This window comes from Petralouisia sp. (assembly GCF_056822245.1).
In genome coordinates this window covers 1-112,283 of sequence record NZ_JBQIOP010000005.1, presented here as the reverse complement: position 1 = coordinate 112,283, position 112,283 = coordinate 1, and the positions used below count along the sequence as shown (strand labels likewise).

At 45.9% G+C, this 112,283-nt stretch carries 95 protein-coding genes and 2 pseudogenes; 86 read left to right on the top strand and 11 right to left on the bottom strand.

Features of this window, described 5'->3' with window-relative positions:
• The 21 genes and pseudogenes from ACTO17_RS03570 to ACTO17_RS03470 all read left to right on the top strand — a co-directional run.
• Nucleotides 1-184, top strand: a 184-nt coding sequence (locus tag ACTO17_RS03570) for a hypothetical protein (RefSeq protein ID WP_482556914.1), incomplete at its 5' end; no start/stop codon positions are given.
• Nucleotides 112-2,196, top strand: a complete 2,085-nt coding sequence (locus ACTO17_RS03565) for a leucine-rich repeat protein (RefSeq protein ID WP_482556918.1) — start codon at nt 112-114, stop codon at nt 2,194-2,196. The genes ACTO17_RS03570 and ACTO17_RS03565, both read left to right, overlap by 73 nt.
• Nucleotides 2,197-2,551: 355 nt before the next feature.
• Nucleotides 2,552-4,699 carry a leucine-rich repeat domain-containing protein gene (locus ACTO17_RS03560; protein WP_482556913.1) on the top strand — a complete coding sequence of 716 codons (2,148 nt, stop codon included), beginning with the start codon at nt 2,552-2,554 and terminating at the stop codon, nt 4,697-4,699.
• A 417-nt stretch (nt 4,700-5,116) separates the two neighbouring features.
• On the top strand, nt 5,117-6,436 hold the full coding sequence (locus tag ACTO17_RS03555; protein WP_172538506.1) for an L-aspartate oxidase: 1,320 nt from the start codon (nt 5,117-5,119) through the stop codon (nt 6,434-6,436).
• Entirely contained in the window at nt 6,399-7,253 is an 855-nt protein-coding gene (gene nadC, locus ACTO17_RS03550) for a carboxylating nicotinate-nucleotide diphosphorylase (protein WP_172538507.1), read from the top strand. The genes ACTO17_RS03555 and nadC overlap by 38 nt, the downstream gene beginning before the upstream one ends.
• 254 nt (nt 7,254-7,507) lie before the next feature.
• Nucleotides 7,508-8,401, top strand: a complete 894-nt coding sequence (gene cysD, locus ACTO17_RS03545; RefSeq protein WP_172538508.1) for a sulfate adenylyltransferase subunit CysD — start codon at nt 7,508-7,510, stop codon at nt 8,399-8,401.
• 1 nt (nt 8,402) lies between these two features.
• Complete coding sequence (cysC, locus tag ACTO17_RS03540; RefSeq protein WP_172538509.1) at nt 8,403-10,229, top strand: adenylyl-sulfate kinase; 1,827 nt, start codon at nt 8,403-8,405, stop codon at nt 10,227-10,229.
• A 13-nt stretch (nt 10,230-10,242) separates the two neighbouring features.
• Entirely contained in the window at nt 10,243-11,259 is a 1,017-nt protein-coding gene (locus ACTO17_RS03535; protein WP_482556912.1) for a sulfate ABC transporter substrate-binding protein, read from the top strand.
• Nucleotides 11,260-11,283: 24 nt separating this feature from the next.
• Entirely contained in the window at nt 11,284-12,135 is an 852-nt protein-coding gene (gene cysT / locus ACTO17_RS03530) for a sulfate ABC transporter permease subunit CysT (protein ID WP_482556911.1), read from the top strand.
• Nucleotides 12,136-12,243: 108 nt separating this feature from the next.
• Entirely contained in the window at nt 12,244-13,095 is an 852-nt protein-coding gene (gene cysW / locus ACTO17_RS03525) for a sulfate ABC transporter permease subunit CysW (RefSeq protein ID WP_172538547.1), read from the top strand.
• A 13-nt stretch (nt 13,096-13,108) separates the two neighbouring features.
• Nucleotides 13,109-13,807: pseudogene (locus ACTO17_RS03520) on the top strand (sulfate/molybdate ABC transporter ATP-binding protein); the annotation flags it as partial.
• A gap of 38 nt (nt 13,808-13,845) precedes the next feature.
• Nucleotides 13,846-14,967, top strand: coding sequence for a hypothetical protein (locus ACTO17_RS03515; RefSeq protein ID WP_482556910.1), 1,122 nt, complete (start codon nt 13,846-13,848; stop codon nt 14,965-14,967).
• 36 nt (nt 14,968-15,003) lie between these two features.
• The gene (locus ACTO17_RS03510) at nt 15,004-16,167 is read left to right on the top strand and encodes a hypothetical protein (protein ID WP_482556909.1); all 1,164 of its coding nucleotides are present in this window, start codon (nt 15,004-15,006) and stop codon (nt 16,165-16,167) included.
• Between the two features lie 239 nt (nt 16,168-16,406).
• Nucleotides 16,407-17,807 (top strand): diguanylate cyclase domain-containing protein, encoded by a 1,401-nt coding sequence (locus tag ACTO17_RS03505; protein WP_482556908.1) that lies wholly within the window; start codon nt 16,407-16,409, stop codon nt 17,805-17,807.
• A gap of 58 nt (nt 17,808-17,865) precedes the next feature.
• Nucleotides 17,866-18,372 (top strand): C-GCAxxG-C-C family protein, encoded by a 507-nt coding sequence (locus tag ACTO17_RS03500; protein ID WP_482556907.1) that lies wholly within the window; start codon nt 17,866-17,868, stop codon nt 18,370-18,372.
• A gap of 151 nt (nt 18,373-18,523) precedes the next feature.
• On the top strand, nt 18,524-18,811 hold the full coding sequence (groES, locus tag ACTO17_RS03495) for a co-chaperone GroES (protein ID WP_172538517.1): 288 nt from the start codon (nt 18,524-18,526) through the stop codon (nt 18,809-18,811).
• An 84-nt stretch (nt 18,812-18,895) separates the two neighbouring features.
• Nucleotides 18,896-20,521: a chaperonin GroEL gene (groL, locus tag ACTO17_RS03490; RefSeq protein ID WP_172538518.1), complete on the top strand. Its 1,626-nt coding sequence runs from the start codon at nt 18,896-18,898 to the stop codon at nt 20,519-20,521.
• 220 nt (nt 20,522-20,741) lie between these two features.
• Complete coding sequence (locus ACTO17_RS03485; RefSeq protein WP_482556906.1) at nt 20,742-22,859, top strand: flagellar assembly protein A; 2,118 nt, start codon at nt 20,742-20,744, stop codon at nt 22,857-22,859.
• A gap of 12 nt (nt 22,860-22,871) precedes the next feature.
• Complete coding sequence (locus tag ACTO17_RS03480) at nt 22,872-23,975, top strand: HD domain-containing phosphohydrolase (protein ID WP_172538520.1); 1,104 nt, start codon at nt 22,872-22,874, stop codon at nt 23,973-23,975.
• Nucleotides 23,972-24,328: an Hpt domain-containing protein gene (locus ACTO17_RS03475; RefSeq protein WP_172538521.1), complete on the top strand. Its 357-nt coding sequence runs from the start codon at nt 23,972-23,974 to the stop codon at nt 24,326-24,328. Before ACTO17_RS03480 ends, ACTO17_RS03475 begins: the two co-directional genes overlap by 4 nt.
• Nucleotides 24,329-24,385: 57 nt before the next feature.
• Nucleotides 24,386-25,252, top strand: coding sequence for a DegV family protein (locus ACTO17_RS03470; RefSeq protein ID WP_172538522.1), 867 nt, complete (start codon nt 24,386-24,388; stop codon nt 25,250-25,252).
• 15 nt (nt 25,253-25,267) lie between these two features.
• Here ACTO17_RS03470 and ACTO17_RS03465 read toward each other — a convergent pair whose 3' ends face one another.
• Entirely contained in the window at nt 25,268-25,921 is a 654-nt protein-coding gene (locus tag ACTO17_RS03465; RefSeq protein ID WP_482556905.1) for a trimeric intracellular cation channel family protein, read from the bottom strand.
• Nucleotides 25,922-26,149: 228 nt separating this feature from the next.
• Here ACTO17_RS03465 and ACTO17_RS03460 point away from each other — a divergent pair, with 228 nt between their 5' ends.
• On the top strand, nt 26,150-27,433 hold the full coding sequence (locus ACTO17_RS03460; RefSeq protein WP_172538524.1) for an adenylosuccinate synthase: 1,284 nt from the start codon (nt 26,150-26,152) through the stop codon (nt 27,431-27,433).
• A gap of 10 nt (nt 27,434-27,443) precedes the next feature.
• Complete coding sequence (locus ACTO17_RS03455) at nt 27,444-28,055, top strand: HAD family hydrolase (RefSeq protein ID WP_172538525.1); 612 nt, start codon at nt 27,444-27,446, stop codon at nt 28,053-28,055.
• A 124-nt stretch (nt 28,056-28,179) separates the two neighbouring features.
• Here ACTO17_RS03455 and ACTO17_RS03450 read toward each other — a convergent pair whose 3' ends face one another.
• On the bottom strand, nt 28,180-28,404 hold the full coding sequence (locus tag ACTO17_RS03450) for a hypothetical protein (RefSeq protein ID WP_172538526.1): 225 nt from the start codon (nt 28,402-28,404) through the stop codon (nt 28,180-28,182).
• A 214-nt stretch (nt 28,405-28,618) separates the two neighbouring features.
• Between ACTO17_RS03450 and ACTO17_RS03445 the strand changes: the two genes are divergently transcribed.
• The 3 genes from ACTO17_RS03445 to deoD all read left to right on the top strand — a co-directional run bounded on the left by ACTO17_RS03445 (nt 28,619) and on the right by deoD (nt 30,564).
• Entirely contained in the window at nt 28,619-29,401 is a 783-nt protein-coding gene (locus ACTO17_RS03445) for an AzlC family ABC transporter permease (RefSeq protein WP_482556904.1), read from the top strand.
• Nucleotides 29,398-29,721, top strand: a complete 324-nt coding sequence (locus tag ACTO17_RS03440) for an AzlD domain-containing protein (RefSeq protein WP_172538528.1) — start codon at nt 29,398-29,400, stop codon at nt 29,719-29,721. The genes ACTO17_RS03445 and ACTO17_RS03440 overlap by 4 nt, the downstream gene beginning before the upstream one ends.
• 123 nt (nt 29,722-29,844) lie before the next feature.
• On the top strand, nt 29,845-30,564 hold the full coding sequence (gene deoD, locus ACTO17_RS03435) for a purine-nucleoside phosphorylase (protein ID WP_482556903.1): 720 nt from the start codon (nt 29,845-29,847) through the stop codon (nt 30,562-30,564).
• Nucleotides 30,565-30,608: 44 nt separating this feature from the next.
• Here the strand turns inward: deoD and ACTO17_RS03430 are convergent, their stop codons facing one another.
• The gene (locus tag ACTO17_RS03430) at nt 30,609-31,430 is read right to left on the bottom strand and encodes a MerR family transcriptional regulator (protein WP_482556902.1); all 822 of its coding nucleotides are present in this window, start codon (nt 31,428-31,430) and stop codon (nt 30,609-30,611) included.
• A 203-nt stretch (nt 31,431-31,633) separates the two neighbouring features.
• On the opposite strand from ACTO17_RS03430, the gene ACTO17_RS03425 reads away from it, so the two are divergent.
• The 12 genes from ACTO17_RS03425 (at nt 31,634) to ACTO17_RS03370 (ending at nt 44,754) form a co-directional block, all read left to right on the top strand.
• Nucleotides 31,634-31,786, top strand: a complete 153-nt coding sequence (locus ACTO17_RS03425; protein WP_172538531.1) for a FeoB-associated Cys-rich membrane protein — start codon at nt 31,634-31,636, stop codon at nt 31,784-31,786.
• Nucleotides 31,787-32,297: 511 nt separating this feature from the next.
• The gene (locus ACTO17_RS03420; protein WP_172538532.1) at nt 32,298-32,729 is read left to right on the top strand and encodes a hypothetical protein; all 432 of its coding nucleotides are present in this window, start codon (nt 32,298-32,300) and stop codon (nt 32,727-32,729) included.
• A 21-nt stretch (nt 32,730-32,750) separates the two neighbouring features.
• Nucleotides 32,751-34,325, top strand: a complete 1,575-nt coding sequence (locus ACTO17_RS03415) for an ion channel (RefSeq protein WP_172538533.1) — start codon at nt 32,751-32,753, stop codon at nt 34,323-34,325.
• A gap of 258 nt (nt 34,326-34,583) precedes the next feature.
• Nucleotides 34,584-35,993 carry a hypothetical protein gene (locus ACTO17_RS03410; protein ID WP_482556901.1) on the top strand — a complete coding sequence of 470 codons (1,410 nt, stop codon included), beginning with the start codon at nt 34,584-34,586 and terminating at the stop codon, nt 35,991-35,993.
• Between the two features lie 72 nt (nt 35,994-36,065).
• The gene (locus tag ACTO17_RS03405) at nt 36,066-37,721 is read left to right on the top strand and encodes a putative manganese-dependent inorganic diphosphatase (RefSeq protein ID WP_482556900.1); all 1,656 of its coding nucleotides are present in this window, start codon (nt 36,066-36,068) and stop codon (nt 37,719-37,721) included.
• Between the two features lie 157 nt (nt 37,722-37,878).
• Nucleotides 37,879-38,412 carry a flavin reductase family protein gene (locus ACTO17_RS03400; RefSeq protein WP_482556917.1) on the top strand — a complete coding sequence of 178 codons (534 nt, stop codon included), beginning with the start codon at nt 37,879-37,881 and terminating at the stop codon, nt 38,410-38,412.
• A gap of 81 nt (nt 38,413-38,493) precedes the next feature.
• A complete protein-coding gene (locus ACTO17_RS03395) occupies nt 38,494-38,853 on the top strand; it encodes a hypothetical protein (protein WP_482556899.1) in 360 nt (119 codons plus the stop codon).
• Nucleotides 38,854-38,894: 41 nt separating this feature from the next.
• Nucleotides 38,895-39,608 carry a LytR/AlgR family response regulator transcription factor gene (locus ACTO17_RS03390; RefSeq protein ID WP_172538538.1) on the top strand — a complete coding sequence of 238 codons (714 nt, stop codon included), beginning with the start codon at nt 38,895-38,897 and terminating at the stop codon, nt 39,606-39,608.
• Nucleotides 39,605-40,891 (top strand): ATP-binding protein, encoded by a 1,287-nt coding sequence (locus ACTO17_RS03385; RefSeq protein ID WP_482556898.1) that lies wholly within the window; start codon nt 39,605-39,607, stop codon nt 40,889-40,891. The genes ACTO17_RS03390 and ACTO17_RS03385 overlap by 4 nt, the downstream gene beginning before the upstream one ends.
• A 210-nt stretch (nt 40,892-41,101) precedes the next feature.
• Complete coding sequence (locus ACTO17_RS03380; protein WP_482556897.1) at nt 41,102-41,764, top strand: ABC transporter ATP-binding protein; 663 nt, start codon at nt 41,102-41,104, stop codon at nt 41,762-41,764.
• 62 nt (nt 41,765-41,826) lie between these two features.
• Entirely contained in the window at nt 41,827-44,235 is a 2,409-nt protein-coding gene (locus ACTO17_RS03375) for an ABC transporter permease (RefSeq protein ID WP_482556896.1), read from the top strand.
• Nucleotides 44,236-44,247: 12 nt separating this feature from the next.
• Nucleotides 44,248-44,754, top strand: coding sequence for a hypothetical protein (locus tag ACTO17_RS03370; RefSeq protein WP_482556895.1), 507 nt, complete (start codon nt 44,248-44,250; stop codon nt 44,752-44,754).
• Nucleotides 44,755-44,952: 198 nt separating this feature from the next.
• Here ACTO17_RS03370 and ACTO17_RS03365 read toward each other — a convergent pair whose 3' ends face one another.
• From ACTO17_RS03365 to ACTO17_RS03355, 3 genes are read right to left on the bottom strand one after another with little or no spacing between them, the layout of a single operon-like run.
• Entirely contained in the window at nt 44,953-45,669 is a 717-nt protein-coding gene (locus ACTO17_RS03365; RefSeq protein WP_172538541.1) for an ABC transporter permease, read from the bottom strand.
• A complete protein-coding gene (locus ACTO17_RS03360; protein WP_482556916.1) occupies nt 45,666-46,481 on the bottom strand; it encodes an ABC transporter ATP-binding protein in 816 nt (271 codons plus the stop codon). Before ACTO17_RS03360 ends, ACTO17_RS03365 begins: the two co-directional genes overlap by 4 nt.
• Complete coding sequence (locus ACTO17_RS03355) at nt 46,481-47,278, bottom strand: MerR family transcriptional regulator (protein WP_482556894.1); 798 nt, start codon at nt 47,276-47,278, stop codon at nt 46,481-46,483. The genes ACTO17_RS03360 and ACTO17_RS03355 overlap by 1 nt, the downstream gene beginning before the upstream one ends.
• A gap of 320 nt (nt 47,279-47,598) precedes the next feature.
• Here ACTO17_RS03355 and ACTO17_RS03350 point away from each other — a divergent pair, with 320 nt between their 5' ends.
• The 13 genes and pseudogenes from ACTO17_RS03350 to ACTO17_RS03290 all read left to right on the top strand — a co-directional run bounded on the left by ACTO17_RS03350 (nt 47,599) and on the right by ACTO17_RS03290 (nt 60,466).
• Nucleotides 47,599-48,888: a glycoside hydrolase family 125 protein gene (locus ACTO17_RS03350; protein ID WP_172538543.1), complete on the top strand. Its 1,290-nt coding sequence runs from the start codon at nt 47,599-47,601 to the stop codon at nt 48,886-48,888.
• Nucleotides 48,889-49,072: 184 nt separating this feature from the next.
• On the top strand, nt 49,073-49,819 hold the full coding sequence (locus ACTO17_RS03345) for a hypothetical protein (RefSeq protein WP_172538544.1): 747 nt from the start codon (nt 49,073-49,075) through the stop codon (nt 49,817-49,819).
• Nucleotides 49,820-49,922: 103 nt separating this feature from the next.
• The gene (locus ACTO17_RS03340; RefSeq protein WP_172538545.1) at nt 49,923-50,117 is read left to right on the top strand and encodes a hypothetical protein; all 195 of its coding nucleotides are present in this window, start codon (nt 49,923-49,925) and stop codon (nt 50,115-50,117) included.
• The gene (locus ACTO17_RS03335; RefSeq protein WP_172538546.1) at nt 50,101-50,712 is read left to right on the top strand and encodes an N-acetyltransferase; all 612 of its coding nucleotides are present in this window, start codon (nt 50,101-50,103) and stop codon (nt 50,710-50,712) included. Before ACTO17_RS03340 ends, ACTO17_RS03335 begins: the two co-directional genes overlap by 17 nt.
• A gap of 199 nt (nt 50,713-50,911) precedes the next feature.
• The gene (locus ACTO17_RS03330) at nt 50,912-54,052 is read left to right on the top strand and encodes an alpha-mannosidase (protein ID WP_482556893.1); all 3,141 of its coding nucleotides are present in this window, start codon (nt 50,912-50,914) and stop codon (nt 54,050-54,052) included.
• A gap of 96 nt (nt 54,053-54,148) precedes the next feature.
• Nucleotides 54,149-54,817: a DUF624 domain-containing protein gene (locus ACTO17_RS03325; protein ID WP_172539588.1), complete on the top strand. Its 669-nt coding sequence runs from the start codon at nt 54,149-54,151 to the stop codon at nt 54,815-54,817.
• A 60-nt stretch (nt 54,818-54,877) separates the two neighbouring features.
• On the top strand, nt 54,878-56,605 hold the full coding sequence (locus ACTO17_RS03320) for a sensor histidine kinase (RefSeq protein ID WP_482556892.1): 1,728 nt from the start codon (nt 54,878-54,880) through the stop codon (nt 56,603-56,605).
• A gap of 62 nt (nt 56,606-56,667) precedes the next feature.
• Complete coding sequence (locus ACTO17_RS03315) at nt 56,668-58,182, top strand: response regulator (protein WP_482556891.1); 1,515 nt, start codon at nt 56,668-56,670, stop codon at nt 58,180-58,182.
• Between the two features lie 38 nt (nt 58,183-58,220).
• A complete protein-coding gene (locus ACTO17_RS03310) occupies nt 58,221-58,343 on the top strand; it encodes a hypothetical protein (protein WP_482556890.1) in 123 nt (40 codons plus the stop codon).
• The gene (locus tag ACTO17_RS03305; RefSeq protein ID WP_172539475.1) at nt 58,340-58,489 is read left to right on the top strand and encodes a PTS glucose transporter subunit IIA; all 150 of its coding nucleotides are present in this window, start codon (nt 58,340-58,342) and stop codon (nt 58,487-58,489) included. The genes ACTO17_RS03310 and ACTO17_RS03305 overlap by 4 nt, the downstream gene beginning before the upstream one ends.
• A gap of 133 nt (nt 58,490-58,622) precedes the next feature.
• Entirely contained in the window at nt 58,623-58,745 is a 123-nt protein-coding gene (locus ACTO17_RS03300) for a hypothetical protein (RefSeq protein ID WP_482556889.1), read from the top strand.
• Between the two features lie 164 nt (nt 58,746-58,909).
• Nucleotides 58,910-59,065, top strand: a pseudogene (locus ACTO17_RS03295) (GNAT family N-acetyltransferase); the annotation flags it as partial.
• 30 nt (nt 59,066-59,095) lie between these two features.
• Nucleotides 59,096-60,466: an MATE family efflux transporter gene (locus ACTO17_RS03290; protein WP_482556888.1), complete on the top strand. Its 1,371-nt coding sequence runs from the start codon at nt 59,096-59,098 to the stop codon at nt 60,464-60,466.
• A gap of 390 nt (nt 60,467-60,856) precedes the next feature.
• Here ACTO17_RS03290 and ACTO17_RS03285 read toward each other — a convergent pair whose 3' ends face one another.
• Complete coding sequence (locus ACTO17_RS03285) at nt 60,857-61,882, bottom strand: LacI family DNA-binding transcriptional regulator (RefSeq protein ID WP_482556887.1); 1,026 nt, start codon at nt 61,880-61,882, stop codon at nt 60,857-60,859.
• Between the two features lie 304 nt (nt 61,883-62,186).
• Between ACTO17_RS03285 and ACTO17_RS03280 the strand changes: the two genes are divergently transcribed.
• From ACTO17_RS03280 to ACTO17_RS03225, 12 genes are all read left to right on the top strand, one after another.
• Nucleotides 62,187-63,020 carry an MBL fold metallo-hydrolase gene (locus tag ACTO17_RS03280; RefSeq protein WP_172539472.1) on the top strand — a complete coding sequence of 278 codons (834 nt, stop codon included), beginning with the start codon at nt 62,187-62,189 and terminating at the stop codon, nt 63,018-63,020.
• A 52-nt stretch (nt 63,021-63,072) separates the two neighbouring features.
• On the top strand, nt 63,073-65,043 hold the full coding sequence (locus ACTO17_RS03275) for a sucrose-specific PTS transporter subunit IIBC (RefSeq protein WP_482556886.1): 1,971 nt from the start codon (nt 63,073-63,075) through the stop codon (nt 65,041-65,043).
• A 118-nt stretch (nt 65,044-65,161) separates the two neighbouring features.
• Entirely contained in the window at nt 65,162-67,033 is a 1,872-nt protein-coding gene (locus ACTO17_RS03270; RefSeq protein WP_482556885.1) for an amylosucrase, read from the top strand.
• A 1,299-nt stretch (nt 67,034-68,332) separates the two neighbouring features.
• Nucleotides 68,333-69,295 carry an ABC transporter permease gene (locus ACTO17_RS03265; RefSeq protein WP_482556884.1) on the top strand — a complete coding sequence of 321 codons (963 nt, stop codon included), beginning with the start codon at nt 68,333-68,335 and terminating at the stop codon, nt 69,293-69,295.
• Nucleotides 69,296-69,310: 15 nt separating this feature from the next.
• Nucleotides 69,311-70,273 (top strand): carbohydrate ABC transporter permease, encoded by a 963-nt coding sequence (locus ACTO17_RS03260; RefSeq protein ID WP_482556883.1) that lies wholly within the window; start codon nt 69,311-69,313, stop codon nt 70,271-70,273.
• Nucleotides 70,274-70,295: 22 nt separating this feature from the next.
• Nucleotides 70,296-71,777 (top strand): ABC transporter substrate-binding protein, encoded by a 1,482-nt coding sequence (locus tag ACTO17_RS03255; RefSeq protein WP_482556882.1) that lies wholly within the window; start codon nt 70,296-70,298, stop codon nt 71,775-71,777.
• Between the two features lie 16 nt (nt 71,778-71,793).
• Entirely contained in the window at nt 71,794-72,537 is a 744-nt protein-coding gene (locus ACTO17_RS03250; protein WP_172536855.1) for a copper homeostasis protein CutC, read from the top strand.
• 18 nt (nt 72,538-72,555) lie between these two features.
• Nucleotides 72,556-75,249: a transglutaminase-like domain-containing protein gene (locus ACTO17_RS03245; RefSeq protein ID WP_482556881.1), complete on the top strand. Its 2,694-nt coding sequence runs from the start codon at nt 72,556-72,558 to the stop codon at nt 75,247-75,249.
• A 41-nt stretch (nt 75,250-75,290) separates the two neighbouring features.
• Nucleotides 75,291-76,343 carry an aldose 1-epimerase family protein gene (locus ACTO17_RS03240; protein ID WP_172536857.1) on the top strand — a complete coding sequence of 351 codons (1,053 nt, stop codon included), beginning with the start codon at nt 75,291-75,293 and terminating at the stop codon, nt 76,341-76,343.
• A 32-nt stretch (nt 76,344-76,375) separates the two neighbouring features.
• Nucleotides 76,376-77,056 (top strand): D-lyxose/D-mannose family sugar isomerase, encoded by a 681-nt coding sequence (locus ACTO17_RS03235; protein WP_172536858.1) that lies wholly within the window; start codon nt 76,376-76,378, stop codon nt 77,054-77,056.
• Between the two features lie 15 nt (nt 77,057-77,071).
• A complete protein-coding gene (locus ACTO17_RS03230; protein ID WP_482556880.1) occupies nt 77,072-79,507 on the top strand; it encodes a beta-mannosidase in 2,436 nt (811 codons plus the stop codon).
• Nucleotides 79,508-79,888: 381 nt separating this feature from the next.
• Nucleotides 79,889-82,522, top strand: a complete 2,634-nt coding sequence (locus ACTO17_RS03225) for a leucine-rich repeat protein (protein WP_482556879.1) — start codon at nt 79,889-79,891, stop codon at nt 82,520-82,522.
• A 282-nt stretch (nt 82,523-82,804) separates the two neighbouring features.
• On the opposite strand, the gene ACTO17_RS03220 is transcribed toward ACTO17_RS03225, so the two are convergent.
• Genes ACTO17_RS03220 through ACTO17_RS03210 form a run of 3 tightly spaced genes read right to left on the bottom strand, consistent with a single transcriptional unit; the run spans nt 82,805 to nt 85,474 of the window.
• The gene (locus tag ACTO17_RS03220) at nt 82,805-83,320 is read right to left on the bottom strand and encodes a DUF4364 family protein (protein ID WP_172536860.1); all 516 of its coding nucleotides are present in this window, start codon (nt 83,318-83,320) and stop codon (nt 82,805-82,807) included.
• Nucleotides 83,321-83,378: 58 nt separating this feature from the next.
• Complete coding sequence (mnmL, locus tag ACTO17_RS03215) at nt 83,379-84,314, bottom strand: tRNA modification radical SAM protein MnmL/YtqA (RefSeq protein ID WP_482556878.1); 936 nt, start codon at nt 84,312-84,314, stop codon at nt 83,379-83,381.
• A gap of 5 nt (nt 84,315-84,319) precedes the next feature.
• Nucleotides 84,320-85,474 carry an NAD(P)-dependent malic enzyme gene (locus ACTO17_RS03210; RefSeq protein WP_482556877.1) on the bottom strand — a complete coding sequence of 385 codons (1,155 nt, stop codon included), beginning with the start codon at nt 85,472-85,474 and terminating at the stop codon, nt 84,320-84,322.
• A 295-nt stretch (nt 85,475-85,769) separates the two neighbouring features.
• Between ACTO17_RS03210 and rho the strand changes: the two genes are divergently transcribed.
• From rho to ACTO17_RS03180, 6 genes are all read left to right on the top strand, one after another.
• Nucleotides 85,770-87,284 carry a transcription termination factor Rho gene (gene rho / locus ACTO17_RS03205; RefSeq protein ID WP_482556876.1) on the top strand — a complete coding sequence of 505 codons (1,515 nt, stop codon included), beginning with the start codon at nt 85,770-85,772 and terminating at the stop codon, nt 87,282-87,284.
• A gap of 121 nt (nt 87,285-87,405) precedes the next feature.
• Complete coding sequence (gene rpmE / locus ACTO17_RS03200) at nt 87,406-87,612, top strand: 50S ribosomal protein L31 (protein ID WP_172536864.1); 207 nt, start codon at nt 87,406-87,408, stop codon at nt 87,610-87,612.
• 141 nt (nt 87,613-87,753) lie between these two features.
• Nucleotides 87,754-88,665, top strand: coding sequence for a DUF1385 domain-containing protein (locus tag ACTO17_RS03195; protein WP_482556875.1), 912 nt, complete (start codon nt 87,754-87,756; stop codon nt 88,663-88,665).
• Complete coding sequence (gene prmC, locus ACTO17_RS03190; RefSeq protein WP_482556874.1) at nt 88,662-89,549, top strand: peptide chain release factor N(5)-glutamine methyltransferase; 888 nt, start codon at nt 88,662-88,664, stop codon at nt 89,547-89,549. The genes ACTO17_RS03195 and prmC overlap by 4 nt, the downstream gene beginning before the upstream one ends.
• A complete protein-coding gene (prfA, locus tag ACTO17_RS03185; protein WP_172536867.1) occupies nt 89,542-90,618 on the top strand; it encodes a peptide chain release factor 1 in 1,077 nt (358 codons plus the stop codon). Before prmC ends, prfA begins: the two co-directional genes overlap by 8 nt.
• Nucleotides 90,602-91,597 (top strand): glycoside hydrolase family 5 protein, encoded by a 996-nt coding sequence (locus ACTO17_RS03180; protein ID WP_482556873.1) that lies wholly within the window; start codon nt 90,602-90,604, stop codon nt 91,595-91,597. Before prfA ends, ACTO17_RS03180 begins: the two co-directional genes overlap by 17 nt.
• Nucleotides 91,598-91,734: 137 nt before the next feature.
• Here the strand turns inward: ACTO17_RS03180 and ACTO17_RS03175 are convergent, their stop codons facing one another.
• The gene (locus ACTO17_RS03175) at nt 91,735-93,303 is read right to left on the bottom strand and encodes a spermidine synthase (protein WP_482556872.1); all 1,569 of its coding nucleotides are present in this window, start codon (nt 93,301-93,303) and stop codon (nt 91,735-91,737) included.
• A gap of 400 nt (nt 93,304-93,703) precedes the next feature.
• Here ACTO17_RS03175 and ACTO17_RS03170 point away from each other — a divergent pair, with 400 nt between their 5' ends.
• The 17 genes from ACTO17_RS03170 to ftsZ all read left to right on the top strand — a co-directional run bounded on the left by ACTO17_RS03170 (nt 93,704) and on the right by ftsZ (nt 112,006).
• The gene (locus ACTO17_RS03170) at nt 93,704-94,210 is read left to right on the top strand and encodes an SEC-C metal-binding domain-containing protein (protein WP_172536869.1); all 507 of its coding nucleotides are present in this window, start codon (nt 93,704-93,706) and stop codon (nt 94,208-94,210) included.
• Nucleotides 94,211-94,311: 101 nt separating this feature from the next.
• On the top strand, nt 94,312-94,551 hold the full coding sequence (locus ACTO17_RS03165; protein ID WP_172536870.1) for a hypothetical protein: 240 nt from the start codon (nt 94,312-94,314) through the stop codon (nt 94,549-94,551).
• 30 nt (nt 94,552-94,581) lie between these two features.
• The gene (gene thrS, locus ACTO17_RS03160) at nt 94,582-96,552 is read left to right on the top strand and encodes a threonine--tRNA ligase (RefSeq protein ID WP_172536871.1); all 1,971 of its coding nucleotides are present in this window, start codon (nt 94,582-94,584) and stop codon (nt 96,550-96,552) included.
• 121 nt (nt 96,553-96,673) lie between these two features.
• Nucleotides 96,674-96,991: a DUF1540 domain-containing protein gene (locus ACTO17_RS03155; RefSeq protein ID WP_482556871.1), complete on the top strand. Its 318-nt coding sequence runs from the start codon at nt 96,674-96,676 to the stop codon at nt 96,989-96,991.
• A 268-nt stretch (nt 96,992-97,259) separates the two neighbouring features.
• The gene (locus ACTO17_RS03150; protein ID WP_482556870.1) at nt 97,260-97,862 is read left to right on the top strand and encodes a zinc dependent phospholipase C family protein; all 603 of its coding nucleotides are present in this window, start codon (nt 97,260-97,262) and stop codon (nt 97,860-97,862) included.
• Between the two features lie 126 nt (nt 97,863-97,988).
• The gene (locus ACTO17_RS03145) at nt 97,989-98,150 is read left to right on the top strand and encodes a Spo0E family sporulation regulatory protein-aspartic acid phosphatase (RefSeq protein WP_172536874.1); all 162 of its coding nucleotides are present in this window, start codon (nt 97,989-97,991) and stop codon (nt 98,148-98,150) included.
• A gap of 237 nt (nt 98,151-98,387) precedes the next feature.
• Nucleotides 98,388-99,746 (top strand): methyl-accepting chemotaxis protein, encoded by a 1,359-nt coding sequence (locus tag ACTO17_RS03140; protein WP_172536875.1) that lies wholly within the window; start codon nt 98,388-98,390, stop codon nt 99,744-99,746.
• A 334-nt stretch (nt 99,747-100,080) separates the two neighbouring features.
• Nucleotides 100,081-100,512: a division/cell wall cluster transcriptional repressor MraZ gene (mraZ, locus tag ACTO17_RS03135; protein WP_172536876.1), complete on the top strand. Its 432-nt coding sequence runs from the start codon at nt 100,081-100,083 to the stop codon at nt 100,510-100,512.
• Between the two features lie 78 nt (nt 100,513-100,590).
• Nucleotides 100,591-101,535: a 16S rRNA (cytosine(1402)-N(4))-methyltransferase RsmH gene (rsmH, locus tag ACTO17_RS03130; protein WP_482556869.1), complete on the top strand. Its 945-nt coding sequence runs from the start codon at nt 100,591-100,593 to the stop codon at nt 101,533-101,535.
• A gap of 27 nt (nt 101,536-101,562) precedes the next feature.
• A complete protein-coding gene (locus ACTO17_RS03125) occupies nt 101,563-102,090 on the top strand; it encodes a hypothetical protein (protein ID WP_172536888.1) in 528 nt (175 codons plus the stop codon).
• Between the two features lie 75 nt (nt 102,091-102,165).
• Nucleotides 102,166-104,385 (top strand): peptidoglycan D,D-transpeptidase FtsI family protein, encoded by a 2,220-nt coding sequence (locus tag ACTO17_RS03120; protein ID WP_482556915.1) that lies wholly within the window; start codon nt 102,166-102,168, stop codon nt 104,383-104,385.
• A gap of 75 nt (nt 104,386-104,460) precedes the next feature.
• Nucleotides 104,461-106,299: a peptidoglycan D,D-transpeptidase FtsI family protein gene (locus ACTO17_RS03115; protein WP_172536879.1), complete on the top strand. Its 1,839-nt coding sequence runs from the start codon at nt 104,461-104,463 to the stop codon at nt 106,297-106,299.
• 53 nt (nt 106,300-106,352) lie between these two features.
• The gene (gene mraY, locus ACTO17_RS03110; protein WP_172536880.1) at nt 106,353-107,318 is read left to right on the top strand and encodes a phospho-N-acetylmuramoyl-pentapeptide-transferase; all 966 of its coding nucleotides are present in this window, start codon (nt 106,353-106,355) and stop codon (nt 107,316-107,318) included.
• An 11-nt stretch (nt 107,319-107,329) separates the two neighbouring features.
• Nucleotides 107,330-108,697, top strand: a complete 1,368-nt coding sequence (gene murD, locus ACTO17_RS03105; protein ID WP_482556868.1) for a UDP-N-acetylmuramoyl-L-alanine--D-glutamate ligase — start codon at nt 107,330-107,332, stop codon at nt 108,695-108,697.
• 29 nt (nt 108,698-108,726) lie between these two features.
• A complete protein-coding gene (locus ACTO17_RS03100; protein ID WP_172536882.1) occupies nt 108,727-109,845 on the top strand; it encodes an FtsW/RodA/SpoVE family cell cycle protein in 1,119 nt (372 codons plus the stop codon).
• Nucleotides 109,846-109,848: 3 nt separating this feature from the next.
• The gene (locus ACTO17_RS03095) at nt 109,849-110,598 is read left to right on the top strand and encodes a cell division protein FtsQ/DivIB (protein WP_482556867.1); all 750 of its coding nucleotides are present in this window, start codon (nt 109,849-109,851) and stop codon (nt 110,596-110,598) included.
• A gap of 181 nt (nt 110,599-110,779) precedes the next feature.
• Nucleotides 110,780-112,006 carry a cell division protein FtsZ gene (gene ftsZ, locus ACTO17_RS03090; RefSeq protein ID WP_172536884.1) on the top strand — a complete coding sequence of 409 codons (1,227 nt, stop codon included), beginning with the start codon at nt 110,780-110,782 and terminating at the stop codon, nt 112,004-112,006.
• Nucleotides 112,007-112,283: the final 277 nt, after the last annotated feature.

Sequence of the window (112,283 nt, the reverse complement as noted above, 5' to 3'; positions counted from 1 at the left end):
CGACAGTCCCAAAAACATAAAACCGACAAAAACCTCTTACATATCTAATTCTTATCAGGAAAGTCTAAAATCCATAGACACAAGATTTTTTACAGCCTCGCAAAAAGCCAGATTGGGGTCAAAGAGAGAAGCAGCAACTCGGATGATATTTTTTACAATGACTGGTATTACGGAAGGCGGGTAAATAACAACGGCATAGCTGCAAAATATGCCTGGTGCGCAGTTTTTGTATCGTGGTGTGCAGATCAGGCAGGAATTCCTGCCAGCGTTATTCCTAAAACGGCAAATACTACAGATATGAAGAACCGACTGATTAATTCCGGAGGTTCCAGCCATCTGAAAGGTTCCGGATATGCTCCCAGATGCGGGGATATTATATTTTTCGGTTCCAATGCCAGTCAGCATGTGGGTATCGTGAAATTTTCTTCCGGTAATACAGTTTATTATATTGACGGAAATAATACCCAGACGAATCCTCATGGAGTGCATGACAGCAGTTGTTCTTTGTCCGCCGGCAATTTATGGGGATTTGTAACGCCGAATTATAGCAATTCAGCTCCAGAAGTATCAGCTCCTTCCATTCATGTATGGATGTCAGATACTGAAATGGGAAACGTTCCCTCCGTTTACCGGACAGGAAAAAGCTATTATCTGTGTTATGAATTGATTGATACGGCCAGTGGGAAACGTTTTAATGAGGTGGCCAGTGCAAATTATACAATTACAGAAACGTTTTATAAACCGGACGGAAGTACGGCATTTTCCTATAGTTATGAGAACAGCGACAATAACTGGATTTCCCATGTACCTCAGGAAGCGGGGGTTTACAGGGGGAAAGTGGAAATTACCGGAGATTATATCGGCGACGCAGAAGTGTCATTTGAAGTAAAAGAACATAAAGTAATGCTGCATTCATGGTTTTCCGAAAGTAAAATGGGTGAGTCTGCATCTGTCAGTAAAAAAGGAACAACATATTATCTATGTTATGAGATTATTGACGACGAGACGGGAGAACTGACCTCAGATTTGGATGGACAAAACTATACGGTGACGGAAACCATTTACAAACCGGATGGAAGCGTAGGCGGAACTCATAGTTACAGTAATAGCCTGAGCAATTGGATTGGCTTTTGCTTGGAGGATGAAGGTACTTATAAAGGCGTTGTCACCTTTACGCTAAATGATTGTTCAGCAAGTTCGAATACAGAAATAACAGTAGCGCATACCCACAGCTATACTTCAAAAATCACAAAAAGGGCCACCTGCGCTGACTCCGGCATAAAAACATTTCAGTGCGCCTGCGGTAAGAAATATACAGAAAATATACCGAAAACAGGGCATGTGTGGGATAACGGCAAAGTGACAAAGCAGGCTACCGCTGTTTCTGAGGGCGTATATACTTATACCTGCATTTCCTGCGGCTCCAGGAAAACAGAAAAAATACCTGCGCTTGCTTTGAAGCCGGGAGAAAATGATATTCCAACTCCTCCTTTAAATTCGAATCCGGCCGGTAAACCGGAGGTGCCGTCAGATACAGATGAAAAGCCGAATCTTCCGTCAGATACAGACAAGAGGGATGATGCTTCGGAAAAAGAGGAAGGAGAAAATCTGGAAACAGGAAAGGTTTTTCAGGATTTTGCCGGCCATGCCGAATATGAAGTGATATCTGTAAACGGCTCTGAAATCTGTGTGGAATATACAGAAAGCACAGATGCAAAAGCAAGTGTCGTAAGAATTCCGAATATTGTGACGGCAAAGGACGGAACGGTTTGTAAAGTAACGTCGATTGGCAAAAATGCGTTTAAAAAGAATAAGAAAATTAAAAAAGTGATTGTGGGCAATCAAGTGAAGTCCATTGATGCCAATGCTTTTTATGGATGCAGAAATCTTACCTCTGTAAATTTGGGTAAAAGTTTGACCAGCATCGGCACAAATGCATTCAGCGGATGTACAAAATTGAAAAGTCTGACAATTCCGGCCAAAGTAAATAAAATTGGTTCAAATGCTTTTTATGGATGTAAAGATTTGAGAACACTGAATATAAAGACGGCAAAACTTACGTCCAAAGGACTCGGCAGGAAAGCATTTAAAGGAATTTCATCCCGGGCAGTGGTGCAGGTTCCGAAAGGAAAAGTTAAAGCATACCAAAAACTGTTTCGTCAAAAAGGGCTGAGCAGGAAGGTTAAATTAAAATGATAATGGATTTATAGAAATTCAGGAATAATTTAAAGGAAAAATATTAACATCTCAGGGAGGAAAGATTATGAAGAAAAAAAGAATACTCTGTGCTTTTATGAGTTTTATCTTAGCTGTAAGTTTGCTTTTCACCTTTGATTTGGAGGCAGAGGCCGTTTCACAGAGCGACGTGGTTTCACAGTTGGACTCTTACATTGCGCAGTATAACGGAAAAACGGCAAACTCTAACCAAATGTATATGGGGTCACAGTGCAAAGGCTTTGCCAACTGGATTTTTCTGAAGATTTTTGGAGTATATATTGGGCCTTATCCGGAATCTGCCAATTATAAAATAACCAATCCGAATGCCGAGACGGTGGGAATTATTGAGCCAGGCAATCTGAATGAAGAGTCAGCCAAAGCGCTGTTGAAAAAAGGCGTTCCCGGCGATTATATCCAGGTTCAGAGAAGTACGGCACGAGGTCGGGGCCCTCATTCCATGATATTGGCCGGGGTGAATGACAGTGGGATTGAAGTGTTTGACTGCAACAGCGACGGAAGGAATACCATTAAAAAATACAGTATAAGCTGGTCGGCATTTGATACAGCCAACAGGGCAATGTCTCTTTATCATGCTTATGGGTATACGGTCTCAACGAATACAAAACCTGTAAACCCAACTGTCTCACAAAATCAAGTGTGGTATGATATCAAAGACAGAATAGAATTAAAGGTTCACGCAGACGGTGCAATCAGCTATTTTATGTCGATATTTAAAGATGGGAATAAAATAATTTCTCAGGCAATTGATGGAACATATTCATTTGATGCATCTGCGTATGGTTATGGGAACTACAGCGCTTACTTTTCGTGCACAAACAGTGCAGGGACAATTGACACAGAATGGGTAGACTTTTCTGTAGTAGGAGCAGCGGATTATTCAAATGTTTTCGCTTCAAATTGGTGGTATGATTTGACAGATACAGTAAGCATTAGTGTTGATACAATTTGTGCGAAGGGACAAGTAATAGGTATTGACAAAGAAGGGGTAGGGAGGATTATCACAGAAGATACAGAAAGTACCTATACAATTGCGGCATCTGATCTTGGAGCAGGAGTTTATTCTGCGTATTTTTCAGTATACAATGGTTCCGGTGGAATAGATACAGAAAGAGTGTCATTTGAAATTGTGGATACCCCCAAAAAAGGAGCTGTCGTTTCCACAACGAAAACAAGTTATACATTAGATGATACAGTTCAGATATCTGTATTAGTATCTTGTGCTAAAGGACAGGTAATAGGCATAGATGATAAAATAGGAAACAGAAGGATAATTACTGAAGAGGCAAATAGTGGAACATATTCAATACCTGCATCAAAGTTGGGGAGAGGAAAATATTCTGCATATTTTTCTGTATATAATGGTTCAGGAGGGTATGATACTTCAAGAATTGAATTTGCAATTGACAATCAATTAACCAATCCAGAGATTTCAGTTAATAAAAATAATTATAAAATTAATGAAGATATTATTGTTTCAGCTTCAGCAAATGGCGGAGTGGAGTTTTACACACTCAAAGTCTATAATATATCTGGAACAGAGGTATTAAAAAAAGATTTCACAGGACACCATATTACAGTGAGTTCAAATGAATTAGGGGAAGGAACATACACGGCAAAAGTAACATGCAAAAATTATGCCTTTGAATCAGATACAAAAACAGTATCTTTCAATATTGGGACTCAAGTAATTCCAGAGGAACCAGATAGTTCTGATACAGACCAAAATGTGGGAAACAAAGAGGATACCACTGAATCAAACCCAGGAGAGAAAGAAGATAATACTGATCCGAATCCAGACGATAAAGACAACATTACGTTAGAAGAACCTGGGGATCAGGACATTTCCGATTCAGATTCCGAAGAACCGGACGATATGGAAGAAGGAGATATCTTCCAGGATGATTCCGGCAATGCAGAATATGAAGTGATTTCTGTAAAAGGAAATACAGTCTGTGTAGAATATACGGAAAACACGAATCCGAAGGCATCCGTGATCAGAATTCCCGCCACAATTGAAGCCGCAGACGGGACAATTTGCAAGGTGACTTCTGTTGCCGGCAGCGCATTCCGCAAAAATAAAAAAATCAAAAAAGTATTTGTGGGCAGTAATGTGGAAACCATAGGCGCCAATGCTTTTTATGGCTGCAAGAACCTGACGGATGTAAGCCTGGGCAAAAATCTGACAGCTATTGGGGCCAATGCGTTCAGCGGCTGCTCCAAACTTAAAAGACTGACAATTCCGTCTAAAGTAAAAAAGATTGGTTCCAATGCTTTTTATGGCTGCAAGAGTTTAAAGAAACTGACGGTTAAAACAACCAGATTAACATCCAAAGGGCTTGGAAAGAAAGCATGGAAAGGAATTCCGGCAAAAGCATCGGTGCGTGTTCCGGCAGGCAAACAGAAAACATACCAAAAGCTGTTCTATAAGAAAGGAATGAGCCGGAAAATAAAAATCAAATAAATTTTTGCAAAACGGCAGGCTGTCCGGGTTATGAACCCCAGACAGCCTGCCGGAATTTTGAGGGAAGGCCGGGCTGAACCGCAGATCCCATAGCGTTCAAATACCGCCCATACGATGTTATTACTCCAGCGGTTAAATATCGACGTTTTTACTTGCTTAAATTTCCATCTGCCGCGTTGTGCCCGATAAAGCGGGGCAGACCCTCATCAATCGTTGTAGCACTCGCTACAACTCATTCTTCCGCCTTGCAGATGAAAATTTATTCTGCGTAAAATTCGTCGACATTTAACCGCCGGAGTAATAAATTAACCGCCGCAGTAATAACACTGGAAATTTTCTGCCAAATATGCTAAAATCTTTACAGCGTAGCGGCAGCTATGCCATATTATAGTGAAAAAGATATTGACAGGTGGGGACATGGAAAAAGAAACAGATGTAGTAATCGTAGGCACAGGAGCCGCAGGGCTGTTCTGTGCGCTTCAGCTGCCGGAGAGTAAGGAAATAACCGTTATTACCAAGGATGAGGCCAGAAACAGCGACTCTTTTCTGGCACAGGGAGGAATCTGTGTCCTGCGGTCAGAAGACGATTATGACAGGTATTTTGAAGATACCATGAAGGCCGGGCATTACAGAAACAATGAGAAATCCGTGGAGATGATGATAAGAAGCTCCGGAGAAATCATTGAGTTACTGCTGGGATACGGCGTGGAATTTGAACGGCGGAACGGGGAACTGGCATATACCAGGGAAGGCGGGCATTCCCAGCCCAGAATACTGTTCCATGAGGACGCTACCGGCAAAGAAATTACCGGCAGGCTGTTAGAAGAGGCCAGGAAACGCAGGAATATCACCATATACGAACATACGGAAATGATTGATATTCTCTGTAAGGATAATGTCTGTTACGGAGTGGTGACGGCAGACAGCCGGGGCATTGTCCGTCCTGTCTGGGCAGGGCATACAGTGTTTGCCTGCGGAGGAATCGGCGGATTGTATCAGCATTCCACCAATTTTGCCCATCTGACCGGAGACGGACTGGCCATGGCGCTGCGGCATAAGATTAAGCTTCAGGATGTGAATTTTGTCCAGATACATCCGACGACGCTGTATTCGGAGAAGCCGGGCCGCAGATTCCTGATTTCAGAATCGGTTCGGGGAGAAGGCGCTGTTTTATACAATGCCCATATGGAGCGGTTTGTGGATGAACTGCTGCCCAGAGACGTAGTAACGCGGGCCATTGAGGAACAGATGAAAGCGGACGGAAAGCCCTATGTCTGGCTTTCGATGGAGCATATTGCCAGAGAAGATATTTTAAGCCATTTTCCGAATATCTTAAGGCGGTGCCGGGAAGAAGGATACGATGTGACAAAGGAATGCATTCCGGTGGTGCCGGGGCAGCATTATTTTATGGGAGGAGTGCAGTCGGATCTGGAGGGCAGAACCTCCATGGGACGCCTGTACGCAGTAGGCGAGACAAGCTGTAACGGCGTGCATGGGGCAAACCGTCTGGCCAGTAATTCCCTTTTGGAAAGCCTGGTGTTTGCAAGGCGGGCGGCTATGGATATTGCCGGCGCTGTTACAGAGAAAAAAGAGAAATACACAGAATTATTTTCCCCGGAGCAATATCAGGAGATTGATAAACTGCAGCAGGAAAACCATGCCCTGGTGCGGCAGGAAATAGAAAGGATGAAAGAAGCGTATGAACAACAGCATAACCATGACGTTAAATGCAGATGAGTTAATTTTACAGGCTTTGCGGGAGGATATCTCCAGCGAGGATGTTACCACCAATGCAGTGATGCAAAAAGCCCGGAAGGGAGAAGCCCAGTTAATCTGCAAGCAGGACGGAGTTCTGGCGGGCCTGCCGGTATTTCAGCGGGTATTTGAGCTTCTGGATGAAACCGTTTCTGTGGAATTTCATTATTCCGACGGCGATAAAGTAAAAAAAGGAGATTTAATCGGAACAGTTACCGGAGATATCCGAGCCATTTTGTCGGGAGAGCGGACAGCGCTGAATTATCTGCAGCGCATGAGCGGAATTGCAACTTATACCAACTCCATTGCGTCTCTGTTAGAGGGAAGCAAGGTGAAATTGTTAGATACCAGAAAAACCACCCCGAATATGCGTATTTTTGAGAAATATTCCGTAAAAATCGGCGGCGGTTACAATCACCGCTACAATCTTTCGGACGGAGTCCTGCTGAAAGACAACCATATCGGCGCAGCAGGCGGAGTGAAGGAAGCTGTCTTTATGGCAAAAGAATACGCGCCGTTTGTCCGCAAAATTGAAATTGAATGCGAAACGGTAGAAATGGTAATGGAGGCTTTGGAAGCGGGCGCAGACATTATCATGCTTGATAATATGACAGTGGAGGAAATGCAGAAAGCCATTGCTGTAATTGATGGAAAGGCGGAAATTGAATGCTCCGGCAATGTGACAAAGGAAAATATTGAACATTATATTTCTCTGGGCGTGGATTACATTTCCAGCGGCGCGCTGACCCATTCATCGCCTATTATGGACATTTCTCTGAAAAATCTTCATGCAGTTTAGAACTTTTGGGAAACTTACCAGGTTCACAGGCTAAATCGCAGAGGAGGAAAGAATACAGAATGTCGTTTAAGCAATTAGATGGCATTCTTTTTTGTGGATTTTGATAGAATTTGTAATTTAATACTGAGGAACCATAGCGATACAGATAGAAATTTGATAAAACTCAAATTTCTATCACAATTTATTTTTACACTAAATATGATAATTTGGAAATATTTGTTTTAGAGAATAATATGCAATAAAAGGAGAAAAAAATGAGCCATTTAGACGAACTGGAAGCGGAAGCCATATACATTATGCGGGAAGTGGCAGCAGAATGTGAGAAACCGGTGATGCTATATTCCATCGGAAAAGATTCCTCTGTTATGCTGCGTCTGGCTATGAAAGCATTTTACCCGGAGAAGCCGCCCTTTCCCTTTCTGCATGTGAACACCACATGGAAATTTAAAGAGATGATAGAATTCCGGGACGCCACAGCCAAAGAGCTTGGCATTGAAATGCTGGAATATATCAACGAAGATGGAATCAGGCAGGGCATTAACCCTTTTGACCACGGTTCTGCTTATACGGACATTATGAAAACCCAGGCGCTGAAGCAGGCGTTGGACAAGTATGGATTTACAGCGGCTTTCGGCGGCGGAAGAAGGGACGAGGAGAAATCCCGGGCCAAAGAGCGGATTTTTTCCTTCCGGAACGAAAGTCATGCCTGGGACCCCAAGAACCAGAGGCCGGAAATGTGGAAATTATTTAATACCAGAATCAAACAGGGAGAAAGCATAAGAGTATTTCCGCTGTCCAACTGGACGGAAAAGGATATCTGGCAGTACATCAAGCGGGAAAATATTCCCATTGTATCCCTGTATTTTGCAAAGCCGAGACCTGTGGTTGTGCGGGACGGCCAGATGATTATGGCGGACGATGACAGGCTGAAGCTGAGAGAAGGGGAAACAATTGAGACAAAAACCGTGCGGTTTCGGACACTGGGCTGTTATCCTCTGACCGGAGCCATGGAGTCAGAAGCGTCAACTTTGGATGAGATTATAGAAGAAACTTTGTCCTCGGTGGAATCAGAGCGGACAAGCCGGATTATTGATTCAGACGGCGGCTCAGCCAGCATGGAGAAAAGGAAGCGAGAGGGATATTTTTGACATGAAGAATGAATTATTGAAATTTATTACCTGCGGAAGCGTGGATGACGGGAAATCAACGTTAATCGGACATATGCTCTATGATGCGAAACTGATTTTTGCAGATCAGAAACGGGCCCTGGAGCTGGATTCCAAAGTAGGCTCCAGAGAGGGAAAGATCGACTATTCCCTGCTGCTGGACGGGCTGATGGCTGAGCGGGAACAGGGAATTACCATTGATGTGGCCTACCGCTATTTCAGCACGGAGCGCAGAAGCTTTATTGTGGCAGATACGCCGGGCCATGAAGAATATACCAGAAATATGGCAGTGGGGGCTTCTTTTGCTTCCCTGGCAGTGATTTTGACAGACGCCAGCCAGGGGGTACTGCAGCAGACCAGGCGTCATGCCAGAATTTGTTCGCTGATGGGCATTCGCCATTTTGTCTTTGCAGTGAACAAAATGGATCTGGTGAATTATGACAGGAAACGGTTTAAAAAAATTGAAAAAGAGATCAAAGTGCTGATGGCAGAGTTTGATTACGGAACGCTGCGGATTATTCCGGTATCAGCTACAGAAGGGGACAATATCACCCGGAAATCTGAAAAAATGATGTGGTACAGTGAAGATACGCTGCTTCATTATCTGGAAGAAGTAGACGTGGGAGCAAAGGAAGGCCGGCACGGCTTTTCCATGCCGGTACAGCGGGTATGCCGTCCCAACCACAATTTCCGGGGCTTCCAGGGGCAGATTTCCTCCGGCGAAATTGCCGTTGGGGAGGAAATCACAGTAATGCCCAGCCGGGAGAAAGCCAAAGTGATCGGAATTCTTCAGGGAGATCAGCCGGTAGAACAGAGCAGCTGCGGGCAGGCAGTTACCATTCAGCTTGATACGGAAATTGATGTTTCCAGAGGATGTGTGCTGGAGAGAGATTATAAGCTTTCTGCGGCAAATATGTTTGCGGCGTCTATTTTATGGATGGATGACAACAGTCTGATTGCCGGACGGAACTTCTGGCTGAAAACAGGAACCCAGCTGATTTCTGCTACAGTGATGAAAATCAAGTACAAGATTGATGTAAACACCGGAGCGGAAGTCTACACGGACGCCATTTATAAGAATGAGATTGCGTTCTGTGAAATATCCACAGGCAGCAATATTGTATTTGACTGTTTTGAAAACAACCGGGAACTGGGTTCTTTGATTCTGATTGACCGGATTACCAATATGACCTCCGCCTGCGGAACCATTGTCTATTCCCTGGAGCGGGGAGAGAACCTGACCTGGCATAATATGGATATTACCAGAGAAATGCGGGAAGGGAGACTGGGCCAGAAAGCCATTACCATCTGGATGACGGGACTGTCCGGCGCAGGCAAATCCACATTGGCCAACGCTCTGGAGAAGAGGCTGTTTGCCATGGGCAGGCATACCATGTTGCTGGATGGGGATAATGTGCGTATGGGCCTGAATAAAAATCTTGGATTTACGGAGCAGGACAGAATTGAGAATCTCCGCAGAATTGCAGAAGTCAGCAAGCTGATGAACGACGCGGGCCTGATTGTGCTGACCTCCTTTATCTCGCCTTACCGGTTGGAGCGCAGGAATGCCAAAGAGATTATCGGGGACAGCTTTGTGGAGGTTTACGTAAGCACGCCTTTGGAGGAATGCGAACGGCGGGATGTAAAAGGTCTGTATCAGGATGCCAGACTGGGCAAGATTGCCAACTTTACAGGCATATCCGGCAGATATGAGGAGCCGGAAAATCCGGATATCGTTGTAGATACCAGCAAACACAGCCTGGAAGAATGTCTGGATATTCTGTTAGAGGGCTTAGAGAAGTATTTGTAAGAGGTGGAATATTATGAGTAAAAAAGCGGCGGCATTGCTGTTTTGCATTCTTGTAGTTTCCTGTCTGGCGGGATGCGGCAGTGATTCCGGGAAAAAGAAAGGGGACGGTACGGAACTTCTGAATGTTTCCTATGATCCTACCCGGGAATTTTATGCAGAATACAATGAGATTTTCAATGAATACTGGAAAGAAAAGGGCGGCAGCGATGTGACCATCACTCAGTCCCATGGGGGCTCCGGCTCCCAGGCCCGCTCCGTCATCGAAGGAAACGAGGCGGATGTGGTGACTCTGGCTCTGGCCCATGATATCACGGCCATTGAGAATTCAGGGATGATTGAGGAAGGGTGGATGGAAGAGCTTGAGGGAAACAGCGCTCCTTATACGTCCACAATTGTGTTCCTGGTGCGCAAAGGCAATGAGAAAAATATCAAAGACTGGGATGATTTGGTGAAAGACGGAGTGGAAGTGATTACCCCCAATCCCAAAACCTCCGGCGGGGCCTGCTGGAATTTCCTGGCTGCCTGGGCCTATGAGCAGCAGAACGGCAAAAATCAGCAGGAAACAGAAGAATTTCTGAAGAAATTATACAAAAATGTTCTGGTATTGGATTCCGGCGCCCGGGGAGCCACCAATACCTTTGTAGAAAACGGGCAGGGCGACGTGCTGATTGCCTGGGAAAATGAAGCGTATCTGTCCCTGGAGACACATCCGGATGAGTTTGAGATTGTAACGCCCAGCGTCAGCATTCTGGCCCAGCCTTCAGTTGCAGTGGTGGATAAGAATGCCAGGGATCACGGTACAGAGGAGCTGGCCAAAGCATATCTGGAGCATCTTTACAGTGACGATGCCCAAAGACTGGCAGGAAAGCATCATTACCGTCCTTCCAATGAGGAAATCCTGAAAGAGTTTTCCGATAAGTTTGATTTGGAGATGAATCTGGTGACAATTGACGAATTCGGCGGATGGGACGAGGCCTACGAGACGTATTTCCAGGACGGAGCAGTGTTTGATCAGATTTATGCGCAGTAATATGGAACAAGGAGAATTTGAGGCGTGGAGCAGCAGATTGTAAAAGTAAAAAATAAAAAAGGAGTCCGGGTAATACCGGGATTCGGCCTTTCCATGGGAGTGACCCTTGCCATGCTTGGCTGTTTTATTCTGATTCCTCTGGCGTCTATTTTTATCAGCGCCAGTAAAATGAGTTTCCAGGAATTCACAGAGGTAGTTACCTCCAGGCAGGTGATGTCCGGTTACCTGGTGAGCTTTTCCTGCGCATTTCTTGCGGCCCTGATTAATGGAGTGTTCGGCCTGATTCTGGCCTGGGTGTTAGTACGGTACGAATTTCCGGGAAAACGGATCATGGATGGAATGATTGAGCTGCCCTTTGCGCTGCCGACAGCGGTTGCAGGTATTTCACTTACCTTTCTCTATTCCGACCAGGGATGGATCGGTGCGGCTTTTGATAAGATAGGCATTTCCATTGCATATACCCGCATTGGCATTACCATTGCCATGGTATTTGTGGGAATCCCTTTTGTGGTGCGGTCTGTGCAGCCGGTGTTGGAGAAACTGGACAGACAGTATGAGGAAGCGGCCATGATGCTGGGGGCAGGACGGACGCGCACTTTTTTCAAGGTGATTCTTCCGGAACTGTTTCCGGCGCTTCTGGCCGGCTTCGGACTTGCTTTTGCCAGAGGGATAGGAGAGTACGGCAGCGTAGTATTTATTGCCGGAAATATTCCTTTTAAGACACAGATTGCGCCCCTTTTAATTATGTCAAAGTTAGAGCAGTATAAATATTCCGACGCCACTGCCATTGCGCTGGTGCTTCTTCTGGTTTCTTTTTTGCTGATGCTTTTCATTAATTCACTGCAGATTTATATGCAGAAGTTCAGCAAAGCATGAAAATATGAGAAGCGCCCGGTTTGGCAAAATCTTTGGCTGACAAAGCGGGATGCAGGTAAGAAGGAGAATATTATGGCTAAGAAAAAGCAGAGAACCTATCAGCAGGACATGGTAGGGGACAGTATCAATTCCATCCAGAAGGTGGTGAAGCCTCAGGAAGAGGGCGGAAGCCGCGCAGTGAAATATCTGCTGATTGGCCTCAGCGTGCTGTTTCTTTTTGTGATGCTGGCGCTGCCTTTGGCAGTGGTGGCGGTTAACGCCTGGAGAGAAGGGTGGGAGGCATACCTGGAAGCGGTACTGGATGAATATACCATCAAGGCGCTTTGGCTCACCATTCTGGCCACGGGAACCGCTGTTTTGGTCAATACCGTGTTCGGAGTGTTTGCAGCCTTTTTGCTGTCAAAATTTTATTTTCGTGGAAGGCAGGCCCTTGCGGCTTTGATTGACATTCCGTTTTCCATCTCTCCGGTGATTGCCGGCCTGGTGTTTATCCTGACATTCGGAACTATGGGATGGATGGGAGATTTTCTGGATCAGTACGATATTAAAATTGTTTTTGCAGTGCCGGGAGTCATCCTGGCAACCATATTTGTGACCTTTCCCTTTGTGTTCCGGGAATTGTTTCCGGTGCTGAACGCCCAGGGAAAAGATGAAGAGGAAGCGGCGGCATTGATGGGAGCAGGCGGGTGGACGATTTTCTGGCGGATTACGTTTCCGCATATCAAGTGGGCCCTTTTGTACGGAGTGATTCTGTGCAGCGCCCGGGCTATGGGGGAATTCGGCGCGGTATCTGTGATTTCCGGCCATTTGCGGGGTAAGACCAATACCCTGCCCCTGCACGTGGAAATTCTGTACAATGAGTTTCAAACAGCGGCGGCTTTTGCGGTATCTTCCGTCTTAGTAGCGCTGGCGGTGCTGATACTGATTGTCAAGAGTCTGGTGGAATGGAAGAAAAAATAAGGAGCATGGGAATATGTATGTGGAAATGAAGGATATTTGTAAGACGTTTGACGGATTTCAGGCATCGGACCATGTAAGCTTCGGAATCGAAAAAGGTCAGATGGCGGCGCTTTTAGGTCCCAGCGGAAGCGGCAAAACCACCATCCTCCGGATGATTGCCGGACTGGACCGGCCGGATTTCGGCGATATCAGAATCAATGGGATTCGGGTCAATGATCTGCCTGGCAATAAACGCGGCATTGGGTTTGTATTTCAAAACTATGCGTTGTTTCGGTATATGACAGTGGCGGACAATATCGGCTTTGGCCTGGAGGTCCAGAAAAAAAGCAAAGCGGAAATCAAAACCCGGGTGGAGGAGCTGCTGGAATTGATTTCCATGGAGGATTTGGGAAAACGCTATCCCCATCAGCTGTCCGGCGGACAAAGACAGCGGGTGGCGTTTGCCAGGGCTTTGGCCCCGGACCCGGGCCTGCTGCTGTTGGACGAGCCTTTTGCGGCCATTGACGCCAAAGTGCGGCGGGAGCTGAGAAACTGGCTGCGGGATATGATAGAACGGGTGGGCATTACCAGTATTTTTGTCACCCACGATCAGGAGGAGGCCATGGAAGTGGCCAATCAGGTGATTATTATCAATCAGGGAAAAATAGAACAGATCGGGACGCCGGACGAGATCTGCTTCCATCCGAAAACGGATTTTGTGGCAGAATTTATTGAAACGGAGAGGTTTTCCGGGAAAGGGAGATGAAGTAGATGAAAACGTTATATTTGCACATCGGAACGCCGAAAACGGCTACAACTGCAATTCAGTTTTTTTGCAGGGATAACCAGGAATTATTGAACCGCCAAGGATATTTTTATCCTGTATTTGAATGGAAATATCCCAATGTGCTGCGGACCAGAAATGCGCATTTTCTGGTGGGAGACACGTATCTTCCGATGGAAGAGCGCAGTCTGGAGGAGGAAGAAAAAGTATTCCAGGAGGCATTTGGGCAGATATACGAAGCGTTTGAACAGTATGACGGTGTAATCCTTTCAGACGAGAGCATGTGGAACCATGGATTTAGAATTAATGGATGGAACAGGCTGAAGAAGGAACTGGAGAAAAATATTTTTACCATAAAAGTGATTGTATATTTGCGGCGGCAGGATGAATTCACCTATTCCTGGTGGAATCAGGTGGTAAAAGAAGGAATGAAAAAAACTTCTTCTTTTACATGGAAAGAAATGCTGGAAAAACTTCCGGTGGTTCAGCTTGACTATTATGGAACGTTAGAGAAGATAGCGGCAGTTGTGGGGAAGGAAAATATTACCGTAAGAAAGTTTGACAGGAGTTCCTTTGTGGGGCAGGCCATTCAGGCGGATTTTGCGGATGCAATCGGCCTGGAGCTTTCTGAAGGGTATCAGATTGAGTCAAAAGTGGAAAATATAAGCCTGACGAAGAGCAGCAATGAGATTAAGCGGCTTCTGAACTGTCTGCCGGGACTGGATAAGAAAAGAAATGATCTGTTCCGGGAATATTTAAGCGGAATTTCCATGAATCCCAGGAATGACAGGCAGTACAGTATGCTTTCCGAGCCGGAACTGCGGGAATTTATGAGCAAATACGAGGAGGGAAACCGGAGGATTGCAGAGGAGTATCTGAAAGGGCAGGATAAATTATTTGACGACAGCTATCAGGTGGAGAAAAAGTGGGAGTCCGGCAATTCTTTGATGGTGGAGGACGCCGTGACGTTTTTCGGAATGGTTACCCTCTCTCTTCTGAAGAAAAATGAAGAATTGGAGCATCAGATTACCACTTTAAGATATAAGCTGAATCATCCGTTCCAGACGGTGGGAAACCGAATTAAGAATTCGAGAAAGAAGGCGCAGTAATATAGAGACAGGTAAATGAAAGGCGGGTGTTTACATATGGGCAAAAATGCGAAAGTTTTGTATCTGCATATCGGAACGCCGAAAACGGCCACAACTGCCATTCAGCGTTTTTGCATGGATAACAGAGAGGCATTTCATTCATATGGGTACGATTATCCGATGTTTGAAGTTGAATACGCTAACACGGGAAAATGGAGAAACGGACATTTTCTGCTTGGGAACATGAATCAGGCATCGTGGGATTTTGCCGCAGATGAAAAGATTTGCAGGGAAAACTTTGAACAGATTCAGGAAAAGTTTGAAGTGTATGATAATATAATTCTTTCCGATGAAGGTGTGTGGAATCATGGATTTAAATGTTCAGGTATGTGCTGGGATCAGATTCAGAAGGAATTGGCAAAGAATCTTTTTACTGTGAAAATAGTTGTGTATTTGCGCCGGCAGGATGAGTTTGTCTATTCCTGGTGGAATCAGATTGTAAAGGCAGGCCTTCGGAAAACATCTGTCATTACCTGGGAAGAAATGATAAAAAGGCTTCCGGTGGTACAGCTTGATTATTACAAAACGTTAGAGAAAATTGCGGGTATTGTGGGAAAAGAAAATATCATCGTCAGAAGATATGACAGAAGCAGGTTTTCAGAAGGGCTGATTCAGAAAGATTTTATCCAGACAATCGGATTAAAGTTTTCAGAGGAATACCAGATTCGGGAAGAGGTGTCAAACGTCAGCCTGACCAAAAACTGCAGTGAGATTAAACGGATACTGAACGGATTGCCGGATTTAGATCAGAAAAGCAACGATTTGTTCAGGATGTGGTTAAGGGAATTTTCTCTTCAGTCCAGAGAAAACAGGAACAGCAGCATGATGTCTGAACAGGAGTTTCAGGAATTTATGGCGGAATATAAAGAGGGAAACCGCAGGATTGCCAGGGAATATCTGGGGGAAGAAAGACTGTTTGAGGAAACTTATCAGGCGGGGGAAAAATGGAACCCCAGAAATCTGGATATGATAGAAGATGTGGTGAAGCTTTTCGGAACTTCAACACTCTGTTTGATGAAGAAGAATGAAGAACTGGAATGCGAGATGTCAGATTTGAAGTACAAGCTGAAGCATCCCTTTCAAACGATGGGGAGCAGGGTGAAAAAATCCTGGGGGGGGGGTACAGCAAACAGCCGTGAATTACGGCAAACGGTACAGTGAAAACGGGCTGCCGCATTAAGAAATGCAGTTACAGGGTATGGTCTCTTGTATGTTTACTTCTTAATGCGGCAGCTCTTTTATAAAGTTATTACTCCGGCGGTTAAAATTCGTCAACATTTAACCGCCGGAGTAATAATTTAAGGACAGGCGGTTTATTTCGGCAGGAAATGTTGACTTTTTCAAATAGATGGGTTATGGTTAATAATGCAAAGTGGTACGTATACAGAGAGGAATATTTGATGAAAGCAACAAAAAAACTGTGGGGTGATTCCTGTTTTGATCGTTATTGTTTTTGGATTTTAATTGCCATTGAACTTTTAATGTCCTTTACTTTTCTGGGGTATCTTCATATACCGCCCATTTCTATTACTATCGCATACCTTCCGATTCTGGTGGCAGGATGCCTGTTCGGTCCTGTACCGTCTTCGATTCTCGGGCTGGTGTTCGGAATCGCCAGTATGTACAAAGCGTCAGGATCTTACGTTATGCCGGCAGATGCAGTATTTTCTCCATTTTTAAGCGGTTCTCCGGTGTCCAGCTTGCTGCTGAGCGTTGGAACCAGGGTAGTGTTTGGATTTCTTGTGGGAATTGTGTTTCAATTTGCAAAAAGCAGGAAACACTACCGGATATGGAGCGGCGTGATTTCCCTGATTGCGCCGAAAATACATTCACTGATTGTATATACGGCACTGGAGCTGCTGTTTCCGGAACTTGGATATCACTTTTATTCTGCATTTCACTATGACTGGGACGATGCGGTTTTTGCAGCGATCTGCGTGGGTGTAGTTACGCTGCTGCTGACCGTTTATCAGGGGCATACGGTGCAGGATATTAAAACCGGTATGGATCAGTCTGTAAATAATCCCTATAACTCTGGGAAAGCGAATTTGTTTTTTGCTGTTTTTGAGTTTTTCATTTTTTGCATGGCAGTTTCTGCGGCAGTTTATTTTTCCCAGAGGGAGTCTTATATGCTGGAGAGGCACGGCATAGCGGTCTCTGCAGGAATTGCAGGAGATTTGCTGCATCTGCAGATACAGTTTTTGGTGGCGTCTCTGTCTTTGAATGTGATATCAGTTATTTTACTGATTTCCATGTATAAATATATGTTATACCGGGAATATAAAGGAGAGATCGATGAACTGACCGGCGCAATGGGCAGAAGGATGTTTCTTTACCATTGTGAGAAAGTCCAGAAGGGGAACTGCCAAGGGCAAAAGCCTCTGGGATGGTTTTTGTTTGTAGACGTGGATTATTTTAAGGAAATTAACGATACCTTCGGACATTCAGCAGGGGATAAGGTTCTGAGAGACATTGCGGGACACCTGCAGAGTATATTCAGGTGCAGCGGGACAGTGGGAAGAATCGGCGGAGATGAATTCGCCGTTATCATTGAGCATTCCATGGAGCAGAAGGAGCTGGAGTGCCGTCTGAAACAGTTTCTTCAGGTAATTGCAGCCATCCTTCCAGATAAAAAAGTAAGCTGCAGTATCGGCGCCTGTCAGTTTGTGTTTCCCCAGAGTGTGGAACGGATATTGTCAGAAACAGACATTATGCTGTATCAGGCAAAAGAAAACGGCCGGGCCTGCTATGTAATAAAAGCATGGGAAGCGGACAGGCCGGATGATGGTTCAGGAGCATAGGAAAATATAAAAATAATTCGGCCAAAGTAAATTCATACAGGAGGATAAATACAGGAGCATGGGAGAGAATAAAACAACAGAAACAGGAAACAGCCGGGATTACGGACAGATTGCAGAGGAAAATTTTCTGAAAGGATACAACTGCACCCAGGCGGTGGTTCTGGCATTTTCTGATTTGCACGGTATGGAGGAAAAAACAGCCGCAAAGCTCAGTTCTTCCTTTGGCGGCGGAATGGGCAGGCTCAGGGAAGTCTGCGGCGCGGTCAGCGGAATGTTTCTGGTGGCGGGGATGCTCTACGGCTATGACGATCCGAAAGATTACCAGGGCAAGAAGGAGCACTATAAGAGAATCCAGCAGCTTGCCCAGGCATTTGAAGAGAAAAACGGTTCCATTGTCTGCCGGGAGCTTCTGGGGCTGGAGCAGAAAAAAGACGCTCCTGCGCCAAAACTGCGGACAGATGAGTACTACAAGAAGCGTCCCTGTCCTAAATTAGTGCGGATGGCAGCGGAATTTATGGCACAGTATATAAAGGAGCATCCATTTTCATATTTTATAAAAATCTAAACTTTTTATAAAATATGAAAATGGATATTGACAAAAAAAAAGGGGAGTGCTAAATTATGTACATAAGCAATTAGCACTCGATATAAATGAGTGCTAATAACTAAAAGAAATGCAGAAAGCAGAAGAGATAGTTGAATAAGGAGGAATTGTAATGAAATTAGTACCATTAGGAGACAGAGTTGTGTTAAAGCAGTGTGAAGCAGAAGAGACTACGAAATCCGGCATCATTCTGGCAGGAAGCGCACAGGAGAAGCCGCAGGAAGCGAAAGTAGTAGCTGTAGGTCCTGGTGGAATGGTAGATGGAAAAGAAGTTACCATGCAGGTGAAGGAAGGGGATAAGGTAATCTATTCCAAATATGCAGGGAACGAAGTAAAGGTTGACGGAGAAGAATACATCATTGTGAAGCAGAATGATATCCTGGCAATTGTAGAGGGATAACAAAAGCGCAGCCAGAGCGCTGAAGCAGGAATTTGATGTAGTTAAAAGATATCAGAATCAGATTGGAAAAGGAGACGAATTATCATGGCAAAGGAATTGAAATATGGCACAGAAGCCAGAGCAGCATTGGAAGCTGGCGTAGATAAATTAGCAAATACCGTAAGAGTGACTTTAGGACCCAAGGGAAGGAACGTGGTACTGGATAAATCCTTCGGCGCTCCCCTGATTACCAACGACGGCGTAACCATTGCGAAAGAAATCGAACTGGAGGACGCATTCGAAAATATGGGCGCTCAGCTTGTAAAAGAAGTAGCTACCAAGACCAATGACGTTGCAGGCGACGGAACCACTACAGCTACCGTTTTGGCTCAGGCAATGATCAAAGAAGGCATGAAGAACCTGGAAGCAGGCGCTAATCCAATCGTTCTGCGCCGGGGCATGAAGAAAGCGACAGAGAAAGCCATTGAATCTATCGCAGCAATGAGCCAGAAAGTAAACGGCAAAGATCAGATTGCCAAAGTAGCTGCAATTTCTGCAGGAGACGAAGAAGTTGGAAATCTGGTGGCAGACGCTATGGAGAAAGTTTCCAATGACGGCGTTATTACCATTGAAGAATCCAAGACCATGCAGACAGAGCTTGATCTGGTAGAAGGTATGCAGTTTGACCGGGGATACATCTCCGCATATATGGCAACCGATATGGATAAGATGGAAGCAGTATTAGACGATCCATATATTCTGATTACCGATAAGAAAATCAGCAATATCCAGGAAATCCTTCCATTGTTAGAGCAGGTAGTGCAGTCCGGCGCAAGACTTCTGATTATTGCAGAAGATATTGAGGGAGAAGCCCTTACCACTTTAATTGTAAACAAACTCCGCGGAACCTTCAATGTAGTTGCAGTAAAGGCTCCGGGTTACGGCGACAGAAGAAAAGCAATGCTTGAGGATATTGCAATCCTGACCGGCGGCCAGGTGATTTCTGAAGAAGTAGGTCTGGAGCTGAAGGAAACCACAATGGATCAGTTAGGACGCGCAAAATCTGTGAAGGTTCAGAAAGAAAACACCATTATCGTAGACGGTGAAGGAGATAAAGAAGCAATTGCAGCGAGAGTTGCGCAGATTCGTACACAGATTGAAGAAACCACTTCTGAATTCGACAAGGAGAAGCTGCAGGAAAGACTTGCAAAACTGGCAGGCGGCGTAGCAGTGATCCGTGTAGGCGCAGCAACCGAGACAGAGATGAAGGAAAGCAAGCTTCGGATGGAAGATGCATTGAATTCCACCAGGGCAGCTGTGGAAGAAGGTATTATTGCAGGCGGCGGTTCTGCATATATCCATGCAGCCAAAGAAGTTGCAGCTTTGGCTGAGAGCATGGACGGAGATGAAAAGACAGGCGCTAAGGTAATCTTGAAGGCGTTAGAATCTCCATTGTTCTACATTGCAGCAAACGCAGGTCTGGAAGGAGCCGTTATCATCAATAAAGTGAAAGAATCCGATCCGGGCGTTGGTTTTGATGCCACCAAGGAAGAATATGTAAATATGGTAGAAGCAGGAATTTTGGACCCGGTAAAAGTAACCAGAAGCGCATTGCAGAATGCAACCTCTGTAGCCTCCACATTACTGACTACAGAATCCGTGGTTGCCAATATCAAAGAAGATATGCCGGCAATGCCGGCAGGCGGCGCAGGCGGAATGGGAATGATGTAATTTTGACAGGCTCTTTGTACGGAGCATGGATGGCAGTTTCCCGGCTGCTAAAGATAGAAAAAGGGACTGAGGAAGATGAAACTTCCCCAGTCTCTTTTGCCATTTGAAAGTTCAGAAGTATTTTCAGGTCTTGGATTGGATTTGTTTATTGACAGTATCGTAAATATACAATAGAATTAATATGTGAGTTTATGAAAAAATAAGAGGAGAATAAAAGGAAGTGAACAGTCAGCAAATCAGAAAATATGAAGCAATGGGGTTCGATAAGGGGCAGATGGAAGAAATCCGTCAGGGGTTGGAGAAGGGACTGGATGTATCCTGGTATACTTCTGTAAAATATGACTGGTTTCAGATGGAAGAAATAAAAAAGGGGTTGGAATGGGGACTGAATGTATCTGTCTATGCCAAACCGGAGATTTCCTATGACCGGATGCGGCAAATCCGTAAAGCATTGAAGGAAGGGGTAGACCTGTCCAGGCATCAGGAGCTTGAGGCCGGATATCTGCGGCAAATCCGCAAAGCAAAGATTGGGCATGTGGATATCTTTTCCTATATAGAGGAAGGCTATGAGCCGGATCAATTAGAAGAAATCCGCCTGGGCCTGGAACATAAGGCGGACATCACCCCTTATTTGATCAAAGAATTTCTGGGAGAATCCCTGCGTGAGATCCGTCTGGGCGTGGAAGAAGGTCTGGACGCTTCGGTTTACGCCAAAATTTATTTTGGATGGCAGCAGATGCGTGAAATCCGCCTGGGTCTGGAACGGCGTGTGGACGTGACGATTTATGCAAGGGAATTGTACCGTTGGCAGCAGATGCGCGAAATTCGCCTGGGTCTGGAAGAAGGACTGGATGTGTCTGCTTATAAAAGCATGATGTATTCTGCAAAAGAAATGAAACGAATGCGTCTGAAGATGAAAGAACAGGCGGAGCGGGAACAGAATGGGGATCTTCAGATCGAACTGCTGGAGGAACAGGCAAGGCAGGCAACGGAATGTATGGTAACGGTCAGCCAGGATAAAATGGAGGCGTATGTCACATTAGAAAAAGGAAGCGGCAAAACAAAAAATGAAATTATGCGGCTTCTGGCAAAAGAAAACGTTGTATTTGGAATACTGCAGAAAGAGATAGAGAAGAATTTAGAAGAGGCGGAGCAGGGAACGAAACGGTTTCTGGCGGCTCAGGGCACCCGACCGGAGCGTGGAAGGGACGGTTATTACGAATTCTTTTTCCGAACGGGAATTCCCCAGATTCCGGCAATCCGCAAAGACGGCTCCATTGATTATCAGAATACCGTGTATTTTGAGCAGGTACAGGCAGGCCAGGTGATTGCCGTGTACCATGAGGCGCAGCCGGGAATCGGCGGACGAACCGTGGACGGAACAGAGCTTCCGGCCCAGGGCGGCCAGGAAAAGCAGATGCTCAAAGGCAGGGGCTTTTTGCTTTCTCAGGATAAAAAGACTTATATCGCCCGGGAATCCGGCAAAATTGAACTGAAAAATAATGAAATTACAATAAAGCCCCTTCTGGTAGTCAATGAAGTGACCATATCCACCGGCAATCTGCGCTTTAACGGAAGTATCTGGGTGCGGGGAAATGTGGGAAGCGGCGTGGTAATACAGGCCAAAGACGAACTGATTGTAGAAGGGAACGTGGAATCTGCCCGTTTGCAGAGCGGAGGCCGGATTGTCATTAAAAACGGTGTGTCCGGCGGCGGTATGGCAGTGATTGAAGCAGCAGGAGAGATCCATGGGAAATTTTTTGAGGGAGCGTCGCTGACGTCCAACGAAGGAATTTATGCCAATTATGTAATGAACTGCAACATGATTGCCGGCAAGGAGATCGTCATTTCCGGAACCAGAGGAGCGATTATCGGCGGAACAGCAGCGGCAGTCAACGGCGTTAAGGCCCATCATATCGGAAACCGGGCAGGTCTTTTGACGAATATTTCCATCGGCGTCAGCAAGGCCATGATTGAGAAGGAGGAAGAGGCTGAAATTAAATTAAAAAAGTTCCAGTCAGAACTGGCCATATTTGAGGAAGCCTACAAGAAACTTCAGAAGCAGTATCCGCCGGAGGTGCGGAACGGAATGGATTTGTACCTGAAAGTAGAACAGGCAACTTATATTAAGCGCAAGCAGATGGAGCAGCAGGTGGAGCGGACCAGGGAACTGGAAGAAAAAAGAAGCAAAGCAAATGAAGCAAAGATGGTGGTGTACGGTATCCTGAATGCAGGAACTGTTGTGCAGATGAATGGGATGCACTGGACTGCGGCCAGTTCCGTGAAGAATGTGACAGTGCGCTTATCCAATAAGGAAATCGGCGTATTTCGGAATTAAGGAGGAAAAAGTATGAACCGCCATAAAATGTTGATTGTGGATGATATGGAAAGCAACCGTCTGATTCTGGCAGAAATTTTCCGCAGTGATTATCAGATTTTGGAGGCGTCCGATTCAAAAACTGCTCTGCAGATATTGGAAGAGAATTATGCTGAGACGGCCGCAGTGCTTCTGGACTGGCATTTGTCAGGAGAGGATGGAAATAAAGTACTGGAAATCATGAAGGAAAAAGGATGGCTGGATCACATTCCTGTCCTGGTGGTGACGGCGGAGCAGTCGGTGGAAACAGAGCGAATCTGTATCGGGCTTGGGGCGTCAGATATGATCCGAAAGCCCTTTGACCGGGAAGTAGTCAGAAAACGGGTGGATAATAACATTTCTCTGTATCAGCATAAAAACCACATGGAAGAAAAGGTGCAGGAGCAGAATCAGCTGTTGCGCAAGCAATATACCGTTTTGAAGCTTCAGGCAGAGAAATTAAAGAAATCCAGCCGTCAGATGATCGACGTAGTCTGCAATATTTTAGAGCATCATTATCCGGAATTTGATGAAAATACCCAGACTGTGCGGGAAATCAGCAGAATTATCGGCAAAAAGGTGCAGGTGCATTATCCGGAGTACAAGCTGAAGGATGAAGATGTGGAAGCCATTGCAGAACTGGCCGCGCTGCGGGACATCGGCAAGCTTTTGATATCCGACCATGTGCTTTTCAAACCGGCCAAGCTTACAAAAGAAGAAAATGAATATATGAAATCCCACACGTCCAAAGGCTGTGAGATCATGAAAATGATGAAAGGAATTCAGACGCCGGAGGATTATAAGAAAAGTATGGAAATCTGCCGATATCATCATGAACGGTATGACGGAAGAGGGTATCCGGAAGGGCTGAAGGGAGATGAAATTCCCATCTCCGCCCAGATTGTGTCTGTGGTAGACGCATATCATGCGTTGATCAGCGAACGGATTTACAAACGCTCCTTTTCCAAGGAGGAAGCATATTATATGATTCTGGGCGGAGACTGCGGAATATTTTCACCCAAAATTATGGAATGCTTCCGTATGTCCAGAAAAGAAATTGAAACAATAGAGGTAGAAGAAAGAGAGGAAACAGTATGAATCAGGAGATAAAAGAAGCGTTAGCTGCAGCAGGAGTGAATATGGAGGAAGCCTTGAACCGTTTGATGAATAATGAAATGCTGCTGAAACGGCTGTTATTAAAGTTCAAGGATGATAAGAATTTAGCAGGACTGGAACAGGCAGTGGCAGAAAAAAGCTATGAGGACGCATTTCACTGCGCCCATACCTTAAAAGGGGTGGCCGGCAATCTCGGTATGGAAAAAATCATGAATGCAGACGTGGTGGTAGTGGAAAAACTGCGCAGCGAGAATTATGAGGGCCTGGAAGCAGACGTGGCAAATCTGAAGGAAGCTTATACCCAGGTGATGGATGTGATTATGCGGATTGAGTAATGGAAAGAAACATGCATGAAACCGCATGTTTTCAGACAATAAAGGAGGACAATTCAGGTGGGAAAAATTGCAGTTGTAACAGACAGTAACAGCGGAATTACCCAGGAACAGGCAAGAGAATACGGCATAAATGTGCTGCCCATGCCGTTTTTCATCAATGGAGAAACGTTTTTTGAGGATATTGATTTAACCCAGGAGCAGTTTTATGAGAAGCTGGAGGGAAATGCGGAAATATCCACTTCCATGCCGGCTGTGGGTTCCGTTACAGATTTATGGGATAAGCTGTTGGAGGAATATGACGAAATCGTGCATATCCCCATGTCAAGCGGCCTGAGCAGCTCCTGTGAGACGGCGATGATGCTGTCCCAGGATTATGATGGAAAAGTGCAGGTGGTGAACAATCAGCGCATTTCCGTGACTCAGAAGCAGTCGGTTATGGACGCGGCAGTCCTGGCAGAACAGGGAAAGAGCGCGGCAGAAATCAAGAATTATCTGGAGGAGACGAAATACGATTCCAGTATTTATATTATGGTGGACACGCTGGCTTATCTGAAAAAAGGCGGCAGGATTACGCCTGCCGCCGCAGCATTGGGCACTCTGCTGAAATTGAAGCCGGTGCTTCAGATTCAGGGAGAAAAGCTGGACGCTTTTGCCAAAGCCAGAACTGTGAAACAGGCCAAAAACATTATGATAGAGGCCGTTAAGAATGACTTTTCCAAACGTTTTAAAGATGAAACAGGAGAGAACATGCATCTGTATATTGCCTACACCAAAGACCGGGAAACTGCAATGGAATTTAAGGCTCAGGTACAGGAGGCATTTCCTCAGGCTGAGGTGACAACGGTAGATCCCCTGTCTCTGAGCGTGGCATGCCATATCGGGCCCGGCGCCTTGGCCGTTGCATGCGCAAAAAAACTATCTTAAGCGTTTGCAGACAGATTATTTCTGGATGCGGGGCAGGTTCCACCGGTAATGGGCGGCAAGAAGCCGGATGACCACAACTGTCAGGGAGCTGATCAGCATGGCGGCGGTGTCCGGAATCAGCCGGTACAGGAAAATATACAGAAATGCTCCGATTAAAGCGGCACAGGCATATACATGCTTGATGAAAACAAAAGGGGTATTTCCGGCCATCACGTCCCGCATCATGCCGCCGCCGATTCCGGTGGTGGCGCCTACAAAAACCAGAAGGAATATGTTGTTAATGTGACTGGTTTCCAGGGCCATGGCAGTGCGGATGCCTGTTACAGTGAAAATTCCCAGGCCCACCGCGTCTAAGGAACTCATCAGCCGTTCATAATGCTCCACAAAAGAGCTTTCCAACAGCTCTTTTTTCAGGTAAAACAGGAGAAACAGCAGGCAGGAGGTCAGAATGGCGGTGCCTACATATGCAAAATTCTGAAACATTTTAGGCGGGTGAATGCCCAAAAGGAGATCCCGGACACAGCCGCCGCCTACAGCCGTAGTGATCCCAAGCACATTGACGCCGAAAATATCCATGTTTTTTCGGATGCCCGTTATGGCTCCAGAGGAGGCAAACGCGATAGTGCCGACAATTTCCAGTATAAAAATAAACAGTTCTGTGTAAGTCATAGTTCTATGCCCCGTTTCTAATGCGTATTTTGGCCTATTATACAGAATAAAAATAAAAAATACAATGCAAAAGATAAAATTTCGTGGCCCATTAGAAATAATTATACCAAATATAATTAACATTGATTTTACTTATGAATGGATTTCCGCTATAATAGTGAAGTAAATGCTCATGACATACAGCAAAGCCTCCCTTCTGCCGAAGGGAACATAAAGGAGGAACTTTAAATGGTAAATGCAATTGTTGGTGCAAACTGGGGAGACGAAGGAAAAGGAAAAATCACGGATATGATGGCAAAGGAAGCTGACATTATCGTGCGTTTCCAGGGCGGTGCAAATGCGGGCCATACCATTGTCAATGATTATGGCAAATTCGCGCTGCACACGCTTCCCAGCGGTGTGTTCTACAATCATACGACAAGCATTATCGGAAATGGGGTGGCGCTGAATATTCCGGTGCTCTGCAGGGAAATTCAGTCCATTGTGGACAGAGGCGTGCCTGAGCCGAAAATTCTGGTGTCTGATCGCGCCCAGATGGTAATGTCTTATCATATCTTATTTGACCAGTATGAGGAGGAGCGCCTGGGAGGAAAATCTTTCGGTTCCACAAAATCAGGAATTGCGCCATTTTATTCCGATAAATATGCCAAGATTGGTTTCCAGGTCAGTGAGCTGTTTGAGAAAGAACGGCTGAAAGAAAAAGCGGAAAGAATCTGCGAGACGAAAAATGTACTGTTGGAGCATCTTTATCACAAGCCGCTGCTGAAGCCGGAAGAGCTGCTGAAGGAACTGGAGGAATATCGGCAGATGATCGAGCCTTATGTCTGCGACACATCCGCTTATCTCTGGGAAGCAGTGCAGGCGGGAAAGAATATTCTGTTGGAAGGCCAGTTAGGTTCTTTGAAGGACCCGGATCACGGGATTTACCCCATGGTTACCTCATCCTCCACACTGGCAGCTTACGGAGCCATCGGAGCCGGAATTCCTCCCTATGAGATTAAGAAAATCATTACGGTCTGCAAGGCGTATTCTTCTTCTGTGGGAGCAGGAGCCTTTGTCAGCGAGATTTTCGGAGAAGAAGCAGATGAGCTGAGACGCCGGGGCGGAGACGGCGGAGAATTCGGAGTGACCACAGGCCGTCCCAGACGTATGGGATGGTTTGACACAGTGGCAAGCAAATACGGCTGCCGGATTCAGGGTACCACAGACGTGGCTTTTACGGTGTTGGATGTGCTGGGATATCTGGACGAGATTCCGGTATGTACCGGCTATGAAATCGACGGAAAGGTTACCACGGAATTTCCTGCCACCGTGAAGCTGGAACAGGCAAAACCAGTGCTGGAAACCCTTCCCGGCTGGAAATGCGAAATCCGGGGAATCCGGAACTACGAAGATCTGCCCGAAAACTGCAGGAAATACATTGAATTTGTAGAAGAGAAAATCGGATTCCCGATTACCATGATTTCAAATGGACCGGGCAGAGATGACATTATTTACCGCAATGGAAAATAAAGGAAAGAATATGATAAAGAATATAGTGTTTGATGTGGGAAAGGTTCTGGTGGATTTTGACTGGCGGGGCTATATGGATACCCTGGGTTATTCGCCGGAAGTCTATGAAAAGGTGGCAAACGCAACGGTATTGTCTCAGCTGTGGAATGAATTTGACCGGAGCAGAATGTCAGACGAAGAACTTTTGAAGGGTTTTGTGGATCAGGCGCCGGACTGCGAGGCGGAGATTGTATATTTCTGGAATAATATGGGGAACTGCATTAAGCAGTATGACTATGCCTGTTCCTGGATTCGCAGCTTTCAGGAGTTAGGATACGGCGTATATCTGCTTTCCAATTATTCCAGACGGATGTATTCCCAGACCATTGAGGAGCTTTCTTTTGTGGAGGATGTGGACGGAGCCATTTTTTCTTATGAAGTGGAGGCGGTGAAGCCGGAACGGGAGATTTATGAATCCCTGTTTCAAAAATATGGCCTGGAGCCTACAGAATGTGTTTTTTTAGATGATAACAGGGCCAATATTATTGCAGCCAATGAGCTTGGCATGGCCACAATTCTGTTTCATACCAAATCACAGGCAGAGGAAGAACTGAAAAGCCTGGGCGTGGGCCTGGCGGAGTAAGAATTCACAGAGGCTGCCGGAAAATGCAATCCGCATACAATCGCTTGCTGTGACAGAAAAATTACAGGAGCGGTTGGGGATTTAGCCATTTTCCGGCAGCCCCTCTTTTTGAACAGTCCATATGTCAGGATGCTGTTTCTTCCGCTTCAGAGGAAGCTCTTTTTTTTATTAATTTGTAAACAAAACCATAGGCCCAAATCAGTACCGGAACTACAAAACTGGAAAAAAGGGATGCCATAAATACAGGAAAGAAATCTTTTCCGAGCAAAGCAAAAACCAGTGTGGACAGGTACAGTCCCAGTAACAGGACAATACCGAGGATTGCCAGAATGCGCTGTGTTTTCTTCATTGTATCCTCCATTCTGTGCATTTGTGCACAAACAGGCAGTTCATAAACATGGAACAGCCGCTTTCGCTTTTTGTTTTATGCTATTTATCATATCCTGAAATGGGAGATTTGGCAAGAACCATTTTTCTGGTTGTTGCAGGGCCCGGAATCTAGTATAATGAAAGATAAGGATCAAGGATAAGAATGACAGGATAAAAACGAGAGGATAAAAATTATGAAACAGTTGGTACAGGGGATTAAGGACGGCAGTCCCATCGGCATCGGATATTTTTCCGTGTCTTTTACCTTTGGCCTGGCAGCAGTGTCCGGAGGCCTGCACTGGTGGGAGGCGCTTTTAATGTCCATGATGAATCTGACTTCTGCCGGGCAGTTTGCGGGACTTACCGTGATAACGGCGGCAGGGACTTATATTGAAATAGCAATTTCCCAGTTTGTGATAAATCTCAGGTATGCTTTGATGAGCATTTCCCTGTCCCAGAAAGTGGACAGCCGGTTTCGGGCAGGAAAGAAGATGGTTCTCGGTTTTGCCGTTACCGACGAAATTTTTGCCGTAGCAATGAGCCGCAGAGGAGAAGTGAGCAGCCGGTATTTTCTGGGACTTGCAGCGCTGCCTTATCTGGGATGGACTTCGGGAACACTTGCCGGGGCGGTGCTTGGCAATATTCTGCCGCAAAGCGTAAGCGACGCCCTGGGACTGGCCATTTACGGAATGTTTATTGCGATTGTGGTTCCTGAGATGAAGAAAGACCGGAATATTCTAAAAATGGTAATTCTGGCGGTTTTTATGAGCTGCTGTATTTCTTACATTCCGCTGTTTGGACATATTTCACAGGGATTTGCCATTATTATCTGCGCAGTGGCCGCCTCCGCAGCAGGGGCAGTTTTCTTTCCGATAGAAACAGAGGAGCCAGAACCGGAGCCGGAAGGTAAGAAACGGATAAAACCGGCAGACTCACAGGAAAGAGAAGCCGGAAGGATACAGGAGGGCAAACAATGAAATCGGGAAATTTCTGGATTTATTTACTGGTTATGTTCGGGGTGACTTATCTGATCCGCGTACTGCCGTTTGTGATTTTCCACAGGAAAATTGAAAATAAAACAATACGTTCTTTTCTGGCCTATATTCCCTATACGGTATTGGGAGCCATGACGGTTCCGGCCGTGTTCTATGCAACCGGTTCCCTTGTCACAGCCTGCGCAGGAGTGGCGGCGGCGCTGTTTGCCGCTTATCGGGGAAAAGGGCTGTTTACGGTTGCCGTCTGTGCCAGTTTGACGGCTTTTGCAGTGGGGATGGCGCTGCAGGCAGCGGGCATGTGAAATGATACTTGATTGTTGACAGTTTAATGGCTGCTGCCGTTTATTTGCACTCAGACGGGATTTTTGCCGGATGACGGAAAGAAAATCCTGTTCTCAATAAAAAAGAAAAAGGAGGAACAGACTATGTCAAATATACCAACACCGCATATTGAAGCCAAAGCAGGCGATTTTGCAAAAACTGTACTAATGCCGGGGGATCCTCTGCGGGCAAAATACATTGCCGAGACTTATCTTGAGCAGGTAAGATGCGTAAACCAGGTACGGGGAATGCTCGGATACACAGGATTGTATAAGGGAAAAGAATTGTCCGTAATGGGCTCCGGCATGGGAATGCCCTCAATTGGAATTTATTCTTATGAACTGTTTCATTTTTATGATGTGGACAATATTATCAGAGTGGGTTCTGCCGGCGCCCTGTTGGATGATGTCAATGTGATGGACGTGGTGATCGGAATGGGAGCTTCCATTGTGTCCGATTATCCGGATCAGTTTGACTGTCCGGGCCATTTGGCGCCGCTGGCGGATTATCACCTCTTAAGCGCGGCAGTGGAAAGCGCAAAGGAGTTGGGAACTCCGGTCAGAGTGGGAAACATTCTGTCAGAGGACGCATTTTACACAGACCGGCCCAACAGCAAAGACTGTTTCCGGAAAATGGGTGTGCTGGCAGTGGAAATGGAGAGCGGCGCACTTTATCTTAATGCTGCAAGGGCAGGAAAGAGAGCGCTCTGCATTCTGACGGTTTCCGATCATATCTACAAGCCGGAGCAGCTCACCTCAGAACAAAGGCAGACCGGATTCGGCAAAATGATTGAGATTGCATTGGAAACGGCCCATCGGGTGTAAAGTCAAGGGGGGATGTTTCAGCTAAATGGACGCGTCATTACTTTTTAAGCGTCCTGAATTGGAATTTCAATCTGTACAATGTAATCTTCCATCTGCTCAATGACATTTTCATTGATTCCCATTTCATAAGAATAACCGGACAGTGTCAGACGATGTTTTTTGGCGTAATCAAAAATCTCCTGATACCGTCCGGGAATCTGTTCCCAGTTTCCCTTGTGAAAAGCCCTCAGATAATTTCCGCCCGGCTGAATATGCAGATCCTTTTGCCGGGTCAGAGAGGGAATTTCAATGAACAGTCTGCAGTAATCGTCGTAATTGCCCTTCTGCAGACTGGAAACCGGAATCATTGAACCGTAAGAGGCGTCGTGAAGCCGGCCGAGACGGTATTTTTCGGTTGCGGCCGTGATCAGCTCCACTTCCTGTTCAAAGGAAGTTTCTTTGTCGATATCCACCGTAACAAGACAGCGTTCCTGCTTGTTCACAATGGTGATTTCTGATAAATCCATTGTCAGCAGCGTAACCATGTTCTGGCGGTAATTGCACAAAGTTTTGCGGACGGCCTGCATATGGAGAAGTTTTTGATCCAGTTCGGCGATTTTTTCTTCCAATAGATTTTTCAGGCTTAAGGCAGAACGGTTTTCCATAAACTGCTGTATTTCCCGGATGGACACGTCTAATTCCCGCAGCAGCAGAATGGTTTCCAAAAGAGGGCTTTGACGGTAATTGTAACAGCGGTATCCGTTTTCAGGGTTGATGGCGGCAGGTTTAAAAAGGCCGGTTTCATCGTACCACATTAAAGTTTTTTTATTGATTCCATGCATGGCCGCAAACTGGCCGATGGTGAGAAGCTTTTCTTTTTCATTCATGTTTCGATCTCCTGATTTTGTCCAGTCTTTGAAATCTATATCGGCAGTAACCACAGGAAGCTTCACCTGGAATATTTATTACTCCGTCGGTTAAATAGTGTCAAATGAGAAGTTTTTTTCAATGCGGATTGACATTTCCTTAAAGTTAGTATATACTAACTTTAAATGATAACCATTCTCATAATAGACAGGAGGAGTTCAGCATGGGAACAGTTCTGGTGGGAGCAGTTGTGTTGGCAATTGCCGTATGCGCAGGAATCAGCATATATAAAGATAAAAAAGCAGGAAGGTGCAGCGGATGCAGCGGGTGTAACGGAAGCTGTTTTGCCTGCCGTAAACAGGAAAGGGACGGGTAGAAGCACGTCTCTTTCAATGTTCCTTTATAGGAAATTCCGATTTGAACTTTCCACCGTAGGACAGCCATACATGGCTTCGCCAAAAAAGGGGTCACCGCAATTACTCATTTTATCTACGTTTTCTACGCTTCCGAAGCGAACAGAAATAAACTCCCAAAAAATTCAGGAAATCTTAATAAATTACTCAACCCCATTCCCCAAAGATGTGGTAATATTTATCATGAGGAGGGACCCAGCTTAAAAAAGAACAATTATTCAAAGAGAAGAAAGCTGGGAGGAGTCCTGATGATTCATCAAAAGGAGAAACCTAGCTGAATAAAGAAGAATTATTCAAAGAGAAGAAAGCTGGGAGGAGTCCTGATGCTTATCATGAGGAGGGACCCAGCCCCAAAAAGAACAGTTATTCAAAGAGAGGAAAGCTGGGAGGAGTCCTGATGATTCATCATAAAAATCCTGATGATTCATCATAACCCCCCCAATGATTCATCACAAACCCCACAGGAGGTCAACCATGCACAACAACCATAAAAAGAGAAAACACACCCGTCTTTTATCCGCCACCATCATCCTGATTGGAGTCGCCGGAGCCCTTTTTCTCGGCCGCGACGCAATTCTGCAGAAGGTCAGGACGACAGCCGCCACCGAGATCGGAAAGAAGCTCTTAGAACAGCAAATCGGCGCAACCGTCAATATCAACGGCCAGGAAATAGAAGTTTCTGATGTTATGAATCAAATGGACGAAGAAGATGTAGAAAAAGTATCGCAGATTGCAGAGAAATATATTTCACCGGAAAATATCAGGCAGGCGGCTGGCATGGCAGCCAGCGGAGATGTGGAAGGATTGAAATCACTGGCGGAGGGCCAGCTTACGGAAGAAGATAAAAATGAGCTGATGGGGCTTTATGAAAAATACAAAGACCAGATCCCCAACCAGCTTCCATAATGCTGTGGGAGGTAGATTTTTATGAAAAGAAGAAATAAAATCTATCTGTATCTGACGGCAGTTCTGATTGCTGTTTATCTGGGCCTGGTGACCCTTCTCTATCTGTCTGAATGCTCCAACAGCAGCGCAACGATCCGGACGTTCGGCGATGCATTCTGGTATTCACTGGTTACATTGACAACGGTAGGATATGGAGATTTAACGCCGGTAACGCCGCTGGGACATGCAGTGGGAGTGGTGTTTCTCTTACTGTCCGCCGGCATTATTGTGACATTATTCGGCGCAGTGCTGTCCTTTGTGACCAGTGAAGGGCTGCCGTTTCTCATGCTTGGATTTCAGCGGAAGAAAAACTGGTATTATTTTGCAGATTACGGCGCGGAATCCAATACGCTGGCTGTAAATATCTATAAAGAAGATCCGGACGCCGTGATTATCTACGGGGAAAAAAGAGAGGAGCAGATGGAGTTTCCGGATTATCCCTGTCTGTTTCTCAGCGCTTCTCCGGCCCGGATTGTGGCCTGCAAGAAAAATACCGGCGCAAAATGCAAGATTTTTCTGATGAAAGAAAATGATATCGGCGTGAACAGCCGCGCCATTGATTTACATAAACTGCCGGTGGAGGTCTATGCAAGAACCACAAACGGGCAGGATCACCTTTCCGGAAATATCAATTTTTTTCACAGCTATGACTGCTGCGCCAGGCAGTACTGGCGTTCCAAGCCCATATGCAGCCATGAAAATACAATAGTAATTATAGGATTTGGAAATTATGGGCGGTGTATTCTGGAACGGGCAATACTGACCAATGTTATTTCCGTGAAACAGCATGTGGCTTACCACATTTTCGGAGATTCCAAAGAATTTCTCGCCATGCACAGACATCTGCAGGAAATGTTTTCTCTGGGGGAAACGTCGGATTCCAGAGATTCCCTGATTTTTCATGATGCCTTCTGGGAGGCGCATCAGGAAGTTCTGAAACAGGCAGACCGGATCATTATCTGTACAGACGATGAGCCGGAGGGGTGGAGTATTTTCTGGAGACTGAACAGATATTACAAATTCCGGGGACAGATTGATCTGCACAGCAACCGGAAAGCGCCCGGCGTGTCTTATTTCGGCACCAATGAAGAGATTTACACGCCAAATCAGATTATGCGCACGGAACTGAACCGGGCGGCAATTATGATTAATGAGATTTTCTGCCGATCTGTCGCTTATCCCACACTCAGGTGGGAGGAGCTGGACGATTTTCACCGGGAATCCAAAATAGCGGCTGCGGATCATATTTTAATGAAAATCCGTGTTCTTTTAGAGGATGAAACAATAACGGAACTTACCGCCGCTACAGTGAAAAAAGCGTACCAGAAATATTGCGAGGCCAAAACATCGGAATCCATGCAGGATATGCTCCGCAAACTGGATCATATGCGGTGGCTGCGGTTTTACACCTTTTACAACTGGAGTTACGGGCCTGTGCGGGATGACGGCGCAAGGCAGCATCCCATGCTTTGCCCTTATGCAGAGCTTACCCCGGAGCAAAAAGTGGAGCGGGACGCTTCCTGGGAGCTTCTGGGCCGTATTTTTGCGGAGCTTTAAGTATGTTTCAACAGATAGCCATTAAAAAATCAATGATGCTTACGGCCCGGTTCAGAAGATTACTGCTGTAAGCATAGAAAATGGCAGGGCGCAGGCTGCTTTTAGGCTCAGAAATTCTTTCTCCTTGCCAAACAACCATTGAAATGCTACAATAGTAAAAATGGCGGACAGCCTGTACTTTGAAAAGAACTACTGGCATTCCCTAAGGAGAGAGCTTCCGTTTGGAGCCGGATGGAGTGTCAGATACAGGAGGAAAAAATGGGCAATATTATGGATAAGCTGCCAAAGCAGAATAAGACAAAAGAACAGGACCCGGAGCGGGAAAAAATCTTAAGCAGAATGCAGCAGGATGATTTTCTGCTGAAGCAGATTGACGAATTCAGAGAAAAAGCGAAACAGCTTCAAAGCATCCTGGTAACCAAAGAAAATAAGGCAGATGAGCTTCAGGAAGTGGTGGAAGAACGGGAAGAGCAGGCCAGGAAGCTTCAGGGCGAGCTGGAGGTTCAGCAGCAGGAAGCAGATTTGCTTGTGAAAAGCGTACAGAAACAGATTGATACCATAATTTCCAGATTTGATGAACAAATCAAAACGATGGATCATCTTATAAATCGTGAGATTCAGACATTGGATGAAAAGATTTCTGCAAGAACGGATGAGATGGGCAGTAATTTGCAGGAATTGTCAGAGCATACGGAACGGGTTTTGCAGGATGTGACAGGCACAGTGGACAACCGGGTTCAGGATATGTCAGAGAACGTGGAACGGGCGCTGCAGGATGTGACAGGAACCGTAGATCACAGAATCCAGGATATGACGGAGAACGTAGAGCAGAATCTGCAGGAGGTATCCGGAACCGTAGACCGCTCGCTGCAGAATGTTTCTGAGACGGTAGATCAGAAAATGGAGGATGTTACCGGAGCAGTGGAGTTCAGGCTGCAGAATATGACGGAGACCGTAGACCAGAAAATGGGAGAAGTATCCCATACTGTGGACAGCAGAATGGAAGAACTGTCGTTATCAGTGGGAAAGAATATGAAGAATGTCTCTGAGCTGGTAGGCCAGAAAATGCATGACATGCATGCGGTAGTTGATCTGAGAATGCAGAATGTTTCAGAAGCTGTAGACCAGAAGCTTCAGAGTTTTCCGGCTGTTGTGGAGAAGAAGTCTGATGAGCAGACGGATGCGTTAAAAGCATTGCTGTCAGAACTTTCAGATAAATTAAAGGATACCGGCGCAGAAATCTTAAAAACGGCGGAGAGCTCCAGAACGGAAACCGGAGGAAAACTGGAAACCGTCCAGAGCGAAACAGCGCATATCACCGGGAAACTGGATACAGTACACAGCGAAACCGGAAAGCTTTCAGAAAAACTGGAAGAAGTAAGGAATGGCCTGGAAGAAGTGGCCGAGCTTACCCAAAGCGGAGTTTCTGAGAAATTAGATCTGGTAAAAGCCGAGATTAATGAAAAAGTCCATAATGAAAATGTAAAATGTTACCGAAATATACAGACGTTAACAGAAGAACTCCGGCGGGAGATTGAGACCGTAGAGATGGACGGAAGGCGCAGTATGAAGATGATGAAGGGCTGTTTTCGCGCCGCGATTGTGCTGGCCGCTGTCAATCTTGTGGGAATTTTGGGAATTGCAGGCCATCTGTTTGGTATTTTTTAGACAGCGAAACTGCAGAACGGGCAGCAAACAGGCAGCTGCAGGAAGAATAAACAGAGTGTTAGAGGGAATTGAATGGAAAAGGAAAAGAGCGTATGGGTGATTGGGCATAAGAATCCTGACACAGATTCCATCTGTGCAGCCATAGCTTATGCAGAATTAAAAAATAAAGTAGGAAAAGGCAGATATGAAGCCAGGCGCGCCGGTCAGATCAACGAAGAGAGCAAGTATGTACTGGAGCATTTTGGGATTCCTTCTCCGGCGTATGTGGCCGATGTGGGAGCCCAGGTAAAGGATATTGAGATCCGCAAAACTACCGGTATCAGCAGTAATCTTTCCCTGAAAACAGCCTGGGAGACGATGAAAGCCCAGAATGTGGTTACCCTGCCTATTACAAGCGGAACCGGGCTTTTGGAAGGTCTGATTATCACAGGAGACATTGCCACTTCCTACATGGATGTATATGACAACCGGATTCTGGCGAAGGCAAGAACCCAGTATAAGAATATCGCAGAAACCCTGGAAGGGGAAGTGCTTACCGGGAATGCCCATGGATATTTTATCAAAGGCAAGGTAGTGGCAGCCACGGAAAGTCCGGAACTGATGGAAGAATATATTGAAGACGACGATATGGTGATTCTGGGCAACCGGTATGAGGTGCAGCTTTGCGCCATTGAGATGAATGCAAGCTGTATTATTGTCTGTTCGGACGCCAAAGTGTCCAAAACAATTCTGAGACTGGCAGAGGACAGAGGGTGCGTGATTATCACCACTCCTTATGATACCTATACAGTGGCAAGGCTGATTAACCAGAGTATGCCTGTGAAATATTTCATGCGGCGGGAGAATCTGGTGACCTTTGAAACCGAGGAATATGTAGATGATGTAAGAGAGATTATGTCCAAAGAGCGGCACAGGGATTTTCCGGTGCTTGACGAGGAAGGAAAATACGTGGGAATGATTTCCCGCAGAAATTTGCTGAATATGAAGCGGAAGCAGATTATTCTGGTGGATCACAATGAAAAGACCCAGGCGGTAGACGGTGTGGACGGAGCAGAGATTCTGGAAATCATCGATCATCACAGGTTAGGAAGCCTGGAGACGATTTCTCCTGTATTTTTCCGGAATCAGCCCCTGGGGTGCACCTCTACGATTATTTATCAGATGTATCAGGAGCAGGGCGTGGATATCCTTCCAAATATTGCAGGGCTTTTATGCTCCGCAATTATTTCAGATACTTTGATGTTCCGTTCTCCCACCTGTACCCAGATGGACAGGCAGGCAGCGGAGGCCTTAGCAGAACTGGCCGGAATTACCATTGAAGATCATGCCAAGAAGATGTTTCAGGCAGGCAGCAATTTCGGAGCTAAGTCTGCGGAAGAAATATTATTTCAGGATTTCAAAACCTTCTCTGCCGAGAAAGAGGAATTCGGCGTTGGGCAGCTCAGCGCTATGAGCGAGGAAGAACTGCAGGTAGTGAAGAAGAAATTAATGCCCTATATTGAACAGGTGCGCAGCGAACGGAACCTGGATATGGTTTATGTGATGCTGACAAATATACTGGAGGAAAGTTCTGAGTTGATTTTTGTGGGAGAGTCAGCCAAAGAAGCGGCGGAACGGGCGTTTCACGGCCATGCTAAAGACCGGGGAGACAGTCTCTGGTTAGAAGGGGTAGTGTCCAGGAAGAAACAGTTAATTCCTGCGCTGATGCTTGCCCTTCAGGAGAAATAATATGTCCGGGAACAGGAAGAAACCAGGGAATCATCAGAAAAACAGAAGAGCGAAGGCTGTGAAAAGCAGCGGAATACATAGAAATCCGAACCAAAAGAGTTCCAGCAAAAAAGCGTTGGAGCAAAAATATTCCAAACAGGAATGGAAACCGGGAAATATGGTGTATCCTGTGCCGGCTGTGCTTGTGACCGTAAGGGACAGGGCGGGAAAGGATAATATTATTACAGTGGCATGGACGGGAACCATATGCACGAATCCTCCTATGGTATACATTTCGGTAAGGCCGGAACGGCATTCTTATCATATGATAAAAGAGACGGGGGAGTTTGTGATTAATCTGACCACCAGAGAGCTTGCATTTGCTACAGATTACTGCGGGGTGAAGTCAGGCAGAGAGATCGATAAGTTTCAGGAGCTGCATTTGACGAGACAGGCAGCATCTAAGGTTTTGGCGCCCCTGATTGGGGAAAGTCCGGTGAATATTGAGTGTGTGGTGACAGAATGCCAGGAGCTGGGTTCTCACCATATGTTTCTGGCAGAAGTAAAGGCTGTCCACATATCGGAATCCTATCTGGATGCGAAAGGCGCATTCCATTTGGATCAGGCGGAACCTATTGTGTATTCTCACGGAGAATATTTTGGTTTGTCTCAGGTTCTTGGAACTTTTGGATACAGTATCAGGAAAAAATAGAAAGGGAGTGTTAATTTGGAACATTCATCATTATTATTTGAAAATATGAAATTCTGTTCAATATGCCGGGGGGCTCTTCCGTTGGATTACGAAGATGAATTATGCCCTGCATGCAAAGAAAATCAGTTGTTTTCTCAGGTGAAAGATTATATTCGTTCCAAAGACGTAACAGAATATCAGGTGGCAGATCATTTTGATATTCCCCGCAGACTGGTGAAAAGATGGATTACAGAGGGGAGAATCGAGTATAAGGAGGAGGAAAAACGTCTGGATACCCTGCACTGTTCCAACTGCGGAGTTCCCATTACGTTCGGACATCTTTGCCAGAAATGTTATCGGGAACAGAATAATCTGGAGAGGGCGGGATTTGCAACTTTTCAGGAGGATTCTGCAACAGACAACAAGATGCGTTACCTGGAGAAAGGCGATTCTTCCAAGTAGCAGTAAAGTTCTGAAAATACAGGCAACAGGAGAGTACAGAAGTGTTCAGAATAGTAATTTGCGATGATGAGGATACTCTGATTGGGGAGTTACAAGGGAAGCTTCAGCAATATGCTGCCGAAACCGGCAGGGAATTCTGCTTTTTTATCTATCATGACGGCAGCGAACTATTGCAGGAATACAGGCCGGAGTATGATTTGATTTTTATGGATATTAAAATGGAAAAATTAAACGGCCTGAAAACCGCTGAGGAAATCCGGAAAATGGACAGCAGCGTGGGACTTATTTTTCTCACTTCTTTGAAACAATATGTGTGGAAGGGATATGAATACCGCGCCGTCAATTATTTGTTAAAACCTGTAAAATACGGTGTGCTGAAAATGGAGCTGGACCGTTATTTTGAGCATTATCAGGGAAAAGAAGAACCCTATTTGAGCTTTGTCAATGACAGAGGCAGATATAAAGCATTGTATAAAGACATCAGTTATGCAGAGACAGACAAGCGGAATGTGATGCTGCATTTCGAAGGGCAGAACCAGATAATTTATAAAAATATGAAGGAGGTGTCTGCCCTTCTCTGCGCCCGGCGCCAGTTTGTGCAGTGCCATCAGAGTTTTGTGGTAAATATGGCTTTTGTGAAGGGAGTGGAAGGGTTAGAAATTATTTTAAATACCGGAGAGCGTCTTCCAGTCAGCCAACCCAGACGGAAAGAATTTATGATGAAAATGACGGAGTACTGGGGGGATATGCTGTGATATATTTGTTTCGATTTGGATCTTTTACGTTTACAGTGACATATCTGATTTTGTTTCTGTGGCTGCTGCATATTTTTATTCCCCTGCGGAAGCATCCTGCGGTCCGCATTCTGGCTCTGTACTTATCCGGTTACATTTCCAATGTGATTATCTACACCCATGATCTTGCGAACATTCTGCTGTCTCTTTTGGGGCTGATGCTCTTTCTGGCTGTGTTTCATCAGGGAAAGCTGATGGAGAAACTGACGGCTGTTTTTATTTTTTATCCCATTTTAATTTCCATTAACTTTCTGATGTATGATGTGTCCGGTAAGATTTTTTTTGCGGTGGTAAATCCTCCTGCCGAATATGAGGCCTGGACCGACTCCATCCGTCTGGCAGAGGCAGGTATCTATACAACGGCCTGTCTGGCGCGTCTATTGTTTTGGATTGGTATTTATTATTTTTTAAGAAAGCCTATCCGGGAGATTCGCCTGAATCTGACAGCAAACATGTGGCTGATTGTGGATTCCATGATTCTGGCATCCACCGTTGGGTGTTTTACGGCAATTTATTTTACCACAGGAGATTCCACAGTGATTTATCCATTGTGCGGGGCCTGTATTTTTTCCTCACTGGGAAGCGTCTGCCTTGTGTCCTATATGAGCAGCGCCATGCAGAGCGCCTATCAGCTTAAGGCCCTTAAGATGCAGCAGGAATATTATCAGGACAAAATGAAAGAAGAAGAGCGGGTCCGGGCCATTTACCATGACATGAAAAATCATCTTCTGGTACTGGAAAACAGCCGGGAGTCGGAGGCTGCCAGACAGATGGCAGGCAAGCTTCGTTCGCAGATTGCCGATTATGAGAATTATGTTCACACTGGAAACGAGTTTCTGGACGTTATTCTTAAGGATAAGGCAGAAAAGGCCAGGGAAAAGCAGATTGATTTTTCAGCGGCAGTGGAGTTTCACGGAATTGATTTTATAGAGCCGTTAGACTTAAGCACTTTATTCGGCAATGGAATTGACAATGCCATGGAAGCCAGTGAGAAACTGCCCAGGGAGCAGAGGACGATTCTGCTGAAGGCAGGCAGACTGCAGAACTTTGTGTCGGTGCTCATTGAGAACTGCTGTATGCCCCAAGCCGGAGAAAAGAACCGGCGCACTTCCAAGCCGGATGAATTTCTGCACGGCTTCGGCATTTCCAATATGCAGAAAACAGCGGAAAAATATGGCGGTCAGCTGACGGCCCGAAGGGAAAATGAGAAATTTATTCTGAAAATTTTAATTCCGGTGCCATAGAATGGGCAATACTGGATGTTGTCCCTATCCCAATTTCATAATTTCCAACGTATTAGAATTTGCGGCGTAGATGTTAGAATCTGCGCCGCTTATTGTATATTTTTTCAGATGGGGTAAGATGGATTCAGATGACGGGCGGTAAGCTCCGGATGTCTGATAAGAACAGCCATCCCCTGAAAAGCAGCGGATGAAGATTACAGGAGGACGATTATGATTTTGAAAACATCTCATTTAAAAAAATATTACGGCAGAGAGGAAAGCCTGGTGAAAGCATTGGATGATGTAAATCTGACAGTGGAAAAAGGACAGTTTGCAGCGATTATCGGAACTTCCGGCAGCGGAAAATCTACGCTGCTGAATCTCTTAGGCGGACTGGATCATCCCACTTCCGGCGGCGTGGAAGTGGAAGGGAAGAATATTGGAGAGATGACAGAAGAACAGCTTACAGTGTTTAGAAGGAAGCGGATTGGGTTTATTTTCCAGAATTACAACCTGATTCCCTATCTGACGGCATACGAAAATATTGTGCTGCCGGTCCGGTTGGACGGAAAACGGGAGGACCGGAAATTTCTGGAAGAGGCGGTGCATTTTCTGGAATTGGAAGAAAAGCTTTCCAATTATCCCAGTCATCTTTCCGGCGGACAGCAGCAGCGGGTGGCAATTGCCAGGGCCCTGGTTTCCAAGCCGGCCATTATTCTGGCAGATGAACCCACCGGAAATCTGGACAGCCGCACAAGCGATAAGGTCATTGATCTGCTGAAAATGACCAGTGAAAAATTTCATCAGACCATTGTGATGATCACCCACAATCCTGAGATTGCCCAGAAGGCGGATGTGAAAATCCGGATTGAAGATGGAAAAATCTGCGTATAAGAAGTATTTCAGCAAAATGCGGAGATTGGCATAAGATTTTCAAAGAAGAGAGGAAGAGAGAAATGAAAGACAGAAAAACGGCAGGGAAAATGATCGCGTCCATGGCAAAAGAAAGCCTGAGGGCAAGCCGTATGCGGAATATTTTTGTTACAATTACCATTGTACTGGCTTCAGCGCTGCTTTCGGCAATTCTGATGTTTGCATCAGGCCAGAAACAGAAAACAGAGAATGAACTTTCCCACAGGCAGCAGGCAGGCTACTATAACCTGACCGGGCAGCAGGTGGAAATTTTGAAAAATGAGGAGCGGATCGAAACTCAGATTCAGGTAAAGACCGGGGTGCTTACAGAACTGGACGGATATGATGTGATGCCTTTTTATGTGAACCAGTTATCTGACAAAATCCGCATCGGAGAACTGGAGAGCGGAAGAATGCCTCAGACGGAGCAGGAAATTGCAGTTCCAAAAGGGCTGCTTCAAAAGATGGGGGCGGACCTTAAGCCCGGCAGTGAAGTGACCTTTCCTTTTTATGATGGAAATACCGAACGTTTTACCGTATCCGGCATTTTAAAAGGGTCGGAAGAAGCAAAACAGTTTTCCATATTTTTTTCAGAGGATTATGCAAAAAAAGGCAGTCAGTTAAAAGATGCGCCTTACGAAGTGTATGCAAGATTTAAGGACGCCGAAGCTATGTCTGCCGGGGAATGCAGAGAGCTGATGTATTCCATTGGCGCGGCAGCGGGAATTGAGCGGAAAAATGTAAATCCCTCCAAAGCCTTTCTGGACTCACGTTCTATAAATATGCAGTCTTTGATCCTTTACGGACTGGTGGGCTTTGTGATTCTTTTAGCCAGTGTTCTTGTGGTTTACGGCGTGTTTTACCTTTCCGTCATTGGAAGAATCCATCAGTTCGGGCAGCTTCGCACCATCGGCATGACGAAAAAGCAGATAAGAAAATTTGTTTCTCTGGAGGGCAGGATGCTGTTTGTGCGTTCAGCGCCCATTGGAATTGTGATTGGCGCGGCTGCAGGATATTTTATGGTACCGGATGGATTTCATCCGGGAAATACTTTAAAGGTGATGGTTCTGGTGTCAGCGTCTGTCTATCTAATCACCATCGGCTCTGTCCGCAAGCCGGCCCGGATTGCCGCAGCCGTTTCTCCCATGGAGGCGCTGCGCTATATGCCCAAGGACACAATGAAAAAATCCTCGAATCCGAAATTGTGCCGAAGCCTTACGCCTCTGGGGCTTGGCAGAATGAATTTTTCCAGAAACAGAAAAAAAACAGTTCTTACCATGGTGTCTCTGGGACTGGGCGGAATTCTGTTTATGACGGCGGCGGCCTATATGTCCTCTTATGATAAAGAGCAGTATGCAAGACAGGGATACTTTGCAGAGGCGGAGTTTAACATATGTTATGCGGCGTCAGCCATTGAACTGAATCAATATGGAATCAGCGGCATGCAGGTTGAGGAGCCCATGGATGAGAGTCTGATCCAGGAACTATCCTCCTGGGACGGGGTGAAACAGGTGAAGGAGATTAAAAATTTCGGGCTCAGATTTGATTATCCCAAAAGAGATGAATATGGCTCCAATAATTATGCCGCCCCCATAACGGACAAAGAAATCAGAGAAATCGGCGCCTATCTGGAAGAGGGAAGCGCAGATTACGGCAAATTGATGAGCGGCGATTACATTCTTACGTTGGATAATGCCCTGGTGGAAGAAATTTACGGTTGGAAATTTGAACCGGGAGAAAAGGTTGTGTTCCATTATTATGACGGCAGCAAAATGGCGGAGAAAGAGGTCACGATTCTGGGCTGCTTAAGCAGACAGTACATTTTGGATCAAAATGGGTGCGAAGGCTGGTTTTTAATGCCGGAGCAGGCAATTTTAAAGCTGCGGTCTGCCGGGAGTATAAATTCGAACCTTCTGGTTTCTGTAAACCCGGAGAAAGAAACAGCCGTAGGGGAAAAACTGGAGGAGCTGATTGGGGAAATCCCGGGGCTGAGTCTGGAGACTCTGGCAGAGCGCAGGCTTGTCTATAAACAGAACGCAGAGCGGATGTTTGGGGCCATCAGCGGCCTGGCCATTTTCATTATGATGTTCAGCATTCTGAGCATGATGAATACATTGATTACCAATATTGTAACCCGCAGACAGGAGCTTGCCATGCTGGAATCCATCGGCATGGGCAAAGGGCAGATCCGAAGCATGGTTTTAGGGGAAAGTATGCTTCTGGTGCTGATAACCCTGGGAATTACCATGACTGCAGGCAGTCTCTGCGGATACGCTTTATGTCATTTGCTGTATCAAAACGGCGCATTTTATATGGCATTCCGGTTTCCTGTCGGGGCGTCCCTTGCTTACGCAGCTGTGCTGGCTCTGGCGCCGCTTCTGATTGCCCTTGTGTCTTTGCAGAGCTTTTCGAAAGAATCACTGGTGGAACGGCTGCGGGGCGCGGAAAATTAAAGGGAGGAAATTATGCCTTTCGAGGAACCTTCGAGAATTACCATGCCGGCCATTCAAAGCCTCCTTCTGGTGTCCCCCGATATGGTGGGCCGGTTGGTTAACCGGGTGCGGGCTTCTGAGAAAAGAGAACTGCATATTCCTGCGGAGGCAATTCTTCCCCGGGGGTATGCGCAGTACCTGCTCTGGGTTCTGGAAGCCAACTCCTGCCAGGAGCCCTTTGACAACCGGCAAAAAAATCAGTTCAGAGAACCGTCAGTCTGCGGCCAGGGCAATCAAGAGCCCAAAGAAAGGCAGGGAGCCGGAATACGCTCCGTGTACGGTCGGGTAGCCGGGCAGATAGAAACCCTAGAAGTCAATCAGCAGAAATGCTTTGACAGCGTAGATTTGTCCGCATATCCCTGGAACCCGCAGTTTAACCTGAATACAAGCCAGGTGTTTTACCAGCTGGCAAGGGAAAGGCGCCTGTTTACTTATATACAGGAATCTATTTACGGGACGGAGGAAATAATGCTCTGCTGATGATTCGGCATTGCTTTGGATATGTAGTTTTGGCTGCCATGTCATTATACTGTATGTTTTTCTTCCGCATAAACCGCTGCCGATTAGTAAGCTCTTTTACGCATGTTTGAGTATTTTCCTGTATCATTGTCCGGATTTTATTGCCGCAGGACAGGGCAAAGCATCCATTGTGTTTTGCCCAAAACTTTTCCCTCCAGACTATTTTGCTTTTTGTTTTTTCAAAACTATTCCACATACAATTACCGCTGCAAAAAAGATAAAGATTAGATACCATAGATTTTCAAAACAAAATCCATGATCCAACATCAATCGGTATCCCCAGGAGGCCGGGAAAATTAGTCCTATCGTTTCCAGAAAATCGGGTAGAAGCTCAATGGGAAACATAATTCCCGAAAGCATAATAGAGGGCAAAAACAATAATTGCGCTGTCATCGTCAGTTTCGCTTGATTTTTTACCGTCAATCCTAAAACACTCCCAATGCTTAACGACACAATCATGTATATCGCAAGTGCAAGAAAGAAAAACGGAAGTTGTATCGGCAAAGCTGCTTCAAACAGAACAGGGGCAAGCAGCGCGATCACAACACAGGTAATCATCAGATGAACAAATGCTGAAAGGAACATTGTAATAAGCCCTAAACAGATAGGTACTCCGTTTGCTTTATAAACTTTTTTTATGTCGCTTCCATAAGTTTCCACCAACGACGGCGGTAATCCGATAAATGCCCCCATTGAAACACTCATTATAATCATAGATTGTATCAGTGTACTTCTCATTTTGGGCATAACGGAAGTAAAAATACCGCCCATAAGAAGAAAGAAAATAAGCGGAACGATATAGCAGGTAACTAAGAGGGACTTACTTCGTATATCCAATTTCCACTGTAAGACTGCACCATATAAAAAACCATTCATTCTGTTTCCCTCCTTGCCATTTCGATAAAATGTTGTTCCAGTGTACCGCGGTCAACTTTAATATCCAAAATATGAATTTCTTTTTGCTTCAAATCATGAAGCAGGGAAATCAGAGTATCTTCAATATTATCTGTTTCAAAAACGCTGTTCCCCTGCTGCGTTTTGATATGGATAAAATACTTTTTCCCAATCTTATCAGTCAGTTCTGCCGCTGTGCCGCAAAAGGCAATATTCCCATGCTTCAAAATTGCAATGCGGTCACATAAGCTTTCCACTTCTGCCATATCGTGACTTGCCAAAACAATCGTTTTCCCTTGTGATTTGAGTTTGCGAATTTGCTGGTGAAGTGAAACCCTGCCCAGGGCATCAAGCCCTGCAGTGGGCTCATCGAGAAAAATAATATCAGGATTACCGATAAGCGCAAGAGCAAGATGTAATCGCCTTTTTTGTCCTGTGGATAGTTGAATGTACTGTTTTTTCTCAATTTCGTTTATGTCAAGAGCGTTAATCATCATGAAATCAATCTTTGCTCTGTTCCATTTTGCAAATAATCTGACAGCCTCCATCGGTTTGATATGGGCAGGTAAAGAGGATGATTGCAGCTGAATCCCCATTTTCCCATTTACTGTAATTGTACCGCTGTCATATTTTCTCAAATTCTCAATGCATTCAAGGGCTGTGGTTTTTCCTGCGCCGTTTACACCCAGCAGAGCGAAAGTTTCTCCTTTTTCAATGTCAAAATCAAGTCCGCCAAGAACAATGTTGCTGCCATAGCTTTTCTTTAATCCACGAACTTGTATTGCACTGTTCATCATTCCACCTCCTCAAAGGGATTTTCTCCAAGTCTTGAAAAGTAGATTTGCAACGCCGGCTCTAAATAGCCGTTTACAATTTTTTGTCTTTCTTCCCAGGCATTTGAAGCGGTATCAATGTTTCCGACTTCCATTAATTTCGGAAGCATACTCATATCGCCGTTCGTAAATTCCGTGATCAATTCCCAATACTCTTTTACAGCCCGTTGGCATTTTTCACTTTCAGGGGATACGTTTGCCTTTTGAAGTTCTATCATTTCATCGCTCAAACAGTTAAATCTATCCATAAAATTCAAACCGCTTTCCTTATCAAACCGATTACGGATATGGTCAAGCGTATCGTCATCAAACCGCTTAATGAGATAGTAAGAGTCATTTTTCATATGCAGATTCACAATAATATCTGCATACTTCTTAAAATTGACTGTCTGCATTTGCAGCACTTCTTCTTTTAACTGTTCAATTGCTGTCAAAGAAGCGGTTAGTTGTTCTATTTTCTCACGTATGCTGTCTGCCTGTTCGGTAAGGGCGGTTGCCACATCAGAGGGTGTTTCTAAAGAAATTAAGCGATGCTTTATATCATCCAAAGAAAATCCCAATGATTTCAAAGATATAATTTGATGAAGCATAACCAAGTCTTTATTTGTATAAAGCCTGCGTCCTCCTTCACTCTCTGCCGAAGGGGATAACAAGCCTTCCTTGTCATAGTATTGCAATGTACGGACCGTAACTCCTATTTTCTTTGCAGCCTCGCCAACTGTCATGAACCCAGGGGGGATGCTTCTGTGTTTTGCCATAATTGTCTGCCTCCTGTTATGTATTATAAATCATTACGCCGCGTCACAAACAAGACCTTTTTCAAAAAATTTTCATCCGTATTAAAAAAGTATACTGCACCCGCCGTTTCGAGGTAGAATTTTCCTACTTTCAGTGGACATATTCCGGTTCCATATTCCAGATGGATTGCCGTTTTACAGGAACCATGCTATGATAAAAAACACTGTCAGGAGCTAAGAGAACCGATAGTTCTGTCTGTATATAAAACGTTCGTTGTAATATGAGAGCGTGTTTGAAAAATGCGTTCTGGCAGATGTATTCAAAGAAAGGGGTTCTATCAATGTTAAAACAGCAATATTCTTCCATAAATCAAATCCTTCTGACCGTCCAGGAGAAACTGAAAAATTATCCTGAAATCGTTCAAATCTTTCAAAATTGTTATACCGATACGCTGGAACGAACCGTAAAAATCATGTCTGACGGCACAACCTACGTGATTACCGGGGATATTCCTGCCATGTGGCTGCGGGACTCTGCCGCGCAGCTTCGGCCTTACCTGCCTGCAGCGAAAAATGATCCGGCGCTGACAAAGCTGCTGACCGGACTGTCCAGACGCCAGTTTCAGTACATTTTAATTGATCCTTACGCCAATGCATTTAATGAGGAGGAGAACGGTCATTGCTGGGAACGGGACATCACAGGGCAAAACGGCTGGGTCTGGGAGCGGAAATATGAGACGGACTCTCTGTGTTATCCCTTGCAGTTTGCCTATCTGATTTGGAAAAATACGGGCTGCACGTACCATTTTGACACACTTTTCCGGAAAGGGGCAAAAGAGATTTTAAAGGTTTTTTGTACCGAGCAAAGCCATGAGGAAGCATCTTCCTATCGTTTTATCCGGCAGAATACATACTTTACCGATACTTTGTCCAGAGAGGGAAAAGGCCCGTTGGTGAAATCCGGGATTGGCATGACCTGGTCGGGGTTCCGTCCCAGTGACGATGGCTGCACTTACGGTTATCTGGTGCCTTCCAACATGTTTGCGGCGGTAGTTCTGGGGTATCTGGAAGAAATCGCAGGCAGTGTTTTAAAAGACCGGGAGCTTCAGAGAGAAGCGGCAGGAGTAAAAGAAAAGATTTTTGAAGGGATTGAGACTTATGGAATTACAAAGACAGAGGAATTCGGGGAAGTGTATGCCTATGAAACCGACGGATACGGCCAGTTCTGCCTGATGGATGATGCAAATGTTCCGAACCTGCTGTCCATGGAATATCTGGGATACAGGGGGAAAAAAGAAGAAGTTGCCAGACAGACCAGGCGAATGATTTTAAGCGAGGCAAATCCTTATTATTATGTCGGCAGTAAAGCAAGGGGCATTGGAAGCTCCCATACGCCCATCAACCATATCTGGCCCATTGCCCTGGCGATGGAAGGACTTACCGCCAGGACGCAAGAGAAGAAACTTGAGATGCTCTGCATGCTTGCCGAAACCGACGGGGGGACAGGGGCGATGCATGAAAGCTTTCATGTAAATAATGATAAGCAGTATACCAGAGAATGGTTTTCCTGGGCCAATGCCATGTTCAGTGAACTGGTACTGGATTACTGCGGTTATCCCATACTGCGCTGACAGCGGTTTTATGTTTCGGGCGTTTTCAGCCGGAGTAATATTTCACAGAAATGCCGGCCGGTTTGTGCGTCAAAGGGCTTTTTTGCTTTCGTGGGTCTTTAAGTGTAAAAATCCCTGTTTTCACCTCCCCTGTTTTATGATAAAATAACATTCAAAGAACACGATACGGAAAGGAGAGCATAATATGAACCAGGGATTTATCGAACAGGAGGCCAGAGCCGCAGGCAGAAGGAACCGGAGGCTTTTTCTGCTGCTGCTGTTTGTGTATGTCTGTATAATGACGGTTTTAGTTGTTGTTTTAAAAGATGCCATTGACCTTGCGGACAGCCGCAGCCGAACACTGGTGGTCTGCTTCTTTATTTTTTCAGGGCTGATGCTGATTTTTACAGTGATAGGACTGATCGGTTCTCTGCGGGGCAGGGCAGATGGAAAAATCTTAATCCTGCCCTTTGAGGAGGATACGAAAAAGGCAGTTGGGGAGCGGATAGACCGGGAGGTCCGGGAAGGAAACATCCAGGTGTTTGAATATATGGAGAAATTTAAAGAGGGAGAAGAGCCCTGGGGAGACCGGGTGATGCTTTTGCCGTCCTACCTGCTTCTTATGAACAGTATGGGCAAAATCATTGCCATTCCCAGAGAAAAGATTTACTGGATTTGCGCCCAGGCAGGCATTCAGGGCCGTTCCTCTTACCGGGTTCGTCTGTTGGTATTTACCGAAAAGAAAATTTTTGACCATATGACGGCAATTGACATCGGGCATGTGGAAGAACTTGCGGACAAATTGTATCAATACATACCCAATGTATTCTGTGAGTACGATACTTTTTCGTTGTCTTATGAATTGGAGAAGCTTTTTGCAAAAGACCGTGAGAAGTTTCTGAAATTCTATGAAGAGGAAAAGAGAAAGCATGGAAATTTTATAAAAAGTTAATTGCAATACTTTGAATGGATGTATAAAATAGAAACAAAAAGAGAATTCTTTTCTCAGAGAGTAATCATTAAAAATTCTTACTGAATCACAGGGAGGTGTTTCTATGGCAACTTCAAGCATTACAAAGAATTTTGTCATATCAGGCCAAAAACAGGTGGAAAAGTTTGCGGATGCAATCGAAGCGTCTGCCAATGACAAAACCCCTCGTGTTCCAATCAATGTAACCTATCTGCAGGGAGCGGACGAAATAGCAAAGTTTATGAATACAAGGAAGAACATGGATGCAGCCAGTGAATAATTTTATAATATTGAATATTCGTGAATATTTAAGGGATGATAACAGGAAACTTGGAGAGAATAAACTGTATCAGCTTCTTTCTGAGTTTTCATGTCCTTTGAATCTGGATGTTGAGCGTTTTCTGAAACGGCAGTCCATTGAATTTGCGAAAAAGCATCAGGCGGTTACATATTTAGTTTTATCATCAGAAGATGCAGAGCTGTTAGGGTATTTTTCTATTACGATAAAACCACTTGTAGTAAAAGCGTCGCCATTCAGTAATACGGTAAAACGAAAACTTGCAAGATTTAGCGAGATAGAACAGGGAGAACAGACCTATAATCTGGCTGCATATCTGATAGCGCAGCTTGGAAAAAATGATAATAGCAGGGGAAGGAACAGAATAACGGGAAAAGAATTGTTGGAAGCGGCAATCAGGCAAATTCAGGTTATGCAGTATCAGGCTGGCGGCATGGTGGTGTTTGTAGAGACAGATAATAATGAGAAATTGCTTTCATTTTATGAGGGATACGGCTTTAAACAGTTTGACACAAGGCAAGCCGCGCCGAAAGAAACCAGTTCTCATAAACTTGTTCAATTGCTGCGTTTACTTTAGAATTCAAATTATAACAAAGACAAGCCAAACCGATAAACTTTTGAAAAATCACAGTTTACCGGTTTGTTTTTTACTGAAATTTTTCTGCTGAAATTTGTACACCAAATATAGAATCTTTTGAATTGAGCAAATGTTTCCGTCGTGATAGGATAAGACTATACAAAGCAGAAGGAATGTAACAGAATTGGAGGAAAACACTATGTTTTTGACAGACCGAAAATTAGAGCGGCGCATCCAGGAATTAGAACCGTACCGTTACAGGGATATTATCCCTATGAAATATTTTGATGCCGCAGAGGATCATCAGGGTGTGGTAAATCCGCAGTTTCCAGCATTCCCGGGCAGCGGCAGCGCATCCGGCAAAGAATGGGAAACCATAGAAACAGGAGACACCTGGAAAGGAAGAGACAGGTATCTCTGGCTGCATAAAGAACTTATAATTCCAGATGAATGGAAGGAAAAGAAAATCGTCGGCATTTTTGACTTTGGAAATACCGGAGCAGGCAATAATTCCGGATTTGAGTCCATGCTCTATGTGAACGGCAGCATGTACCAGGGCGTGGACGTGAACCATAAAGAAGTATTTCTGGACAGCAGCCTGTGCGGAACTTCTGTAAACCTTATGTTCCGCCTGTGGTCAGGATTGGAAGGCGGCGGAGCGCCCAAGGAGCAGGAACATAAGATTGCCCGGGCAGATCTGGCCTGGCTGGATGAAAAAGCAGATGATTTTCACTATCTGGCTTCTATGGTCTGGCAGACCATTCAGATACTTGAGGAAGGCAATCCTGTGCAGCATGAACTGCGCAAAGCTTTAGACAGTGCCTGTCACTGCATTGACTGGTCATCTCCGGGCAGCGAATTGTTTTATGAATCGCTTCATCAGGCCGATGACTGTCTGAATGAAAGTATTGATGGAATGGACAAAAATTCCCTGATCAATGTCTACTGTGTGGGGCATACCCATATTGACGTGGCCTGGCTGTGGCGGTTAAAGCACACCAGGGAAAAATGTTCCCGTTCTTTTTCCACTGTATTCCGGCTGATGGAGCTGTATCCGGAATATATTTTCCTTCAGACTCAGCCTCAGTTGTATGAATACATGAAACAGGAATTTCCGGATATTTATGAGAATATCCAAAAGAAGGTGAAAGAAGGGCGCTGGGAAGTGGACGGCGGCATGTGGGTGGAAGCAGACTGCAACCTTACAAGCGGGGAATCCCTTACACGGCAGATCCTGATTGGAAGCAAGTTTATCAAAGATGAATTTGGCAGGGAAGTGGAATATCTGTGGCTTCCCGATGTGTTCGGATATTCCTGGGCGCTGCCTCAGATTTTGAAAAAAGCGGGAATACATACCTTTATGACCACCAAAATCAGCTGGAACCAGTATAACCGGATGCCCCACGACACCTTTTGGTGGAAGGGAATTGACGGAAGCGAGATTCTGACCCATTTTATCACTACGCCGGAGCCCTGGAATGAGCCGGGTTCCTGGTTTTACACCTATAATGGAAAACTGCTTCCTTCTACGGTAAAGGGCGTATGGGATCAGTACAGTGAGAAGCAGATGAACCGGGATTTGCTGATTTCCTTCGGGTTCGGCGACGGGGGCGGCGGCGTAAACCGGGATATGCTGGAATACCGCAGAAGGATGGATAAGATTCCGGGGCTTCCCAATCTGAAAATATCCACGGCAGGCGAGTACTTTAAAAAATTGCATCGTACGGTGGAGGATACGGATCAGTATGTACATACCTGGGATGGGGAATTGTATCTGGAGTATCACCGGGGTACCTATACCAGTCAGGGGTACAATAAGCGTATGAACCGGAAAATGGAGCTGCTCTACCGAAGGGCGGAAGGGCTTACCGTAATGGCCGCTTTGCAGAAAGGCAGTCTGGCAGAAGGAAAGCAGGAAGAACTGACCAGAGGATGGAAACATATTCTGACCAACCAGTTCCACGACATTATTCCCGGCTCCTCCATTCATGAAGTGTATGAAGATGCCAGAAAAGATTATGGCCTGATTGAAAAGATTGCCAGAAATGTGGAAAAAGACGCCCATGAGGCAATTCTGGAACAAAAAGAGCATGTCTATACCGTGTTCAATGCTTCCGGATGGGAGTTGGATCAGGTGGTAACCGTTCCGGAAACTTCTGACGGCATTTTCAGGGACAGCGCCGGAAACGTGCTTGTTTCCCAAAAAGGCCAGGGATGCACTTATGTGGAAGTGAAAAAAGTTCCGTCCCTGGGCACCCGGACCATTGTATTTGAGTCACAGAAGCAGGATGTTCCGAAAGCAGTATTTTCTGTTCACGGCAGGGAAATAGATACGCCGTTTTATCAGATGACCATCAATCATTACGGACAGATTGCAAAGCTGTTTGATAAAACTTACGGTCGGAATGTGCTGCCAGAGGGGCAGCGGGGAAATGTGCTGCAGGTCTTTGAGGATAAGCCCTTGGATAATGATGCCTGGGATATTGATATTTTTTATCAGGAAAAAATGCGTGAAATCACAGAGCTTACTGTTTTTGAAATTACAGAGATGGGGCCCCTTACCATGCGCATCCATATGGAGTGGGAGTACATGAATTCCAATATCCGGCAGGATATGATTCTCTACAGCAGAAGCCGCAGAATTGATTTCTGCACAAATGTGGATTTTCATGAGCAGCATCAGCTTTTAAAAGCGGCATTTCCGGTGGATATCCGCGCCACTTACGGAACTTATGACGTGCAGTATGGCAATGTGAGACGGCCCAACCACTGGAACACAAGCTGGGATCAGGCTAAATTTGAGACAGTGGCTCACCGGTGGGCGGATTTATCCGAGCGCAATTACGGAGTCAGCCTGTTAAATGACTGCAAATACGGGCATGACATCAAGGATAATGTAATGCGGATTTCCCTGCTTCGGGCAGGAACACAGCCGGATCACCTGCAGGATCAGGGAGAGCATACCTTCACCTACGCATTGCTTCCCCACAAAGGAGATTTTGTGGAAGGCGCTGTGGTGCAGGAGGCCTTCGCCTTAAATGAGCCCATGGAAACTGTTTCCGGAAAGAGCCTGCTGCCGTATGAAAGCTTCCTGTCCTTCGACAATGACCAGGTGGAGTTGGATGCGGTGAAGCAGTCAGAAGACGGAAAATATCTTGTGCTCCGGTTCCATGAATTTGCAGGCTCCAGACAGGAAACGTCAGTAAAGCTTGGCGTGCCATGGAAAGCCTGGGCGGAAGGAGATTTGCGTGAACGTCCTCTGTGCGGCTTTACCGGAGACGGGATTCATGTAACGCTTCACGCATATGAGATTAAAACCATATTGGTGGAAATTCAGTAATCTGTCAGACAGCTTCCTGTGAAACAGGCGCAAAGATACAGTTTGAAGGTCTGGTTTGCAGGAAGCGGCGGTCAAAGGAAAAGGAGGCGCCTTCCTATGGGAGAATTATTCCGTATTGAAAAAGTACTGGGATTTTGTGAAAAAGTATGTTATTTTGTTATTATAAATCTGTTGTTTGTGATTTCAAATCTTCCGGTTCTGCTGTTTTTGCTGTTTGTCGGCGCAGGCCAGATACGGGAATGCCTTCCATTGTTCCTGCTGTGCCTGCTTCCCATGGCTCCGGCCCTTTCAGCAGTAATGTATGCCATGAACCGTTTGATTCACGGAACGGAGACGAGAGGATTTGCGGATTATAAGAAAGGCTACTGTTCGGATTTTCTGCAGAAAATCGAACTTGGGGCCGGGCAGTTACTGGCAATTTTAATCTGTTGGACGAATATTGAATTTTTCACCCTGCAGATTCGGATTCTGCCTCTTGCAATTGTATTTATTCTGCTGTTTGCAGGAGCTCTGCTTGTTACGCCTAATCTGTATCTTCTGGTCAGCCGGTATGAAATGGGAAATGCGCAGATTGTCAAAACAGCGGTAACTCTGCTGATTGCAAGACCCGGCGCCACTTTGGGGAACCTTGCTGCGTTTGCAGTGCTTCTTGCGGCATTTGAGATTTCAGCGGGGACTACCGTGCTGTTTATGGGCAGCGTTTACGGATTTCTGATTATGTTTATGAATCAGAGTATTATGCAGAAGTTAGAAAGTAAAAATTAAAAAGACAATCAGGGAATGCAAAATTTGCATTTCCTTTTTGTGGTTTTAAAGAGGGACAGAATGGAAATTAGAACGTCAGGACAGCTGTACAGAAAATTATTCTGTATAGATACGATTATTTTATGCTGCGTGGTGTTGGCCATGATGGTTTATTTTTTTACCAGTATGAGAAACCGTTTTCTGGAGCAAAATCTGGATTATATGGGAATGATGCGCGAATCGGCGGATTCCTATTTGGAGGAAACCTCGGATATTGCGGAATATATGCATGAGGATTTATATAAATCAGACATGGAACTGAATGACGCGCTGCACTGTCTGACAGATGGGCCGGCAGATTATCAGCAGTACCGTCTGGATACCTACTATGAAAGTAAAATCAGAGAGTATAAGGGAATCGAAACGTTTTTTAAAGACGGGTTTCAGGCGTATCAGAGTTTAAGCATAATTATGCTGTACAGTTATGAGCGGGGTGTGGTGACAGAGTATACCAGGGATGGAAAAAGCTATAAAAGATACGGGGACAAGGGTTTTCTGCAGCGTCTGGAACAGGGAGACCTGGTGGAGGAGGACTGTTTTTTCTATCTGAAGGAAATCAGAGATCCGGTCAATATGCAGGTGAGAGGATGTATGCTCCTCGGTTTTGAGAGCAGTAAATTTGAGAGCATCCGCAGATACTATTCCAAAGCAGAGCTGACGGTTTACAATGATGCGGGAACCAGGGTGTTTGATTCCAATGGGAAATATAAGATCAGTGAAATTATGAAGGTGGAAAAGGCCGGAGCGCTGGAAAATTTTCTGGGGGCTTATGTGGAGCAGACCCAGACCGGAAGATACCATACCATCAGCTATCTGGAGAAAAGCAGGGCCTCTGCGGTTCCGGCGCCTGTGATTCTGATGATTCTTTTAGTGGGGCTTGGGACCCTGGCTCTGGGCGAAACGTTTGTAAGGTATCACCTGAAGCGTCTGGAAAAAAGGCTGGACCGGATTCTGGATGGAATGACGAAGGTTATGGAGGGAGATCTGAAGGTGCGCATTCCTTCCGACAGAAACGGAGATGAACTGGATGTGATCTCCACCTATTTCAATGAAATGTGCATTAACCTGGAGGAACATATCAACAAGCGGTATCTGGCGGAAATTGAACAGAAAAATGCGGAGATGGCGGCTCTTCAAAATCAGATTAACCCTCATTTTCTCTACAATACCCTGGAAGCCGTGCGCATGAAGGCCATCTGCAACGGCGACCGGGAGGTGGGGAAAATGCTTTACAGCCTGGCAGTGACTTTCCGGGCGCAGTTGAAAGAGGCGGATGTGATTACGCTGGCTCAGGAGCTTCATTACAGTAAAAAATATATGGAGCTTTTTGAATTCCGTTATCCAGGACAGTTTGAGACGATTCTGGAGTGCCCAGAGGAATATCTGCAGATTCCGGTGATTAAATTTGTGCTGCAGCCTATTATTGAGAATTATTTTATCCATGGGATACGGATGAAGGAGAAGGATAATTTCATTCGGATTTCCGTGGAACGGGGGAAAGAGGTCAGAATTGTGGTGGAGGATAATGGAAACGGAATGGAAGAAAAGGTGTTAGCGGCCAAAAACCGGGAGCTGGCAGAAGATTTTATGGAAACAAGGGCGTCCATCGGAGTTGCAAATGTAAACCGCAGGCTGAAAGCCGTGTACGGAAAGGAATACGGAATTCATATGGAGGCCAGGCCGGGCGGAGGGCTGAGGGTGATTCTCAGGTTTCAGCCGCAGGAAGAGAGCGCTCCATCCGGTCAGTAATCAGACTGTAGCAGCCTGAAAGGCTGAGGGAGCTGTGTATTGGACAATTGGAGGAGAATAATATGAAAAAAGTAATGATTGTGGAAGATGAGGAATTGATTTTGCAGGGGATTCGGAATATTCTGGATTGGGAGTCTCTGGGCCTTCAGGTGGTGCATATGGCCCATGACGGCGCAGAAGCATTGGAAATGTGGGAAAAAGAGCCTGTACATATTGTAGTGACAGATATCAGTATGCCGGAAATGGACGGATTGGAGCTTCTTCGGAGAATCAGGGAGAAGGAAGAGCAGGTGCGTTTTATTATTCTGACCGGATATGATGAATTTGCCTATGCCAGAGAGGCCATCCGCCTGGAAGTGGAAAATTATATTTTAAAGCCCATTGATGAAGAAGAATTAGAACGGCAGCTTCGGGAGACAGTGGAAAAGCTGGATGAAATGGACAAGAAAAAGATTCAGTATATTGATGAGAAAACCCAGTGGATGCATTTTTTAAACGGCCAGACTGAAGGGGAAGAGGGCCGTCAGTATGCGGAAATGCTTGGGATTTCTGCAGATCACGGAACGTATTATGCCGCTTTGATGAAATGGAACATGGAGGGCCTGAAAGAGAAAAAAATTACGGATGTGATTGTGGAGCTGAAGCAGGCGGAGCATCTGAAAATCGTTCATCTGCCCCCGGACAGCCTGCTGATGGTTTTAACAGGCAATATGGCGGATGAAACTCAGGCCCAGGAATATTTTTCAGAACTTCAGAATCAGGTGGAAAGCAGGTTCAATGTGATGACTTTTATCTGTATGGGAACTGGATTTCAGAGTATCGCCCAGCTTCCGGAAAGCTACCGGGCGGCCCGGAAGCTGCAGAAGTATCTGATTCTGGAAGGGTACGGAACCTGTATCAGCCAGAGACAGATTCAGGACAGAACAACAGAGTCCGTAAATATGGACGAGGATCAGCTCCGCAGGTTTATCCTGAAAAAAGAAACGGACGCTGCGGTGGGCTATATGGAAGATTTGTTTATCAACAAAATCAGCAGGGACGCTTCTGCAAGTTCCCTGTATCAGATGGCGGTAAAAATGGCCGTGCTGCTTGGAGAAATCAAAAAAGAATACAAGCTTAAATCCGGTAATTTCCAGGAGCTGACCGATCTGATTGAAACGATTTTCCGGGCGGAGGATATCCATGGAATTAAGACGGCGTTTATCTCTGAAATTACAGAAATTATCGCCTGTATGCATGAAGAGGATTCCCAGTATACTCCCGTGGTGCGCCAGATTATTGCCGATGTGCAGCTCAATTACAGGGAAGATATGAACCTGAAAACCCTGGCGTATAAATACCATATGAACGCGTCTTATCTGGGGCAGATTTTTCAGAAAGAAGTGGGATGTTCTTTTGCCCGTTATTTACGTAATACCAAAAATGGAATTGCAAAGGATCTGATACTCAACACGAATATGAAAATCAATGATATTGCAAGACAGGTGGGGTATCCGGATACCAGTTATTTTTACCGGAAATTTAAACAGTGTTATGGTGTGTCTCCGGCTTCCCTGCGGGAGATGAAGAAATACTGACAACCGGTATGAAGGGATTCCGGTGAATAATATATCTTATGTTTCTAACAATTGCAGTTATTGGAGCAGCGGCGGCAGCGGTTCTTGGTTTTGTTCTTACCTTTTTGTTCTGTAAAGCAGATGAAGAAGAGGGAGAACAGCAGAAAAAAGCAGTACAGTGAAAAAAGAAATCCTTGTAAGTCCTCTGGCCGGAAAAGTAATACCGCTTTCTGAAGTAACGGACGCTGCATGTTCCTCCGGTGTTCTTGGAAAAGGCGTTGCAACTCTTCCTGATAAGGGAGAGGAACTGTTGATTCATAACTTTTGATAAAGGTATGTGGAAGATGATTATCAAATTGATTATATTAGAGAAGATATTCTGAATTGGCTTGACAAACAGCGCTGTTTTTAATAATATAATTATTACGAGCTCGGAGGGTATATTGCTCAGGAGAAGTAATATGCTGGATAAGGCGCAGATTGAAAGGTCTGTTCTTTATCCGGCTTTTTTATTTTGGGGAAGCGGAGGGAAATTGTGGGGAAGAGAACGTTATGGGTCTGCTGATGGAAAAACGGAAGAATAGAGTGTATGCTGCGAAAAATAAAAAAGGAAAATGGTAAGGGTGCAAAATGTATAAACATCACGAAGAATCATTACAGATCATGACGGATGGCGAGTGGCAGGGAGGGATTATTGATATGGGAAGTTATATTATAAAATGCTGTTCATTATGGAAGATTTTTCCAGATCAATGACCTTGCGGTTTTGCCGGATTACCAGAGAAAAGGCATTGCAACAAAATTGCTGGAATGCTGTCTTGCGGAGATGGAAGAATGCGGAATCAAAAGCATAAACCTGATTACCGCAAATGAAGGCATGCTACCGGGGTTTTATGAAAAGCATGGTTTTGAAAGGGAAGACGGAGTTATTTTAATGGGAAGGAAGAGATCAGAGGAGGAAAGAAACGATATGGATCTGCTTACAAGTAAAATCAAACTAATGTATTTTAAGTATCTGGCCGCAGCATTTGGAAGCGCGCTGATTTCGTCCATTTACGGTGCGGTGGATATGGCGATGGTCGGACAGTATCAGGGACCGGAAGGCACGGCGGCGCTGGCTGTGGTTGCCCCTGTCTGGAATATCATATACAGCCTTGGGCTGCTTATGGGAATCGGAGGTTCTGTGCTTTTTACTACATTGCGCGGAGAATCTGAGCAGAATCAGAAAAAGTCTAATGAATACTTTACTGCTGCGGTTATCGGGTCGGCGGTTCTGGCTGCACTTACATGGCTGACAGTGGTCTTTTTCGATGCGGAGCTGCTGCGGCTGTTCGGGGCGGAGGAAACGCTGCTCCCTCTGGCAAGGAGTTATCTGCTTCCGGTTAAATTTGTAGTGCCCAGTTTCCTGTTCACACAGCTTATGTCAGCTTTTCTGCGCAACGATGGGAATCCTGCCCTTGCAACGAAGGCGGTGCTGTTTGGCGGAATCTTTAATGTATTTGGGGATTATTTCTTTGTGTTTGTGTTAGGGATGGGAATCATGGGCGCAGGCCTTGCAACCGCCATGGGATCTGTCTTTTCCCTGTTGGTGATGCTGACACATTTTCGCAGTAAAAAGAATACTTTAAGGATTGTAAAACCTGTGAAATTATTTTTCATCCTGAAGTCCATTTGTATCACCGGTTTTTCCACCTTTTTTATCGATGTGGCGATGGGGATTCTTACTATGCTGTTTAACAGGCAGATTTTGAAATACCTGGGAACGGATGCGCTGGCAGTCTACGGCATCATCATCAATATCAGCACGTTTGTCCAGTGCTGTGCTTACAGCATAGGCCAGGCGTCCCAGCCGATGCTCTCTGCGAATTTTGGCGCTGGAAAAGGGAAACGGATTGTGCAGATTTTGAAATATGCATTAGGAACGGCGGCGGTGTTTGGCGTGGTTTGGACGGCACTTGCTGTTTTTGTCCCCAATTCCTTCGTCCGTATTTTTATGACGCCAACGGAGGAGATCCTGGCTATTGCCCCGGGTATTATTTGCAGTTATGGTATTTCTTTCCTGCTGCTTCCGTTTAATATTTTTTCTACTTACTATTTTCAGACGCTGATGAAACCGATGGCTTCTTTTATTGTTTCTGTTGCCAGGGGCGCCGTGGTCAGCGGATTGCTGATCTGCATTCTTCCGGCTGTGGCAGGGGCAGATGCGGTTTGGTTGGCTATGCCGGTTACAGAATTGCTGGTTGCAGTTTATGTAGTCCTGAAAATGGTGCGGTATACGAAGAATCTGACTTTGGGAGAAACATGATGGAATGAAAGGTATATACCGTGAAAATAAGAGTTATATGTGCCGAGTATGGGGCAGGATGAGTAAACGGGAAAATTCTCTGGATTTCCACAGCCGCTTATAAAAATCACAGAGTATAGGAAAAATCGTGGAGTACGGGAAAAAGCATGGGGTATGCTAAAAAATCACGGGGTTTTAGCAAAATCAAATGGTATCTTTGATACAAAGGGAAGGAACAGACTATAGGGGAAACCGCTGAATACAAGGGATTCCGGCACGTTAGGTTTTGCTGGAATCCCTTGTTTGGCTTTGGGGCTGCATCAGGCGGCATGGGAGCGGCGGTTACAAGCTGCCGCAGTGATCGCAAATCTGCCCCCTCTTAAGAAAGATTAAAAAACATGAATAAATTCTTTACTTTGTTGTGTCCCTCCTGATTAGAATAGGCGTTATCTTTTTGTGGATCAATTCTGTTTGCGGTTTTGGGCGGCGTTTCTTCTTTTCATTCATTTGTGTTACCAGCAGTTCCATAGCTTCGTATGCTATTTTTTCAATCTGTTGGCCTACAGTGCTGATTGGGAGGATTGCCTGTGCTGCAATTGGGGAATCATCGAAACCGATGATACGGTATTCATCTGACAGTGAACCATATTCTCGGAAAATAATATTCAGCATACTGTTTGCGTGGGTATCGGTTGGCATGAATAATCCTTTTCTTTGGTCTGGGTATTTTCTTTCTAATTGCTCATATATTTCTGACATTATCTTATGGATTTTCTGCGGGGAGTGTCCTAAATCCCTTAAAATCAATTCATGTCTGATGCCATTTTCTTTGCAGGTGTCTTCAAAACCCTGAATACGGCCATAAGAGGGGATGGCCTTTGGAAAAACAGAGTTGACATGAACTAAAACGTCGCAATTGTTTTTGATTAGTAGGCTGGTTGCCTGGACAGCTCCCATATAATTATCTGTGTTTACACTGTTTATATACTGGTCTTCGCGTTCAATAGCGACGATTGGGATATTATAAGAGGCAAGTTCGCTGGAGGGAATGTCATGGCTTAGGATGATCATGCCTTCAATCTTGTACGCAAGCAATTCTTGAATATATTCCCGCTCTGTTTCGGCGCTGCCCCTGCTTACAAAAACCAGAAATTTATATCCGAATGTTTTGTAAGTATTTAAAATCTGATTTAGCATTTCGGCGTAATAATGAAGATAAAGGTTAGGGATGATGATGCCCACAAATTCACTTTTTCCATTTGCCAGCACTTTGGCAAGTTTATTTTTTTGATAGCCTAAATCAATGAGCGCCTGTGCGATTATATCCTGATTTTCTACAGTAAGCGAATCTGGATTATTAAAATACCGGGATATTGTTGTTTTGGAAAAATTGGTGTGTTTTGCTATATCATCAAATGTTACTTTCTTTTTATCCATATGAACCTCCAAAATTGGGTATTACAACAAGAACATTTCTTTATATTATCTTTAGTATAGCAGTGCAAAACAGAAAAATCAATCCTAATTAAAAACTGGTTAAGTAACCGGTTATGAAACCGGTTATGAAATCGGTTATTTTTAAATGGAGGGAAAAGGTGATGTCTGCTATCTTCCATACCCCTATGGAGGCAGACGGGATCGTGTTTGATACAGATGGAACCGTCTGTATGAATGTTGTGAAATATGATATCTGTATTTAATGGAAGGCGTGGAAAATCCACCCTGAAGAAAGGAGAGCGCTATGGAAATACAGTATTTGGGTACTGCAGCAGCAGAAGGATTGCCGGCTCTGTTCTGTGACTGCGAAACCTGCAGAAAGGCAAGAAACATCGGCGGGAAGGAGGTGCGAACCAGAACACAGTCTGTCGTGGATGGAAAAATCCTTATTGATTTTCCGCCGGACACATACACGCATGCTATCAGCTATTCTTTGATGTTTGGGCAGATTCAGCATTTGCTGATTACACATTCCCATATGGATCATTTTTTCCCGGTTGAGCTGATCCACAGGCATGAACACTTCGGGCATAATTCGAAAGGGCTGCTGCATGTATATGGAAATGCAGCGGTGGAAAAAGCGTTTTATGATGCCGTGCTGATTGACCGGTTTAAGGTGCATCCCCTGGACGATGCGGTCAAATTCATCAGGCTGGAGCCGTTTGCTGATTTTATGGCGGATGGCTACCATATCATTCCGGTTCCAGCAGATCATGATAAAAGGGAGACCTGCCTGATCTATATTATTAAGAAGGATGGGAAATGCCTCTTATATGGCCATGATACGGGAATGAACCTGAGCGATGAGGCATGGGAATGTATCTTCAGCCACAAATATGACCTGATATCTCTGGACGCTACCATGGGCAGGATGAAGACTGAAGGTTACCATATGGGGTTGGCGGATGACATTGCATTTGCAAAGATGCTGGAGGAGAAGGGATGTATTCATCCGGATACTGTTAGGGTCATCAGCCATTTTTCACATAATGGCGGCATGACACACAAAAAATTGGAAGAGTTTGCCGGGGAGCATGGGCTGGTTGCAGCTTATGACGGAATGAAAGTTAAGTTTTGAGGATGGAAACAGTTGTTTTCAGCAAAACAAAAAAATGAAGGAGGAAAATGGTGTGGAAGAAAAGTATGTAAAAGCGGCGCAGGAGATCCTGGCCTGTATGGGAGGGAAAGATAATGTTGCCAGCGCCGCCCACTGTGCAACAAGGCTCAGGCTTGTCCTTAAGGATGAATCTCTGATTGACAAGGATGCCCTGGAAAATGTCGACCTCGTGAAAGGTAATTTCAACAATGGCGGGCAATTTCAGATTATTCTGGGAACGGGCATTGTGAATAATGTCTATGCTGAGTTTATCAAAATGGCTGATATCACGGAAATGACGAAAGAGGAATTAAAAAAGCAGGCAGCAAAAAAGATGAATCCGGTGCAAAAACTTTTGAAGACCCTTGCAGACGTGTTTGTACCAATCCTGCCTGCTCTGGTTGCATCTGGTCTTCTGATGGGTATCAATAACATTCTGACGGCGCAGGGGATGTTTGTCGAAGGCAAGTCGCTTGTGGAAGCGTTTCCGAAGATTAGAGATTTTGCGGATATGATAAACCTGTTTTCCAATGCCGGTTTTACTTTCCTGCCAGTGCTGATCGGATTTTCTGCCGCTAAGATATTTGGCGGAACGCCGATCCTTGGGGCGGTTATCGGAGCAATCATGATTCATCCGGATTTAATGAACGGGTATGGTTATGGACAGGCGCTGCTCGACGGGACTGTTCCATACTGGAATATTTTCGGGCTGTCTGTTGCCAAAGTAGGATATCAGGGAACTGTCCTTCCGGTTATCGCATCAGCTTTTTGCCTGTCGTTTGTGGAGAAAAAGCTGCGTAAGATTGTTCCTGCAATGCTTGACAATATTGTCACGCCTCTGTTGTCTGTATTGATTGCCGGGGCAATGACCTTCCTGTTTATCGGCCCGGTCATGAGAGGTGTCGGTGATGCTATGACAAATGCGGTTATGTGGCTATTCTTTGACCTTGGTTCTGTTGGGGGGCTGATTTACGGAGTTACATATCCGTTACTGGTTATCACAGGCATGCACCATAGCTTGGTAACGGCTGAAACACAGATTCTTGCAAATATCGGCACATTAGGCGGATCGCCTACATTTGCGGTTGTGGCGGCTGCAAACTGTGCTCAGGGCGCAGCGGCCTTAGCTGTTATGTTCCGGATGAAGAATGATCCTAAAATGAAGAGTTTAGCATCCGCTTCCGGTATATCCTCCATGCTGGGGATTACGGAGCCGGCGATATTTGGTGTCAACCTGAAATTAAGGTATCCTTTTTACGGGGCATTGATTGGCGGCGGCATCGGGGCTGCTTATGCAACGCTTGTAAAGGTATTATCTGTTTCTCAGGGACCTTGTGGTGTGATTGGCGTCATCTGTATCCGCCCTGATTGTATGCTGCAGTTTATGGTATCCATGGCGATTGCGATCGTGAGTGCATTTGCTGCCACCATGGTACTGGGAAATATATTTGGGAAAAAAGAGAAAGAAGCTGCAGTGGTAGAGAGCAGGACGGCAGAACCCGTCAGGACAGAGAAACTGGAGGTGGGTACGCACACAGAGAAGGAAGATAGTGTAGAAGAAGTGATTTTTGCTCCGATTCAGGGAAATGTTATTCCGAGAGAAAGTATTCCGGATGAAACTTTTGCATCCGGTGTTTTAGGGGATGGCGTCGGCATTGAGCCGGAAACAGGGGAGGTTGTGGCGCCTTTTGATGGAGAAATATCTTCTGTGGCAGAGACACGCCATGCTATCGGTATTACAGGGCCGGGTGGAATGGAGCTGCTGATCCATGTCGGGGTAGACACTGTAAAAATGAATGGCGATGGATTTACGGTTTTGGTATCTGAGGAAGATAAGGTCAAGGCTGGACAGAAGCTTATGACATTCGATATTTCCAAGATTAAAGCTGCCGGGTATAGCACGACATCAGCGGTACTGCTGACAAACAGCGATGATTATCAGTCCTGTAATGTGGTAAAGACGGGTAAGTCAAAACAGATGGAGAAGATTGTCACGGTTGAATGATAGGCTGGGATTACATAACCGACTGCGGAGGGATGCTCCGTTTCTCCGTCAATGGTATTTAGAATCAGAAAACGCATCCGTGAGATTGCATTTTAAATAAGATATAGGAGGCGGTAATTTGAAAAAGAAAACAAAGAAACAGGATTCCGTTTTCAATAGCCGGTTAGGATGTTTCCATGATGAACTGCGATGGCTTTACATGGAGCTTTATGATAATAGTTCCATGTTCGCAGAACTGTGCGATAATCTGTATTTCTTTTATACAGAGCGGGGCAGTGACTTAAAAGAACGGGATTTAAAGAGGGTGGAGAATTCTGACTGGTACAAACAGAACGATATGCTGGGCATGATGTTTTATATCGACAATTTTGCGGGTAATATGCCTGGTGTGGAAGAAAAACTGGATTACCTTGAAAAAAGCAACGTAAACTACATTCATTTGATGCCATTTCTGGAAACGCCGGAGGGAAGGTCAGACGGAGGGTATGCAGTGTCGGATTTCCGAAAGGTGCAGGAAAAGTTGGGAACTATGGAAGAGTTGGGGCATTTGACTGCCGCCTGCCATAAAAAGAATATAAATGTCTGCATGGATTTTGTAATGAACCATACATCGGAGGAGCATGAGTGGGCGAAAAAGGCTCGTCAGGGAGACGGTGAATATATGGACCGCTACTTCTTTTATAAAGATTATACAATTCCGGAGATGTATGAAAAGACAGTCCCGCAAGTATTTCCAACGACGGCTCCCGGAAATTTTACATGGCTGCCAGATGCAGGACATTATGTTATGACATCGTTTTATCCGTACCAGTGGGACTTAAACTATAAAAATCCCCGTGTATTTAATGAAATGATGTATAATTTCTTATATTTGGCTAACCGCGGGATTGATATTGTACGCATTGATGCGGTGCCATATATTTGGAAAGAGATGAACACGCAATGCCGGAATCTGAAGCAGGTCCATACAATTGTCCGTCTGATGCGTATAATCAGCGAGATTGTCTGTCCGGGCGTACTGCTCCTTGGTGAAGTTGTCATGGAGCCGGAGAAAGTCGTTCCATATTTTGGGACAGTCGAAAAGCCGGAATGTCATATGCTTTATAATGTGACAACCATGGCGACAACGTGGCATACCGTGGCGACACGGGATGTGCGTCTTTTAAAAAAGCAGCTTGATATTGTGAATGCGCTGCCAAAAGAATATGTATTTTTAAATTATTTACGCTGCCATGATGATATAGGATGGGGGTTGGATTACGGTACTCTGCACTATGAAGGGATAGAAGAGCGTTCCCATAAGCATTATCTGAATAATTATTTTCAAGGGCTTGAGGGGAACAGCAACAGCAGGGGAGAACTGTATAATGCTGACCCGGTAACGGGGGATGCCCGTTTTTGCGGAACTACTGCATCCATGTGTGGAATTGAAAAGGCAGGGTTTGAGCAGAAAGAAGAGGACATGGAAAGGGCCATAAAGCTGGATGTGATGCTCCATGCTTATATGTTCATGCAGTCTGGGATACCGGTGCTTTACAGCGGCGATGAAATCGGGCAGGTGAATGATTACACCTATAAGGATGATCCGAATAAAGCGAATGATTCACGTTATATCCACCGGGGGGCTTTCCAATGGAATCTTGCGGAACAGGTTGATGATGGAACCAGTGTAGCAGGACAGATTTTTAGCCAGTTAGCATGTCTGGAAAAAATCAGAAAGTCAGAAAAGGCATTTGTCTGTCAGGCGGACACATGGACAGTTGATACGTTCGATTCCAGTGTGCTGTGTATTGGAAGGTATTATGAAGGTGAGAAAATTCTTGGGTTATTTAATTTCAGTGAATATGATAAAACGGCATGGATTAATGAAATTGACGGGACATATACAGATATGCTGTCTGGCGAAAAGATAAAAGCGGCCGGAGTGAATGTACCCGCTTATGGTTTTTTCTATTTGAAAAAGAACGAGGAGATTTCTGATAAAAAATAAAGTGAAAAATTTTGTTTCCATAAGGATTTTGGCAAGGATTATTGTAGCTGGAACTGGGGTGGGACAGTCGTTGTCCACGAACCTGTGCAGCATGAAGACGGAACGCTTGGGGTTTGTCCGGTAGACAGTGTGAAAAATGCATTCCATAAGAGTATGAAAGTAGAGGTCACAGGTCTGACTGGCAAATGGACCAAAAAGGATGGAATTGTGAACTGCTGTTCAGAAGATGGGTGCTCCGCCTCTATTGCAGATAAGATTCCTTCGCAGTGCTGCATTAAGGCGAAGTGTAAATACAATGGAATTCCCGCAGTGTATTAAAAGTGATAAACAAAAGCGATACATACATTTTTGCAGGTGTGCTGTGTTTCATGATAAATATGGAGTGCAGCGCACCTGTTTTTTGTATTCAACTGATAAAAAGAAATCCATCCAGGCGGGAGGAGATTTACAAAAGAACGATACACACCGATAAAAGCAGTCAGGCAGATGCGTTATTTTGGGTGTTTTCTATTGTTCAGAGAAAGGACATACCCTTCGAGGGGACAGTCTGCAGGGATTTCCCAACGGGAGGCGCCGGCAGGCTGCCGGGGAAGCCGGAACAAAATGCTGTCCCCGCGAAAGGGGCGCCATGGGCATGGCACGGGCAGGTATATGTGAGAAGAAGTACAGATGATACGGGGAACAAACAGAGCTATACCTGAGAGGATGCATTAAAACAGTCAGTTCTGAAGCAGCTCCAGCATTTCCGGTCTTTTTTACAGCAGTTTGAGCGTGTGTTTATCCGACAGCGGATTGTCGCCACTCTTGCAGAACGCCGATACGAATTGTCCGCAAAGCAGAAACAGATAGAAAAGGACGAAATGCGGATAAAGGGAGCTTGACGGCCTGTTTAGCAAAATCTATGAGGATAATGTCAGCGGAAAGCTGAATGACGAACGCTTTTACAAGCCAAGATGATAGCGCCAGATTGTGGAGACATCCCTATGGACGAGGAAATGCGGGAAATGAAACAGGAATATATGCAGCGTACCAAACGTCAAACCGCCTAAATACAGGCGTGGCAGGAGACAATCTATGCTCCTGCTGATACATATCTATTTTTATCCCTATCTGGATTAACCCATATCCTATAATTTTTACAATTTTTCAAAAAACATAACTGTAATTTGTACAATGAACCTAAAAGTTTTCAACTTTCCATGCAAATTACACAATGATATAGTTAATATATCAAAAAACATACTGCACATTGACGAACCGGTAAGCCAGTGTGCGGTAGGAAACGAAGGAGGTTTCAATGTGAGAGCAAACACAAAAAAAGCTGAAAAGCCGAAAGGGAATTTTCTGACCCGGCTGAAGGCAAACAAGGAGCTGCTGATTTTGAGTATGCCGGGCGCAGTCTGGTTTCTGTTTTTTGCTTACCTGCCCCTGTTCGGAATTCTGGTGGCATTCAAGAAATTCAGGCTGTCAGGAGACGGATTTTTTTACAACCTGTTTACCAGTGAAACCGTCTGGTTTGACAACTTCAAATTCCTGTTCAGCAGCGGAGACGCCTGGATTATCGTAAGGAACACCGTGCTTTATAATGCGGCGTTCATTATTCTGGGCGTGGTGATACCAGTAATTCTGGCGTTGCTGCTGAATGAAATCCGCAACAAGGGAATGATGAAGATTTACCAGAGTTCCATGTTCCTGCCTTACTTCCTGTCCTGGGTTGTAGTAAGTTACTGTGTTTTTGCATTCCTGAATCCGGAAAAGGGATACTTTAACGCAATTATTCAGCAGTTCGGCGGGCAGCCGATTTCCTGGTATACGGAAACCAAATACTGGCCGTTTATCATTATTTTCATGAGCCAGTGGAAGGGCATGGGTTACAACACCGTGGTATATCTGGCGTCCATCTGCGGAATTGACAAGACTTATTACGAAGCGGCAGTGTTGGACGGAGCCACCAAATGGCAGCAGATCAAATACATTACGCTGCCTTTGTTAAAGCCGGTCATTACCATTCTGCTGATTATGGCAGTGGGAGGAATTTTCAAAGCGGACTTCGGCCTGTTCTATCAGCTTCCTAAGAATTCCGGTCCTCTGTATCCGGTGACAAACGTGCTTGATACATACATTTTCCGGGCCCTTAAGACCAGCGGGGAAATCGGAATGAGCGCAGCGGCTGCACTGTTCCAGTCAACGGTTGGTTTTGTCCTGATTATGATTGCAAATAAAATCGTATCCAAAGTGGACAATGAAAACGCATTATTCTAAGGAAGGAGGGAAACCATGTCTGAGAAAACAATGTCCAAAAGAAAAATGGAGAAAAGAATCCGGGCAATTGAGGAAGAGGGCTGCAAATACAATCAAATCAAAAAGCCTACAAATGTGCTGTTTAACATATTTTTGGCGATACTGTCGTTGATTTGCGTCATTCCTTTTATATTCGTCATCATTATTTCCATTACGGACGAAGAATCTCTGACCATGAACGGTTATCGGTTTATACCGGAAAAATTAAGCCTGTACGCCTATGAATATATCGTAAGCGCAGGTGAGAATATTTTGAGAAGCTACGGGGTGACCATTCTTGTAACGATTCTCGGTACCTTGATTGGACTGCTTTTGACAGGCACATATGCCTACACGCTGTCCAGGAAAAATTATGCATACCGGAAATTTTTTACCACAGTCATCACCATCCCCATGCTGTTCAGCGGCGGTATGATTGCAAATTACCTGATTGTAACAAAGGTAATGATGTTAAAAGACACTATTTGGGCGCTGGTTCTGCCTCTGTGTCTGAATTCTTTCAATATTATTGTGCTGCGGACCTTTTTTAAAACCAGTATTCCCGACGCCGTTGTGGAATCTGCAAAGATTGACGGGGCTTCGGAATGGCGGCTGTTTTTCCAGATCGTAATTCCCATGGCGCTGCCGGGACTTGCCACCATCGGACTGTTTCTGACGCTTGGTTACTGGAATGACTGGTTTAACGCTATGATGTACATGGACAACAAAGATTTGATACCGCTGCAATATCTGCTGATTCAGATTGAAAGCTCCATTGACTGGCTTGCAAACAACAAGGCCACCATGGGAGTGGACGGCATTGCAGTGGCGGCAAACATGCCGAAAGAGACCATTAAAATGGCAATTGTAGTAATATCCACGTTACCGATTATTTTTGCCTACCCGTTTTTCCAGAGATATTTTGTAAATGGATTGACGGTTGGGGCTGTGAAGGAGTAAAATTGAACAAGGAGGAGAAATCATGAAATTCAAAAAATTTGCATCACTTGGCCTTGCGGTAGTTTTGGCGGCGGGACTTCTTACCGGCTGCGGCAACAAGAAAGAAACAAATGCCAGCGGAGAGGAGGTTGTGGAGCTGACCTGGTGGCAGATCGGAGACGCTCAGAAGGATCAGGAAAAAGTACTGGAAAAAGTCAACGAATACACCCAGGAAAAAATTGGGGTAAAACTGAGAGTCAACACTGCCGGATGGGGAGATTACAACCAGAAGATGCAGGTGGTAGTCAACACCGGAGACGACTGGGATCTGTGCTTTACCTGCTCCTGGGCAAACAATTATTTCCAGAATGCTGACAAAGGCGCATTCCTTGCCCTTGACGATTACATCAAAGATACCGAAATGTATAAAAACATCGACAGCCGGTTCTGGGAAGCGGCAAAGGTTCAGGGCAAGACTTACGGCGTACCCAGTGAAAAAGAAATCGGCAGCATGCCCATGTGGGTATTTACCAAAGAATACGTAGATAAATACAATGTTCCGGTAGACGAAATCCACAGCCTGGAGGATTTGGAGCCGTGGCTGAAAGTAATTCATGAAAATGAGCCGGATGTGGTGCCTATGTACTTAACCAGCAGCTATTCCGCGCCTATTTATATGGACTTGATTCAGGACCCGGTGGGTATTGAATATGGTGATGAAACTCTTACCGTGAAAAATGTATTTGAGACAGAGAAAATGAAATCCACGCTGGACACCATGCGGAAATATTATCTGGCAGGCTATATCAACAAAGACGCTGCCACAGCATCCGATGACAAATCCATCAAGCGTTTTGTGACAAAGGGCGACGGACAGCCGTATGCAGAACTGGTATGGGGCAAAGACCTGGGATATGAAGTGGTTGCAACTCCGATTATGGACACTTATGTGACAAATATCTCTGCCCGGGGCGCGCTGACAGCAGTCAATGCACAGACCAAGCATCCGGAGAAGGCAGTGGAGCTTTTGAATCTGATCAATACCGATGAATACCTGAGAAACCTTCTGAACTATGGAATCGAAGGAGAACATTGGGACAAAGTAGAGGTTCCTGCTGAGGAAGCCAAAGCGGCAGAAGGAAAACCATACGTATACGAAAATAAAATCAAACTGAACGAAGAAACCAGAAAGAACTATTCTGTTTCCTATTGGGTACAGGGCGGCTTGTTCAACACCTATGTACTGGAAAATGAGCCTCTGGACAAATGGGCAACCTTCAAGGAATTTAACGATTCTTCCGTAGAAGCTCCCTCCTTCGGATTCGACTTCGACTTGAATCCGGTCAGCACAGAAGTGGCAGGATTCGGAAATGTTATGGATGAATTCGGAAAATCTTTATTCACCGGAAGCGTTGATCCGGAAGAATACCTGCCCAAGCTGCAGGAAAAACTGAAAGCAACCGGAATTGATAAAGTAATTGAAGAAATGCAGAAACAGATAGACGAATGGAAAGCAAATAAATAAGAGTGTGAGGAAGATTATGAAAAAAGTGTTGGAAGTGTGCGTGGACTCTGTGGAGTCTGCGGTAATTGCCAGTAAAGCCGGAGCGGATCGTCTGGAAGTCTGCGCCAATCTGCTGATTGGCGGAACCACTCCTGGAGTCAGCCAGTTTAAGCAAATCCGAAAAAAATGTCAGATTCCTCTGCATGTGCTGATCCGCCCAAGATTCGGGGATTTTCTGTATACCGATGCGGAATTTCAGATGTTGGAGGAGGATATCCGGATGTTTCGGGAATTGGGGGCCGACGGAGTTGTCACAGGATGCCTGAGAGCCGACGGCAGCCTGGACTTTAACCGGATGGAACGGTTACGGGCATGTGCGGACGGACTTTCCCTGACGCTGCACCGGGCGTTTGATGTCTGCAGGAACCCCTGTCATGCATTGGAGGAAGCAGCGGCATTGGGGATTGATATCATTCTGACTTCCGGCCAGGCCAAGGACTGCAGGAAAGGAAAAGAAGTCCTTTCAAAGCTCATTGCCCAGGCAGGAGAACGGACAGAGATCCTTGTGGGCGGCGGAGTGAATGATGAAGTGATACGGCAGCTGGCAGAAGAAATCCACGCTTTTTGCTTTCATATGTCTGGAAAGAAAACCTTAGACAGCGGCATGGCATACCGGAAAGAAGGAGTCAGCATGGGAATGCCCGGGCTCAGCGAATACAGTATCTTCCGAACAGACAAAGAAGAAATACGCAGGGCAAAAGAAGCGCTGAATCAAGGGTAAGAAAGGGGCGGGACGGAGATGTTTTCAGAATCCCTGAAGAATTATGCACAGCAAACCTATGACAGCCGGATGCAGTGGATTGCAGACAGGCAGGCGGCCGTATCAAAAGAGAATACGGCAGGCCGCCCCGGCCGATGGATGAAACAATTCCAGGAAAAAGTCAGGCAAAAACTTGCAGCCTGCACCCCAAACCAACAGATTCTGATGAAATTTTTATACGGGACAATGCCCCTTCGGGATTTGGCGGAGTATGAATTTGAAATATTTTCAGACTTCGTGAAACATGGAATCTGGCTGCGTGAAGCAGTGGAATGGTGCAGAGAGCTGCCGGAAGAAATCTTTTTGAATGATGTGCTGTATTACCGGATTAATTCAGAAAACATTGAAAAGTGCCGCCCCTTCTTCTATGAGAAACTGAAAGACAAGATTCAGGGAAAGTCTCTGGAGGAAGCTGTTTTGGAAATCAATTACTGGTGCGCGGAGCGCTGCGCCTATGAAGCCTCCGATCTCCGCACCATTTCTCCCATGGGCATGTACCGGGCAGGGGCGGGAAGATGCGGGGAAGAATCCACCTTTGCAGTGACCGCATTCCGAAGTGTGGGAATCGGGGCAAGACAGGTCTATGCGCCCTGGTGGGCCCACTGCGACGATAACCATGCCTGGGTGGAGGTGTATGTGAACGGAGCCTGGAAGTTTCTGGGAGCCTGCGAGCCGGAAGAAAGGCTGAATCAGGGCTGGTTTGTAAACGCTTCCTCCCGGGCAATCCTGGTGCATGCCAGGAATTTTTCGGCTTTTCAAGCATCCTCTGAAGCCGGAGAAGCTGCTGACAGAACCGGATGGCATCGGGAAGGAGAGCTTCCCTGTTATCAAAACGTAACCGCCGGATATGCCAGAACCAGAAAGATACGGATAACGGTAACAGAGCCAGACGGCAGTCCGGCAAAAGCTGCCCGGGTATTTTTTGAAGTTTTAAACGGAGCGGAGTACCGGCCCGTTGCGGTGATAGAAACAGATGAAGAAGGAAAAGCGGCTTTAGACATGGGGCTTGGCACAATTCATTTGCAGGCCGTGAAAGATGGGAGAACCGGAGAAAAACTTCTGGACGTGGGAACATGCGCCGAAGCCTGTTTGAAGCTTAATTTCTGTAAACCGGAGGATTTCAGCCCGGAAATCATCAGAAACCGGCAGCTTTCATCAAACATAGAGGAAGAATCTGCCCAATGGTCAGATATTGATTTTCACGCGCCGGAAGAAACACTTTTGCAGCCGGAACAGTTAAAGCATCAGCGGGCGAAGAACCGGGAACGGATTCGTCAGGCGGCAATGTTAAGGAATGACCGGATCAGAAGGTTTTATCAGGAAGAACTGGCGGATGAATATCAGGAGGAGAAAGAGTTTCTCCGTTATGCAGCCGGAAATTTTCATCAGCTGCATCAGTTTTTAGAGAGGGATGAAAGCCCTGACCGAAAATGGCTGCTGCACAGCTTAAGCCCCAAGGATTACAGAGACGCCCGGGCGGATGTGCTGGAGGAGCACTTGCAGTATGCTTCTGTTTACCGCAGCAGGTGGATGGGGAAACAGGAATCAGAAAGGGACATTTATATCAAATATATTCTCTGTCCGCGGATTTTTTATGAAGAAATGACCTGTTACCGAAAAGAAATCTCAGCTTATTTCAGTGAGGAAGAGAAGCGCCTGTTTCGCAAAAATCCCAAAGAAATCTGGAAGTATATCAGAACCCATATCACATACGAAGAACAGCTTGAGTATCATACGATTTATACCACTCCTGCAGGCGTTTTAAAGCTGCAGTCAGGAACTCCCATGAGTCAGAAAATTCTGTGCGCAGCCATTTGCCGCACTCTGGGAATTCCCGCACGGATCAGCCAGGCAGAACAGGAAGTGGAGATCTGCCAAAACGGCGTTTTTGTGAAATTATCCGAAACAGAAGGGGAAACGGAATCCTCCCGCCCTGCAGTTCTTACTTTAAAAAGAAACAAAGAAGAGGAATGGAATTATTCTCAGAACTGGACCATTGCCCGCTTTCAGAAGGGGCGGTTTGTGACTCTGGATTATCAGGGCCTTGCTTTTGAGGACACAGCGCTGAAACTGAAGTTGGAGCCGGGGCATTACCGGATTCTGACTGCAAACCGCCTGCCCGGCGGAAACCAGCTGGCGGCGGAATGCAGAATATTTCTAAAGGCAGGCAGGCAGCAGGAGCTATCCTTAAAAGCGCGGACAGGACGCCTGGAAGAACTGTTGGTGAGCCATGTGTTCAGGGATTTTGAAGTTCTGGAACAGGGAGTGGGGATACCCATTTCCGCACTGACCAAAGACGGCCCTGCAGTTCTGGCATTTTTAGAACCGGGAGAAGAGCCTACCGAGCATGTGCTGAATGAGATTTTTCAGTATCGGGAAAGCTTTCGAAGCATGGGAATCCGGATCTGCTTTCTGGTGGGAGAAGAGCATGGGGTCAAAACAGCCGCCTGGGAACGGGCGGCAGCCATGCCGGAGGTTTGTATTTACCAGGCTTCTCTGGAGGACGTGGTGGAGCCTCTGGCCCGCAGCATGTACACAGATCCGGAGAAACTTCCGCTTCTGGTTATTGCAAATCCGGATCTAAGGGGCATATATGCCTGCAGCGGCTACCGCGCCGGAAGCGTGAAACTCATGCTGGAGCTTTTGAGAGTCAATCAAAGCCATTTACAGTAAACGTAAAAGAATCACAGGAACCAGAAAGGTGGAACTTATTCATGGTGAAGAAATATTTAAACAGCCATGTTGGAAATATACAGCAATTGATCTATGCCCGTCCGCTGACGTATGAGGAAGGCAGGGCCAGAGGAATGAAAGCCTATCAGGTGAAAAACGGCCCTCTGGAATTTACCGTAATGGCCGACAAATGCATGGACATTGCAGAAGCCTCCTTCTGCGGGCACAACATCAGCTTTCTGTCGAAGCCGGGGCTGATGGGCAGAAATCATTTTGACACCAACGGGGCGGAAGCCCAGCGCAGCATTATGGGCGGCCTTTTATTCACCTGCGGCCTGGAAAATATCTGCGCCCCCTGCAGCATAGAGGGCAGAGACTATCCCATGCACGGCAGGATTCGGACAACGCCTGCGGAGCATGTGGGGGCTGACGCCTGCTGGCAGGGAGATAATTATAAGGTTACATTAACCGGAGAAATGCGGGAAGGAGAGCTTTTCGGGGAAAATCTTGTGCTCCGAAGGACAATTTCCACCGTATATGGAAAAAACAGGATTTATATTGAGGACAGGATTTCCAATGAAGGATTCCGTCCGGAGCCGATGATGCTTTTGTACCATATGAATGTGGGGTATCCGTTTCTGAGTGAAAAATCCAGGATTATCCTGCCCACCAGAGCGGTGCAGCCCAGAGATGAAATTGCAGCCGCCCATACAAAAGATTACAGCCGGATGGAGCCGCCCAGGGACAATGAACCGGAATACGTGTTCCTTCATGAAATGGCGGCGGATTCAGAGGGAAATACCTTTGCGGCAGTGTTCAATGAAGAACTGGGCATCGGGCTGAAAATCGAATACAATCAGAAGGAGCTGCCTTATTTCATGCAGTGGAAATCCACAGCTTCCGGAGATTATGTAGTAGGCCTGGAGCCGGCCAATTCCAGTGTGTACGGAAAACCCTATCACATCAAAGAACACAGCCTGCATACAATAGCCCCTCAGGACACAGAAGTGAAACATCTGATACTGACATTTTTATCAGGTGAGCAATTGGCAGAACAGCTCGAGGAAGAAGCAAAAAACCTGCTCAAAATATAATAAACGGCAAAACATAAAAAGGAGAAACAGACATGAAACGTTCCAAAATCAACGCAGAAATCAAACATATGGAAGAAATCATTCAGGCCCATGGATTTGAGATCCCGCCTTTTTGCAAATGGACGGCTGAGGACTGGAAAACCAAAGGGGCAGAATACAATGAAATTCGGGACAATATGTTAGGATGGGATATCACAGACTACGGCCTTGGGAAATTTGACCAGGTAGGATTTTCCCTGATTACCATCCGAAACGGCAATCTGAAGCTGGATAAATATACCAAAACTTATGCAGAAAAACTTCTTCTGGTAAAAGAAGGACAGATGGCTCCCATGCATTTCCACTGGAATAAAATGGAGGATATCATTAACCGGGGAGGCGGCAATGTGTTGATCACCGTGTATAATTCCACCGAAGATGGAGAATTTGCGGACACCGACGTAACGGTAAACTGCGACGGCAGGGAATATACAGTTCCGGCAGGTACAAAAGTAAAGCTGACGCCTGGAGAAAGCATTACCATTTATCCTTATATGTACCATGATTTCCATGTGGAGGAAGGAAGCGGCGACGTGCTGTTGGGAGAAGTTTCCATGTGCAACGACGATGAAAACGACAACCGGTTCTATGAGCCCATCGGCCGGTTCCCTGAGATTGAAGAAGATGAAGCGCCGTACCGTCTGCTGTGCAATGAATATCCCAAGGCAGAGTAGAGAAGGAGAGTCCAATTGATACAACAGAAATTAAACGAAAACTGGCAGATGCATGGTCAGGGCCAGCCTGCACAGCCGGCGGTTGTCCCGGGAACAGTCTACACGGATCTTCTGCGCAATGGAAAGATGGAAGATCCTTTCTGGAAGGACAATGAAATCCGTGCATTGCCTTTGATGGAACAGGATTATGAATATGAAACCTGTTTTGATGCAGAACCAGAGCTTCTGGCAAGTGAAAAAATCTTGCTGCGTTTTGACGGACTGGATACGGCTGCAGACATTTATCTCAATCAGACCCACATCGGAAATGCCTGCAATATGCACCGGATCTGGGAGTATGATGTTACGCATATTCTGAAAGAAACCGGCAATGAACTGAAAGTGGCGCTTCATTCTCCCCTGAAATTTATTCGGGAAGCATTTAAGGAATGCCGGACTTTGGGCTCTGAGGACGCCATGGACGGTTTTGTCCATCTGAGAAAGGCCCACTGCATGTTTGGGTGGGACTGGGGCGCGCATCTGCCGGATGCAGGGATTTTCCGGGAAGTGTCACTCCTTGGAATGACGGGCGCAAGACTGGACAGCGTGTACATCCGCCAGAATCATACCGGGGGAGAAGTATCCTTATCTCTTTTTGTCGAGACAGAGAATTCAGCCGGAGCAAACATTTGTTATACCGCAGAACTTACTGCGCCGGAGGGTACAGTCCGGACGTTTGCTGATTCTCCCCGGGAGATCCAAATCGAAGCTCCAAAGCTCTGGTGGCCCAACGGATACGGCAGCCAGCCTCTATATAAAGTTAAAGTCACCCTCTTTACAGACGGTATGGTTTCTGATACCTGGGAACGCAATATCGGCCTTCGTACCATGACCGTGAAAACGGAAAAAGACCAGTGGGGAACCGGCTTTGCCCATGAAGTCAACGGCGTAACCATATTTGCAATGGGAGCCGATTATATCCCGGAAGATCATCTGCTTGGGCGGGTAACGCCGGAAACCACCAGGAAATTGTTAGAGCAGTGCGTGGCTGCCAATTACAATGCCATTCGGGTGTGGGGCGGCGGATATTATCCTGAGGACTGGTTTTATGATATCTGTGATGAACTGGGCCTGATTGTCTGGCAGGATTTCATGTTTGCCTGTGCGGTCTATGAACTGACGCCGGAATTCAAAGAAAATATCCGCCGGGAATTTATTGACAATGTCAAGCGTCTCCGCCATCATCCCTCTCTGGGACTGTGGTGCGGCAATAACGAAATGGAAATGTTTGTGGAAGAAGGCCATCACTGGGTCACCAAAAAGACAGAAGTGCGGGACTACATTTTAATGTACGAGCAGCTGATTCCGGAAGTGTTGGAAACGTATGATCCGGAGACTTTTTACTGGCCTGCAAGTCCTTCCTCCGGCGGGGCCTTTGACGAACCCAACAGCCCGGACAGGGGAGATGTGCATTACTGGAGCGTATGGCACGGGAACCGTCCGTTTTCAGAATACCGGAAATACTTTTTCCGCTATGCCTCTGAATTTGGCTTCCAGTCCCTTCCGGCGAAAAAGACTCTGGAAACCATCACAGACGATCCCGGAGATATGAATCTGTTTTCTTATATTATGGAAAAGCATCAGAGACAATACGGGGCAAATGGAAAAATTATGAATTATCTGCAGCAGACCTACCTGTACCCTTCAGATTTTGACACGCTGATTTATGCTTCGCAGCTGCTGCAGGCAGACGCCATCCGCTACGGCGTAGAGCATTTCCGAAGGAACCGGGGCCGCTGTATGGGAGCCATTGTCTGGCAGCTGAACGATTGCTGGCCGGTGATTTCCTGGTCATCCATTGATTACTGCGGCCGTTGGAAAGCGCTGCATTATGCGGAAAAAAGGTTTTTTGCGCCCCTTTTGGTTTCCTGCCAGGAGGAGGGCATGATGACCCAGGAGGCGGATATGAACCGGGAGCATTTTATCTTTGAAAAATCAATCCGCCTGAATGCTGCAAATGAAACCAGAACAGAGCAGCAGGCGGAAATATTCTGGGAAGTCCGCAACGCAAAGGCGGAGATTGTAAGAAGCGGAGAAACAAAGCAGGTGTGTATTCCGGCGCTTACCAGTGTGTGGCTTGAAAAGACAGAACTGCCGGAACTGGATGTATTTTCAGAATATGTCAGCTATGGGATGAGACAGAACGGCAAAGTGATCTCTGAGGGAACCGTTATATTTTCTTATCCAAAGTATTTCCGTTATGAGAATCCCCATCTTTCCTGCCGTCTGGAAGGTGATGAAATCATTGTATCCGCGGACGCTTATGCAAAAAGCGTGGAAATTCAGAATGAACAGGAGGATTTCATTCTTTCCGACAACTATTTTGACCTGAACGGAGGAGAGAAGCGGGTGAAAATCATTTCCGGAGAAGCAAAGGGAATCCGCTTGAGAAGCGTTTACGACATCCGGTAATAAAGGTTTTATATTTGAATGCAGAAGCGTTGGTTTTGAGGCAGAACGCTTCTGTTTTTTTACATACTATGAAAGCTAAAGCTTCCATAGCATGGATGGCCATGCGGCCTGCCGCACGACAAGCTAAGCAAGATGGGGGTACTATGAAAGCTAAAGCTTCCATAGCATGGATGGCCATGCGGCCCGCCGGACGGCAGGCTGAGCAAGATGGGGGTTTATTATGCAGATTGTCAGCTGAAATTTCTGAAAAATTAGTTGTATCTCAGTATTTATCATGTTATAATTTGCTAAATTACATTTTATTCTGGGAGAATTCTTGTTTAGGATAGGATATCAGAAATAAAGTATTCTCTCAAAGCTTTAATTTAGGAGGGTTTAAAATTGAAAAAACGAATTCTTTCAGTTATTTTAGCTTTGTGCCTCTGTGTTTCTACCCAGTCGGTGGCATACGCAGGCCAGGGAGAGTTTTTGCAGCAAGAGGATGTTTTTGCGGAAAGATCTGTGTCTGAGCCAGAGGCCCGTGACGCCGTAGATCCGACTGAAAAGGAAGTTTATGAGGCTATGATTGCGTTGAAGAATGAATATCCGGAAGGCAGGTCCTGGACTAACGCAAATCCAGAAGGAGATTACCGTTGGAAAGGCGGGCCCCTGGGCGGAAAGAACATTGTTGCTGTGGGCTGCGTAGCGTTTGCTTTTATACTCAGTGATACGGCATTTGACAAGTTGCCGGCCAGAATGTATGCACCGAATGAGTTTGAATATGAAGATATAAAACCCGGAGATATCCTGCGCGTAAATGGGAACTCTCATACTGTGATTGTGCTTGAGGCGACGGATGCAGGTGTGATTGTTGCAGAAGGAAACTATAACGCTTCGATTCATTGGGGAAGGCCGATTTCTAAGGAGCAGGTAATGAACAGCGTAAGCGCTTATATCACCCGCTATCCGATTAATCATGTATCGGAGGAAGATCCTGATGCCAATCAGTCAATTGCATCTAGTGATCTTGCAGAAGGTCTGACATGGAATTTAACCAAGGCAGGTACGCTGACGATCTCCGGTAAAGGGAGTATGGGGGATTTTGAAAGCATCGAAGCACAGCCCTGGAAGGATTACAGAGAACAAATCCTGAAGGTGGTTATTGAGGACGGCGTTACCAGGATCGGCGCTTGTGCTTTTAGAGAATGCGGGATTTTTAGTGCAGAGATTCCAACCAGTGTAACAGAAATTGGCAGCAGTGCATTTGCTGAATCTTCCATTCTTTATGTGAACCTTCCATCCAGCGTGAAGAATATCGGCAGTTACGCTTTTCAGAAATGTCTTAATCTCAGTACAGCAACTGTTCCTGAAGGAGTGGAAGTGATCGGAAGCAGTGCTTTTAGTGGCTGCACAAGCCTTACTTCTATTGCGTTGCCGGCAAGTATTAAGGAAGTGGGTGAAGCTGCATTTTTTAACTGTACAGCAATGATAAGCGCAACCTTTGCTCCCGGCAGCCAGCAGGTGAAATTGGGGAATCAGATGTTTATGGGATGTCAGCGTCTGGTGAACATAACATTGCCTCAAAGCATAGATGGTATGGGTGAGGAAATGTTTATGAATTGTATGACATTAGCTGAAGTGGAGATTCCTCAAGGTGTGAACAGTATAGACATGAAAGCATTTGCTTCCTCTGGAGTGGTCACTATTCTGATTCCAGACAGCGTAACAACGATAGGGATAGCAGCATTCAAGCCTAGTGTTTTACAGGAGATATACTTTACTGGTACAGAGGAGCAGTGGAACAGTGTAAATAAAACAAATAATACGTTTGAGGGAGTGAAAATTAATTGCAACTACAGCCCTACCGAGATTACGGATGAAAATACGGTTGTGACATTGAGCCAAAAAAAATATGATTATGATGGCGTAGATAAGACGCCAACTGCAATTGTAAAGGTGAATGATCAACCGCTGACTTTTAGAGATTGTATCGTTACGTATAGTAATAATACGGAACCTGGAACAGCTGCAGTAACTATCACAGGCAAGTTCAGGTATACAGGAAGCGTAACAGTCAATTTTGAAATTGTTGGAGACGGAAACGGCGGAGGAACTGGAAATCCAGGAGGCAGTGACGGAAGCGGCGGAGGAACTGGAAATCCAGGAGGCAGTGACGGAAGCGGCGGAGGAACTGGAAATCCAGGAGGCAGTGACGGAAGCGGCGGCGGAAGCGGCAATCCGGGAGGCAGTGACGGAACCGACGGCGCAGATAGCAGAATCAACCTTTCCAAAGCGAACATAACATTGGATAAAAATAGTTACACATATGACGGAACCGCCAAGACCCCAGCAGTAACCGTAACACTGGATGGCAAAACATTAGTTCTCAATACGGATTATACGGTTTCTTACAGTAATAATATCAAAGTAGGAACAGCGGCTGTAACTGTTACAGGCAAGGGCAAATATACCGGCAGCGCGACTATTAATTTTACAATTACAGAAGCGGCAGGACAGAATCCAGCCGTATCCATTACCTGCAAAAAAACCGTGTATAAGGTTGCTTACGGTGTAAAACCGTTCAAAATCAATGCAGTTTCAGAAGGCAGGATGACCTTTACCAGCTCCAAGCCGAAGATCGCTGCTGTGGATAAGAATACCGGGGAAGTAACAATCAAAAATACCGGAGTTGCCGTCATAACCGTTCAGGCGGGAAATGTATCGAAACAGGTGACAGTTAAGGTAAGCCCCAAGAAACAGTCTGTAAAGTCAGCAAAGCCAGGAAAAGGCAGAAAGCTGACTGTGAAATGGGCAAAGGATAAGAAGGCTTCGGGATATCAGGTGCAGGTGAGTACGGATAAGAAATTCAAGAAAAACTTAAAAGCTAAGAAAACCTCAAAGACTTCGTATACTTTTACAAAGCTGAAAACCGGCAAGAAGTATTATGTAAGGGTGCGCAGTTACAAGAAGTCCGGGAAAGAGACATTGTACGGCTCATGGAGTAAAGTAAAATCCACCGGAAAGATCAAGAAGTAAGCAGAAGATAGGAATTCTGTTTTGCAGGATAAATGATTGGGCTGCTGAAAAAAAAAGCAGTTTATATACAAGATAGGAACGATTGAAGAGCATCCGTATTTTGTATATAACAGCTGTTTTGCAGCAGCCCTGTTTTCTTGGTTCTGGAAAGTTTTTGCATGGCAGTCCGGCAGGTCTTATCGCTGCCAGATATATTACTCCGGCGGTTAAATATTGCAGTATCTTACTTATCCCATCTGCTGCGATATTTAACCGCCGGAGTAATAAACATCTGCCCGCCTGTCAGTTCATCAGCAAATCCATCAGATATCCATACACTTCTTCATTTTGTTTTTTCCAGTTGGCGCAGATGGCCTCGGCCTGTTCCTTCGCCCGAACTGCAATGGTTAAGTCAATCAGGGAACGTTCCTTATCTTTGATCTGGCACCGCACGGCAAATTCCTGCCCCGTGGTTTTGTAATAATCTGCAATCACAGAAATTTCCTGCCGCAGTTTCATTTTGTTTTCCTCAAAATAGGTCAGCACATCTGATTTGATGGCCGCGGATATTTTGTCGGGAAAATAGGACAGTGTTTCCCTTCCGGCAGGCATAATGTAATAGCAGGTATTGTTGTGGGTGGACTCCGTCCGAATCAGCTCCGCGTCAATTAATTCACTGATGGCCTTTTGAACATTAAAGTAAGTGGTATATTCTTTTTCCAGTACAAAATTGGAAATCTGGGTGTTGGTCAATGGAAAATCCACATGATCTAACATGTATAATACAATCAATTTATATTGGGTCAGAGCTTCTGCCATTTTTCTCACTCCTTATACATACATGCCGGGCATCACTGCATGAATTCGGGTGCAATGATCAGGCGTTTTCGTCCGGAATATAATATTTTCCCTGCCAGGTGTCCCGGTCTTTCATGGTTTTCTGAATCTGGTTCAGGACAGTTCGTTTTGCGCTGCTCCAAAGAGGGGCGATCAGCAGATTCTTAGGGCCGTCTCCGGTGAGCCGGTGGATGGTAATGGCAGGCGGCAGGAGTTCCAGACAGTCTCCAATCAGCTCACAGTATTCCTCCATGGAAAAAAGAGGGAAGGGCTGTTTTTGATACAATGCGCCCAAATCCGTGTCAGATAATACATGGAGCAGCTGCAGTTTTATGCCGAATACAGGCAGGCGGCCCACATGCGAAACTGTTTCCAACATCTGCCGGGGCGTTTCGCCGGGCAGCCCCAGAATCACATGGACGATAACAGAAATCTGCCGTCTGGCCAAATCTGAAACAGCCTGATGGAAGCATTCCAGTGTAAATCCGCTGCGGATAAACCGGCTGGTGTCCGGATGGATGGTCTGCAGCCCCAGTTCAATCCAGACCGGCTTATATTGGTTCAGTTCGTCCAGCAGGGATAAAACTTCTTCTGAAAGGCAGTCCGGCCGGGTGGCAATAGACAGGATTACCACATCCGGATCTGAGACAGCTTCCCAAAACAGCTTTCGCAAAACGTCAACGGGGGCATAAGTGTTGGTGTATGCCTGAAAATAAGCGATAAATTTCCGGCAGTTCCGCTTTTTTTGAATCTGCTGTTTGGCAGAGGACAACTGCAGTGCAACCGGAAGGTGAGAGGACTGGGAAAAATCGCCGCTTCCTTTTGCGCTGCAGAAGATGCATCCCCTGCTGCCCACAGAGCCGTCCCGGTTGGGGCAGGTCATACCGCCGTTTAAGGACAGGCGGTAGACTTTTTCCCCGAAGGTCTGTTTCAGATAATAATCCACAGAGTAGTACCGTTTGTCATTCCAAAACATGGGAATTACCTGGAAATATGGGATTTTACCGCGTGGCTTACCACTTGCGCCACCCTTGGGTCAAAGGCTTCCGGCATAATGAAATCTGCGCACAGCTGTTCTTCGGATACCAGGCCGGCAATGGCTTCTGCGGCGGCCAGTTTCATTTCCTCGGTGATTTGGGAAGCCCTTCCCTCCAATGCGCCTTTGAAAATCCCCGGAAAAGCCACCACATTGTTGATCTGGTTGGGAAAATCGCTGCGTCCGGTGCCCACAATTTTTGCGCCGGCTGCCTTGGCGATATCCGGCATGATTTCCGGAACAGGGTTTGCCATGGCAAAGAGAATGGCGTCCTGATTCATAGAAGAAACCATTTCAGAAGTTACAATTCCCGGAGCGGAGACGCCGATAAAAATGTCTGCGCCTTTTAAAGCGTCCGCCAGAGTTCCGGTCTGCTGTTCCAGGTTGGTAAGCTCCGTCATTTTTTTCTGCATCCAGTTAAGGCCCGGATAGTTTTTGTGGAGAATTCCCTGACGGTCACACATGGTAACAGCGGGAAATCCCCAGGTCAGCAGCAGGCGGGTGATGGCGATTCCGGCGGAGCCTGCGCCGTTCACCACGACCCGGCAGTGTTCTTTTTCTTTTCCTGTGACCTTTAAGGCATTGATAACGCCGGCCAGTACCACAATGGCAGTTCCGTGCTGATCATCATGGAATACCGGGATGGGCAAAATCTGCTTCAGCCGTTCCTCGATTTCAAAACAGCGGGGTGCGGAGATATCCTCCAGGTTGATGCCGCCGAAGCCGGGGGCCATGTAGGTAACCGCTTTGATAATTTCTTCCGTATCCTGGGTGTCCAGGCAGATAGGGACGGCATTGACGCCGCCGAATTCTTTGAACAGGACGCATTTGCCTTCCATCACCGGCATGGCGGCATAAGGGCCGATATTCCCAAGCCCCAGCACAGCGCTTCCGTCAGATACAACGGCCACCGTGTTGGCCTTCATGGTATACAGATAGGCGTCGTTGGGATTTTCGGCAATCAGCTTGCAGGGCTCCGCCACACCCGGGGTATAGGCGATGGACAGATCTTCCCTGTTTTTGACCGGGGATTTGGAAATGGTCTCAATCTTGCCGTTCCATTCTTTATGTAGAAAGATTGCTTTTTCACTGGTTGTCATAATGAATCGCTCCTTTTTGTAAAAATAATTCTCTCAATTGCCGGGGACAATCCGGCAGTTTCCTTTGCATTCACAGATTAAAAGTCCGCGGCAGCTTTGGCACTCACTCATTTAAGGATATCATGAAAAAAAATACAAATCAAGGAAAAAAGTACTTCCTATTTATAAAAAGATAGTGTATAATGGGATTCATTGAAATTTCTGTATATCATTTGCTGCTGATAAGAAACAGCAGTTGAAATCATAGTCTGATCTGACAGAGATTCCCGAAAATGGCAGTCAAAAGGAGAAAGAAATGAGAGAAAAATATGAAAGTTTATCGGTTACTGTGTTAAGAGAGGTAGCAAAAGCGAGGGGATTAAAGCATCTTTCCGGTTTGAAGAAACGTGAACTTGTGGAATTGATGCTTCAGGAGGACGAGAAATCTTCCGGCGGAGAAAACGAAGAAAGGCAGGCTCAGACTGCAGAGAGCCAGAAACCGCAGCCTGCAGAAGCCAGCCGGGAAGAGGGGAACGTACAGAATTCAGAAGAACGGAAGGCTCAGCCGTCTGAGGGGAGACGGGAAGAACGGAGAGTTCAGCCGCCTGAAGGGGGACGCGAGGAACGCAGAATGCAGAATCCGGAGCGTAAGCCCAACCGGATTATCACGGCAGACGGCATTGAGATTGACAATCCGGAACTGGACAGCGGAGTCAGCGCCCACGGAATTCTGGAGGTTATGCCGGATGGTTACGGATTTATCCGATGTGAGAATTATCTTCCGGGAGATCATGACGTCTATGTATCTCCTTCCCAAATCCGCAAATTCGGCCTGAAAACAGGCGATATTATTCATGGAAATACAAGAGTAAAGACCCAGCAGGAGAAATTCAGCGCTCTTTTATATATTAAAAGCATCAACGGAAACCATCCTTCCGAGATTCTGAAGCGTCCGAATTTTGAAGATCTGACTCCGATTTTTCCCAATTCCAGAATCCGGTTGGAGACAGACCGGACAGCGGTAGCCATGCGGATTATGGATATTGTATCGCCCATTGGAAAGGGACAGCGCGGGATGATTGTATCTCAGCCCAAAGCAGGAAAGACCACGCTTTTGAAACAGGTGGCGAAGGCAGTTACCCGAAACAATCCCCAGATGCATCTGATTATTTTGCTGATTGATGAACGTCCGGAGGAAGTGACGGATATCAAAGAAGCCATTGAAGGGAAAAATGTGGAGGTTATTTACTCTACCTTTGATGAGCTTCCGGAGCACCACAAACGTGTGTCGGAGATGGTAATTGAACGGGCAAGGCGTCTGGTGGAGCACGGCAAAGACGTCATGATCCTTTTAGACAGCATTACCCGTCTGGCCAGGGCATACAACCTGATTGTTCCGCCCAGCGGAAGAACGCTGTCCGGCGGTATTGATCCGGCAGCGTTACATATGCCCAAGCGGTTCTTCGGCGCAGCCCGCAACATGCGTGAGGGAGGCAGCATTACGATTCTTGCCACTGCCCTGGTAGATACCGGAAGCCGTATGGATGACGTTATATATGAAGAATTTAAGGGAACCGGCAACATGGAGCTGATTTTGGACCGGAAGCTGTCTGAGCGGAGGATTTTCCCGGCAGTGGATATTACCGGGTCCGGCACCAGAAGAGAAGATCTGCTGCTGAACCGGGAAGAGCAGGAGGCTGTGGAGATTATGCGCCGGGCCATCAACGGCATGAAAACGGACGAGGCTGTGGAGTCAATATTGAATCTGTTTGTGCGCACCAACAGCAACCGTGAGTTCTGCCAGATGATAAAAAAGACAAAACTTTCCTAAAAATTTGTAAAACAACTTGCATATATGGAAAAAGTATGCTATGCTAATAAAGCTGTTGTGTATGCAGCATAATGTTGGAAAATCAGACAAGATTTAAAATACAGTGTGAAGAGGTGAAATCATGAGAGAAGGAATCCATCCAGATTATTATCAGGCAACTGTAACATGCAACTGCGGCAATACTTTTGTTACAGGCTCAACCAGGAAAGATATTCATGTGGAAATCTGTTCCAAATGCCATCCGTTCTATACCGGACAGCAGAAGGCTGCTCAGGCTCGCGGACGTATTGATAAGTTCAATAAGAAATACGGCATAAATAATCAGTAATATCACTTGCAGGCTCCGTGAATAATTAGGATATGCAGCAAAGGGAGGATGTCTTTTTTCTTGGACATCCTCTATTTTTCTATTATGAGCGGTACAGTACGGCAGGGAGCAGCAGACGCTGCATCTGAAAGGAGAGAAAAGTTGGCATACTCTGGAATTGGCGGACAGGCTGTAATGGAAGGCGTAATGATGAAAAATGCAGAGAGTTATGCCGTTGCAGTCCGTAAGCCGGATCATGAAATAGTAGTAGAGAAGAAAGAATACGAAGGGATCTGCAGGAATGAGACGATCCGGAATCTGATATTTGTAAGAGGAATTATCAATTTCATAGAATCCATGATACTTGGAATGTCCTGCCTGACCTTTTCCGCTTCTTTTTTTGAGGAGGAAGAGATTCCGAAAGAAGAACGGAACCGGAAGAAAGAAAAGGCGGAAATTGGAATTACCATCTGCCTGTCTGTGGTGCTTGCAGTGGCAATTTTTATGGTATTTCCATTTTATATGTCTCTGCTGTTTCAGAAGTTCGTAGCATCGGAGACAGTGGTGATTCTCATTGAAGGAATCTTAAGGCTTCTGATATTTTTGGCATACATTCTGCTTATTTCCCGGATGGAGGACATTAAACGGGTGTTTATGTATCACGGCGCGGAACACAAATGCATTAATTGCATTGAGCACGGCATGGATTTGACGGTGGAAAATGTAAAGAAAAGCTCCAGAGAGCATAAACGCTGCGGGACAAGTTTTTTGTTTGTGGTTGTGATTCTTACCATTATCGCCACCATGTTTATCCGGGTGGATTCCAGAATCCTCCGGCTTTTGCTGCGTCTTGCCATTGTTCCTCTGGTGGCGGGAGTTTCTTTTGAATTTATACGTCTGGCAGGAAGAACCGACAATCCTTTGGTGAATATTTTAAGCAAACCGGGATTGTGGATGCAGAAATTAACTACAAAAGAGCCGGACGAAGAGATGATAGAGGTGGGAATTGCCTCTGTGGAAGCGGTTTTTGACTGGAAAACCTATGTAAATACCTTAAGGGAGAAAAAGTTATGACATTTGAGGGGGCATTGAATTACGGGAGAAATCTGCTGAAGGAAGCCGGCGTTCTGAATTATCAGTTAGATGCATGGTATTTGATGGAATATGCCTGCAAAATGAACAAAAGCGAATATTATCTCCGCGGTTTTGATGAAATAGAAGATGAAAAATTTCAGGAATACGAGCTTTTACTGAAAAAACGGGGAGAGCGGGTGCCTTTGCAGTATATTACCGGCGCTCAGGAATTTATGGGCCTAAATTTCAAGGTGAATTCCCATGTGCTGATTCCCCGTCAGGACACAGAAACACTGGTGGAAGAGGCGCTGAAAATTTTAAAGCCAGGTATGGAAGTGCTGGATCTGTGCACCGGCACCGGATGCATTATCATCAGCCTTTTAAAGCACGCAGGAACAGAAATCAAAGGAACGGCCAGTGACATTTCCAAACAGGCCCTTTTGATTGCCAAGGAAAATGCCAGAAATAACCAGGTGGAAGCAGAATGGGTGCGCAGTGATTTATTTCAGAATATTACCGGGACCTTTGACCTGATTATTTCCAATCCGCCTTATATTCCCACCGGTACAATCAGTAAGCTGATGCCGGAGGTAAAGAATTTTGAGCCTTTGGAAGCATTGGACGGGGCGGAGGACGGTCTGATGTTTTACCGGAAGATGATACCGGAAAGCCTGAAGTTTTTAAAGCCCGGCGGATATCTGTATTTTGAAATCGGTTATGATCAGGGAAAAAAAGTGTCTTTTCTGATGGAAAAGCATGGATTTTGTAATGTGAAAGTTGTGAAGGATCTGGCAGGAAGTGACAGGGTTGTCTGCGGAAATCTGCCTGCGGCAAAGCAGATTGTACACAGCGAAACAGACAGAGAGGAAGAGAAAAATGTTTGACAGATTAGAAGATATCCTTCTTCGTTTCGAAGAGATTATGAATCAGTTAAGTGAGCCGGATGTGGCCAACGACACCAACCGGTTCCGCAAATTGATGAAGGAGCAGAGCGATCTTGCGCCTATTGTGGAATCCTACAAGGAATATAAACAGGCAAAGCAGAATGTTGAGGATTCTCTTGCCATGCTCGAAGAGGAGAGCGATGAGGAACTGCGGGAGCTTGCCAAGGAAGAACTGAATGATTCCAAGGCAAAGGTGGAGGAACTGGAAAAGAAACTGAAGATCCTGCTGCTGCCCAAAGACCCCAATGATGATAAAAACGTTATTGTGGAAATTCGCGCCGGAGCCGGCGGAGATGAGGCGGCTTTATTTGCAGCGGAGATTTACCGGATGTATGTGCATTTTGCAGAAGGCCGCCGTTGGCGGGTGGAAACCATGGAATGCGAGGAAATCGGCATCGGCGGTATGAAAAATGTTACCTTTATGATATCCGGACAGGGAGCCTATTCCGTTATGAAATATGAGTCTGGCGTCCACCGTGTGCAGCGGGTGCCGGAAACAGAGTCCGGCGGGCGGATTCATACCTCCACCATTACCGTTGCAGTGATGCCGGAGGCGGAAGAAGTGGATGTGGTCATTGATGAAAAAGATATCCGTATTGACGTGATGCGCGCCTCCGGAAACGGCGGTCAGTGTGTCAATACCACGGATTCTGCAGTACGCCTGACCCATTATCCAACCGGAATCGTAATTTACAGCCAGACAGAGAAGTCACAGCTTCAGAATAAGGATAAGGCATTCGCCCTGCTTCGCGCCAAACTTTATGATATTGAATGCCAGAAGCAGCATGACGCGGAAGCGGAGGCCAGACGGAGCCAGATCGGCACGGGAGACCGTTCGGAGAAGATCAGAACCTATAATTTCCCCCAGGGACGTGTAACCGATCACAGAATTAATCTGACCTTGTATAAACTGGACAAGGTGATGAACGGGGATATCCAGGAAATTGTGGATGCGTGTATTGCGGCTGATCAGGCCGCGAAGCTGAGTAACTTTGAAGATAAGGCTTAAACCTCTGATTCATTTTATCTGTGTATGTATTCTGGCATGTTCTGTGACCCTGGGAACACTGCCGGTTTACGGAGCGAAACTTCCGGCTCTGAAGGTGAAGGGCGCCCAGCTGGTCAATGCAAAGGGAAAAGTCGTTCAGCTGAAAGGAGTCAGCACCCACGGCCTTTCCTGGTATCCCCGGTATGTGAACCAGAAAGCATTTGCTTATATGAAAAAGAACTGGCGGATCAATGCCGTGCGTCTGGCCATGTATACCGGCGAATACAATGGTTACTGCACCGGGGACAAGGCCAATCGCAGAGCCCTGGAAAAGAAAATTGACCAGGGGGTGAGATATGCCGCAAAAGCCGGGTTATACGTGATTATCGACTGGCATATTTTAAGCGACGGCAATCCGAAAACTTATGAGAAGGAATCCCTTGCTTTTTTTAAGAAAATGGCTTCAAAATATAAGAACCGCACCAATGTAATCTACGAAATATGCAATGAGCCAAACGGCGGCGTTTCCTGGGATACCATTAAGTCCTATGCAGAAAAGGTCATAAAGGTGATCCGCGCCAGGGATAAGAATGCTGTCATTCTCATCGGGACGCCTAACTGGTCCCAGGATGTGGAGCTTGCGGCGGAGCATCCCATTCAGGGATATAAAAATCTCATGTATTCCCTGCATTTTTATGCAGGAACCCACGGGGAATTTTTAAGGGAGAAAGCCCAGGCGGCGTTAGACCGGGGGCTGCCGCTGTTTGTGTCAGAATTCGGCATCTCAGACGCTTCCGGAAACGGAGCGCTGAATAAAACAGAAGGCAGCCGGTGGATGAAATTTTTGAAAAAGAACAAAATAAGTTATATTGGATGGAGCCTTTCCAACAAACCAGAAAGCTCCGCTTTGCTGAAATCTTCCTGCAGCAAAACCTCCGGTTGGAAATCCGGGGATTTGACACCCTGGGGAAAATGGCTGATAAAACAGTTAAAGCAATAAGCAGAAAATATTACGCTTTTACGGAAAGAACTTACCGGGATACGGCTCCCGGTAAGTTCTTTTTAAGATAGATTACTCCGGCGGTTAAATATTACTCCGCCGGAGTAATATCTTTCGGTAAGTTACAGAAAGAATTCTCAGAGATACAGCTCCCGGTAATAATCCAGTTCTTCTGCAATAATTTCATCCAGAACCCGCATTCCCAGAAGCTCCACCGGAGCTTTGTCGTCGGTCAGAATCAGAGTCCCGGATTCCCGCAGGGACAACTGTCCAAAAACAGTTTCCATCATATCAGAAAGAGCCGGATCTGTGAGGGTATTTCTTCCGGCGGCAAAAGTCTCCATCACCTGGGGGCTTTGGAAGGCAAACACCTCGCAGTTGGTGCCGCCGCTTACCGGGGCCGTGTACACAGATTCAAATACGGAGCCTATGGTATCGCAGAGATAATCGTTGATGGAATCTTTGGAGCCGGATTTCATATTCATATTTACCACCATTACGCCCTCCGGATTTAAGTGTTTGGCCACTTCCGTGAAAAATTCCCTGGAGGACATCTGAAACGGAATGGTAATGTCCTGATAGGCGTCTACCATAATTACATCATATGTTTTGTCGGAGGCCGCCAGATAGGAACGTCCGTCATAAACGGACACCTGTACAGAATCAGGAAGTTCAAAATACTCCGCTGCAAGATTTGCGATTTTTTCATCAATTTCCACGCCCTCGATGGAAGAACCCGGAAAATATTCACAGCAGTATTTGGCAAAGGTGCCGGTGCCCAGGCCCAGAATCAGAATATCTCCGGGCCTGTCCTTCGTAATGCCTGCCATCAGAGGCGCAGCCAGCGCGTAATCGTAATACATGCCGGTAAGGCGGGCGTCTTTCATCAGGATGGACTGTACCCCGAAGAGCACGTTTGTGGACAGAATGACGGAGCTTTCCGTTTCTTTTACCTGCAGATAATTGTAGATGGATTCATCCTCCAGCGTAATGTCTTTTTCCCAGAAGGCAAAACTGTAAGTGGAGGAAGTCAGTCCAAGTATAAGGATCAGCGCAAGGGTCAGCGCGCATTTGACCATATTTTTTCGCATAGAGAGAAAATACAGGATGCTGATACAGGCTAACACGCCGGAAAAAATCAGAAAGGTTACCGCCGTTCCCACTGAAGGTATGGTGACGAAGGTAGGCAGAAAGGTGCCGATAATGCTTCCGATGGTATTTAAAGCGTTCAGCTCCCCTACGGTTCTTCCGTTGCTGTCTAAGCTGCTCACTGCATATTTGACCAGGGAAGGGGTGACAGTTCCAAGGAGGATACAGGGAAAAGCAAATACTAAAAGGCAGGCAAAAAGCGCAGCCCATACCAGAAAATTTCTGGTGATGAATGCGGCAAGCAGCAGAGAGATTCCGCCGATCAGATATCTTCCGGCAAAGGGAATCAGCGCAATCCAGACAGCGGCAAGCAGCAGCCTTCCATACAGCCTGTCCGGCGAAGGAGATTTGTCTGCCAGACGGCCGCCCCATACGTTTCCCAGGGCCATGGCAATCATAATGACGCCGATAATAACCGTCCATACAATTTGGGAAGAACTGAAATAGGGAGCCATCAGCCGGCTTGCGCCCAGTTCCACAGCCATCACCGACATGCCGGAGAAAAATTCCGTAACATATAGAAAATATTTGTTGCCTAAAATATTTTTTTCTTTCATAAGCGACCACCTTTATTTATGATTTTATCCCTATTCTAACACAGCCGTCAGAAAAATAGTAATTTTTTTTATTTTTTTGAATAAAGAAGGAAAAACCGTTTATACTAATATCATCCGAAAGGGACAAAGCCCCCACTTGTCCTGCTCGGGTAAGCGAAATGCTTTGAACCAAAGATAAGGTTAAATACTTATCCTCCCCTTTTTAGAATCCCCTGTCTGGCTGACGCAGACAGGGGATTTTGACATTCCGGGGGTTTTGAACCGGCGTTATGGGGCATTGCCGGCCGGTTTTTGTCCGGCTTTTCAAAAAAACCCTTTGAAAAAACAGAGAAAATGAGTTATACTATGAAAAGCCTGTATCAAGGGGCGTTAAGAATTGTGACAAAGGATGGTATTTAAAATGGCATTATTAGAACAATGGAAAGAAATTGCATACAATCAGGAAACAAATAAAGGGGAGCTTCAGAAATTCTGGCAGAGATACTTCCTTCTGGAAAAAGGAGTTTACGAGAAATTACTGGAGGACCCGGATCAGGCAGTGGAGGGCACGGTGAAAGAACTGTCAGAGAAATATGAACTGTCCATTATGGATATGACAGGATTTCTGGACGGCATCAACGACAGCCTGATTACCCCCAATCCCATTGAAGAAATGGAAGAGGACACCCATGTAAGCCTGGCTTTTGACAAGGAAAAATTATACAAGAACATGGTGGACGCCAAGGCAGACTGGCTCTATGAGCTGCCCCAGTGGGAGAAAATTTATGATGAAGAAACCCGGCACAGGCTGTATCTGGAGCAGAAGAAATCCGGCACCATTATCAAAGAGGACAAGGTGTATCCCAACGATCCCTGTCCCTGCGGCAGCGGGAAAAAATACAAGAAGTGCTGCGGAAGAAACAAATAGGGTAAAACCGCGTTTGGCATGTCCCGTGCAGTACAGTTGATGTTGTATTGCATGGGATTTTATATTACAGCTCAGACCGCTGATTTGAAAGGAGAATGACTATGTGCAGATTAAAAGAATGGACTCAGACGTTAACAGATGTTGTGGCTATGACAAAGAAAGAATATATACTGACCATTGCATCCAGCCTGTTGGGGGGAATTGTAATAGGGTTTGTATTTGCCCCCAAACGAATCAAACATACCACCATCGGCAGTCATAACGGCAATGGACCTTCAGATGATTTCTTTGATGAATGGGAAGATTCCGATGATATGGAAGAGGATGAGCTTTCTTTTTAGTAAGAAGAGGCAGAAAAAGGAGCATAAGAAATGAAAATTACATTAAAAGACGGTTCCGTGAAAGAATACAGTGAACCAAAGAGTATTTATGACATTGCGCTGGATATCAGCGAAGGGCTGGCCCGCATGGCCTGCGCCGGAGAAGTGGATGGAACAGTGATGGATCTGCGGACGGTTCTTGACCGTGACTGCGGGCTGAATCTTCTCACCCAGAAAGATTCAGAGGGAATCCGCACGGTCCGCCATACCTGCTCCCATGTGCTTGCAGAGGCGGTAAAGCGTCTGTTCCCCCAAGCGAAGCTGGCAATCGGCCCTTCCATTGACGAGGGGTTCTACTATGATTTTGAAGCGGAGCCATTTTCCAGGGAGGATTTGGACAATCTGGAAAAAGAAATGAAGAAAATTATAAAAGAAGGCAAGCGCCTGGAGAAGTTTACCCTGCCCAGGGAGGAAGCCATTCAATTGATGAAAGACAAAGAGGAACCCTATAAGGTGGAACTGATTGAGGATCTGCCGGAGGATGCGGAGATTTCTTTCTATAAACAGGGCGAAGGGTTTACCGACCTCTGTGCGGGCCCCCATCTGATGAGCACAAAGCCGGTGAAGGCATTTAAGCTGATTTCCTCCTCCATGGCTTACTGGCGGGGAGATTCAGACAAAGCCCAGCTTCAGAGAATCTACGGCACGGCTTTTGCCACAAAAGAGGAACTGAATGCTTATCTGGAGCATTTAGAGGATATTAAGAAGCGGGATCACAACAAACTGGGCCGGGAACTGAAGCTGTTTACCACGGTGGATGTGATCGGACAGGGACTCCCTCTGCTGATGCCGAAGGGAGCCAAGATTATTCAGACCATGCAGCGGTGGATTGAAGATTTAGAGGACAATGAATGGGGGTATATCCGCACTAAAACTCCTCTGATGGCCAAATCTGATCTGTATAAAATTTCAGGACACTGGGATCACTATACAGACGGCATGTTTGTGTTGGGAGATGAGGAAAAGGACAAAGAAGTGATGGCGCTGCGTCCCATGACCTGCCCCTTCCAGTATTATGTATACAAAGCGGAGCAGCATTCCTATCGTGACCTTCCGCTGCGTTACGGCGAGACTTCCACATTGTTCCGCAATGAGGACTCCGGAGAAATGCACGGGCTGACCAGAGTCCGCCAGTTTACGATTTCTGAGGGCCATCTGGTGGTGCGGCCGGATCAGATGGTAGAAGAATTCAAAAAGTGCCTTGCGCTGGCCAAACACTGTCTGTCTACCCTGGGCGTGGAGGAGGATGTGACGTACCACCTGTCCAAGTGGGACCCGGAAAACCGTGAAAAGTACATCGGGGAACCGGAAGTCTGGGAAGAAACCCAGCAGCATATGCGGGAAATTATGGATGAACTGGAAATCAAGTACACAGAAGAAGTGGGGGAAGCCGCATTCTACGGGCCTAAAATCGATATCAATGCCAAAAATGTTTACGGAAAAGAGGACACCATGATTACCATTCAGTGGGATGCGCTTCTGGCAGAACAATTTGACATGTATTATATTGATCAGAATGGTGATAAAGTGCGTCCTTATATTATTCACAGAACCTCCATGGGCTGTTATGAGAGGACGCTGGCATGGCTGATTGAGAAATATGCCGGCAAATTCCCCACCTGGCTGTGCCCGGAGCAGGTGAGAGTGCTGCCGATTTCCGATAAATATGAAGCCTATGCAGAGAAAGTGGAGAAAGAACTGAAAGCGAACGGAATCCTCTGTACGGTGGACAATCGTTCCGAAAAAATCGGATACAAAATCAGAGAGAGCAGGCTGGAAAAAGTGCCTTATATGCTGGTTGTGGGACAGCAGGAGGAGGCAGATAAGACCGTGTCTGTCAGAAGCAGGTTTGCAGGCGATGAGGGCGTGAAGCCTCTGGGAGAATTTATTGACCAGATCTGCAAAGAGATCCGCACCAGGGAAATCCGCAGAGAAGAACTGGCAGAAGAACCCAAAAAATGATATAAGCGGAAATATCATGCATAATTCATTTTAAATTTTCAAATACTAATACAGCGGATGGTGAGCAAAAAGAAGCGAAACATCCGCTGTATGATTGTTGCGGTAAGAAAGGAGATTTAAAATGACTCAGTTAAAATGTTCAGTGAAAAACTGCATGTACAACCAGGAACAGCTCTGTTCCAAACAGGACATTACCATCGGAGGCCATGGCGCGTCAAAATCCAATGAGACCTGCTGCGAGAGCTTCCGGGAGAGAACCGGAACCATGATGAACTCTGTGGGACACGCAAGCGAAGAAACGGATGTAAAGTGCCGGGCCACTAACTGCGGCTTTAATGATAACTGCAAGTGCAGCGCGAAGGAGATCGGAATTGCCGGAAGCAACGCATGCAGTTGCGGAGAAACAGAGTGCGCAAGCTTTGACTGTCACTGCAAATAGCCAGAGAAAGATTCGGAACGTTCAGACTGTATGAGCAGACAGGGACAAAATTGTCAAAAATTGTCAAAATTTACGAAAAGTATATGAATTTTTAAAAAATACTTGTAATATGTGAAAACAGGAAGTAGAATGGAACTGTAGCGTTTATCATTCTTCTTCCTGTTTTTGCATGGAATGAAGCTATCCCTGCATACAGAGGCCTTAAAAAGCGGATAGAAGGCAGAATCGGGAAGAAGCACAGGCAGCAGACAGCATATGGAGGATAACATTGAGAAAGAAATCTCATATATCATTAGCGAAATACATTGTTGACAGTTTAGGAGAACAGGAGCTTCAGAAGCACAAGAAGGCATTTTATTTAGGAAGTATCCTGCCGGACTGCAAACCTTCCTTTATTACCATAAAGCATGAAATGGAAGGAACGTTTCCCAAGGTGCAGCACGAACTGGAGGAACTGGTGGAGCGTCAGAAGAACGCCCAGATTAATATGAGGGTGTTTTACCGAAACCTGGGAGAAGTGATCCATTACATAGCAGATTATTTTACCTTTCCGCACAATCCCCACTATCCGGGGAATTTAAAAGAACACTGTATTTATGAAGAACACCTGAAGCGGGGGCTGAAGGAATACATCGCCAGCGGCGAGGCGGAGAAAAACAGTGAGTGGGTTCGCCTGTCAGTGGTAAACTTAAACAGCACGGCAGATATTTGTAATTTTATCAGGAAAGCTCACGAAACTTATGTTAAATTGAAGAATTCTGTCGAAGATGACTGTCGACATATTGTGACATTGTGCCATCAGGTGGTGGTGGCCGTAATCCGGCTGATTAAAAGAGATTCTGAGTCTCAGACCATGGCTGCTGCCAGCTGATAAAGTGAGGAATTGTCGAAAAAAAGTGTTTTATGTCGAAATGTCCTGTAAAAAAATGGCGATTTTCGTTTGCTTTTTTTTCCCAAAGATTATACAATATGGAAGAGGGGAGAAAAGGAGCATAAGATGAATATGTCAGAGCTGGTGAGAGAGATTGAAATTAAACGGAAAGCATTGGATGTAGAGGCTGGGAAGAACATCTGGACGCCGGAATGCTATCAGATGAGTCTTCAGTTAGACAAGCTGATCGAAACCTACATGCAGTGCAAAGAGGAAGTTCAGCTGTAGAGAGAGCGGCTGAATGAAGCAACAACAGAATAGGGAGGCGCCCATGGCCGTTGGCGCTTCCAAGGGGAGAGACAGAGCTGAGGGAAGTTCATGAGATGGGATGAAACGGAACTCAGTTCTGTTTTTCTGTTAAAAATTATAAAAAAATATTGACATTTGGCAATATTTGATAAAGAATATAGAGAGAATACCATCTTATTAAGAAATGCAATATTATTTCAGAAACGAGGGCATGATATGGGACTTGGAAAAACAAAAAAGCTGGTGAAATCAATTTCAGAGCTGAGGGATGACAATTACGCAGGAGAACCGGAGTTAGGCAGCATCTATCAGCGGCTGGTACATAGCAGAGATCAATTTTCAGAGATTCTTGAGAAGAATCTTAAGGCAGTAATGCAGATCAGTTCCCTGGACTTAACGGTACAGCATGAAACTGACAAGATTCTTGAAATATCCCATAATGTGGCGAAAGCGACAGAGGTAATTTTCGGAGCTTCCGGAGATCATTCTGAGGTGGAAGGAAATAATTCCCTGGAGCAGCTGACCAATACGATTATCCGTGTGTCGGAAGAGACGGAAGAGGTTTATCAGAAGATAGAGAAGGGACAGCAGGAGCTTACCGCGATCCGGGATCTTTCCTCCCAGGCCATTGAAGTATCCAAAGAGATGCGCAAGGATATGGATGAACTGTTAGATGTGATTAATAATATGAATGAGGTCATTGCCGGAATAGAGTCTATTTCCATGCAGACCAACCTGCTTGCATTGAATGCTTCCATAGAGGCTGCAAGGGCGGGCCGGGCAGGCCGGGGATTTGCCGTAGTGGCAGATGAGATCCGCGCTTTGGCGGAACAGACCCAGAAGCTGACTGGAGATATGGGCGAGTTTGTGGAAGGAATCCGGGGAGCGTCTCAAAAGAGCGCCGGAAGCACCACCAATACGATAGATGCGCTTGGAACTATGACAGGAAAGATTGGGAATGTATGGGAACTGAATGATGAGAATCAAAAGCATGTGTCAAAGGTCAGCGAGTCTGTTACTTCTCTTGCAGCAGTCAGTGAAGAGATCAGCAGTACCATGGCCGAGATGGAGAATCAGCTGAGAAACAGCACAGATTTTATGCGTGACATCGGAAATGAGCTGATGAAGGCTACCGAACCGGTTGTGGAGATTGAGGAAACTCTGGATTCTGCGGTCAAACAGATGGGCGCGATGTCCGCTGACAGTTTTTTCCATATGAAGAATTCAGAATTCTGCAGATATGTACAGAATGCCATCCATGCGCACCGCACCTGGATTAAGAATCTGGAGAAGATGGTCAGGGAGCGGGTGATTGTGCCTCTGCAGCTGGACTCCACCAAATGCGGATTCGGACACTTTTATTACTCTTTTACACCGGAGATACCGGGAATCCGCGAGATATGGGACGGATTGGCTGAGAAGCATCAGAAGTTCCATGGATTTGGTTCTGACGTGATCAACGCGCTGTTCAGTGAGGATTACGCCAAAGCGGAGCAGGTGTGCCGGGCAGCGGAAGAATATTCCAGAGAATTGATCTCAGATATGGAGAAAATGCTTCGGATTGCAGAAGCTTAAAGCAAATCTTATACGGTTGTCAATAAGCGGGGCTTTCGCCCACAGCGGATAAAAAGAAGGAAAATGAAAATTCATTTACCTTCTTTTTTTGTGGGAAAATATAAAAAAAGCCAGGTTTTCAGCGGGATTAGCAGATATCTGACCCCAAAAGAGGGGCAGGAGGTACAGGGGAATTCACAAATTTACTATTGCTTTTTTGTCTGTGATAGGCTAGAATGTAATAAAAGTGGAGAGAAGTGGTAAAAAAGGGTGATAAGTGGTGAATAAGTGGAAGACAGTGCAGCCAATACCCACAAAGTAAGTCCCCCATCTTTTCTGGCAGAAGGTGATGTCTATGTTCATGGGTGAATACAATCACACAGTTGATACAAAGGGCAGACTGATAGTTCCATCCAAATTCAGAGAATTGCTGGGCGATGAATTTGTTGTGACAAAGGGACTGGATGGATGCTTATTCGTGTATTCCGGTGATGAGTGGAAGCTTATGGAAACCAAGTTCAGGGAAGTGTCACAGTTCTCCAAAGAAGCCCGTAAGTTTGCAAGATTTTTCTTTGCAGGCGCAGCAACCTGCGAAGTGGACAAACAGGGGCGTGTACTGCTTCCGGCTAACCTCAGGGAATTTGCCGGAATTGAGAAAGAAGTTGTTTTGGCAGGCGTAGTGAACCATATCGAAATCTGGAACAAAGACAGATGGCAGGATACCAATGAATACGATGATGTGGAAGAAATCGCAGAGCACATGGCAAGCCTGGGACTTACGATTTGATGCAGCCTTTGAGAAGATGATTGATGCAGGAGCCGAAACAGAAGAAATAATATAGAAGAAGAAACGGAAAGGGAATATATGGAATTCAGGCACAAATCTGTACTGTTAAGAGAGACAATGGAATACCTGAAGATTAACCCTGATGGAATATATGTGGACGGAACACTGGGAGGCGGCGGACATGCATATGAGATTTGCAGGCGCCTGTCCCCAAACGGGAAACTGATCGGAATTGATCAGGACGAAGATGCAGTCAGAGCAGCGGCCAGCCGGCTGTCAGAATTTCAGGACAGAACAGAGATTGTCAGAAGCAATTACCGGCAGATGCCGGAGGTTTTGTCAGAACGCGGGATTGGCCAGGTGGATGGAATTCTGCTTGATTTGGGAGTTTCTTCCTATCAGTTGGATGATCCTGAACGGGGCTTTACCTATCGGACAGAAGATGCGCCTCTGGATATGCGGATGGATCAGCGTCAGAGGCTTACGGCCAGAGATGTAGTCAATACATACAGTGAGACAGAGTTGTACCGGATCATTCGGGACTATGGGGAGGATAAATTTGCGAAAAACATTGCAAAACATATGATAAAAGCTAGAGAAGAGAAGGAGATTGAAACAGCAGGAGAATTAACGGAGATTATCAAAAGGGCGATTCCTGCCAAGGTACGGAAGAATGGCGGACATCCTGCCAAGCGCACGTTTCAGGCGATTCGCATTGAACTGAACGGCGAACTGGAAGTGTTACAGGATTCTCTGGAGAATATGACAGAGCTGTTAAGTCCGGGAGGAAGGATTTGCGTCATTACGTTCCATTCCCTGGAGGACAGAATTGTAAAGAATATTTTCCGGAAATGTGAGCATCCATGTACCTGCCCGCCGGATTTTCCGGTTTGTGTATGCGGGAAGAAGTCAATGGGAAAAACCGTGACCAGAAAGCCTGTTCTGCCGTCTGAAGAAGAACTGGAATGTAATTCACGAGCGAAAAGTGCGAAACTGAGAGTATTCGAAAGGCATAAGATGTAAGGCATAGAAAAGATAGGAGTGAAAGCATTGAGACAGCAGAGGAATGCAGCGCGTAAGGAAAAAACTGTAAGTTATATAGAAGGGAATACAGTAAGAAAACTGCAGCCGGACCCGGTGCGGCGAAGCGAGGAGACCCATCGGCAGCTTAAGGAAAAACAGAGAATAGACAGAGAACAGCGGGAGAGAAAGCGGGCGCTTCGGGCGGCAGCCAAAAGAAATCAGGAAAAAGCGCTTCAGATGAGTCCGGGCTATGTGCTGTTTCTGGCAGCCGCCATGGCTGTAATGGTGGGAATTACTGGAATTTACCTGACGTTACAGTCAGAGCTTACCAACAGAATCAAGCGTGTGGCATCACTGAAAAGTGAAGTGCTGAACCTTAAGACAGATAACGATGCAGAACAAAAGAGGATTGACACTTCTGTGGATTTGGAGGAAATTCGCCAGAAAGCCACAGGAGAATTGGGAATGGTTTATCCTGGAAAAGATCAGATTATATATTTTGAAGTGGATTCCAGTGATTACATGAATCAGTATCAGGATATCCCGGCAAAATAAAGAAGGTAATAACGATTGGCAACGAAAAAAAGAAGACCGAAAAAAAAGCAGGAACCTTTAAAGTTTTCAAGAAGAATGAAGAAGAAGCTTCTGGTAATGGTATCGTTTATTATGGCCATGTTGGCCGGTCTGGTGGGAAGGCTGGTTTATATTGAGCAGGTCAAAGGCGACGAATACGAGAAGCAGGTGTTAAGTCAGCAGGGATATGAAAGTCAGAGTATTCCCTTTCAGCGGGGCGAGATTCTGGATTCCAGAGGAACCATACTTGCAAACAGTGTAGATGTATATAATGTGATTCTGGACTGTAAGCTGATGAATGAAGAATTTTATGACTGGGAAACAAGAACAAAGGTAAAGAAATATATAGAACCTACCATTGCGGCGCTGACCAAATGTTTCCCGGATGTTACGGAAGAAGAGGTAATGGCTGCTCTGACAGAGAAACCAGACAGTCGTTATTTTGTTTTGCGTAAAAAGCTGTATTATAAAGAGATTAAAGAGTTCCAGGAGTTAGTGGAGAAGGTAAATAAAAAGGGAAAAAAGGTAAATCCCAATGTCCAGGGCGTGTGGTTTGAGAAAGAATACCAAAGGGAATACCCTTATGGCACGCTGGCAAGCAAAGTTCTGGGCTTTACTACTTCAGGGAATGAGGGAATCGGCGGATTAGAGGATTACTACAACGATATTTTAAACGGCATCAACGGCCGGCAGTACGGGTTTCTGAACTCTGACAGCAACTTTGAGAAAACCATCAAAGAACCCATCAACGGCAATACCCTTGTGACCACACTGGATTTGAATATTCAGAAGATTGTCCAGGAAAAAATTGCGGCGTTTCAGGAGAAATACAGGGACGGCGTCACAGAGGGCCCTGGCAGCAAACAGACGGGAGTCATTGTCATGAATCCCCAGAACGGTGAGATTTATGCCATGTCGGACAGTCTTGTTTACGATCTGAACAACCCCAGGGATTTATCTCTGTATTATTCAGAAGAAGAAACAGAGTCCTTTAATGAGAACGAAAAACTGGAAAAGCTCAATGAAATCTGGCAGAATTATTGCCTGACTTACACTTATGAACCAGGTTCCACTGCAAAGCCTTTTACGGTGGCCACTGCATTGGAAACTGGCAAAACCAGAGAATGGTACGATTGTGACGGCATTGAGAAAATCGGCGGCCATGATATCCGATGCGTGCAGCGTTCCGGACACGGTCCCCAGACCATGGAACAGTCGCTGATGAATTCCTGCAATGATGCAATGATGCATATGGCGGAGGATATCGGAAAAGAAGATTACTACAAATATCAGAATATCTTTAATTTCGGCCTTAAGACAAACATCGATCTGCCGGGAGAAGCCAGAACCGACAGCCTGATTTATACTTTGGAAAATACAAACACCACCTCTCTGGCCACTAATTCCTTCGGACAGAACTTCAATGTAACGGCGGTTCAGCTTGCATCGGCGTTTTCTTCCCTGATTAATGGGGGATATTATTATCAGCCCCATCTTGTGAAGAAAATTGTGGATGACAATGGAAATACCGTGCAGACCATAGAGCCGGTGGTTTTGAAACAGACCGTTTCCCGGCAGACCAGTGACACTGTGAAACAGTATCTCTACAGCACTGTATCCGAGGGAACCGGCAGAAGCGCCAAGGTGGAAGGGTATTCCATGGGCGGTAAAACAGGAACTGCCCAGAAGGGAGACAGGGATGACAAGAAATATGTGGTATCCTTTATTGGTTTTGCTCCGGTGGAGAATCCTGAGGTACTGGTTTATGTGGTAATCGACGAGGCAAACGTACCGTTGGATCAGCAGAGCAGCGCGCTTGCCACAGAACTGGCGAAAGAAATATTTACAGAGATTCTTCCTTATTTGAATGTATTTCAGGATGAAGAAATAGAAGAAGGGGAAAATCCTGATAATCCACAAGGAGAGCCGGGCACACCGGAGGGAGCAGAAAATCCGGAGGGAAGCCCCCAGGAGGGAACAGAAAATCCGGAGGGAACTCCCCAGGAGGGCGGCAATCCGGAAGAAGGGCCCCAGGAAGGAAATCCGGGAGAAGGAGATACTCCCCAGGGAGAGAATCCTGGAGGGGACGGCCAGGAAGGAGCGAATAATCCGCCGCCCCAGGGAGAAGGAGATACTCCTCAGGAGGGCAGCAATCCGGAAGAAGGACAGCCCCAGGAGGGCGGCGGCGCGCCGGCAGATCCGGGAGGCCCCGAATATCCGGCGGAGGGCGTGCCAGGTGTCATGCCCGAAGGGGCAGAAGCGCCCCAGGGAGAATAAGAAAAGTGGAAAAACAGTACATAACCTCATAAATTTTGTAATAGATTATAGTAATTATTGTTGTGAGGTTACAGTATGTTTCGCAATAAAACCTTTAACCGGAGGAAACTATTAGTGGTTTTTACGGTGATTCTTCTGGTGCTGTCAATTCTTGTGGGCAGACTGGTGTATCTGATGATTTTCTGTTCTGAATATTACGGACAGAAAGCGGAGGATTTGCATGAGCGGGAACGGGATATCAAGGCGGCCAGAGGTAAGATCATTGATTCTACCGGTACCGTGCTTGCCACGAACCGGACGGTATGTACAATTTCCGTCATTCACAGCCAGTTGAAAGAGCCGGAGGAGGTAATCCGGGTGTTGTCCAAAGAACTGGAAATGGAAGAAGAAACGGTTCGCAAGCGGGTGGAAAAGGTAAGCTCCATTGAGCGGGTGAAGTCTAATGTAGATAAGGAGGTTGGTGACCGCATCCGCGGATATGGACTGGCAGGGGTAAAAGTAGACGAAGATTACAAGCGTTATTACCCCTACGGCACACTGGCATCCCGGGTACTGGGATTTACCGGAGGCGACAACCAGGGAATTATTGGACTGGAGGTTCTGTATGAAGATTATCTGAAAGGTAAAAGCGGCAAGATTCTCACTCTGACAGACGCCAGAGGAGTTGAAATTGAAAATGCAGGTGAACGGCGTCAGGAACCGGTAGACGGTTATAATCTCCATGTCAGCCTGGACTACAATATTCAAATGTACTGTGAACAGGCGGCCAAAAAAGTAATGGAGGCAAAATCTGCAGACGGGGTTTCGGTAATTGTGATGAAGCCGGATAACGGCGAAATCCTGGCAATGGTAAATGTGCCGGAATTTGACTTAAACGATCCTTTTACCCTGATACAGACGGAAACAAAGGAAGAACCCGAATCAGCCGAAACAGAAGAGACAGCGGCAGAACCGGAAGGAACGAAAACAGAAGAGAAGAAGCCGAAAGAACAGAATAAACAGGATTTACTGAATCAGATGTGGCGGAATCCCTGTATCAATGATACTTATGAGCCGGGTTCTGTATTTAAAACAATTACCACAGCGGCGTCTTTTGAAGAAGGAGTGGTATCTTTAAACGATCACTTTTTCTGCCCCGGATATAAGATGGTGGAGGACAGAAGAATCCACTGCCACAAAAGAACCGGGCACGGTTCCGAGGATTTTACCCAGGGAATTATGAATTCCTGCAATCCGGTATTTATCGAACTGGGCCTGCGGCTGGGAGTAGACAATGTATATAAGTATTTTGAACAGTTCGGCCTGTTAAACCGGACGGGAATCGACCTTCCGGGAGAGGCGTCCACCATTATGCATGACAGGAAAAATGTAGGCCCTGTGGAACTGGCCACCATTTCCTTCGGACAGTCTTTTCAGGTTACCCCCATTCAGCTTGCCACAACCGTTTCTTCCTTAATTAATGGAGGAAACCGGATTACGCCCCATTTCGGCGTATCAGTCAAGGATGATCAGGGCAAATTAATTGAGACGCTGCAGTATGATGTGAAAGAAGGGATTGTCAGCGAAAGCACATCAGAGACGCTGCGCAGCGTTCTTGAAAAAGTAGTTTCTGAGGGAAGCGGAAAACGGGCATACATAGAAGGTTTTTCTATCGGAGGCAAAACAGCCACTTCCCAGACGCTTCCAAGAAGCGCCAACAAATATATTTCTTCTTTTCTGGGCTTTGCCCCTGCAGAGGACCCACAGGTGCTTGCGCTTGTGATTATCAATAATCCCCAGGGGATTTATTATGGAGGAACCATAGCGGCCCCGGTGGTAAAGGAGATTTTTTCCAATATACTGCCTTATCTGGGAATTGAGCGGCAGGCGGTTCCAAAACAGGAAGATTCGAAGGAAGATTCAGAGGAAAATTAAAAGAAAGATGCGGTGAGCATAAAACATCGTAGAGATGAAGAGGTGTAGAGAAAATGACACAGAGCGTTGTAATTCCAGTATTGATTGCCTTTGCCATTACAGCCCTTTTGGGGCCTGTGGTAATTCCGGTGCTGAGAAAATTAAAAGTGGGGCAGACCGAGCGGGAGGAGCTGAAATCCCATCTGAAAAAAGCCGGTACGCCTACCATGGGCGGATTGATGATATTAGCCGGAATTCTGGTGACCTCCATGATTTATGTGAAGGATTACCCCAAAGTGCTGCCCATTCTCTTTGTGACAGCAGGATTCGGCATTATCGGATTTCTGGATGACTATCTGAAAGTAGTGCTGCGGCGTTCCGACGGGCTGCTGCCCTGGCAGAAAATGGCGGGACAGATATTGGTAACCGTTGTGTTTATTTTCTATATGAATCAATATACAGAAAAAGCCTCTGAGATGCTGATTCCTTTTACCGGAGGCTTCGAGCATGGAATCTATCTGGATTTGGGATGGCTGGCGGCCCCTGTGATGTTTCTGGCAATTCTGGGCACCGTAAACGGCGCAAATTTCACCGACGGCTTAGACGGGCTGGCTTCCAGTGTAACGGTATTGATTGCAACATTTTTTTCAGTGGTGGCAATCGGGACAGACAGCGGCATAGAACCGGTTACCTGCGCGGTGGTGGGGGCATTACTGGGATTTTTGCTCTTTAACGTATACCCTGCCAGTGTTTTTATGGGGGATACCGGCTCTCTGGCATTGGGGGGATTTGTGGCTTCCGCCGCCTATATGCTGCAGATGCCCATTTTTATTCTGATTGTGGCGCTGATTTACTGGGTAGAGCTTCTGTCAGTCATGATACAGGTGACTTATTTTAAGAAAACAGGGGGAAAGCGTATTTTCCGCATGGCTCCCATACATCATCATTTTGAATTATGCGGATGGTCTGAAACAAGGGTAGTGGCGGTATTTTCCATTATTACGGCTATTTTATGCCTGATTGGGCTGCTTGCGCTTTAGGAGGGATAACATTGAATCTGGATGGAAAGAAATTTTTGGTTATGGGATCTGGAATCAGCGGAATTGCAGCTGCAGAGCTTCTGATAAACCATCATCTTCCGGTTGTGCTTTACGATGGCAGTAAGGAGAAACAGCCGGAGGAAATAAGAGAGAAATCTCCTTTGCTGGAACAGGCTGAAATCTATACCGGCTGTCTGCCGGCGCATATACTTTCGGACTGTGACATTGCCATATTGAGCCCAGGGGTGCCTCTGGATATTCCGGATGTGGAGCGGATGAAAGAGGCGGGTCTTGCAATCTGGGGCGAAATTGAGCTTGCCGCCGTATTTGAGAAGGGCAGGGTCCTTGCAGTAACCGGAACCAACGGGAAAACCACAACCACTTCCCTGCTGGGAGAGATTATGAGGCATGCGGGCCTGGATGTGAAGGTGGTGGGGAATATTGGGATTCCCTATACCAGTCTGGTGACAAAAACCACAGAAGCTTCTGTCACGGTGGCGGAAATCAGCAGCTTTCAGCTGGAAACGGTGAACCGGTTCTGCCCGGATGTTTCTGCCATTTTGAATATTACGCCGGATCATTTAAACCGCCATCATACCATGGAGAATTACCGGAAGGCAAAAGAGCGGATCACTGCCAATCAGGGGGAGCGTCAGGTCTGCATCCTGAATTACGAGGACGATGCGCTGCGGGAGTTTTCTGCCGGGGTGAAAGCCCGAATCGTATTTTTCAGCAGCCAGAGGAAGCTGAAGGAGGGCATGTATCTGGAGGGCGAAGAAATTATCTGGAGCTGGCAGGGGGAGCAGGAGGTTTTATGCAATGTACATGAGCTTCAGCTTCTGGGAAAACATAATTATGAAAATGTGATGGCCGCTGGGGCAATGGCAAGGATGGCGGGAGTTTCCCTGGAAAAAATCAGGGAAGTTCTGGTTACTTTTGCAGCGGTGGAGCATAGAATAGAATATGTGGTGACAAAAAGGGGCGTCCGTTTTTACAATGACTCCAAAGGGACTAATCCGGACGCGGCAATTCAGGCCATACGAGCCATGCAGTGGCCTACTTTACTGATTGGAGGGGGATATGATAAGGATTCTGAGTATGAGGAATGGATTCAGGCTTTTGAAGGAAAAGTGAAGAAATTTGTACTGCTTGGAGCTACCAGAGAGAAAATAAGGGATACGGCAGTCCGGCTTGGATATCCCGGGGAGGATATTATTCTTACAGACAGCCTGCAGGAAGCAGTCAGTGTATGCTTTGACCATGCAAAAGACGGGGACGCAGTTTTGCTTTCACCGGCCTGCGCAAGCTGGGGAATGTTCAAAAATTACGAGCAGCGGGGAAATATGTTTAAGGAACTGGCGAGGGCATTAGAGGAATAACTGTGAAATTCTAGGTCAGGAGTGCTGATATGGGTAGAGAAGGAAAAGCAGACAGAAGACAAAAAAATATCCGTTATTTTGACTATACGCTGTTGTTAATTGTATTTTTTCTGATCTGTTTCGGACTGGTCATGCTATACAGTACAAGCGCATACAACGGTCAGGTTAAATTTAAGGATTCCGCCTATTATCTGAAAAAACAGCTTCAGGCAGACGCTTTGGGAATAGCAGCTATGGTGATCGTTTCCAAAATTGATTACCGCGTGTGGAAAAACTTCTGGCTGATTGCATACATAGGGGCATTTGGGTTATGCACCCTGGTGCTTTTCATCGGGGATGAATTAAACGGCGCGAAGCGCTGGCTGAACCTGGGATTTACCAGTTTTCAGCCCTCGGAGGCGGCAAAGCTGGCAATTATTGTATTTCTGGCCACAATTATCAGTAAAATGCCCAAACAGATGGGCAAGTTTTCTTCATTAGTGAAAATAATTGCAATTGTCCTTCCCATGGTTGCCGTGGTGGCAATCGGAAACTTAAGCACGGCAATTATTATACTGGGAATTGCCATTTCCATGGTATTTGTGGCAAGCCCCAAATACGCCCAGTTTTTCATTGCAGGCGGGGCGGTGATTCTTTTTGGAGCAGTGTTTATCATGATGGAAGCCTACCGGGCGGAACGTCTGCGGATCTGGCTGAATCCGGAGAAATACGAGAAGGGGTATCAGACGCTTCAGGGCCTTTATGCCATTGGTTCCGGCGGACTCTTTGGAAAGGGGCTGGGCGGCAGCATGCAGAAGCTGGGATTTGTGCCGGAGGCCCAGAACGATATGATTTTTTCGATTATCTGCGAGGAATTGGGGTTATTCGGCGCCATCAGCGTAATTCTGCTGTTTGTAATTACTATCTGGAGATTTATGGTCATTGCCAGCAATGCGCAGGATTTGTATGGGGCGCTGATTGTCACAGGAGCTTTGGCCCATATTTCCATACAGGTAATACTGAATATTGCGGTAGTAACCAATACCATACCGAATACGGGGATTTCCCTGCCGTTTATCAGCTACGGCGGAACATCGGTGCTGTTTTTGTTAGCGGAAATCGGACTGGTGCTAAGCGTATCAAGGGGAATTCATCTGGAACAGGAGTAAGACATGGGAAGAGGAAAACGGAAGCAGAAAAAGCGATGGAAAACAATAGGGCTGACAATTCTTATGATTTTGCTCTTTTTGGCGATAGCGGCGCTGATTGTAATTAACTTGTTCACGGTGAAGAAGGTAAAAGTAACCGGCAATGAGCATTATTCCGACGAGGCCATGAAAGACTGGCTGCTGGATGATGAATATTCTTGGAACAGCCTGTATGTTTATTTTAAATACAAGTTTGTGGAACCCCGGGAAATGCCTTTTGTGGACAGCATGGAGGTTTTTCTCAAATCCCCCCAGACACTGGAAATCAAAGTATATGAGAAAGCATTGCTGGGCAGGGTTTATATTGATGCATTGGGGCAGAATGCTTATTTTGACAAAGACGGATTTGTAGTGGAAATGTCCTCGGAAGTGATAGAAGGCGTTCCGGTGATAAGCGGGCTGGATGTGGAACAAATCGTTTTGTATGAAAAACTTCCGATCAAAGGCAAGGATATTTTGAAAAATCTGTTGTCGCTGACGCAGATGCTGAAAAAATATGAACAGGTTCCGGAAAATGTCAGATATGGAGGAGAAGGGAATTTTACATTGAGCTATGGGGAAATTACGGTTCTGATTGGACAGGCTCAAAATCTGAATGAGAAGGTGGTAAGGCTTTCTTATATTATGCCGAAGCTGGACGGGCAGAAGGGCACACTGCACCTGGAAAGCTGGACGGAACACACGACGGATATTGCTTTTGAAAAAACCGGATAGAATATATTTGTCGAAATTTGTGTTATTTTTGCAGGAAAGAAAGAAATACCACTGAAAAAAATACAATAAAATTAAAATTTCTTATTGATTAATTCTTCAAAAAATTATAGTATAGTGTATAAGAGTTTAAAAGTGGATATAGAATGAAAAGTTCAGATAGAGGATAAAAGGAGGAAGAACCTTGCTTGAAATAATGACAACAGAGGCAGATTCCAGTGCAAAAATCATCGTAATTGGTGTTGGAGGGGCTGGAAATAATGCAGTCAATAGAATGATTGATGAGAGTATCGGCGGCGTTGAGTTTATCGGAATCAACACGGACAAGCAGGCGCTGACGCTTTGTAAGGCACCTACATTGGTTCAAATCGGCGAGAAGCTGACAAAGGGACTGGGAGCTGGCGCGCAGCCTGAAATCGGTCAGAAAGCGGCGGAGGAGAGCATTGACGAACTGACCGCAGAGATTAAAGGCGCAGATATGGTGTTTGTAACCTGCGGGATGGGAGGCGGAACCGGAACCGGAGCCGCACCGGTAGTTGCAAAGATTGCCAAGGATATGGGAATCCTTACCGTAGGCGTAGTCACGAAGCCCTTTCGTTTTGAAGCCAAGGCCCGCATGCTCAACGCCATGGGAGGCATTGAGCGTTTAAAGGAAAGCGTGGATACCCTGATTGTGATCCCCAATGACAAGCTTTTGGAGATTGTGGACCGAAGGACTACCATGCCGGATGCTTTGAAAAAGGCAGACGAAGTGCTGCAGCAGGCGGTACAGGGAATTACAGACCTGATTAATTTACCTGCATTGATCAATCTGGACTTTGCAGATGTCCAGACCGTAATGAAGGATAAGGGAATGGCTCATATCGGTATCGGTATGGCAAAGGGAGACGACAAGGCTACAGAAGCAGTGAAGCTTGCTGTGGCAAGCCCTCTGTTAGAAACTACCATTACAGGCGCTTCCCATGTGATTATCAATATTTCCGGAGATATCTCCCTTGTGGACGGCAGCGATGCAGCCAGCTATGTGCAGGATTTGGCAGGCGAGAATGCAAATATTATCTTCGGTGCCAAGTTTGACGAAAGTATGACGGATGAGGCAATTGTAACAGTAATTGCCACAGGTCTTGGCGACGCGGCTCCGGCGCCTAAGGTAATGCCGAGCATGAAATATGCCCAGAATACGCCTTCCAGAATGACGACTCCGGCAAGAACCTCCAGTAACCTGGGCTCTGTCACCCGCCCGGCCAGTCCTTACGGGTCAGTGAATCAGCCGTCGTCATCCAACGCAGGTTCCGGGAACCTGGGCGTAACGGCATCCACTCTTGGAATCCAAAGGCCCAGAAGGCCGGAGAGCACGGTGCCGGAACGGGATATTAAGATTCCGGAGTTTTTGAAGAATACAAGGAAATAGATTTGCAAAGAAATTGTATTAAGAAATTACATAGAAAAGACAGCCATGTTGATTCAGGATGGCTGTTTTTTTGCTGTTTTTAAGACGAAAGGGTTTTTGGAAACGGACGGTAAGCAAGACATTTTGTACAAGGCTCACTGAGAACTTATTTTGGCGAAAGGGTTTTGGAAACGGACGGCAATTCAGTCCGGTCCTTCCTCACGCAAACCGGGCAGCGCTGCAGCGAACTAACTGCCAACTGCGGCTAAGGAATTCGGGAAAGCCCTCATTCCTAAGT

Bases quoted from the DNA above. Each gene is read 5' to 3' on its own strand.
- mnmL (WP_482556878.1), bottom strand. From the start codon at position 84,314: ATGTTTTGGAATGACAAACGGTACTACTCTGTGGATTATTATCTGAAA.
- ACTO17_RS03345 (WP_172538544.1), top strand. From the start codon at position 49,073: ATGAACCAGGGATTTATCGAACAGGAGGCCAGAGCCGCAGGCAGAAGG.
- ACTO17_RS03220 (WP_172536860.1), bottom strand. From the start codon at position 83,320: ATGGCAGAAGCTCTGACCCAATATAAATTGATTGTATTATACATGTTA.
- ACTO17_RS03260 (WP_482556883.1), top strand. From the start codon at position 69,311: ATGTCTGAGAAAACAATGTCCAAAAGAAAAATGGAGAAAAGAATCCGG.
- ACTO17_RS03375 (WP_482556896.1), top strand. From the start codon at position 41,827: ATGAAAGACAGAAAAACGGCAGGGAAAATGATCGCGTCCATGGCAAAA.
- rho (WP_482556876.1), top strand. From the start codon at position 85,770: ATGAGAGAAAAATATGAAAGTTTATCGGTTACTGTGTTAAGAGAGGTA.
- ACTO17_RS03290 (WP_482556888.1), top strand. From the start codon at position 59,096: ATGGGAAGGAAGAGATCAGAGGAGGAAAGAAACGATATGGATCTGCTT.
- ACTO17_RS03500 (WP_482556907.1), top strand. From the start codon at position 17,866: ATGGGAGAGAATAAAACAACAGAAACAGGAAACAGCCGGGATTACGGA.
- ACTO17_RS03315 (WP_482556891.1), top strand. From the start codon at position 56,668: ATGAAAAAAGTAATGATTGTGGAAGATGAGGAATTGATTTTGCAGGGG.
- ACTO17_RS03120 (WP_482556915.1), top strand. From the start codon at position 102,166: ATGAAGAAGAAGCTTCTGGTAATGGTATCGTTTATTATGGCCATGTTG.
- ACTO17_RS03165 (WP_172536870.1), top strand. From the start codon at position 94,312: ATGTGCAGATTAAAAGAATGGACTCAGACGTTAACAGATGTTGTGGCT.
- ACTO17_RS03245 (WP_482556881.1), top strand. From the start codon at position 72,556: ATGTTTTCAGAATCCCTGAAGAATTATGCACAGCAAACCTATGACAGC.
- ACTO17_RS03400 (WP_482556917.1), top strand. From the start codon at position 37,879: ATGGTGTATCCTGTGCCGGCTGTGCTTGTGACCGTAAGGGACAGGGCG.
- ACTO17_RS03310 (WP_482556890.1), top strand. From the start codon at position 58,221: ATGTTTCTAACAATTGCAGTTATTGGAGCAGCGGCGGCAGCGGTTCTT.
- ACTO17_RS03335 (WP_172538546.1), top strand. From the start codon at position 50,101: ATGCAGCCAGTGAATAATTTTATAATATTGAATATTCGTGAATATTTA.
- groL (WP_172538518.1), top strand. From the start codon at position 18,896: ATGGCAAAGGAATTGAAATATGGCACAGAAGCCAGAGCAGCATTGGAA.
- rsmH (WP_482556869.1), top strand. From the start codon at position 100,591: ATGGAATTCAGGCACAAATCTGTACTGTTAAGAGAGACAATGGAATAC.
- ACTO17_RS03430 (WP_482556902.1), bottom strand. From the start codon at position 31,430: ATGAATGAAAAAGAAAAGCTTCTCACCATCGGCCAGTTTGCGGCCATG.
- ACTO17_RS03415 (WP_172538533.1), top strand. From the start codon at position 32,751: ATGAAAAGAAGAAATAAAATCTATCTGTATCTGACGGCAGTTCTGATT.
- ACTO17_RS03155 (WP_482556871.1), top strand. From the start codon at position 96,674: ATGACTCAGTTAAAATGTTCAGTGAAAAACTGCATGTACAACCAGGAA.
- mraY (WP_172536880.1), top strand. From the start codon at position 106,353: ATGACACAGAGCGTTGTAATTCCAGTATTGATTGCCTTTGCCATTACA.
- ACTO17_RS03365 (WP_172538541.1), bottom strand. From the start codon at position 45,669: ATGAATGGTTTTTTATATGGTGCAGTCTTACAGTGGAAATTGGATATA.
- ACTO17_RS03300 (WP_482556889.1), top strand. From the start codon at position 58,623: ATGCTGGATAAGGCGCAGATTGAAAGGTCTGTTCTTTATCCGGCTTTT.
- nadC (WP_172538507.1), top strand. From the start codon at position 6,399: ATGAACAACAGCATAACCATGACGTTAAATGCAGATGAGTTAATTTTA.
- ACTO17_RS03405 (WP_482556900.1), top strand. From the start codon at position 36,066: ATGGAAAAGGAAAAGAGCGTATGGGTGATTGGGCATAAGAATCCTGAC.
- cysC (WP_172538509.1), top strand. From the start codon at position 8,403: ATGAAGAATGAATTATTGAAATTTATTACCTGCGGAAGCGTGGATGAC.
- ACTO17_RS03140 (WP_172536875.1), top strand. From the start codon at position 98,388: ATGGGACTTGGAAAAACAAAAAAGCTGGTGAAATCAATTTCAGAGCTG.
- ACTO17_RS03280 (WP_172539472.1), top strand. From the start codon at position 62,187: ATGGAAATACAGTATTTGGGTACTGCAGCAGCAGAAGGATTGCCGGCT.
- deoD (WP_482556903.1), top strand. From the start codon at position 29,845: ATGTCAAATATACCAACACCGCATATTGAAGCCAAAGCAGGCGATTTT.
- ACTO17_RS03475 (WP_172538521.1), top strand. From the start codon at position 23,972: ATGAATCAGGAGATAAAAGAAGCGTTAGCTGCAGCAGGAGTGAATATG.
- ACTO17_RS03450 (WP_172538526.1), bottom strand. From the start codon at position 28,404: ATGAAGAAAACACAGCGCATTCTGGCAATCCTCGGTATTGTCCTGTTA.
- ACTO17_RS03170 (WP_172536869.1), top strand. From the start codon at position 93,704: ATGGCATTATTAGAACAATGGAAAGAAATTGCATACAATCAGGAAACA.
- ACTO17_RS03505 (WP_482556908.1), top strand. From the start codon at position 16,407: ATGAAAGCAACAAAAAAACTGTGGGGTGATTCCTGTTTTGATCGTTAT.
- ACTO17_RS03350 (WP_172538543.1), top strand. From the start codon at position 47,599: ATGTTAAAACAGCAATATTCTTCCATAAATCAAATCCTTCTGACCGTC.
- ACTO17_RS03095 (WP_482556867.1), top strand. From the start codon at position 109,849: ATGGGAAGAGGAAAACGGAAGCAGAAAAAGCGATGGAAAACAATAGGG.
- ACTO17_RS03410 (WP_482556901.1), top strand. From the start codon at position 34,584: ATGGGCAATATTATGGATAAGCTGCCAAAGCAGAATAAGACAAAAGAA.
- ACTO17_RS03340 (WP_172538545.1), top strand. From the start codon at position 49,923: ATGGCAACTTCAAGCATTACAAAGAATTTTGTCATATCAGGCCAAAAA.
- cysD (WP_172538508.1), top strand. From the start codon at position 7,508: ATGAGCCATTTAGACGAACTGGAAGCGGAAGCCATATACATTATGCGG.
- ACTO17_RS03320 (WP_482556892.1), top strand. From the start codon at position 54,878: ATGGAAATTAGAACGTCAGGACAGCTGTACAGAAAATTATTCTGTATA.
- ACTO17_RS03455 (WP_172538525.1), top strand. From the start codon at position 27,444: ATGATAAAGAATATAGTGTTTGATGTGGGAAAGGTTCTGGTGGATTTT.
- ACTO17_RS03420 (WP_172538532.1), top strand. From the start codon at position 32,298: ATGCACAACAACCATAAAAAGAGAAAACACACCCGTCTTTTATCCGCC.
- ACTO17_RS03210 (WP_482556877.1), bottom strand. From the start codon at position 85,474: ATGACAACCAGTGAAAAAGCAATCTTTCTACATAAAGAATGGAACGGC.
- prmC (WP_482556874.1), top strand. From the start codon at position 88,662: ATGACATTTGAGGGGGCATTGAATTACGGGAGAAATCTGCTGAAGGAA.
- ACTO17_RS03285 (WP_482556887.1), bottom strand. From the start codon at position 61,882: ATGGATAAAAAGAAAGTAACATTTGATGATATAGCAAAACACACCAAT.
- thrS (WP_172536871.1), top strand. From the start codon at position 94,582: ATGAAAATTACATTAAAAGACGGTTCCGTGAAAGAATACAGTGAACCA.
- ACTO17_RS03250 (WP_172536855.1), top strand. From the start codon at position 71,794: ATGAAAAAAGTGTTGGAAGTGTGCGTGGACTCTGTGGAGTCTGCGGTA.
- ACTO17_RS03330 (WP_482556893.1), top strand. From the start codon at position 50,912: ATGTTTTTGACAGACCGAAAATTAGAGCGGCGCATCCAGGAATTAGAA.
- ACTO17_RS03445 (WP_482556904.1), top strand. From the start codon at position 28,619: ATGAAACAGTTGGTACAGGGGATTAAGGACGGCAGTCCCATCGGCATC.
- ACTO17_RS03175 (WP_482556872.1), bottom strand. From the start codon at position 93,303: ATGAAAGAAAAAAATATTTTAGGCAACAAATATTTTCTATATGTTACG.
- ACTO17_RS03255 (WP_482556882.1), top strand. From the start codon at position 70,296: ATGAAATTCAAAAAATTTGCATCACTTGGCCTTGCGGTAGTTTTGGCG.
- cysW (WP_172538547.1), top strand. From the start codon at position 12,244: ATGGTAGGGGACAGTATCAATTCCATCCAGAAGGTGGTGAAGCCTCAG.
- ACTO17_RS03425 (WP_172538531.1), top strand. From the start codon at position 31,634: ATGGGAACAGTTCTGGTGGGAGCAGTTGTGTTGGCAATTGCCGTATGC.
- ACTO17_RS03535 (WP_482556912.1), top strand. From the start codon at position 10,243: ATGAGTAAAAAAGCGGCGGCATTGCTGTTTTGCATTCTTGTAGTTTCC.
- prfA (WP_172536867.1), top strand. From the start codon at position 89,542: ATGTTTGACAGATTAGAAGATATCCTTCTTCGTTTCGAAGAGATTATG.
- ACTO17_RS03555 (WP_172538506.1), top strand. From the start codon at position 5,117: ATGGAAAAAGAAACAGATGTAGTAATCGTAGGCACAGGAGCCGCAGGG.
- ACTO17_RS03460 (WP_172538524.1), top strand. From the start codon at position 26,150: ATGGTAAATGCAATTGTTGGTGCAAACTGGGGAGACGAAGGAAAAGGA.
- ACTO17_RS03145 (WP_172536874.1), top strand. From the start codon at position 97,989: ATGAATATGTCAGAGCTGGTGAGAGAGATTGAAATTAAACGGAAAGCA.
- ACTO17_RS03325 (WP_172539588.1), top strand. From the start codon at position 54,149: ATGGGAGAATTATTCCGTATTGAAAAAGTACTGGGATTTTGTGAAAAA.
- ACTO17_RS03240 (WP_172536857.1), top strand. From the start codon at position 75,291: ATGGTGAAGAAATATTTAAACAGCCATGTTGGAAATATACAGCAATTG.
- ACTO17_RS03355 (WP_482556894.1), bottom strand. From the start codon at position 47,278: ATGGCAAAACACAGAAGCATCCCCCCTGGGTTCATGACAGTTGGCGAG.
- groES (WP_172538517.1), top strand. From the start codon at position 18,524: ATGAAATTAGTACCATTAGGAGACAGAGTTGTGTTAAAGCAGTGTGAA.
- ACTO17_RS03510 (WP_482556909.1), top strand. From the start codon at position 15,004: ATGGGCAAAAATGCGAAAGTTTTGTATCTGCATATCGGAACGCCGAAA.
- ACTO17_RS03235 (WP_172536858.1), top strand. From the start codon at position 76,376: ATGAAACGTTCCAAAATCAACGCAGAAATCAAACATATGGAAGAAATC.
- mraZ (WP_172536876.1), top strand. From the start codon at position 100,081: ATGTTCATGGGTGAATACAATCACACAGTTGATACAAAGGGCAGACTG.
- ACTO17_RS03440 (WP_172538528.1), top strand. From the start codon at position 29,398: ATGAAATCGGGAAATTTCTGGATTTATTTACTGGTTATGTTCGGGGTG.
- ACTO17_RS03115 (WP_172536879.1), top strand. From the start codon at position 104,461: ATGTTTCGCAATAAAACCTTTAACCGGAGGAAACTATTAGTGGTTTTT.
- ACTO17_RS03360 (WP_482556916.1), bottom strand. From the start codon at position 46,481: ATGAACAGTGCAATACAAGTTCGTGGATTAAAGAAAAGCTATGGCAGC.
- ACTO17_RS03480 (WP_172538520.1), top strand. From the start codon at position 22,872: ATGAACCGCCATAAAATGTTGATTGTGGATGATATGGAAAGCAACCGT.
- ACTO17_RS03100 (WP_172536882.1), top strand. From the start codon at position 108,727: ATGGGTAGAGAAGGAAAAGCAGACAGAAGACAAAAAAATATCCGTTAT.
- ACTO17_RS03380 (WP_482556897.1), top strand. From the start codon at position 41,102: ATGATTTTGAAAACATCTCATTTAAAAAAATATTACGGCAGAGAGGAA.
- ACTO17_RS03465 (WP_482556905.1), bottom strand. From the start codon at position 25,921: ATGACTTACACAGAACTGTTTATTTTTATACTGGAAATTGTCGGCACT.
- ACTO17_RS03515 (WP_482556910.1), top strand. From the start codon at position 13,846: ATGAAAACGTTATATTTGCACATCGGAACGCCGAAAACGGCTACAACT.
- ACTO17_RS03370 (WP_482556895.1), top strand. From the start codon at position 44,248: ATGCCTTTCGAGGAACCTTCGAGAATTACCATGCCGGCCATTCAAAGC.
- rpmE (WP_172536864.1), top strand. From the start codon at position 87,406: ATGAGAGAAGGAATCCATCCAGATTATTATCAGGCAACTGTAACATGC.